Consider the following 110,903-nt stretch of genomic DNA (forward strand, 5'->3'; position numbering starts at 1 on the left):
CAAATTACCAACGGGAGCAAGTTAGTATGGTAATCGAAGCTGGTCAAACTGAACCCTGGAGCGGGCTGAGCAACGAAACACCTCCCAGAAACCTTCGACTGCTCGTCGCGGCTACTGATCGCCTCCCCCCAAGCCCAGAGAGTCGAACTCCATCGGAAGCTTGGCGTGTTGCGCGAGAGACCACAGGGTACGTGGCCTACCAAAATACAACCTATAGACTTCAGATGGTGAAGGTCGCACCGTAACTCGTCCAGAGTCTCGACCCTTCTTCTGGAGATATGCGAATTTGCTATTCATTTTGCCAGGGGTTCTTTCGAGAAAGATGAGGGACTGTAACTCAACCGAGACCAGGGCGAAGTCGCCTTCACTCGTATCTCTCAATGTGACCTCATTGTTGCTGTTCAGTCACAAAAGCGTGATAGAGGTGGTATGTCGTCAACATAACGACTAGACTGCCGCACGCAATGTCGCTCCAGAATATCAGCCCAGAAATGTCTCGATAGAGCGGAAAGGCCAGGAGGAGCACTCCAGCAGATAAATTCACGCCCAGAGCACCGCCGTGCATCGGCTCGTTTTCTACCGCGCCTCGACTGCTGTATCCCGCGACAACGACGAGAACGCCGCCAGCAAGGACATCGGCCCGGAAGAGTTCCACTGTCAGTTCGAGTAGAGACGGTGCTGCCATCACCCAGGTTCCGACAGCAGCTACGAAGTAATGCCACCGGACTCTATTCATACCGTACAAACCACCAACAGTCTATCATTGGGGCCACTGGCGTTCATCGGATTGAAGAAGACCCAGCAGGCGTCGACGGCGGTCATCCAATGTTTTCATCGCGTCATGGAAGTCCTCGGGAGCGACTGTTGGAACACCCCCGTCATGAACGTCGGAAATCGCTGGCACTGGAGGTGATTCATCAGCCGCTTGGACGAACGCGGTATCGAGCGTTTCGAGATACGTACTGACGCTCGAGCGAGCCTGTCTAATGGCCAGTGCATTCGGTCGGTGCTGTTCCGGGACACCGAACTGAAGCAGTGTCAGCATCTCGTCGAAGACGGTGATGGCTGTTGCCGGGGCTCGGTCGGTGTCAGGCGTGTAGAAATAATGGAGAATCGGGTAGGCCTTGTGATTCGACGTGAGCGTGTTTATCTGCGTCGAAATAGTGTTCAGCGGGAGTTCGAGACCGTTGAATTCCTCGCCGTTCCAGCTCGTCGTTAGGATTTCGGCACTTCGAGAACCGAGCCCCGACAGACTACTTGCAAGTGCCCGTTTCTGCGTGACGGCGCTGAGCACTGAGAGCACGTAGGTGACGCTCAGAGTCACGAAGAGCATCCCACTCGCGGTGGTGAGCGCCGTAACGACCTGCCAGACTCCATCCCGCGGCGTGAAGTCGCCGTTGCCCATCGTGAACACGGAATAGCCGACGAAGTACAGCCGTTCGGTCCACGAGATCGGGCCTGCATCTCGCGTATCGATGAGCGCGTTCTCTGCACCGGCGAACAGGAACGTCCATCCGGCCCACAGCAACGTGATCCAGGCGACCAGACTACCGACAAGTATCACTGGACCGGCGACCGATAACCATCGGGGGCGGTTACTAGCGATGCTTCGGAGTCCGTCCCACGTCCAGCCCATCAGTCGACTAGTCATCGGCCCAGCCCCGCCCTCGACCCAGAGTGTGGTCCAGAGCAGGTCGCCGACGGCGAGGAGGAGACACAACGTGCCGAGAAGCGCATAGACGTAGTTCATTCGACGATTTCACCGTCACCTTCAGTCACAACAGAACTCTTCGGCGGATATCTCACTGTTGCATACTATCGAGTATCTCGACCGCTCGGGATTGCATATCGGAATCCAGCACTTCTTCGTCGACAAGCAGTTGGAGCGTGCCGTCACACTGGGACGTCCCCATGGCTTCGAGAGCTTCCTTGCGGAATTGCGCCTCGATATCGTGATTTCGTACTATCGCGGCTAGTTCATCGCATTCGTTGGCTGTTTTGAGGGCGTGAATCGCCTCTTTGCGGTCTGCTTCGCTGGCAGATGAATCAGTCGCCTTTTCGACGTACTCGGTTGGGGTTCGTGAGCTCATGGTTTTGTTGAGGTGTGCGTGGGTGAGAATAGCCTGAGTGCCGCGGTTTGGTTACGCTGAATATCTGTTCGGGACCTAGCCGGAGACAGCTGAACGGCTTCCGTCCGTGGTACAGTCCAGCGTGTGGATACCGCAGAGGTCGCCTTCGTCGACGATATCTATTTGACGTGCCAGTGCTAAAAGTGTAACTCGTGGTGAATTATCAAAGCTGAGCCTCTGCGGATATCAGCTAGCAGCAACTATCCACTGACAATAGCCGGTAACCAATCCGCACAGCATCCGTATCAAGTCGCTTCTGTCGGAGGTACTAACGGTCTGTTGGTATGACCAACGAGACAGAGACGATCGAAGGCTACGTAATGGACGTCGGCTGTATCAGGAAGAACGCGCGTGACGAACTCCTGCAGAAAGCCCGGGTCCACACCCGAGACTGCGCGCTCATGGGCCACTGTATCGAGAGCGGCTATGGCATCGTCAGTGACGATGACACCCTCACAGTTCTGGACCCGGACGCAACACCGCATGTTGTCGACGTCGTCGAGACCTCGGACACGGCAGAGGGAATTCAACTCCATGTAGAGCGTGAACACCGCGACGGAGCGATGGAAACCACGGACGTTACTGAGATCGAGTCGAGGGACTGAGGCCGCTCACCCGTCGTTGGCAGCCGTCTGGAGCGTCTCGTATTCCTCCTTGAACGCGGATTCACACGATGTACAGCAGAGATAGTACCGGCGTTTCTCCACTGTCACCGAAACACCGTCGCCTCTGATAGACTTACCACACTGGACACACTCGATTGCGAGGTCGGCGTGGTCGATTCCCGGATTCCACACTGAATGCGAAACTTTCCGAATCTCGTAGCGCTCGATACTCTCTTGATTGAGTGTCTCGGTGACTAGCTCTTCGAGTTCTCGGTCGTTCATGAACGCGTGGACCGTCACTTGTGGCTCGAAGGACTGCACCACGTATTCGACCGCGTCAATGCCAGTAAGAGAGGCCACTAGGGCGTCAGTCTCTCCGGGCTCGGTTCGTATCTCGATGAGTACCGCATCGCCGACCCGGAGCATCGACCGGTCGATATTGAGTGTAAACCCTTGGATGATACCGAGCTCTTCAAGTCTGCTGACGCGGTTCGACACTGTCGGTGCCGAGAGGCCAACTTTCTCGCCGATGTCCGTGTACGACTGCCGGGCATCGTCGAGGAGTAGTCGCAGTATCCGTACGTCCGTATCGTCTAGTTCAGCCATTGCCGGATATGCGTTTTTCAATCACTCCAATCTGTGACCGGCAGGAGCAAGCTTCTCTAGACTGGCTTATAAGCAGGACCACTGAGTAGGGAAACTGGGCCGCCTCAGAGCCACACCTTCGAAGTGCAAACTGACAAAAATTTCACACCCCACTATCTGTGTATGTCTCTCGCAGAGACGGCCGGGAAGATCGGCCACCTGGACGACGAAGCGCGTGAGTGTCTCGAAAACTGCTTCGAAGCCACAGAGGTCTGTGAGTGGTGTGCCGACGAGTGTGCGGGCGAGGGCGAAGAGATGGCACGGTGTCTCCGACTCTGTCGGGACGTCGCTGACATCGCGTCCACCCACGCTCGGTTCATGGCTCGTAACTCGAACTACGATACGCAACTCGCCCAGCTCAACGCGGGGCTGGCCGAGGAGTGCGCCGAGGAGTGTGGGCGCCACGACGCCGAGCACTGCCAAGTCTGTGCCGACGTTCTCCGGGAGTGTGCGGAGAGCTGTCGAAACATGGCGTCGGGGAGTTAGCACACTAGCGGCCGTGAGATGAATCAGAACCGTTCACAGAGCACCCATTTCTTTTGACACAGACCAATGGACGCATGGAAAACGCTGGCCACCGTCGTCGCCGCGCTCGTCGTCGTCATCGTCGCCGCACAGCCACTCTACGTCGTCGCGCTGACGCTGTTCGACTACGGCCAGACGCCCGACGGGACTTACGCGACGATGCAGACGAAAGACACCACTCGGTTTCCGGCGGACGACCTCGCACAATTGAGCGCGTATACTGCGCAGGCCGCGCGACCGCCTGGAGCGAACGCCTCGTACGACACTGTCGTTCGCGTCCCCGAGGGCGACTGGCAGACAGCGCTCGCAGCCTCTAGGTTACGAGCGGCTTCCGACGCCATCGTCCTGTATGGCGATGCGCCGGTCCCAAGCAATGGGAACGGTACCACGGCGCCGAATGCATCAACAGTCCAGCTGTCTGGGGGCAATCCGGCACAGACAGCCGCCCAAATCGCGACACGAGGGAACAATAGCGACGATGTGAGCTCGGGCAACGTCATTATCGTCGGCAACGAGTCGCCTCGGTGGGCGCTCCCAGCCGCTGCGTGGAGCGCTTACAGCGGCGATCCGATTCTCTACGCTGATGAGAACGGTGTTCCGAACGCCACGCAGCGGGCCATCGACGAACTGAACGCCTCACACGCGTACGTCCTCGCGCCGCCTGACCTCGTGAGTCAGAACGCGCTCGGTGAACTGAATGTCGAGTGGACTCGCGTCAGCGGGTCGACGCCACAGGACCACGCTGTCGAGATCGCGAAGTTCCGCGACGCGTCCCGGGACTTCGGCTGGGGAATCGACGAGCGTGACAAGGTCGGGTACTACAACACGATGCTGGTCAATCCGGACCAGCCCGGCCACGCCGTCGCCAGCACGAACCTCCAGTGGGGGAAGGCCGGTCCGATACTCCTGGCCCACGACGACGGGACGCTCCCGGCCGTCACGGAGAACTACCTATGGCGAATCCAGTCGGGCTGGTTCTCCACGCCTGCTGAGGGCCCGTTCAACCACGTCTTCGTCCTGGGGCCCATGGAAGAGGTCTCCTGGGTGTCCCAGGCCCGGAGTGACTACGCCGTCGAGATTACGCCCTACCGGCTTCAGGGTCCCGGCATGAGCCCGCTCGACGCGCTCTCGGCGTCTTGGGCGGCGTTCAGTTTGCTGGGGGCCTCGTTCGTCTACGCACATACGCGGCGTCGTATTCCCGAGACGAGCGACTGGACGAAGCTCGTGTGGCCGATGTTCACACTGCTGCTTGGCCCCATTGGCCTAGGATTCTATTGGCTTGCCTACCGTGGCCGTGAGGTGATCGAGCGCGATGGCCACCAGCGCGTCGTCAGACCGTACTGGCTCCGGGCCGCCTCGGCCACGGCAATGGGTGTCGCCTTCGCCGCGAGCACGATGATAGCGGTCGCGTTCGGCCTCACCTACTTCGGGATGCCGCTGGTGGTGTTCGAGAGCCCCGTGTTCATGCTCGGCAGTTCGATGGTGCTCATGATGGCCATCGTCTACGTCGTCGCCTTCCTCGTCTCGTGGCTCGTCTTCCACATCCCGATGTTCGAGGAGTCGCTCGACCTCGACCGACGCGCGGCGACCCGACACGCCCTGCTGGCCGTCGGGGTGAGCATGACGAGCGTCTCAGTTGGGATGATGACGATGATGTACTTCCTGATGATGCTCAATCTCCCGATGATGCCCGGCGACGACAACATCCTCTGGTTCGGCGTGATGGTGTTCTCGACGCTCATTGGCTTTCTCATCGCCTGGCCAGTCAACGGCCTGCTCGTCCGCAAGAACGTCAAACCCGGAGGTGCACTATGACCGATAAAAGCAGACGACAGCTCCTGCGAGACCTGGCAACGATTCCGGCCGCGGCCGGCCTCGGTGGCATCGCGATGGCCCAGAGCGACGACGACGGGCAGCAAACCGGCCCTGAGACAGCCGATTTCGACGAGTGGACGGCCACGACGATGACCACGCGGTTGGCCGGCGAGAACATCTATGAGACGGCAGCTGCCTATTGCCAGAGCGTCTATACGGCCATCAACGAACCGACCTACCCGGGGGCGCTCACCCTTGTCAACGACAGCGTGCTCGAAGCGGCGCTCCCGGGTGTCGGACTCATCCACCACCCCATCGACGGCGCCGTACTGCTGACACGGCAAGATGAACTGCCGCAAGCCACTCGCGACGAAATCGAGCGCGCGCATCCGGAGGGGGTCGGGATGGACGGCAACGTCCAGGTGTATCTCATCGGGAGCGAGCGCTACATCAGCGACGCGGTCAGGCAGGAAGTCGAAGCGATGGGGATGGACGTCCGTCGCATTCCCGGTACCAATCCAGTTCGCGTCGCCGCGAACCTCGACCAGTACGTCAGCTCGATGCACGGCAACCACGAGGACGAAGTGATTATCGGGAGCCTGGACGCCCCGGACCGCTCCATCCCAATCCAGTCCTGGAACGCCCATGGCGGCGACGGCTTCCTCTGGGTCGAAGCCGATTCGATTCCCGAGGAGACGGCCGAGCAGCTCGAAGCCCGCTACGACTATGCCTACATGTACCTCGTCGGCGACGAGTCGGCAATCAGCTCTGAGGTAGCCCGAAACCTCAGCGCGTACGGGCACGTCACACGGATTCCCGACGCCGGCGACCCCTATAGCGTGAGTGCCGCGTGGGCCGGGTTCAAAGACCTCGGCCGGAACCAGGGCTGGTGGTTCGGCGAGTGGTCCCGAAACATCGGATGGGGGCTGGCTGAGCCCGGACATAACTTCATCTTCTCGAACCCGAACGACTGGCAGACGGCCATCCCAGCCAGCGTCGAGAGCCACCGCGGCAAACACGGGCCGATGCTCGCCGTCAGGCAGGACGAACTCCCCACGCCCGTCGAGAACTACCTGCGGAAGTTCTTCGAGCCGACCGACGCGGCGCCGTACGACCGCAAGTACAACCACGGCTGGATCGCCGGGCCACCAGAGACGATTAGCCGGGACGTCCAGGCTCAGGTCCACGGCATTCTGGAGGGAGGTGGGCCGTCGTGAGACGAGTTGTCGCACGCTACGACGACCCAGCCGATGCGACGGAAGCAGAAGAAGACCTCCGTAAGGACGGCTACGATCCGGAACGCCCGGATATCGAGAATCCGTTCTTCGATCCTTCGGCTCGGCCACCGGAAGCACGTGGCCTGCTGTGGGGTGGTCTCGTCGGCGGCGTTCTCGGTGCGATACTCCTGTTAGCGATGGCCATGGATATGATTTGGTTCCCGCGTCTCAGTCCGATACTGTCAGCTGGGCGGCTTGCGCTCGTTACCTTCGGGTTCACCATCGGCATTGCCATCGGTGGCTTCATCGGCGGTGTCTGGGGATTGTCCAAAGACGTTCCGGAAGCCGAAGGGCCCCGTGTCGCAGTGAGTGTCTCTGATGCAGAGGTCGACGAAATCGAGGACCGCTTGCGGACGCACGATGCTACTGTGGTTGAAGATACCGTCACATCACACGGTGACTAGCAAAAGGGAACAAAGCAAGCGTGGTAGCCGAATTTAACCGCCGATAGACGGTGAGGCCGATCTTCTCAACGAATATGGCTAATCTCGAAGTAGCTCTCTATTGACAATCGGCTTCTTGGCGTAGTCAATATCTCGGGACACTCACTTGATCGGTAAACTGCCTGGGGCCAAGTAGTTCGAGAGACTACGTCTTCCGAACGGCCCTGAGGTACCCAGTCGACTCGTTCTATGGACCCCAACATTTACTGTTCCGAGTTTCGTAACTCTATACAACTATGTCATACGACACGGACCACGTCCGGAACGCCGGCCGAACCCCTGAACGTATCACAGGGATTCAGGCGTTCACGGACTTGGTGGATAACGCTGCTCTTGCTGGTCTCTATACGAGTATCCGAAACAGAGAGACCGCGACCGGCCCTGAACTCGTCGACAAGGCGGCTGTCTCGAAGAAGACGGTCTACGACTATCTCCACAAACTCGAGCGTGCGGGCCTCATCACCGAGGCCGGTGCGGAGAACGGTGCTGCCACGTATACCGCCGAGGACTTCGAAATGACCCTGACGGTACGGGACGTAGCCGTCTCCATCACACCGGCACTGGTCGAGGTACTGAGCCGGCGGGACGAGTATTCCGTTATCGACCGCATCCTCGAAGAGCATGGACTCCTGACGTTCGCTCTCGCACACGATCTCGTGAGGGCTCACAACGAGGGAGATATCACCATTCGACAGATCGGCGATCTCACGGGGCTCTCCTCCGGGATGACTTACGACCTTGTCGACGCAATCTATGCGATTCGAGGCTTCGGCGAGAAACCCTCTAGTCCGGAGACGTATACGCCAGACAACGTCGGCAGTGAGCAACCCGACACAGACTCAACTGAAGAATGAGTGTGGGGGAGCAGCGAGAGATATACACGGCGAATATCGTCGATACCGTCGTTTTTCGGAGCCTCGGGAAACACCCAAACCCACATCTCGACACGCTCAGAGACGCTGTCGAGACAGCCCAAACAGAGCTCTGGGTACCAGAACTTATCTACGAGGAGCTGGCAGACCAGGGACCGGGCGGTACAGTATCTAACCCATATCTGGATCATGGAATCGAAGAAGGTTGGATTCGTCTTGCAACGCCACGTCACCCCGAAGACGACACGGGTGACACCGAGTCTGGGACTACTGTTGCTGCGGAGGCGTGGCGAGAGGCAAACCATTTTCTCGATCAGCAAAGCAAGTACCCGACAACGAATAATTGGCGAGATGGGTCAGTGGTAGCGTTAGCAGTTCATCTCTTCGAGACAAACAAACGGATACGCATCATTACGCATACCGCCGACAAATTGTTGGCGAAAGCCTGTGCGATCATCCCACCGGAATTTGGCTACTACGAGGTTAAATCACGATACTATCACCCGCCCCGGACTGCGAAGGAGACGTTCCCTACAGTCGATAGCCTTAGTTGGGATGGATAGTAGGTTGCTAACTCGTCACCGGACGCAGGCGGATCTCTGGTGTCGATGGTGATTACTGTATTCTGGGAGACATAATTACAGTGGTTATGCTGATAGCCGATTCCATCTCGGGAAATAGTATCGCGGCATATGGTATATCGATATCGCATAAGCTCGAAAGTGACTTCTGCAGGCCTTGAATAGGCCGAATCCGAGTTATTATCGCTTCGGGGTAAGTGCTTACGTTTACTCCAATAAGCGTACTTTGTCTGATCAAAATCCCACGGATGAATAGAACTATATCCTGTTCTCGACCGTGACTCCGAGGGGATTAGCTCAGTTGGTCAACTTGCGATGATAGATACTCTTGTAGTGAACTGACCGTCTCTGCTGAGACAGCTGATGCCCCAAAGTCACTGCGATAACCATGTTTGAGTTCTTCACTCCCAAGAATCTCTAATCCACGCTCCAATTGCTCCCGTAGAGCATCTTCGTCCCCTCGCCGGAGGTGAGCTGTCACCGAATCGAGTGCAATTTCTTCAGCGACCGCCAAGACATCCCGAAGATCTGTTTCACGACCGCTGTGGAGCTTTGCTGCCACGAGAACCGCCCCATCGATAACTCTGGCCGTCGTTGTTACCGTTCCGCCGCTAACTTCCTGTTGTTGGCTATGGTCGTACAGGTAGTCGAACGACCATTGTGCCTCAGTCTGGCGACAGCCCAGTCCATTTACCAGTAAATCAAAGCCAATTGGCTGCTGGGGTGTCAGCCGTTTTTCGTACTCGATTACCTCGGTGTCGTAGAACCATTCCTTTGCATGGCTGTCCGTTTTCTCGAAGTCTCGCTGTTCGAGGAACTCGACGAATTTCGACTTGGAGTCGGGTGCAACGACGATATCGAGATCTGTTGAGAAGCGCGCATTGAACGCTGACACAGCGTAGCCGCCGACAAGGACGTATTCAAGGCCTTCTTTGGAGAGTTCATCGAGTAGTTCGATGAGGGCATCACTCCGGTTGTGAAAACTCATGGCTGCACCCGCTCCGTCTCCCGGTAAGTGACACCGAGGTCAAGATCATCATACATCCGGTCGAGCATCGCGAGCGCCGACTGGAACTGGGTATAGTTCTCGTTCATGTATTTGATTGTCTCTGCCCTCGGAATCACCGGATAGCCTTCGACGTAGTCCATTTCGAGTGACGGTTGTGGGTCGAGGACGATCTGGAGCGGTCCTGTGAGCTCGTCTCGGGGCCTGCGGTCGAATGTGGTAGGAAGGTCGAACGACTCGAAGAAGGACTCCCAGGCGCCGACGTCTTGCTCACGAACGGCGATGAACAGTGGATAGTCGTCGGGGTTGCGACCGACTTGATAGCCCCCCTGTGTCCAAACATAGACGGCGTCGATTCGAGCGAATGCGAATGGCCAGTCGCTGAACTGTGGAATTACGTATGCCTCCTCGATAGAGGGGGGACTGACGCTCGCGCTGGCTGCAATGAGCTCCCGTGCGGCGCTTCTCACGCGGTCGTCAACGACAGAGAGACCAGCGTCATATCGGACGTACCCTGCGTCTTCGAGACGGTTGACGGCCTGTCTCACCGTCTCGTATGGCGTGTGGAGGGCTTGCGAAACCCGTCGGATAGAGTCACCACTCTCTATCGCGAGGATGATTTGTGCCGCTGTCTCGTCGAGAGTCTCGTACATCTGGTAGTTACCAATAATTTGGGAACAGTAAAAAGAATTACTATAGTACCGATCTACACTCTGACCCTCCTATCTCATTATCCACTTGTCACAGACCTCTATCTGAGAAACTTAGACGGGCATCTTAGGAAGTTATCTAAGAATCTTAGACAACTTTCTTAGATACGTTTCTTAGATGTCAAAGATAGATATGTTGTCTGACGAAGATTCTTATCCAAGAAAGTTGCATACGTGTCTATGCTGAGTTATACCGTGTACTCGGAGGCCGGGGGTGTCGGGAAGACGTCGCTGACTGCAAATCTGGCCGTCGCCCACGCTCGTGCGGGGCTGAAGCCGCTCGTGGTCCCACTGGATCCACAAGATGGCGACCTCTCACGACTGCTAGGCGTCGATACGAACCGTGCCGACAGCAGCGCCGACAACCTCGTTCGACACATGGTCAACAGCCCACGAGGGCCGTTCGAGGAACTCATTCGAACCGCAGAGGGTGTCGATATCGTCCCGGAACACAACATGCTCTCGGACCTCTCCGACCATCTAGCACGCGAGCAGTCCAAGGCTGAAGACCTCGGTGATGCGTACAATATCTACGCACAACTCCAGCGGGTTCTTCGAGAAGGCGATGTCGGTGACCACTACGATGTCCTCCTCTGTGACCCACCGGCCACTGAATCGGATCACCTCTACAACGCTATTTACGCTACGCGGAATCTCGTTATCCCAGTGGAACCATCGTGGAAAGGGCAGGCCTCCGTTGAGGGGCTGGCAGACCTCGCCACCAACTTCGCTGACCAGCTGAACATCGACGTTGGGGTGCTCGGTGCCATCCCAAATGGCGTCAAGAACACATCTGACCAACGAGAGATGCTGGAGGACATCGAGTTCCCAACCCCAGAGATAATCGGTGATCGGACCTCGCTCATGGAGGGGTGCTGGAAACAGCAGTGTTCAGCGTTCAGGTACGTTCGAGAACATCGGAGTCGGCGGCGAGACTACGAGATCGAGACGCTGGCGCAACTTGATCGTATCGCTCGGTTCCTCGAGGCCGAGGTCGGTCTCGAAGCACCGAACGCGCCCGAACCAGGGGCACTGGAGGAGCCAGCATGACGGGATTCAAGAGCGGAGCAAGTGACGATGATCCGCTCGGTAGCGGCGACAGCGATACTGAGGCGGATACAACTGGCTCTTCCGACATTACGGAGGCCCAGTCGTCGACTCTTTCATCTGGCAGGTCAGAGCTAGACCGCTCTCAAGACAAGAGCAGCAGCTCAAGCCCGGAACTGCCGTGGATTTTCGATCGTTCGAGTATTACTGATGGCCGGGAGAAGACTGTCCAGCTCCATCTCCAGCAATCGACACTCGATACACAGCGTCAGGCGAAATCTGACGTTGAGTCAGCACTCGGAGAGACAGTCAAGAAGGCTGACCTTCGGGAAGCAGCCATCATCGTTGGACTGCAGCAAGTCGACGACGTCACCGATATCCTCGAAGAGTGGGGCTACGGTCGCTGAGTTCTGCGGAGCGATTGTTTTGTACCCTTGTTTCGATGTAATAACTCTCGGTTCACAACCTCGGAGGATAGATTTGATGCGTGCCTTCGAATCAGTTCGAAATGAACTGGAAATAAATCATAGTTGACCTCTTGTACCCCGTCAATATCGACGGCACCGACAGGGCGCTCCGACGACTCATACAACGGCATAGATGTGTCCGTAGACGTTGCCGCAGATTATGACTGATGGGTCACGGTCGGTTCTCCAACGACTTCAGAGGCTGTGGAGATCGATATCGACCATTGGAAACACGATTACCTTGCTCCATATGGCAGTTGACGCGGGATGGGCGAGATTCTTGTTTGAGTATTTGGGTTGGCGGTTGTAGCTCGATACTTGGACAACTCTGAGGGGATGGTTTGCGTGGGGTACTCTCATATCGATGTCGGCGAGTTAGGTGATGGCGCTACCAAGGTACCCAAGGAGCCCAACAGTATATCGCGGTAACTCTCATTACGAGTGTGAGGGGTACACCGCCGCGTTCATACCCCTTCGACGGAGAATAGGGTGGCGTCTCTGAGAACAGCCTGCACGCGGCGGTGCCAAGCGTCAGCGAAGGCCTCCCGTTGCTGGTCGCTTGCCGATCCGTCGAGAATCCTCTGGAGGTTCCCGATTGCGGGTCCACCGCTAGGAACGTCGCTGACGTGGTAGGCCACTTCGACGGTCTCGTCCGTGTCGGTTCGCCGGAACCGGAACGTCGGGTCCGCCGTGTCCGGGTCGAACCCGTCGAAGCACAGGAGGTCGCGGCGGCCGCCATAGCCGCCGGCGAGCCCGCTGAATCCGTCATCGCCGGTCGCGCCAGTCACGTACGAGATGATACGGCTCATCACGCCGTACGCAGCATCCTCCTGCGGGCCGGCCGTCTGGACCTCGATTTCGCTCCGGACTGGATAGTCGTCGGGATACAGGGCGTCGAGCCCGAGCTGGACGATCCGGTAGGCGCCCGAGGCAGTCGGACAGGAGTGTCCTGCCTCTTTCACCGCGTCTCTATAAGCGATGACGAACGGCTCGCCCGGTTCGAGGACGTCGAGGGCCTCCGCGACGGGGTCGCGGATTTCGATCGGCTCGACGTCGTAGTCGACCTGCCAATTGGTTCTCGTCTGGGTCGTGTCAGTCGCAGTCGAATTCGATGTCATGAGTTGTGGTTGTGATCGTGTCTCGTGGTCAGTAGCGGAGCAGTCGCATCCCGTTGAGGATGACGAGGAGGACGCTGGCCTCGTGGACCAGCATTCCCGACGCGAGGGTGACGTAGCTGGTGAGCACGCCCGCGAGGAGGACGGTCACGGTCAGCACCGCGATCCCGACGTTCTCGAGGACGTTCCAGCGCGTCGCCTTGCTGAGTTTGACCGCGTACGGGATGCGTTCGAGGTCGTCGGCCATCAACGCCATGTCAGCCGTTTCGATAGCGGTGTCCGTTCCCGCAGCACCCATCGCGATGCCGACATCGGCAGTGGCCAGCGATGGCGCGTCGTTGATGCCGTCGCCGACCATCGCGACGACGTGGCCGTCGGCCTGGTAGCCCTCGATGACGGACTGCTTGTCCTCGGGGAGGAGTTCGGCACGGTACTCGTCGATACCGACCTCCTCGGCAACGGCAGCGGCCGTCCGATCGTTGTCGCCGGTGAGCATCACCGTCTCGATGCCAGCGTCTTGGAGCGCCGCGACGACCCCAGGAGCGGCCTCCCGGAGCTCGTCCCGCATCGCAATCGCGCCGATGATGTCCCCGTCCCGAACGACGTGGACGACTGTCTCGCCGCGCCCCTCACGCTCGCGGACGTAGTCGGCGACCCGATCGGGGACATCGACGTCGCGGTCGTCCAGCAGCGCGCGGTTGCCGACGACGACTTCCTGGCCATCGGCATGGGCGATGACGCCCTTGCCGGCGACCACGTCGAAGTCGTCGGGATCGGGGACCGACCTGCGCCCCACGTCCGTATCGTCCGCTTGGGCGACCGTCGCTCCACCGTCCGTCGCAGCCGTCTGGCGTTCGCGGGCCATGTCGACGATGGCGTCCGCGAGGTGGTGTTCGCTCTTCTTCTCGGCGGTCGCTGCGAGCGAGAGGACGTCGGCGGCGGCGACGCCGAACCCCTCGATGTCGGAGACGGTGGTCTCGCCCTTCGTGAGCGTCCCCGTCTTGTCGAAGGCGACGAGATCGATCTTGCCGGCGCGTTCGAGGTGTTCGCCGCCCTTCATCAGCACGCCCGACCGGGCGGCGTTACCGATGGCCGAGACGATGCTGACCGGTGGCCCGATGACCAGCGCGCCCGGACAGCCGATGACCAGCAGCGTCAGCGACAGGATCGCGTTCTGCGTGACCGCGTACGCGCCGATAGCCAGGGCAATGACGGCCGGCGTGTAGTACTTCGCGAACCGGTCGATGAGACTCTCCGTGGGCGACTGAGCCTCCTGGGCCTCCTCGACGCGACGGATGATCCGTTCGAGAGTCGTATCCGATCCCGCTCCCGTCGTCCGGATTTCTAGCGCGCCCTCCTGGTTGACCGTCCCGGCGTACACCTCGTCGCTGTCGGCCTTGTGGACGGGCGCGCTCTCGCCGGTGACCGGCGCCTGGTTGACTGCGCTCTCGCCGTCGACGACGGTTCCGTCGACCGGGATCTTCCCGCCCGGCTTTACGACGACGACTTCGCCCTCTTCGACATCGCGGGCGGAGACCTCTTGGAGTGTCCCGTCGCGACGGACGGTCGCCGTGTCGGGCGTCATCTCCAGTAGCTCCTGAAGTGCCGTCCGGGTCTTCCGCATCGTCCGGCCTTCGAGGTAGCTGCCAAGGCTGAACAGGAAGACGACGGCGGCGGCTTCCCAGTACTCCCCGATGACGATAGCACCGATGGCGGCCAGCGTCACCAGCGTCTTGATGCCGAGCGTCCGGTTGGTGACCTCGTGGTAAGCGGTCTTGGCGATGTCGTAGCCACCCACGACCGTCGCGAGGACGAGGATGGCGGCGCTTGCCATCTCGAAACTCGTGAGGTAGCCGAGACTCCAGCCACCGCCGTACAGCAGGCCGCTCGTCGCCGTGACGATGGCCTTCCGGTGGTTCCGGTAGTACTGCGTGATCGATTGTTTGTTCATAGTGTTAGGCGGGCTGGGGAGTGTACCCCTGGTTTTCGATGGTCTCTGCGAAGGCGTCGGGGTCAGTGACGCTGTCGTCGTACTCGATCTCGACGCGGCCGGTCGCGTAGTGGACTTCGACGTGCTGGACGCCGTCGACGTTCGACAGGGCGCGTTCGACGGTACTCGCGCAGGTCGGGCAGTCGAAGTCGAGGACGCGGAATTGGGTTGTGTCGCTCATTACAGTTTGAGATAGTGCCCGTACCTCAATAAGTATTTTTTAGATGATATGTTTGAATTCGGATACGGGTCGTTGGAACAGTCAAACGGGTCGTCTAGGGCTTTCGCTATCGCGGGTCCATCCTGTACTGGATACCTCGACAGACACCTACCCGACTCCTGCCCCGCTACCTTTTCCCGCGTGCTCGCGCTCAGTTCTCGTATGAGTGATTCCGATACCGACCACCGTCTCGACGACATCGCGGTGCGAGACACTCGGATTTCGGACGCCATCGACGAGCCGATGCGGGCGATGGTCCTCGACATTCTGTCCGAGGAAGCCCTAACTGCGACCGAGGTCCACGAACGCCTCGACGATCGCGGCATCGACCGGACGGAGAACACGGTCCGCCATCACATCAACGAGCTCCGGGATGCGGGCCTCGTCGACGTCGTTCGCTTCGAGGAGGGGCGTGGTGGGACGACGAAGTACTACCACGCGAACACGATCGTCCTCTCGTACTCACTACCAGATTCGGCCGACGCCGCCGTCGAGGAGATGATCGACGCTGCCCAGCCCCAGATCACGGACGCGCTCACTACGCTCACCGACGAGTACGACGACGCTATTGAGGAGATCGTCGAGGATATGCAGCCCTGCGAGCACTGCCAGACCCAGAAGTACGAGACGTACGTTCTTCTGACCGTCCTGCGACGTGCGTTCGTTCGCGCCCACAGAAATTCCTGAGGGGGAACCACCCCTACGCTGGCAGGGTCTTAGAAGGAGAACCGATCACGCGCGGATTGCATCGCGAGGCGAGTCAGGAGTCGCGCAGGGCCACGCTTTGGGAGGTCCCGTACAGTCTCGATGCTGGTCGGCGGTTCACTACCACCAATGTCTAACTCCCAGCCTGTCTCGTCCATGAAGCGTTCGACAGCCTGATTTACTCGCTGTCGCACGTCGTCCGAGTCCATTGTCTCGGGCACACCATTCCGGAGGACGACGTCGCCGTCAACGATCACTGTCTCGACGTCGGCCGGCACCGCGTTGTTCACGACCTGTGCAGGAATATTGGTCCGTGGCGTGAACTTCGGTTTGTCGACGTCGAGGAGGATAATATCCGCGCGCTTTCCCGCTTCAATACTGCCGATCTCGTCGCCCATCCCCAGCGCGCGTGCGCCTTCAATAGTGAGCATTCGTATCAGTTCCATCGAGTCGAACTGCCCGGCTGAACGCTTGAGATTTGCCGCCAGCCGAGCTTGCCGCGCTTCACCGAACATGCTGTACGAGTCGTGCCAGTAGTGGTCGTCAATCCCTACTCCGACGTCGACGCCGGCGGCTCGAAGCTCGGGAACGGGCGTCCACTGCGTCTCCCCGTCCGGATTCCAGTAACAGAAGACGGACGGGCAGTGCGCAACAGCCGCGTCCGCCTCGGCGGTTCGCTGGATGTCCTCTTCGTCGGCGAGGCGGAAGTGAGCAGCGACCAGTCGGTCGTCCAGGAGTCCAACGTCGTCGAGCAATCCCACCGAGTCCTCGCCACCGTTCGCTCGTGCCATCGTGTTACTCTCCTCGAGTTCGAGCAAGTGCGTGTGGACGAGCAGGTCCGGGTACTCTGCGGCGAGGGACGCGGTCCGTTCCCACAGCTGCCTGGTACACGACCAGTCGTCGTGCGGGCAGATCGTCGCCCTGATTCGGCCCTCGTACGTGTCGTGGTACGTTTCGACGAACTCGCGAGCACGGGAGAACTGCTGATCGACTGGTTGGTCCCAGAAGAGGTCCGAGATCGCCGGGCCGAAAAATCCGCGGAGCCCTGCTTCCCCGAACGCCTCTGCACCTGCGGCAGGCCGTGCGTCCATCGAGTTCACGGTCGTGACACCGCCCAAGAGGAAATTGAGCGCTGCGAGCTCGACGCCTGCCTCGACGAGGTACTCGAATTCGCCGTTCCCTAATCTGTTAAACAAGGCCGTCCCACTCCCAAGCATCTCCGTCAGCTCGAGTTCGCTAAACGCACCGATGAGCGGTGTCATCTCCAAGTGCGTGTGGGCGTTCACCAACCCCGGCATCACCAGTTTCCCGTTCCCGTCGATAACGGTGGACGCTTCTAATTCTCCGTCTCCTGCACGTGATGGTCGGACTTCTTCGATACAGCCATCGGTGATGCATACTGTGCCGCGCTCGTACAGGCGGTTCCGCTCGTCGGCTGTGAGAACGAGTGCATCATGGATTGCCAGATCGACAGCCATCGTAAATTAGGAAGTGGATGTGACAGTTACCGTACTGGACAACCGAGCAGGCCGGCGAAGGCTGTTCTTCCAGGTGGTGTTCCCCTCATTTGGGATATCATCGGTCTCTACTGGTCCCATTAGCCTCTAATACGTCGGCGTGATTTAATCAGATTCCCCTTTTGAATCTGAAGTCGGATTCCGTGGAGCTTGTGGAGGTTTGCAATGTTTTCCCCTCTTCACGATAGATCATCTATGGCCGACGGTTACGATGCCATAGTACTGATACCCTCATAGGCAGTATATTCTAATCAAAACCGCAATAGATGATCCCTACAATGATACACCTATGCAGGCGACGATAATCGACGGAGTTCTTGAATCCCTTCGTATCGGTGTCGGATTTCTCTGGACGGCGGCGTGGGCGATCATCATGGGCCTCACGATTACGAGTCTGGTCCAGGTCTACGTCTCGAAGGAGCGGATGGCACAGGTGCTGGGTGAGGGCGATCTAACTGGACTTACCAAGGCGACTGTGTTCGGAGCAGCAAGCAGTGGCTGTAGCTTCGGCGCCGTCGCCATCGGGAAGGGCCTGTTCAAGAAGGGGGCGCACGCGGTGAACTTCCTCGCGTTCATGTTCGCGTCGACGAACCTCATCGTCGAACTAGGGCTGATGATTCTCATCCTGCTTGGCTGGGAGTTCCTCGTCGCGGAACTGCTCGGCGGCCTGATTCTCATCGCCGTCATGGCCGCCATCGTCCACCTTACGCTTCCCGAAAACCTGTTTAACGAAGTCCGCGAGAAGCTCAACGAGCGCGACCGCCAGGCGGGCGTCACGGAAGATCCCACCTGCGGGATGGAGGGGAAAGACGAGTACACGCTCACGACCGACGGCGGTGAGACGCTCAAATTCTGCTCGGAGGGCTGTATGGAGACCTATCGCCAGGAGACGTCGAGTAGCGGCGGGTGGCGTGACGAGTTGCTGTCGTGGGGTGGCTGGTACAAGGTCGGGAATCAGTACCGCAAGGAGTGGTCGATGATCTGGAAAGACATCGTCGCCGGCTTCCTTATTTCTGGGTTCGTCATCGTCTTCGTCCCGCAGTGGGTGTGGAACACGCTGTTCATTCAGGGCGACGGCCTGCTCGTGACTGCCGAGAACGCCGTCATGGGCGTCATCATCGCCGTCCTCAGTTTCGTCGGCAGTATGGGCAACGTCCCGTTCGCCGTCGCGCTGTGGGGCGGTGGCGTCAGCTTCGCCGGGATCATCGCGTTCGTCTACGCCGACCTCATCACCGTGCCCGTGCTGAACGTCTACCGGAAGTACTACGGCTGGAAGATCATGCTGTACATCCTTGGCGTCTTCTTCGTGACGATGGCGTTCACTGGCTTCCTCATGGAGTTGCTGTTCGACGCCCTCGGCATCGTACCAGATCTGGCCGGTGGCGAGACGGCGACCGAACAGACGTACTTCGAGCTCAACTACACGTTCTACCTCAATATTATCGCCTTCGCGCTCTCCGGGTTCCTCCTGTATGTCTACCGACGTGGAATCGGCGCACCAGGTCAGTATCGTGATCCGGTGTGTGGCATGCGGACCGACGATGAGGGGCCGAGTGCGTCCAATGATGGGATGACGTACTATTTTTGCTCAAAGAAATGCAAGCGTACGTTCGAAGAAGAACCAACGGAATTTACTAATCAAAGCCCGCAAATATCGAGCCACGATCACGATCATGACCACTGATGATCGCACTGTGGTTCATCCGCTGTGATGGGGTTCATCATCACAGTTTCAATCCGCAATTGTCACACCTACTGCGCTCAAATAGACGGTATGAATAGTCAAATCCCGCAACTCGGGGCTGTCATATGAATCGCCGTCGAGCAGATACTGTCGTCGGTGTGCTTCTCGGGTTCGTTCTCCTGGCCGGCGGGGTACTCAGTGCGGGCCTATCAACAGCGTCGGGCTATCGAGCAATCGATGGGGTCAATGATGGGTTCATCTATGGGAACGATGCACGGCCCAGACCCCCTCTGGTACGTGGTTGGAACCCTGCTGGTTGCTGGCGTTATCGGTGGCGTCTATTACGTGGTCCGGGGAGAACTCACCGATCCAGAAGTGGCCGACACAACGGCGCCTGTCGATCCTGCACAGACATCGGCGGCAACAGCTACGTCGATGGATGATGACGCTGCACCGGCGACGTCTATCAATCCTGAATCGGACCCCCAAGCACGCGTTCTCGATCTCTTACCGGATGATGAACGACGCGTCCTCGAACCCGTCCTGAACTCCCCCGGAATCACGCAGATTGAACTTCGGGATCGATCTGAGTTCTCGAAGAGTAAAGTAAGCCAGACCGTGAGTTCACTCGAGGAGAGGTCTGCTGTATCGGGAACGACAGGGTCGGACCTATCGTGTGTATCCGAGTGATGACCTTCGGCAGCAACAACCGGGAAAATAGTCGCTATCTATCGGGCGCTCTCCCTCTCGAATTCCGTAGGTATGAACGGTCTCCCTCGAGCAAAACGGTTAGAAGATGTTATAGACGTTCTCGAACGTTCTCCTGTATGGATTCACACCCATGTCGATAACTCCCGAGCAGGCCTACGAGTAACCGAGGAGAGAGACAATGACCAACTTCAAACTCGGCCGGTGGCTGCTCGTGGCGCTCGCGATTGTCGGACTCGCGTTCGCCGCACCGGCAGTCAGCGCACACGACAACGCAACGACCGCTGACGACGCGCCTACGGACAATGCCACCGCAGATGAATGGGCCACTTGGATGGAGGCACAGATGACCGAACACATGGGCCCGGGTAGCGTCGAGTGGATGGAGTCGCACATGGGTGTGACCGTCGACGAGATGGCCCAGGACATGGCTGACGGGGAATACCACGACGGGGCTGACGACGGCTACAACGGCGGGATGTACGGGCAGGGCCACTGCTGACGGCTCTGGCCGTTTCGATCGCTCCAATCGAACACCACAACTCACCAACGCAAGATAATGACGCAACTCACCACTCACATCGGACGCACTGCTCGGCGACTCGCGATCCTCGCCGTCCCGCTGCTAGTTGCGGCGACTGGACCGGCTGTTGCCCACGGTAGTGGGAGCTACGGCGGCGGCATGATGGGGGGCGGCTGGGGCCTCTTCGGTGGAGCGATGGGGCTCTGGGGGTTCCTCTGGATGGGGCTCCTCATCGCCGTTCCGCTCTACATTGTCTATGCGCTCCTCAATCGAGGCTCCGGTGGGAACGAAGAGCAGTCGCTGTCGGTTCTCCGTGAGCGCTACGCCCGCGGAGAGCTCTCGGATGACGAATTCGATCGGCGGCGAGAACAGCTCGAACGCACCGGATGACTGGAGCAGCTGCTGTTCCAGCCGATACATCATATTCCCAACGGCCGCCGTTGCGGCACCCAACCGTTAACCCCGTAGACGGGGTATGATACTTCATGGAATACACAATACAGACTTCAGTCACCGGTGAGTTCGACGACGTCGTCGACACGACGATTGCGGCGCTCAAAGACGAAGGATTCGGCGTCCTCTGTGACATCGACGTCCAAGCGACGCTCGAGGAGAAACTCGGCGAGGAGTTTCGACAGTACTGCATCCTCGGTGCGTGCAACCCGGGGCTGGCACACGAGGGCCTGAACGAAGAGATCGAACTCGGCGCACTCCTCCCGTGTAACGTCATTGTCTACGAAACCGACGGCGGCGAGGTCATGGTGAGTGCCGTCGACCCACAACAGCTCGTCGGCATCGCCGACAACGAGGCACTCGACTCGATCGCGAACGAGGTCCACGACCGGTTCGAACGCGTTCTCGCCAGCGTCGCGGACGAACTCGAATCATCGACCGAGATCTGAACCATGACATCATCAAACCAACTCGACACCACAACCATCGTCCTCCTCATCCTCGGGGCGATCATCGTCCTCCCCTTGCTCACGATGGGGATGGGATTCGGCGGGATGATGGGATACGGTGGAATGATGGGTGGATACGGGACGACCAGCGGCTGGTGGCCACTCGTCGGGATGCTCGTCCAGCTGGTCTTCCTCCTCCTCCTGCTCGGTGGCGGATATCTCGTCTTCCGTCGCGTGACGGCATCGCAGTCGTCGCGGAATCCCGCAATGGAGGAGCTGCGTATGGCATACGCCCGCGGAGATCTCACCGAGGAAGAGTTCGAGGCGCGTCGGAACAAGCTCGAACGCTCGGAGTGACGGTCCGACCACCAACCTCCGGCGTTACTCACGTCCGGCCCCTTGGAATCCGAAATCTGTGACCCTCACAGCTTTCGGATGTGAATAGAAGTGTGCTAAAAGCATAAGACCATACTAGCTACTATGACGGAAGTTATCCTGTTCACACAGGAGACTTGTGGAGCGTGCGCAACGCAGCGAGAGAAAAACGAGGGTATCGAAGATGCGTATCCGGATGTCGAGTTCCGGGAGGTCGACATCCAGACCGATCTGGAGACGGCCGAGGAGTACGGTGTCCGAAAGACGCCAACGACGCTCGTGTATGCAAACGGGGAACAGACGGCCGAGTTCATCGGCATCGTCGACCGGGACGAATTGGAGGCTGCCATCGAGAGCGCCGGCCAGCAATCGCCCGGACTCACGAACCGGCTCGCCAGCATCATCCGTGGATAACAGAAGCCAACCAGCTACAATGACAGACTACAGTAGACGCCAGTTCCTGGGAGCGCTCGGTGCTGGCACAGTCGCGAGTGCGGGATTCACCCAACCAGTCGCCGCACAGGAGACGCCCGTCGTGAAGATGGGCAACAACTACTTCGACCCGATCGGGCTCCACGTCGAACCTGGCACGACCGTCCGCTTCGAGATAGCAGCCGGAGCTCACTCGGCGACGGCCTATCCGGACCGCGTTCCCGCCGACGCCACCGCCTTCGACAGCGGGACCATCTCGCAGGGGAGCTTCGAGCACACGTTCGAGGTGCCCGGAACGTACGACTACTACTGCATCCCTCACAAGACGGTCGGCATGGTCGGTCGCATCGTCGTTGGTAGCCCTGGCGGTCCAGCTGAAGACAGCCCGATCCCGGACGGCGAGGTCCCAGACAGCGAAACGATCGTCCAGAACGGCGCCGTTGCCGTCGGCTCGGACGTCGACGGCAGTGGGAGTACCGATGGCGGAATGATGGGTCCAGGGATGATGCACGGCCGGAACGGTGGATGGTTCGGTGGGCTGCCGTTCGTCGGCGGGGCACTCGGGATGCTGGGGCTGGTCGGCGGCTTCCTCTACTGGGCAATGGGTCGAGGCGATGCACCTCCAGAGAGTGACGATTCCGCTATGGAAACCCTCCAACGTCGTTACGCACGAGGCGAGATCGACGAAGAAGAGTTCCAGAAGCGTCGTGAACGGTTGGAGACTGGGAGTGAAGACCCATCTCGGTAAGGCGCGGTGTCGTCGCCATTTCTACACGCCTGAGGTCCCTCGCTCAGGAGTCCTTCGAAGACCTGTTCCTACGCCGCGGCACTTCTCCGCGGAACGTAAGCCGCACTCATCGGTGCCCAGAGAACGAGGGACACAGCAGCAACCAGAGTCCACCGAACCGTTTGCCCGATCAGACGGTCGTAGTGAAATCCGAGTCAAACTATCCAATTGAGCGAAGCTGGATATAGTGCTGTTTGGGTCTTCTCCCCTACAGTTACCGGAGTAAGTAGTCTACTGGCCTGATCTTACTTCTCCTGTGTAATTCGGTAGTAGACGCCGATTGTGAGGACAGCTACGAGGAGGAGGTATCCAGTAGCCCACACCAATGAGAGAGTCGTATCTACGTCCGTTGTGAGTCCGGTATCGACCATCACACGGACGGGCCAATAGCCGGGGAGTAGTTTCATCCACCATTCGGGCTCGGACTGGATGAACAGCGGATCCTGGAAGAGTCCGATATCGAGCATCGGGAGAATCAGCATTAGCCACATCCCGGCTAGGCGGTCGAAAACGGCCCCGACGAGCATCCCGATGAGACCATACGTGACCGAGACGACGAGCATCGCTGCGACGAACCACCAGAGATGCTCAGGCTGGAAATCGACGAGCATCACGCCGACTGAGACGCCGGTGACGATGAGAGTGATTGCTGCGAGGACCCCAAACCGGGCAGTGATTACCTGTCGTGCACGATAGCCGGCGACTGCCAGACGCCCATCCGTGTCTTTGGCTTCTCGCATCAGGAACAACCCAGCGAGTCCCGCGATGAGGGCGCTCGTAATCGGCGTCATAATCACGCCGTGGACCTCAGGCATCCCCCGCATCACCGTTACCGTCTCACCGTCGACGAGCGTCCGAACCGGCATCTCGACATCTTGGGTGACTGCGAACGCCAACGTGATGAACGAAACCGGTAAGACGACCAGTAGAGCGACGAGGACGTAGTTTCGCGCCTGTTCTTTGATGCCGATTGTGAACGCCGTTGTCGTACGGTTCATGCCGACCACCCACCATTGGTGCGCATCGTTATCCCGAACACTGCGGTGACGAGTACAAGCAGGACTAGCAGGTATCCGGCGACGAAGCCGAGATCACCCGTCGTATATGTGCCTTGGAACATCGCCTCCTGAAGGAGTTCCTTTGGATGATAGAGCGGGAAGTACTCCACGAACTCGGGAACGTCGGCGGTCAGCGGACTGTCGCCACTGAGGAACGCATCCATCATCGCAAGGAACACCACGACGAGCGAGCCTTCGAACAGTCGTGGAAGGAGCGCCCCGACGAGTGCGCCAAGAAACGCATAGACGAGGCCGGCAAGTACGAGGAATACGAACGTCAGGACAGGGGCTTCCGGTGAAATCGTCAGCCAGAGAACGCCGTAGTTTACGGCAGCCACGACGACGGTCACACCTCCGAGCGTCGCTAATCGAGTCGCAAGCAGTGTTCGGGGTGGATAGCCTGTCTGAACGAGTCGCCGATCGGCTGCACGCGCACTAATCATCTGCGCGAGTCCCATCAGGCCGGCAATGATGGCGACCCCGAATATCGCTCCGAGGAGGCGACCTAGCTCGATCGGAATCGCCTCGACCGTCGGCATACTTGGTAACCCAGCCATTGCTTGTCCCCAGCCTTCGATAACGACAACCGGAAGGAGGAGTGCCAGGACAACATTCAGGGGGGTTCTGAGGAAGGTGGAGACGTTCGTCCGGATCCCCGTCCAAACCCTATTCATCGGTCTCTTCCCCCCCGTTCACTGGCCGTTGCATCAGTCTCGCCTTCCTGGTCAGTCACGTCGTAGACCTGTCCATCACGTACCTCGTAGATGCGGTCGAGACGACTTTGCTCTTCGATCAGGTGTGAAATCATCGTGACAGCTGTTCCGTCGGCAGCGAGTTCCTCAGCGAGATCCCAGAACGTTAGATACGTTTCCCAGTCAAATCCGGTGTAAGGCTCGTCCAGCATGAGGACGTCGGGGTCGTGCATCAGGGCGATACTCAGATTGATTTTCTGCCGGTTTCCACCGCTGAGTTGGTCGATTCGGTAGTCAAGGTACTGCTCGAAATCGAGTTTCGACGCCAAGTGGTGTTTGGCCTCGTCGATTTCTTCGGCGGTCATTCCGTATCCGGAACCGAACAATCGGAACGTCTCTCCGACCGTCAAGCGGTCGTAAAGCAGTGGTTCCTGCGGACACCAGCCAACGGTTCCCGTCCGTTCGACTGTTCCGCCATCCTGTTCGAGGACACCGACGAGGATGTTCATGAGCGTGGATTTTCCCGACCCGTTTGCGCCGACGATGCCGACGATTTCCCCCGTCCGAATTTCGAGATCTGCACCGGTCAAGACGGTCACAGATCGTGTGAATGGGAGTCTTGACCCGTACGTTTTTTCGATTCCCTCAGCACGAACGAGTATCTCACTACTGTTCCCTTCTGGCGTAGTAGCTGTGGATGATCCCATAGTCAGCTACATGTACACGCTCCTAATTCACTGCGATTACTCTTTCAAATCCAAAACAACACTGTCAACGCGACCCTGAATAGTAGTATTTCCTCCGCACTATCCTGTGATGGCCGAGTTTTCGGACTTATCGAATCGAATACCCCTTCTGATTAGATGGGCCTCCGAGTTGGTCTACAACAGATGTCATACGACGGTCTCGGGAATCTCGCCGTGGTCAACACGACAGCCCTACCGGATTCAGTCCGGTAGGGGATCGATCAGAACGGTGGCTGCCCCATCGAGAACGAGGCTTCCACTATCATCTTCGATCTGTGTTGTGAGTTTGTATCGGTCGTTATCGAGAACGTCGGTGATATCACATCGGGCCGTCAGGGTGTCATCAATGCTGACTGGTCGGCGGAATTCCAAATTCTGGGAAATATAGATCGTGACTCCGGGAAAGCACGCGAGTGCAGCACTTATCATTCCCGAGACGAGCGTTCCATGAGCGATGCGGTGGCCAAACCGGGTCTTTTCAGCGAATGCCTCGTTGAGATGGACCGCGTTTGTATCTCCGGTCGCCTCTGCAAATTTCCTAACATCCTCGTCTGTGATCGTCTTCGAGAAGCGAACACTATCTCCCGTGCTAAGTGAAGATGGGTCGGTTATCGAGAGATCGAACTCTCCAGTGGCTCGACCGTATGGCACTCGGGGGAGCGTCATTCCTCCCGATTCAACGAGATGCGGATGTGGCGTTTCGGTATACTTCTCAGGTACTTCCTCGAACACTGCTCGACAGTCTTCCGAGCAGAAGTGATACACTTTGTCGTCGTGTTCGATAGTCGGGTCGGCAGTTTCTTGTGAGACTTCCATCCCACAGACGGGGTCAACAGGCATTGATCTGTAGTTCTACTTTTCTTGGGGATTCTCGTGCTCTCCTTTGAACGCGGTCTCGCAGTCTTTGCAACAGAACTGCTGGAGTGATCCACCAACGCGGGTAGCTAGTCCGTCTTCGCTGATAGTGATTCCACAGTGTGCGCACGTAAGTACGGATTCAGTACCGTTGGCATAGGCTGAACAGGTGGCACTTGACAGCAGTTGCACGTCGTATCGTCGCACGTCACTCAGTGGTAGACTGTGCTGCACCCAGTTTCCGACCGTAGTCCGCGGCGGTGTCGCAACAACCACGACCTCGCCCTCAGCAGTTGTGAATACGTGTTCTACGTATGGGGCCTTGAGGATCGATTCTCGAAGTGAATCTGTCTTCCCAAGTTCAGACCGGAGCCGCACCATGACGTGTATCCGGTTTTCGTACTGTGTGAGGTCGAGATCAACGGTGAATCGACGAATGACATCATCTTGCTCCAGCTGACGGACGCGTGCTGAAACGGACGGGGCTGAAAGATTTACTGCCTCAGCAATAGTGCTGTATGGTCGTCTCGCGTTCTCCGCTAAAAGACGGAGGATTTCGCGATCCGTGTCGTCAAGTTCTGGTTGGGTCATCGAAAGGCGGAATGGGGGTGAGGGGATCGGGTGAATGGGGGTGGGTGTGGGGGAGCTACGACGCAGGTGTGGGGTGTGACGGTTAGACGTAATCCTCCGGTGTCGAGGTGAACGTCTCCTTGCAGCCCTCGGCACAGAAGTAGTACGTCTGACCGTCGTACTCAGTTGTGGCCGCCGGATCACTTTCATCGACGTCCATTCCACAGACTGGATCAGTTGCCATTCGGTTTCACCCCACATCAATGGTACGAGGGCCTGAACCAAGCAATTTGTTCTTAGCAATCCAAAGTCGGGATACATAGCGATTTGAGCCGTGCTGCACGGTTTGGCTTTTCTGACTCCACAATCAACGGTTAGTACCTCACAATCCCGAACTATCGTTCGAGTATACCAACGGATTCCTATCTGTGTCCTATATAAATACTGGAGTCTGAACCAATTCTAAACCTATGGGTCACGATCCACCACACGACAATCACGAGGAGTGAAGACCCCACAGGTCCATCCAAATTCGTGGATGCTCAAGCGTCGACGTGACGATCCGATTCTTTCTTGCGCCGTGCAAGTAGCAGTCAAGTAGTCTCTAGTTCCGCAACGAAGATAACGTGTCGCAGGAACGGCAGCGCGTGGTGAGCCTTCCGTACCTGCTCAGTAATCGCTAGGGGATCGAGATCATACGCTCCTAACAGTCGTTCAATGAGAGCCCGGAGCGGGCTCGTGAGTAGCTGGAGGTACAGCGTCGTCCACTTTCGGAAGCGTCCGACGCTGTGTTTCGTGATATCTTCGACCGCTTTGAGCTCAAAGCTTGTCTCGTCGAGAGCAGCTTTGTATCCTTCAACAGTACCCAAGGACGGCATATCCCACGCATCCGCAAATGAATCGACCAATCTCCGTTCCGTTTCAGTCACGTCTGACTGCATCACGAGATCGGAGACTACGAGAACCGCCTCGGGTTCGAGGGTATCTGCGACTGTAGCGAAAACGCGATTCCGCTCGGAGAGGTATACGAGCGCGTCGATGGCTGTACACGCGGTAAACGAGTCCCTGGTAAACGGGAGTTGTGTCGCGTCACCGATGATGAACTCGGAATCGAGGTGCTTACCCCGTGCGTTCTCGGTTGCCATCTGGATGTTGTACGGAACGAGGTCGACACCAGTGACGTTGAAGCCGAACTGATAGGCGAGGTGGAGGGCTGGACCCCCCCGACCGCAGCCGACATCGAGGAGGCGCACTCCGTCGGTTGTGGGTAGATGCGACGCGACCCTTGAGCCGACTTCCGTGACGAGGCGACGTTGACTCGAACCGGCTATATGTGGCTGGTACCACTCCGAGTAGCCGAGATTGAGGAACTCGTCAGTATCGAACAGGAGGTCGAACGCCCGCCAGATATCGGCTCGCTCGCCGCGGTAAGAAAACTGGTCGGTGATTCGGTGGCGGAGAGTACTCTGATCCATCGGCCACCTACTCGAGTTCGGAAACCTCCGAATAGCAGTACTCGGATTCGTCGCAGTACGCGAGGTCGGCACACCCGCGAGGACGCTGGTAGTCGATTCCCTTGTGCCGCCGGAGATACGTCACGTAGCCGTCGTCCACGCGGTCTAGGATGTCATGACAAATCCACTTCTCCCCGAACCAAGTGGCGCCCAGATTTCGGTACGGACACAGGAAGATCGTCCGTTCGACCGAATCGATCTGTGGCGTCTCGACGATCCGGACACCGACAAGACGATACGCGATACGAAGACGGGTGACGACCGAGTCCGGCGTATTCGCGCCAAGGAAAAGTACGTACGCGAACACATACCCGAGGCCATGGAGGAGTCGTCGAATCATCGTTCAGGCTGTCGACTGCCGTCCCAAAGTATCTTGACCAGATGTTCTCTGTTCAGATCTCGGTGTACACGTCACCTGTCTTTCCGCCGCCGAGTTTGTAGACGGTGAATGTGTCGGACTTCGTCCCGCCCATCCCCGGCGATCCAGCCGGCATCCCGGGCAACGCGATGCCGTCAATCGCCGGCTCTTCCTCGAGCATCGTCGCGATAACCTCGGCAGGAACATGTCCTTCGACGACGTACTCGTCGAGGACGAGTGTGTGACAGCTCTGTAGATCCGATGGAATACCGTGTTGGCGCTTGAGATCCGTCACGTCCTCGGTTTCGGTTTCCCCGAGCGTCGTGTCGAGCTGTTCCCGCAGGTACGACGCATATTTTCCACAACAGCTACAGCCTGGTGAACTGTATTGTTGGGCGTTCGTCACCGCTAGCGTTCCCTCGATATCCCACTCATCCCCACTCGATGACCCCAAACAACCGGCGGTTCCGAGTGCGACTGTCGTCGCACCGACCCGTAGTAGTTCGCGACGAGTTACGGCCCGTTCCATATGCTCGTCACTTGGCTCGGAAGTATTCAATTGTACGTCGACCTTTCCTGTGTATTGAGAACGGATTCAAGCACGACGGGGAAGGTGACTTTCAGTTCTGAGGAGGAAACCCCAAAGGTCAGAGTCCCGTATTCGTCTCTATGTGGCGACCCTCATCGGTCGAGGGTGCTGCCGTGACGGTTTTCCGTCAACGAGCATATCGGCCTTAAATTGCGCCCAACATGACCCAGAGCATGACTCGTCGCACCGACTCCGACACTTCACTCCTCGAAACTGTGGGAAATACGCTCTCGTCGAACTGATGCGACTCCAAACGACGTCTCCACTCTTTTCGAAATAGACGTGCTATAGCGAGTTACTTGCGATAAAAGCCTCAAGTCACCACCCCAGAGACTGTTCTCCCGGTTTCGATTCTTAACAGAAAGCACGGTAAATCGTCGTTACGTATAGATATGTATGAACTCCCCCAGCCATCTAGAAGTTCGAGAAGGTGCGGACATCAACCTGTACAACCAGATCCTCATTCCACTCTACGGAGCTGATATAAGGGACTCAGTGGTCCAATATGGCCTATCACTTGCAGAAACGTATGATGCGGCTCTCCACGTGTTATATATTCAAGATGAGGAACGCACGGAGGTGGAATCCGATCAAGTCACTAAACAAGAGGAATGGGACGCAGCAGCGGTAATTGAACCCGTGGTGGATCAGGCCCACTCGCTCGGACTCAATGTGATACCAGCAGTGGATAGTGGGCACTCTCCAGGTGTTATTCGGGAATACGCTGAGGAGAATGATATCGATTTGCTTGTCCACCAGAAACCTACACAGACTAGATTAGCACGAATTCTCCGGAGAGACGTCTCCAGCCACATCATTCAAAATATCTCTCTTCCTGTCTTGACGATACCTGATATGGATCCCTCTGATCCGGTAGGAGAGTTATCTACTAGTCAGTTCACAGATATTCTCGTGCCTACGGATGGATACGACGAGGCATCTGTGGCCTTCAAACATGGGCTACAAATTGCTAAACGGTATGATGCAACCCTACATGGACTTTTTATCATTTCCGAACAGTCCTATTCGAGTCGGCCTGGATTCACGTGGGAAGAGGTCACTGACTCTTGGGAACAGCGGGGAACTCGGCTCTTGGAGGACATTACGGAGAAGGCAGCGACCTTGGACGTTCCTGTCCGAACTACGTTGAGCTTTGGTCAACCTCAGCAGGAGATTCTCAAATACACTGAGGTGACTGACATCGACCTTGTTACAATGGGGACACGAGGATTGACTGGCATTCGTCGGCTATTACAGGGAAGCGTCGCAGCTCAAGTGATCGAGGAAGCAGATTACCCCGTTCTAACGATTAACCGAAGGACAGCTGAATTGAAAAAACACCCGTACACCTTTCTTCGAAAGACAAACCAGAATCGGAAGTCAAGGCTATATTGAAATATTATTTGTAATATACTAATTTCAGTCTTAAATTCGGAAATTCTAATTGCGTATTAATCCCCGTTTCTTCTACCAAACCAAAGAGTGTTAAGTTCGTTCTGCTGAATAAAGCGCGCGTACTGACCAGAAGGAAAACCAAGAAACGACAGGGCTACTCCTAAAAATCGTGTTTGTCTTCACGTTTAGGTGCATCAGATGGACGTTAGTGCGAGCAACGCGAAAAGTTAACTGGCAAATGGCTCCACGGACTGAGTTGTTGAACTAGTCGTCCATGCCGGATGGGGTTTGGCCCGTAGTCGATCCCGACGGTGCCGACCCTGCGGCAAACTTGTAAACGGCGACGAGTCCCCAAATCACCAAGCCGAGCAGGATGATGCCCGCCCTAATGTCGATGGGGACCACTGCAGCGTGTTCGATTGCTCCCTCGCTATCGACTGGGTGCCCGGCTCCCAGTAGCATGTCGAGCAGGCCGATCACGACGACGCCCAAGACAACCAGGCCACCGCCGACGTACATGGCGATTTGGTCTGCCGTTGATAAGTCACTCATTGGTAGTCACCCGAGGAGTTTCCGTAATCGCGTGTTCTCGAACAGTTCCATCTCACGCAGGCGGTTATCGACTGCCAGGACGCCGCCCGCTCCAAGTGCCACAATGGTTCCGAAGACCATGATCCCAAGGAGTTCACCCGTGACCATACCGTTGGCCCAGCCGCCACCGTAGCCGTTGATGAAGTAGAAGAACAGCATCATGAAGGCACCAAAGAAGGCGGCGGTCCTCGTGAGGACACCGAGTATCAGCCCGAGACCGATGGCGGTTTGCCCAAGCGGTACCGCCACGTTGACGAACGCCAACAGGATGCCGTCGCTGAACGGCGTGACGAAGGGGGCGAGAATCGTGCCCTGAGCGGCTCCGCCGACGAACCAGCTGGCGTCGAAGGGCCACGCCCAGATTTTGTCAAGGCCAGCGTGGAGCATCCACCACCCGGCGGTCAGCCGGAGCAGCAGGATCCAATACGACAACCAGGCTCCCGAGACCGAGAACGACGTCTCGGTTCCGAGAAAATTCGTACGGATGGATTGAGTTGACATGGCATACTTCACCTCACGGCTGATTTTGTCAGATGTAGTAAAAAAGATTGATGGTGTTCGTGATTTCTAAGAGTCGGGGCTCATTTCAGGAACGCGGATATCCGAGGTGAGTTGGATGATTCTCAAGAAGGAATTCGGTCACCCTCAACGCACTGATTGTGTGCTGGGGCATGTAAGCAGGAGCACCGATGAAGCTGAGCCCACCGATTTCTGGATTTCGGAAAATTCTGTTTGAGGGACTGAATTCATCTACTGATCTAATCCTTTGTACTTACCGATCCTCTCAGTAGCTAACAGATTCTGAGAATTTAACTCGAGTGGATATCAATCAATTAACTCCCACTGGTTAGTCATTCCTCCATAGACACGGTTTAAAACTCGTCGTCTCGAGAAAATACGGGCAAATAAAACAGGGTGGCGGAGGAGACGCAGTAGAACTGCACTCGGAGACCGGTCAACGTCTTCAATATCGATCCCGGCAGCGGCACGAATTGCTGCTCCCAGAACCTTGGGATTACGAGTTTCAAGAAAGTATCTCACAACTGTGGCGAAAATGTACTCCGTTTTCATCCTCTGATATAATCTATCAGGATAATTGTGTAATTGGCTTCTGTTAGCCAGCTCTGCGGCCAAGAATCCCGATTCAACGGCCTGTGAGATCCCCTTTCCGGTGAGTCGGTTTGCTATACCTGCAGCATCACCCACTCGTACGACTGAATGCTCCGGTAGATGGGTTCTGTCGGGATCAAGGCTTGGTCCCTCGGGAATGATTGCGACGTTCGTCCGTTCCTGCGACGGGACTGGCCACCCATTCCGCTCACAGGCTTCCCTCAATGCCTTCATATAATCATTAGGCCGGTCACTGACCGTCCAGCCGATACCAACGTTGGCTCGTTGCGATGTCTTCGGGAATGCCCACGAGTACCCTGTATAGTTCTCCAGAATTATCCGGCTGTTCGGGTACAACTCGGTGAAGTCCCCTTCGACATCACTGTTAAGCGCTACCATATATCCTGAATACTCGTTGGTTGTTCCGAGCGCTTTACTAGAGAGTGATGGCTGACCGGTTGCATCAACGACGAGATCATACTCATCGGTGAACTCGTGGAAATCTGTCCGTGTGATAGACTGGTTTTCGTGGATGTCAACACCCTTCTCTGAGAGTTGTTCTGCCCAGGACTGCTCAACGACATTTCGGTCCGTTATATATGTATCCGCAGCAGGAAAGGTGCCGGCTCCAGTGCGGTGGCGATCGGCGTCGATTCCGTCATACACCTCCACTTCCATCGCTGGCAGCGGGTTGAGAAAGCCGTTCTCTACAGTCGGTTCGAGTGGGATCTTCGATACCGCTGTCATCGCTTCTCCGCAATTAACGCCTTTGCTATCGTAGGACTGCCGCTCATATAGTTCGACGACGAATCCAGCGTCGTCGAATCCAGCAGCTGCTGCAAGCCCGGCCATCCCTCCACCTATTACCGCAATTTTGGACGTTCGAGTCATCGGTTTTTGCCAATCTTTGAGGCCATCGTTAAGCTCCCAACAGCATCCGAAGTGACCCACGAACGCCCATCGGGAGTCCGATCGCTCCGATGAAGAACGTCATAAGCCACCACCACGTGTGATTCATCTCCTCTTTCGCATCGGCGAGATACCACACGATGCCGACAGTCACGACGAGTTTCAGCACGAACGTCGATCCGGAGAATCCAGTCGCCTGGTACACGAGATTCGTCACGACCAGCTTTGGGGAGTAGCCGAGGAACGTCACACCGATGAGATTCTGCGCAGCGTCCCACAACTGGCCGAAAACGGCCAGCAGAATTAGCGGGTGTCGAAGGTGGGTGATATTGGCGAAACTCGTGCCCCAGTAGTAGAGTGCGGTTACGCCGAGCGCTATCCCCGTCGTCGCGACAGGAACCCATAGGCGGAGTGGGGTCGATGTCGAGAGGCCGTGCCAAACAGCCCACCAGACGGCCCCGACAGCCCACACCGACCCGACGAGCCCGACTGTTAGCGGGATAGATCCGATATTTTGGTCACGCAAGAGTGCGCCGACGCCGAGCGCGAGGATGGTGACAGCGGTGACGACGATGTAAATCGATGGCGTGATGAACCACACCGCGTAGTCGCCGAGCAGTCCGATATCCTCGAGGGCGCGCATCGCCCCACCTGCGATGATGATCGGAGCGAACCCGTAGGCCAGTCGTGCGTCGAACGTGACGTCGAGTTGGTCGAGATACGCCCGTAGTCCGGGGAGGCTGTATACGACTGCCGCGAGGTAGATTACCGTGTTCACCGCGTTGTAGCCCTGGACAGCACGAATCCCCTCGTGCGTGACTGGTTGACCGGCCGCATCGGCGACGACTGGTCCCCAGAGATACTGCCAGATGAACCGGTCGTAGACCAACGTCGGAAACACGAGGAGGCCCCCACCGATGAGGACGAGCGGGGCCAGCAGGTACAGCGCCCACCACTCGCGTGAGCCGGTCTCCGGAAGGGCAGTCTCGACGCGCCGGGTGACAGTACTCACGACTCGTTCACCTCTAAGCGCCACGTCGTGCTTTTCGAGCGCCCCCACTGTTCGAGTGAAACGATTGTGAGTTCGTCCTGGAGCTGGCTGAGGTACTGCGCGACTGCCTTGGGAGATCCGTCGAGATCGCTGGCAATCTCGCGAGCCCGGAGGTATGTCGGTTCGCTACTGGCTGTCTCGACGAGGTACCTTCGAACCGTGTGCCGGGAAATATTCGACATTGATCTAGAGGTGACGGTTAGCGAAGAAATCCGAAGAGCTTGTAGTCGTGATCGGGGGTGTACCGCCGGAACAGGAGACTGTTCGTCAGCACCGACACCGACGAGAACGCCATTGCTGCTGCAGCGAGCACGGGCTGGAGGAGGCCGAGCGACGCTAACGGAATCATCGCCGTGTTGTAACCGAGCGCCCACACGAGGTTCTGTTTGATCTTCTGGAGTGTCGCGTCTGAGATTCGGATCGCCTTTACCACGTCGAGCGGGTCGTCTCGCATCAGCGTGACGTCTGCAGCTTCGATGGCGACGTCGGTGCCGGAGCCGATTGCTGTCCCGACGTGTGCGACCGCGAGTGCCGGAGCGTCGTTGACGCCGTCACCGACCATCATCGCCTGCCGGCCCTCGTCTTGAATACTGTCGACCGCGTTGGACTTGTCCTCAGGAAGGACTCCTGCGCGGACGTTCTTCGGGTCGATACCCACCTGTTTAGCGACCGCACGGGCAGTTCGCTCGTTGTCGCCCGTAATCATCATCACGTCAACTCCCCGCTCCTGGAGTGCTGTGACAGCCTGCTTGGAGCTTTCCTTCACTGTGTCGGCGTCGGCGACCACACCCACGAGCTCCCCCTCGTAGGCGACCAGCATCGCCGTCTTCCCCTCGTTCTCGAGGCGTTCCATCGTCTCCTCAGCGGGAGAGGGGTCGATCCCGTTGTCCCGCAGCAGCTTGCGGTTGCCGACCAGCACCTCGCTGTCACCAATGACTGCTTTGATCCCGTGGCCCGGAACGTTCTCGAAGTCGTCAGGCTCAGTCACGTCCAGGCCGCGTTCTTCGGCCCCTTCGACGATTGCACGGGCGAGCGGGTGTTCGCTGCCGCTTTCAGCTATCGCCGCCAGTCGAAGCACATCATCCTCTGAGAGGCGCTCACGGGTGCTGAGCTGTCCACCATCTGGGGTCGGCTCGCCACCGTCAGTCACCACATTTCCATCGCTATCAAAGACGACCACGTCGGTGAGTTCCATTTCCCCTTCGGTGAGTGTGCCCGTCTTGTCGAAGACGACTGTATCGACGTCTTTCGCTCGTTCGAGGATGTCACCGCCCTTGAACAGGACGCCGTTCTGGGCACCAATCGTCGTCCCGACCATCGTCGCTGCGGGCGTCGCCAGCCCCAGCGCACAGGGACAGGCGATGAGGATCGAGGACGCGAAGACAATTATCGCGAACTCGAAGACTGAAACGGTCCCACCGACCGGGGCCGGGCCGCCAGCAACCTGACCCCACAGCGGGAGCCAGTCGACGAAGCCAGCGAGAGCCTCGGGGAACAGGAACCAGACGACACCCCAGAGAAGGGCGTTCGCGATGACCGCAGGCACGAAGTACGCGGAGATGCGGTCGGCGAGATTCTGGATGTCGGGCTGGCGCGACTGGGCCTCCTTGACTGTCTGGACGATCTGTTGGAGGGCCGTGTCTTCTCCAACCTTCGTCGCCTCCACGACAAGGACGCCGTTCTCGTTAATCGTCGAGCCGACGACCTCATCGCCCTCCTCTTTCTCGACAGGCACAGATTCGCCAGTGACCATTGACTCGTCGACGGCAGACTGACCGTCGACAACGACACCGTCTGTGGGAATCTTCTCACCTGGACGAATTTTCATCCGGTCACCAGTTGTGACCTCTTCAAGCGGAACTTCTTCTTCACTGCCGTCCTCGTGGACAATGGTCGCCGTTTCGGCTTCCATTTCGAGGAGCTTTCGGAGGGCCTCACCCGCTTGGCCCTTCGACCGAGCTTCGAGATAGTTACCCAACGTGATGAACACGAGGATGAGGGCTGCCGTGTCGAAATAAAGTCCACCTGCAATGAGTTCAGCAAGGACTGCCACAGAGTATAGATAGGCCGTTGTTGAACCGATCGCAATCAGCACGTCCATATTGGCGCGGCCATTCTTCACGATCGCCTTGTACGAGTTCTTATAGAACGGCCAGCCGAGGATCGCCTGTACCGGCGTGGCGAGGAGGAACTCAACCCAGCCAAGTTCCACACCGAAGACGGCTTCAGGGACGATCGCGCCACCGAGCAGATAATTGTCGATGAGGAAGAAGAGCAACGGTGCCGATAACACTGCCCCAAAGAGGGTCAACCTGAGTTGCTTCCGAGTTTCGGCTTGACGGGCGGCATCTCGTGCGTCCTGGCCCGACTCTTCGTCGGCACCATCTTCGCGGACGGGCGAGTAGCCAGCCTCCTCGATAGCATCGTACAGCGCACCAATAGATACTTCCGCAGGATTGTAGGTGACCTGTGCTTCGTCGGTTGCGTAATTGACCTCCGCATTAACGACGCCCGGAATATTTTCAAGAGCGGTTTGGTTGGTCTCGGCGCAGTTGGCACAGGTCATATCGGAGATGGCAATCGTTACCGTCTCAGAGACTGCGCCGTACCCGGCCTCGTCGATCGCGTCGTAGATTTCTTTGAGCGATACCTCTTCAGGGTCGTAGGTGACGGAACCCTCGTCGGTGGCGAAGTTCGCATCCGCCTCCGATACCCCGTCGAGCGATTCGAGAGTGTCCTGGATCGTCGCCGAACAGTTGGCGCAGGACATTCCCGTGATATCAAGATGGATTGTTTGGCTTGTCATGCTTGTTCTACTATACGGGGTCTAGGTTTAGGCGATTTACTGCTTCGAGAGGCGGGGTTTCGACTGCAGGAAAATTTGGATTCCAAAGACAGCGTTACGCTCCCTCTTCGAGTCGCTGATACCGATCGTCGAACCGTGTGAGACAGGACGGACAACAGAAGTGATAGATCTCTCCGTCGATTCTCGTCGTTTCACCTTGATTATCAACGGTATTGTTACATTCAGCACAGGTGAGTGCAAATTCGACGCCATCAACGGACGGCGTCCATTCAAGCTCGTCAATTAGCGTGACGGTGTAATCTGCTACATCGATCTCGTTAAAGAGTCCATCTACCCACTGACGTACGTTCTGGGCTTCAACACGGGCATAGAACCAAAGATCTCCTTCGGAGGTCGTGAAGACGTGTTCAACGCCATCTGACTCTCGAGCCCGCTCGCGGGCGGCCTCCAACGACGCTGAGCCGATTTCGGCCTGAATAAATACCGGTACACCAGCTCGGAGATGAGCCCGGTTGACGTCAATCGTGAAGTTGTTAATGATGCCAGCTTCCTGTAATCGCTTTACCCGGTCAGACACGGCTGGCCCCGACAAGTCGACCTCCTCGCCAATATCGCTGAACGGGCGGCGGGCGTCATCAGCGAGTAACGAGAGGATTTCTAAGTCGGTTTCATCCAAATTGCGCATACGACCGCTTCGTCTCGCAGGATACATTATTGTTGCCCACAACACACCTTCGAAATCGGTGATCTAGGGCTGCGACAACATTGGATTCTAAGCAGAAAACCACATAGAATACTCGCCCCTATCTACGAATGGATATGACTCAGACAATCACCGTCGAAGGAATGACCTGTGAACATTGCGAGCAGACCGTCGAAGAGGCACTCGAAGAAGTTGAGGGGGTTACGTCCGCTACTGCGGATCGTGACTCAGAATCCGCGACGGTCGAGGGGTCCGCTGAACGGGATGAGCTTGTGACTGTGGTCGAAGACGCTGGATACGATGCCTCTGCGTAACAAATCCCGATTCTCGTCGAATCGGATTCGGAGAGGGATTGATACGACTGCCAATCCCAGGTGTAGATACTATGACTGATACACTTCCGTTCGATGCCGTCCGCGAGCTCGACGTCGACGGGACGACGTACAAGATGGCCGATCTTCGAGCACTCGAAGAGCAGGGGCTCTGTGACCTCGACACGCTCCCTGTGAGCATCCGTATTCTGCTTGAGTCGGTGCTCCGGAACGCCGACGGCGAAACTGTTACTGCAGCGGACGTCAAGAATGCTGCTGGCTGGGAGCCAGACGTACCGGACGCAGAGGTTCCGTTCTCTCCATCACGAGTCGTCCTACAGGATCTCACTGGCGTGCCCGCAGTTGTCGACCTGGCGGCCCTTCGATCCGAAGTCGACCGCAAAGATCGGGACCCAACCCTGGTCGAACCAGAAATCCCTATTGATCTTGTAATCGACCACAGCGTCCAGGTCGACTACTTCGACTCCGAGGACGCCTACGAGAAGAACGTCGAACTGGAGTACGAGCGCAACGCCGAACGGTATCGCGCGATCAAGTGGGCGCAGAACGCCTTCGAGAACTTCAACGTCGTCCCGCCGGGGACCGGCATCGTCCACCAGGTGAATCTCGAGCATCTGGGCCGGGTCGTCCACGCCCGCGAGCGAGACGGCGAGAACTGGCTCCTACCGGACACACTCGTCGGTACGGACAGCCACACCCCGATGATCGGTGGCATCGGTGTGGTCGGCTGGGGCGTCGGCGGCATTGAAGCGGAAGCGGCGATGCTCGGTCAGCCGGTCACGATGAAACTCCCCGAGGTCGTCGGCGTCCGCCTCGAAGGCGAATTACCCGAGGGCGCGACAGCGACGGATCTCGTGCTCCACATCACCGAACGGCTCCGCGAGGTCGGCGTCGTCGACCGGTTTGTCGAGTTCTTCGGTCCTGGTGTGGAGAATCTCACAGTCCCCGACCGAGCCACGATCGCCAATATGGCGCCCGAACAGGGCTCGACGATCAGTATGTTCCCGGTCGACGAGCAGACGCTCGAGTATCTCGAACTCACCGGGCGTGACCCCGCCCACATCGACCTTGTTCGCGAGTACCTCGAAGCGCAAGGGCTATTCGGAGAACAGGAACCGGAATACACCGAGGTCGTCGAGTTCGATCTTTCGACTGTTGAGCCGAGTCTCGCCGGACACAAGCGGCCACAGGACCGGATTCCGATGGGGGACGTGAAACAGAGCTTCCGGGGACTTCTCCACGGGGAGTTCGAAGACGACCTCGATGATGTCGACGAAGACGCCCTACAGCGGTGGCTCGGCGAAGGTGGTGCAGCTGGTGCGGAGACCGACGGCGGTGTTCAGGTCGAACCCGAATCGGAACTGCACCCGTTAACCAAACGCGTCGAGGTCGACCTCGACGGTGAGACAGTGGAAATTGGACACGGAGACGTCCTCGTCAGCGCCATCACGAGCTGTACGAACACTTCGAACCCGTCGGTGATGATCGCTGCTGGTCTGCTTGCCCAGAACGCCGTCGAGAAAGGTTTAGATGTCCCGCCGTACGTCAAGACGAGTCTCGCACCCGGCAGTCGCGTCGTCACGCAGTACCTCGAGGAATCGGGCCTGCTTCCGTATCTCGAAGAGCTCGGGTACGCGGTCGTCGGCTACGGCTGTACTACTTGTATCGGGAACGCCGGACCACTTCCCGATCCCATCGAGCAAGCGATCGACGACCACGACCTCTGGACGACGAGCGTCCTCTCCGGGAATCGGAACTTCGAGGCGCGTATTCACCCGAAGATCCGCGCGAACTACCTCGCGAGCCCGCCGCTCGTCGTCGCCTACGGCCTCGCAGGGCGGATGGACGTCGACCTCGAGAACGAGCCGCTAGGCACCGACGAGGAGGGGGGATCGGTGTATCTGGCGGACATCTGGCCCGACGCAGCGGACGTGCAGGCAGCAATCCACGAGAACGTCTCTCCTGGGATGTTCGAGGAGAAGTATGCCTCTGTGTTCGAGGGTGACGAGCGGTGGGCTGCTCTCGACGCGCCCACAGGTGACGTCTACGAGTGGGACGACGACTCGACATACATCCGAGAGCCGCCGTTCTTCCAAGACTTCCCCCTCGAGAAACCCGGCGTCGCCGATATTGAGGATACACGCTGCCTGCTGACACTCGGCGATACCGTTACGACCGACCACATCAGCCCTGCTGGCCCCTTCGGATCTGACCTCCCTGCCGGCCAGTGGCTGCTCGATAACGGCGTTGAGCCGCACGAGTTCAACACCTACGGCGCGCGCCGGGGCAACCACGAGGTGATGATGCGGGGAACGTTCGCCAATGTCCGCATCGAGAACGAGATGCTCGACGATGTCGAGGGTGGCTATACGATCCACCACCCAACCGACGAGCAGACGACCGTGTTCGAAGCCAGCCAGCGCTACCGCGAGGAGGGAGTCCCGCTCGTCGTGATGGCGGGCGAAGAGTTCGGTACCGGCTCCAGCCGGGACTGGGCGGCGAAAGGAACGGACCTACTCGGTGTTCGCGCAACCATCGCCGAGAGTTACGAGCGCATCTACCGCGACAACCTCGTCGGCATGGGTGTGCTCCCCCTGCAGTTCGATGATGGCGACTCGTGGGAATCTCTCGGTCTGGATGGGTCGGAGATCTTCACGATCCACGGCCTCGATGACGGGCTCGACGTGATGGACGAACTGACCGTTATCGCCGAGCGTGCGGACGGGTCGACTGTCGAGTTCCCGGTCACAGCACAGGTCGGCACGCCGGCCGCCGTGACCTATATCGAACACGGCGGCATCCTCCACTACGTCCTTAGACGGCTCCTCACGCGATAATCTCTCTCAACTGACTCTATTTCTGGAAGCACAAGCAACACGAATAACTTTGAGTCCAAATTAGCGTTTCAATCGTGCGTAGACTCTGTTCGGATGATGCCCGCTACGTTATCCATCTGAGCTGAAACGTGTGCACTCTCACCAGCAACATGCGTAATTAAATCGTCCAGAGTGATCATCCCGATAACGCTCCCGTCTTCAACAACCGGGACGTGTCGAGCACCCGCTTCGTTCATTTGTCTCAGGACTTTTGGAATCTCAGCATCTGCTGGCACAGTAAGTGGGTCACGCGTCATCACGTCAGCAGCTCGTACGTCGTCTCCACTAGTCTCGGCTGTGAGCACACTTAACTCGCTTTCCTCGGTGAGCAGGTTAGCAATCAGGTCTCGGTCGGTGATGATACCAGAGATCTGATCGGATTCTTCGACGACCACGTACCTGGCACACCGCGATTGGGAGATCATCGTGTGAGCGATCTCGGCAACCGTGGCGTCAGGCGTGACACGGGCGACCGACTCATCAGCAATACGACCAATGTCCATCCGGAGGTCAGTTGGTCTGGTACCCATGCTAATCAGTACGACTCATAACAGGAAATAGCTTAGCATCAGCTGGTCGTCATAGAAATCCTCCACTCTTCAACCCTGAGAGACGACAATCTCCAAACTTTGTGAAGTTACAAAAAGTGTTACCAGCTACGCCACTATCCAAGAGCGCTGGCTTTTATAATCTAGTCTCAATAAGTAAAGAGAAATGTACGATACGGTTTTGCTCTCGACTGACGGGACAGTTGCTTCTGAGGAAGCTGAATCCCATGCTATCGCGCTAGCAGAGGCCCATAATGCCGATCTTCATGTTCTGTATGTAGTCGATGAGGACGTCGTAACAGCATACAGCGGTGACGAGTACGTTGATGAAGCCGAGGGCCCAGAACATGGCCTCGAAGAACTTGGAACGGAAACAATCGCAGACATCCAATATAAAGCGAAGGAGGTCGGTGTCAATGTTGTCAAAGCAATTGAGCACGGCCGACCGGCTGAGACGATTGTACGGTATGCTGATGTCGAAGATATGGATCTACTTGTACTTGGAACGAAACACCGGCCGGAAGAATACCGGGCCTTGCTCGGAAGCGTGACCGACCGCGTCCTTCGATTGACGACCCGCCCAGCGACCGTCGTGAAGACGGAAGTCGACGAATAGGGGAAGAACAGTCAGTAACGGCCGCCGTCAGGCGTGAGTCGGGCGCGCCGGCGTTCGAACTCCTCGTCGTCGATTTCGCCGCGAGCGTACCGTTCCTGGAGGACAGCGAGTGCGCTATCCTCGGTGGGGCCGTCCGATGGCGACCGCGTTGTCAGCCAGTAGACGATGTAGACGGGAAGGGCGATCAGAAGTGCCATCCACAGCAAACCGATCAACATCATCCCCCAGCTCCATATTCCCCACCCGGCCATGTGACCATCATTCCACATCCCGTCATGCCAGTCCCACATCACTGTATCTGGAACAGCAGCGTGCGTCAGAGTCATTCCAATGATGACGGCTAGCGTCAGTGCTCCGATGACGATGAGTCCCAGAGAACGAATCCCGCGTGCTTGAATTGGATTTTGCATTATTGTACTCCTGAAGAGAGTTCGGCGTGGTTAGCCGAGGATGTATTCGAGGGCGGGGTAGCGCTCAACGAGCGTCTCGCCACCGACGTCGTAGTTCTCGATGTACTGGTCGAGGCCCAGGATGCGGCCCGCGGCGAACGCGGCGACCGCGAGGAACACGAGCATGTACGCGAAGTCCCCGTTGATGAACCCGTGGCTCATGTCCCAGTTCCCGAAGTAGAACATGAGCATCATGAGCGCGCCGAAGAACGCCGCGAGGCGGACGAACGCGCCGACGAGCAGGCCGAGGCCGATGAACAGCTCGCCCCACGGGACGGCCACGTTCGCGAACTCGACGAACCACGGCGTACTCCCCATCCACGCGAACATCCCCGCGAGCGGGTTGCCGTTCGTCGCCGCGACGTTCGTGAGGTAACCGCCCGCGGCGAACTCGCCGGTGATCTTCGTGAACCCGGAGTACGCGAACGCGTAGCCCATCATGAGACGGAGCGCGAGCACGAACCACGCACTGAGACTGTGAACTTTCCCGCCGACGGTCAGACCGCCGACTCTGCTCTCGAGCTGATTCATGCCGGAGTCGAGTGTGGACATAGTTATTGCACCTTCAACTATCAGTACGGAGGCAGAGACGATATAACGGCGAGCCGGCGTTCTGGGTCAGAAAATCGGCGGGCTATATTACGCTCCTGTCGCGAGTAGAGACGTGTGACTGAGGAGGCCGACCCGTCGGAAATCTTCGCGACACTCGACGACGAGTACGCCCGCGACATCCTCGTGGCGACGAAGACCGACCGCCTGTCTGCGAAGGAGCTCAGCGAGGAATGTGACATGTCACGCCCGACCGTCTCGCGCCGTGTCACCCGCCTCGTCGAGCAGGGCCTCCTCGAGGAGTATACGCACGTCGACCCCGGGGGACGGCACTACAGCGAGTATGAGGCGCGCCTCGAACGCATCGAAATCCTCCTGCAGGCGGAGGGCTTCGACGTCAACATCGACATCCAGCCTGACCCCGCCGACCGGATTACGACCATCTTCGAGGAAATGCGGGGAGACTGAATCATGGACCACACGCTATTCGTCATCGGCAAACTGTTCACGACCGCGTTAGCACTGGTCATCGCATATCAGGCCTATCGCGGGTACCAACGACATCACACGCAGTTACTCCTGTACGTCGCCGCCGGCTTCGCATTGGTCGGGCTTGGCGGCCTCCTTGAAGGCGTCCTCTTCGAACTCCTCCAGGTGTCGATCTTCGAAGCAGGATTCGTCGCAGCACTCGTCACCGCAGCCGGGATGCTGTCTATCCTCTACGCCCTGTATGCCCCGAATCCATAAGGATTCAGGACGCCCATTCGACAAGCGGCCTCTGCGCGTCGTGCCCGGTTCGAAGCCGCTACTGTTCGGACTCCCCTCGTTCTCGATAGTGTAGCGTCGCAGTGGGAGTTATATCCATATCGGTCGTACCATATCGTATGATTCGAACACTCGTCGGTGTCCTCGGCGCTATCTCAGCGCTGTTCCCGGACGAAATCGTCGAGCTCTTCGAGAAACTCGCCATTTCGAATCCAGACGAGGGAACAGTGAGAGGGTGGATACGTCCAGCAGTCCGGTCGGAGGGTGTTCTGATAGCTGCGCTTTCACTCTTTAACGGGCGAGCATACGCATTGCTGATGAATCTTACCGGCGTGTTCGGTGCGATAGTCCTCTTATTTCCCGACCTGTATCAGAGATTTGCCACCGCGTTCCTGTACGAGCGTCCAGAGTCGATAGAATGGAACGAGCGATTCCGCTTGGGCATTCGGGCTATCGGCGCACTCTATGTCTTTTTAGCGGCGAAGACGTACAGAGAGCGTCACAACGATACTTGAGCCACCTCGCTATTGACACCTGGCGCATCCGATGTCTAGTTCGTTACGGCCGCAGGTATCACTTTGAATCTAAAGTTTGAGCCCCACGATATCAGTATGATCGAAGGGGAAATCCGCTAAAGAGAGGAGGCCGTGTGTATCCCTGTATGACGACGACGATCATCGTGGAAGGCATGACGTGCGGTCACTGTGAGCAGACGGTCGAAGAGGCCCTCGAAGAGGTATCCGGCGTGACTGACGTGACCGTCGACAGGGAGAGCGAACAGGCGAGCGTCGATGGTGAGGCAAATGTCACAGCTCTCGTGGAGGCCGTCGAAGACGCCGGGTACACCGCTTACGCCTGAGAATCGCGCGGACCACTCCGAGACAACGGCCAACCGTTGTCTTTGAAGCTTCGCTACGCTGGTCCTGCTGTACAGTTTCAGTGGGGAAGATTCAGGGGGCCAGCGGATCCACCTCTACAGAGAATATGGGCTATGGACGACCACAAAGATACAAATGAGAATCCCCCTGGAGGGGAACACCAGCAGGACGACAGCAGTCACCAGCACGAACACGGCGAGCAGGATGAATCGGACGCCGAGTCGGACGAGCAGCGGGTAGAACAGGAGCTACTGGAAGAAGAGGCACACCCTGCTGCGGAGAGTGAGACGGTGCTCGACGAGCAGCACGAGCACGCTGGACACGAGGGCGAAGGACACGACCACGGTTCCCATGAGGGCCACGGTGAGGGGCATGGCGGGATGCACGAGGGCCACGAGCAGATGTTCCGCCGGCGCTTCTTCGTCTCGACGCTCCTGTCGATCCCAGTCCTGCTATACAGCGAAATGCTGCAGGAGTGGCTCGGGTTCTCCGTCCCCGCGTTCCCGGGCAGCGAGTGGATCAACCCCGTCTTCGCGGTCATCGTCTTCGCGTACGGTGGGATGCCGTTCCTCCAGATGGCGGTGCCGGAGCTGAAAGACCGGTCGCCGGGGATGATGACGTTGATCTCGATGGCGATCACCGTCGCGTTCGTCTACAGTCTCGCGAGCGTGGTCTTCCCGACGCAGTCTGCGTTTTTCTGGGAGCTCGTCACGCTGATCGACATCATGCTGCTGGGCCACTGGATCGAGATGCGGTCGGTCCGGCGGGCCTCCAGCGCGGTCGACGAACTGGCGAAACTGATGCCAGACACCGCCGAGCGTATTACCGACGACGGAGAAACCGAGGAGGTTCCCGTCAGGGAGCTCTCGGAAGGCGATCTCGTGCTCGTCCGGCCGGGCGCAAGTGTCCCTGCTGACGGCACCGTCGAGGAAGGTGATTCGGACGTCAACGAGTCGATGATCACTGGCGAGTCCAAGCCCGTCTCGAAGGAGCCTGGCGACGAGGTCATCGGCGGCACCATCAACGGCGATGGTAGTCTCCGCGTCCGTGTTGGCGCGACGGGCGAGGAGACGACGCTGGCGGGCATCATGCGTCTCGTCGAGGAAGCCCAGCAGAGCAAGTCCAAGACGCAGGTACTGGCCGACCGGGCGGCAGGCTGGCTGTTCTACGTCGCGCTCGGGGCGGCAGTCGTGACGGCGATTGCGTGGACCGTCGCGGTCTCGTTCGACGCGACCGTCATCGAGCGAGTCGTGACGGTGCTCGTCATCGCCTGCCCGCACGCCCTCGGGCTCGCCATTCCGCTGGTCGTCGCGATCAACACGTCGCTCGCCGCTCGCAACGGGATGCTCGTTCGCGACCGCATCGCGATGGAAGACGCACGGAATCTGGACGCGATCATCTTCGACAAGACAGGGACGCTTACCGAGGGCGAACACGGCGTCGTGGATATGGCGACCGTCAACGGCGTCGACGAGGACGACGCGCTCGGGCTGGCGGCAGCCGTCGAGAGTGACTCCGAACACATGATCGCGCGAGCGATTCGCGAGGCCGCCGACGAGCGAGACCTAACTACTCCCGACGCGACCGCCTTCGAGGCGATCAAAGGGCGAGGGGTTCGCGCAAACGTCGATGGAAACGAGGTGTACGTCGGTGGGCCGAACCTGTTGACCCAGCTCGATAGCGAGATCCCCGCCCATCTCCAGCGCTTCGCTGACGAGGCGGGACAGAACGCTCAAACGGTGGTGTATCTCGTTCGTGACAGTGAGTTGATCGCCGCGTTCGCGATGGCCGACGTAATCCGTGAAGAGAGTTTCCGCGTCGTCGACGCCCTCCACGATCTGGGAATCGAAGTGGCGATGCTGACTGGCGACTCCCAGGACGTCGCCAACGCTGTCGCTGACGAACTGGGCATCGACACGGTGTTCGCCGAGGTCCTCCCCGAAGACAAAGACGAGAAAGTCCAGGAACTCCAAGACCAGGGGAAGCTCGTGGGGATGGTTGGTGACGGTGTAAACGATGCGCCGGCGCTGACGCGAGCCGACGTCGGGATCGCCATCGGGAGCGGCACCGACGTCGCCGTCCAGTCGGCGGATGTCATTCTCGTGCAGAACAACCCGATGGATGTAGTGCGACTCGTGAAACTCAGTAAGGCGAGCTACCGGAAGATGCAGGAGAACATCGTCTGGGCCGCCGGCTACAACGTGTTCGCGATTCCGCTCGCAGCAGGCGTGTTGGCACCGATCGGGATTCTGCTGTCTCCCGCTGTGGGTGCGCTTCTGATGTCGTTGAGTACAGTAATCGTCGCCATCAACGCGCAACTGCTCCGCCGGGTGGATCTATCCATCCCCGAGCTTCCAGGAGTGACACCATCCACTAGCACCCAAACTGCAGACTGAAACTCTGCCTGATCGCTTTAGGAGGGGTTTTTCGATTGCATACGGTTGGTATTCGGAATCAGAAAATCGGTGCAGTTTGGATAGATGGCACTCTGTAAACCGATTTAACGGGCTATAGATGCCAGTTTTCCCACTCACGCCGCGCCTCTTCTTGAGAAGCTGGTTGTCCTCACACGAGTTATCTCAGCATAGTTGATTCCAGAATCTCCCGACCAGTTTCTCACCCTCAACGTCGAGCAGGATGATTGAGTCATCATCAATGAAGGTGTTAGCTATGAGTGAACGAAGCGTAGCTGCGAGACTTACAGAGTACTTGTTTGTGCTGACCGATTCAACAGCAGCGGTTCCTGCGCAAAGAGGATGGGATCGCGCCGCTTGTGTGACTGGCTGATGGGATAGCTCACATGACTTCTCAGGAGCACCGATTGACCGACGCCTACCTTGTCGGGTTGACACTCACAGAGGCACTCAAAGCCGATCAGTCCCTCTGCACGGCTCTTCGAACTCTGGAGGGGCCGTTCGATTCGCTCAATGACGGCTACCCAGAGTGGCATCCAGCACCGCACTCGTTCGAGGGGATGGTACGCTTGTTACTCTACCGCGAACTCACTGGCGAAAGCTACCGTTCGCTCGCCCAGTATCCCGAACTCGCAGTTGTCTTCGACTTGGAGAAAATCCCCGACGAATCGGTGCTCTCGCGGACCTGGCGTAACCGGTTCGACGAGGCGACCCGGGAGTTCGTCACCACAGCCGCCCACTACGTCATCAAGGAAGTCCACGATCGCGACATCTCAGCGCCGGAGGTGCGGCCTAAGGCAGAGATCGTCGACGATGAGCAAGAAGCCGCAGATCCAGTAGAAGACAAATCCTTCTCACAGGAGGAGATCATCCAGACAACGCGCCTCGCGCGTGATCACGCCTTCGGTCACTTCGACTCTGGTCGGGCGTCGAACGCCTCGTACGAGGACACACAATTCTTTGAGCTACAGACGTTCATGGGGATGGTCCACTGTGGAACTGCGCAGGGAGCGACTCGCTTCCAATATCGCCATGGCGAAGAGTACAGCCCCCATGGTGATACCCACCTCCGCGCCGTCAAGCAGTTCGATCCCGAAGAACTCGTGAACGGATTCAACGAGACAACGGATCGCTTGCTCTCCGTGATCGCCTCGGAAGCATCCTTTCGAAGGCCGGTCACCGCTGCAATCGATATCACGACTATTCCCTATTACGGAGAGGTCGAAGGAATGCCGATGGTCAGCGGGACCAAGGACAGAGACGGTCGAGCATTCAAATTCGCAACCCTCTCGATCATCGGGCAGAACATCCCGCTCGTTCTGGCGGTTGAGCCGGTCCGTGAGAGTTCCGAGTGGGATGAGAACCCGTCGAATCAGATCCATCGTACTGTGCGACGGCTCGTTCGACGAGCGAAAGAACAAGTTCCGATCGAGACGGTGCTGTGTGATCGAGAGTTTGACTCGATACAAGTGTTCCAGACACTCTCAAACCTCGATGTGAACTACCTCATTCCGAAGCGAGTCTCAAGCTCCGAACGGGATGTGCTCGAACAAATGGAGGGAGACGACCAAGAGGTGGCTGTTGAGTCGGCTTCTATCCATGTAGAATCTGGATCGCATCCAATGCGGCTCCTGTACGTGCCGTCGACGAGTGGGGAGGGAACGGCCGTCTTCGCGACGAATCTACGAGTCGGTCCTGAGGAAGCCGAGACATTCTGTCAGCGCTACAGCCGCCGGTGGCAGATCGAGAGTGAGTACAAATCGATCAAAGGTGATTTTCTCGCGAAGACCTCCTCGAAAGACTACCGCATTCGTTTGTTCTACTTCGTTTTCGCGGTCCTCTTGTACAATATCTGGCGGCTCACCGACTTCCTGCTGAAAGCGAGTGTGGGAGGTGAGATGGACTACGCACCTGTGATTACTGCGGGTGAGTGTGTTGAGCTCGTTGCCTCGTCGTTGATTCCACACGACTAACCGGCTGATCCCCCTGAGTCCGCCGTTTGGGAGTGACAACCCTAATCAGGAGCGGCAGAATCTACGCAATTTCGCACGTCCGCCCAGTAGATGCGATCGGTAAGGATCCAAATCAGGACTGGTCGGTGAGAAGAACCACGAAGTGATGTTAATTCGATCTGAAACTGGGCTATCCTCCGAAACTGTGCTCGGTTCGCTACTACGATTCTGTATAGCGACATAAAGTTTATCTGATTTCATGCCCGGTACGCATATTCTGTTGTTGGTTGTGGTGACTGTGATGGTCAAAAAGACCGACAAAATTATACTATAACCAACTATATCGCTGCATATGCCGAAATCGCCTGATTCAGATTCACTCACCAATCAGGACGAGCCCTCCTGGACGCTGCTGGACCGCGACGGCCTCGTCGACGCCTACTGGGACGTCGTCGCCCCCGCCATGCGGGCCGACGGACTCGACCCCGAGACCGAGCAGCCGACCTACGAATGGCTCAACGAAAATGGGTTCCGCCGCTTCATCTACACACTGCAAGAACACCACGATACCACCGTCACGGAATTCTGCAAGCAGGACCTCGAACTCGAATCCCAAGGGTACGACTGGGAGATTGACCACGCCGACACTGTCGAAGCACTGGAACGCTACCTAGACCGCCAGCAACAGCGCAAGTCCTGGAGTGAGTCCACCATCGACGCACATCGGAGTCGTCTCGGGCGGTACGTGCGTGCCTACGCCGATGTGAACGACGCAGATGACCTCCTCTCGCCGGTCGCCAGAGAGTCAGCGATACCTGCGCACGAAGCTGTCGACGCCTGCTGGGCTACGTTCGACGAGCTGGACCAAGAGGTTGCCCGAGAGACGTTACGGCGCATCTACATCACCGTCTCGGACTGGTACACGACACTGGTCAGCCGTCGCGAAGCGGCGTTGAATCCCACCGACGGACTCGACTACAACTGGAGCGGAGACGACGCCGGGACGACGTCGAATCCTCCCCTGGGGCCCGACCACGTCGCAGCTCTGTTCGAAGCCGCCGAAGACACTCGTGAGAAGTTACTCGTCGTGGCGCTCTGCGGGTGGGGGCTCCGGTCGGGCGAGGTTGCAGCCCTTCATGCCGACCAACTCGTGTTGGAGGACGATGCACCCCGCATCGAGTTCGAGAGCCGCAAAAACGGTCCAGGGTCGGTCGCCCTCATCTACGGCCAGGACGTCGTCGAAACTCGAACCGCACAGTTTTCTGATAACGAAGACTGGAGCGGGTACCTGTTTCCGTCGCCCCGGTCGTCGAGTGGTCACCGAACCGGCGGAACCATCCGCAACTGGTTCGACGAGCTCGCCGAACGAGCTGCGCTCCCAGCAATGATCGATGGCCGTCGGCCGGTCCCCCAGATGGCCCGGCGGTTCTGGTACGACCGGTATTCTTCCACTGTCGAAGAGCTGGTCGAGCACCAGATTCAGGAGGTCGCTGAGGAACAGGGGAGTGCCTCTGCAAGCGTGGTCTGGGAAGATTACCTCTCAGAGGATCGTCGCCGCGAACTCCGACGAGAGTTCATGCGAGAAAAGCTTGCACTTGCCTTCGAGAGTGAGCCGAACTGAACGGGTAAATACAGCCCTTGAGCCGGGTCCTTCTTCCATGACAGTTCTTCGACTGGGGACAGGAGCACCTTCTGACATTGCGATTAACATCTTTGCTTTATATACAAGGCTAACTGAAGTCGAACTTTCATTTCCATGCTTATATTTGGGGTTGGATTCTATCAAAAATATCTACTTTTCAATATATACAGATTGCAATGTTAGTACCAAAATAATTTACGAGGGTGGTTGGAGCTGCTAAGGGGCTGAGCTCTATATTACTACGTAATATATAGGCCACCTTGCAGATTTTCACCAAACTTTTTAGGATGAAACGAAGTACCCGACCACAGGTGATGCGAGCGAGATGATGACGCTATAGTAAGATACCGAACATACTGAATCACGGCATCTGGCCGGGCGTGACCTCGACCGCATCGCGTTGCGAGCAACTACCACCTGATAAGAGACATCTATGAGCAACAGCACTCCCGATTCGAACGCGTCGTCCACGACCACACTTCGTAAACTCGCTTCACACGCCAAGCTACGAGCATCCCAGGCGGCCGCGAACCCCACATTCCGGCGGGCAGTCCAGTTCTCGTTAACCCTGTTCCTGTTTAGCGGGACTGCGATGGCCCAAACAACGATTGGAGATACCTACTGTGGGACCAGCGTCGAGGGGCTCCTCGATGTCACGTTCGGGGCCCTTGTCGGGCTTGGACTCCCAGCGACGATGTTCTACGTCGGTCGCTCTGGACTCTCGTATATGCGAGCGTCGGGTAATCCCAACCAGCAAAATGAGGCCCGCAAGGACCTCATTCTGTCGATGACTGGCTTTGGGGTAATTCTCCTGGCGATTGTCTCGCCAGAACTCATTGACAAATTCGCTAGTGCAGCGAGTGTCCAGTTCAGCGACTGCGTGAAACCACTCAGCTAATCATAAGCACGTATGTCTGTTCCACTCCGGGTGTTGGTGCCGGTGTTGGTCTGTCTGGTAGTGACGACGCCGACAGTCGTTGCTTCGGGAGTGGGACTACAGACTGAGCGAGTATCGCCCACCGTCCAGCAGCAAGCGGAGAATCGGACAGCGAACGGAACACCGACGCTCCGAGCAGCCCAACAGCCGGCTGCTAATCGCACCGAGAGTGCCCACTCACGCCCACCGAACGTGACGTCCTGGAACGACCGATATGTCGAGGGCTACACCACCGGCGGGATCAATTTCTCTGCCCGGCCATCACACGTGAGTTGGGAGTCGTGCTGTCGGTTGCAGTCCTCGACAGAAATCGACGGGCCCCTGTTCAGTGAGGTCTATATCGAGATTTTCTCGATTACGCCCTCGACCGTTGTCCATTCCCGAGCGGGCACGCAGCGCTACGGAAGTCCAAACGGCACCGCCCGGGCGGTGTCGAATTTCCGCATCAATGACCGGCTGCTCAATTCCACAACGAGTCCAGTCGGGGCGAATCTCACCAGTCTTGGTGGTCAGGTCGTATTACTGGCCAACGGGACTGTCGTGGACACCTCGTCGTCGTTGACACCCGAACTCCAGTTCCGTGGCCTATCGGGTACAACGAATCTGACGGTCCGGCTGACACTCACGGGGATCGTACAACCCGCCGACAACGAAGTTCGGTCGTACACGATGACGGTGACTGACTCGGAAACGGTCCGAGTCCAGGAACTCTCCGGACTCGGGGTGTCAGGCCAACTGGCCTGGCATAACGAGACTGGACCAACTCGTAACGAGAGCGCGCTGACCCTGTCTCTGCCTGGACTGTGGCAGCGAGTGCAGTTCGACAACGGACTGCGTGCCCACAGCCAGTGGTCCTACTACACCCGCAACGGCGATGGGTGGACCGAGTGGGAGACGACGGCTACGCAACCTGGCGCCGTCGCGCCGGAATGGCAGCCGATTGCCCCCTACGAAGTGCATGCGGTGCCGGTGACTGCGGGTCCGGAACTCACCTACGAGTGGCTCGACGCAACGGATACTGCGTCGACGAACTCCCGTGACGTGCCCGTCGACCTCACATATCCAGAGGCAACGATGGCACCCCAGCCGCCGCTCCCACCGGAAATCGAGTTAGACCGAGCGGGCAACTCGACGACTTCAAACCGATTCACGCTCCATAGTTCCCGGTCGCTTCGTGGCGCCGGCGAGTTCACCGTCTATGGTCTCGTCCGTGGTCGGTCAGTGAATGTCTCGGTGAACACCGCTGATCCGCCCACTGCCCACGAAGTGAACCTCACCGCGGAGGTACTGAACACGAGTGACGCCGGAACTCGACTGCGGGTGTCAGCACGCCCAAGAGCAGGTGCGCCGCTCGAACAGGGGCGGATTATCCTCACGACTGAGGAGACGCGTGTTACCCGGCAGTTACGGCCGGCCGATGATGGGACTGTGGTCGTCGAACTGGATCAATCCGGGGTACGGAGAGGGAGACTGCGATACGAGCCGCCTGCTCCGTGGTGGAATCAGTCCCGGACGTATCCAACGCTGGCGACGAACGGGTCGTTCATCGACACCGCGAATCTGCCCGCCATTCGCGAGATTATCGATTTCATCGTGATTACTGGGCTGGTGTTCCTGCCGCTGTATCTGCTGCTGTACGGCTTTGACATCCTCACCAGAGGGAAATTTCTCGGCTGGTACGAACCATGACACAGAACCCACACTCATACAGCGACCGTATCGACCGACGAACAGCGCTGACCCTCCTCGGCGGTGGCCTTACCGCACTGGCGGGGTGTTCCAATTCCTCGTCCTCAGGGTCTCCAGCATCCCCATCTAGCGGAGACAGTGCTGGTAGACAGTCCGGTACAGAAGGCTGGGTCCCGCCAGAAGAGCAGTCAGAGTATATCACTGACAGTAGCTTCGTGGTTGATGGTCTGGAGTTATCCTTGGAATTAGAGCTCCAGAACTCGGCGGATATCGTCACTCTAGATTTGTTGGATGCACGGGGCAATGAGTACACATTAGCATTTCCCAAACAGGATAAGGCTACACTCACCCTCGCTGATGGGGCCAACAATGAGTACAGCGAAGATTCGCCGGAAGTTGAGGCGATAACTTCTGGGGAAAATACCATCGTCATCAACCTTACTGAGGAGACTGGCAAGGACGATGAACGGATTCACCTTCGGCTTGGCACCTCTGTAGAAGTCCAGCGGGTCACGTGGGGCGAATCAGTTGAAGGTGTAGATAAGCATGATTTAGTGATTGTCCTCAAAAACACTGGTCCACATCCTACTTCCCCAGGAATCATCCAGTACGCGAATGTCCCTGGTGACGATGCTTCCGGTCAGACACTATCGTCTGAGTTCTCGGTTATTAAACCAGACAAAACGGGAGCAGCAGTAATCCCTCTCGAGATATGGAAGGGAATAGGGTGTGGTGATGGCACAGAGCGGACCCTCGAATTTACTATTCCTTCGTTCTGGGCGAATACACTGAGAGTCTCCCAAACTGTTACATATTCTACTAGCGGCTCAGATTGCGGTTCGCTGACTGGCTCACCGACCGTCGCCAAATCAACCGATTCGAAGTCTGTGTAATAATGAATCAAAGAATCCGATATATAAGATTCAGCGAATCACAGGCCTGCTGGTATAACAATGGGGAGGGTTACCGATGAGTGAATTTGAGATATCTGAGTTCTTTGAACTCATTCAATATGAGGGGGGTAATCAAGGCGGTAGTGGGGATGATAATGACGGAAATTCAGATGGTGGTGACGGCGGTTATGATGGGGGAAATCAAGGCGGTAGTGGAGACGGTGGTGGCGGAGGTGTTGATGTCAACGTCGATGTTCCGTCTGTGAATGATTTCATCAACGATTTTATCCCTGAATTCCTCAGGAAGTTAGTTGAGGATCTCAAAAACCAAGTATTCACGGAGAGTGTACTCAAGAATCCTATCGAGGCTGGGATTGATGCGTTCCTCGAAGGACTAGCAACTGGCATTCAGAACGCGTTCAAGTCGTTCTTCAGAGCCCTCATCACGCCGTTAGTAGAAACGCCGGCACCTGAGGGAAACACTGTAGCAGGACCGGTCAAGATAGCGTTCCGTGGTGCGAGTAATGACCCCTGGGGGGCTCTTATTTCGAATCTCTATTTTGAGGGAATTGTCGGTCTGGCCCTCGGCCTTCAGTTCATCACACTAGCTGCCGTGGGCCTGCGGTACAAATCGATGGATCCAGTGGTCCGTAAGCAGGTCGGCCGACGTGTCGTGATGGCGTTCTTCGCGATTTTCCTGTGGTTGCCGGTTGCGTCTCTCGCAACGCAATTCTTCGATATTATCGCACGACAAATAGTGTTCGCGGGCTCGGCGTACGATATTGACGAAGTCGTAACCACCCTCTATTCCATCACCGAAATAGGGGTTGCAAACCCGGGACTGCTTGCGATACTCGTTCTTGTCGGACTCTATGTGTACCTGAAGGCGATATTCATAGCGATAGTCCGCTGGATACTGATTATACTGCTAACGCTGTGTATGCCGCTCGTGGCGGCCTTCTGGCCACTAGAAGTCTGGCCATTTAATCGGTTCTCTGGACTTGCCAAGCAAGTTGCAGGGGCATATCCTGGTGCTTTAGCCGGGGGTATCCCAGCAGCCGTCCTCTTCCGCATTAGCTTCGAAACAGATGCTTGGGGACTCCCTGACGCACTCACCGCGTTCGTTGCTCTAGCCACGATATACCTGGCAGCGAAGGCTCAGAAGGAGATGATCGTGCGGAGCAGTCGGACTGCGATGCGAGTGAGTGAACAGACTCTCGGTGGAGCCAAACAGTCTGTGAAGACACCGGCTGCAGTTGGCGCCGGTGCTGTGACCGCCGGCGCCGGTGTAGCGGCTGGGGCTGGGGGAGCACAGGCCGCGGCCGGCGGCTTCAGCGCACTGGGGAACGCTGCAAAGGGTCGCATCGGTCGGGCAGCCTACGGCGCCATGAACCTCCATCGCGGTCTGTCGAACGCTAAATTCGGGGGCTCAAACGGCTCTGGCTCATCTGAGACCGGAGGAGTATCTGGTCCAGACCCAGCTGACCCAGGCCCTGAGAACGAAATCCGAACTGCCTCAACCTCGATGTCGGACCCCGGCGGTTCTCAGTCGCCTGAACCCGCTGGACCTCCCGCTCAAGGCCGTCTGCCTGACACCGGGCGAGGTTCGGCAGCGGAATCAGACGCCCCCGACCTTGGCGACACTGTCCAGTACTGGGACCTGCTCGATGAGGGAACCACTGTTGAGGACGGTTCGCCCCCTGATGATGCCCAGCAGGTCCCCTCGGATGTCGACAGTGCTGCTGGTCAAGTAGACAGTGCTGACGATGACGACCTCGCAGCTGGGGCCGCTCCGACCACCGATGCTGGCGACGATGGTGACTCGCCTGCAACGGGTGGGGCTGCCAACGCCAAAGACTTGTTCGCGACCGATGACGACGTGCTCGGCCCCGATGTGTACCGCCCGCGAGACGACTCACAGAACATCTAATCAGACTCATGGCGCAAGCACAACAGAACCCACAGCAGTACAGTACGAACATCATTCACGGCTCACTCGGTGACACGACTGAGTTCTGGGGTGGGTACACGGGCGGTGAATTGCTCCTGTTTGCAGCCCCGGTAATCCTATTTGTCCTCGTCCTCGGAATGCCGTTCGTCCCTGCCAGTGCGACACTCCCGGCACTCCTTGGACTGATTCTGGCCGAAGGAGGGCTGTTCACGCTGCGAGCAGTTCGGCCGAACTACTACCGGCTCACTGAATGGCTCCGTGTCCGAGCCTTCTGGCGGGTCAAAGAAGAGGAACATACCGTCGAAGACGGGACTCAGGACACTCGGAATGCCACCCGGCTGAAACGCATCATGCCCCACGGAATCGAACGGGCCGACGGCGCCTACGTCGGGGCCGTCGAGGTCCAGCCAGCCAACATGGCCCTCGAAGACGGTGAGCAGTGGCAGAACGCTGTCCAGTCCCTGACTGAGATGGTTAACTCATTGGAAGGTACCGCTAAGATCTACGTCACGACGCGGGATGCTGACAACACGGAGCATATCGAGGCCCACAAAGAGCGGCTCGAGGATGCCGATACACAGAACCACTCCATCTTCCGGGGGGTCCTCATGGAGTGGCTCAACCGACACACCGACGATGATGGCGAAATCGTCGCCGAGACCGAGATGCAACGCGAATACTACATCATCGTCACGGTCACCGATGCTGAGATTGAGGACCTCGTCAGTGATGACGCGTCTGTTGCGAACTACCTCGAAGACCTTCCGGTGGTGGGTGAGTTGGTCTCCAGTGTCGGGAGCAACGGACTGACCGCCGGGGAGCGAGAGGAACACAAGGCCAAGAAACTCCACGACCGACTCTCCAGAGTCGCTCGCTCGGTCGACAGTCTCTATCGTTGTCGGAGCGAGCCCGTATCGTCGTACAAGCTCGCCCAGCTTACCAAGGACTACTGGGCCTGTGAGCCACGGCAGTTCGGTGATATCGAGCAGGCAGCCAATATCTCGCCGATTACGTACTCCGATAGAGAGCTAGCTCGCGCCAGTGAGATGCTCGAGAACCATGCGGCTGCCGAAGGAACGGATAGCGAGACGAGAGGTATCGATGAAGCTGTGGAGGCTCCGCACGGTGTATCGAATCCGGGCCACGAACACCAGTCGCTGGTCGCACCCACGGCCATCGACTGGGCGGAGGATCATGCACTCATCGACCAGGAGACCTACGCTCGAACGTTCTGGGTCGAAACCTTCCCCGAAGAACCGTCGAATGGGCTGCTCGAACGCCTGCTGCTGGATACGGACCTCCGTGCCGACGTGTCTATTCACATCGATCCGTACGACACGCAGGAGGCACTGGCGGTCATGGAGAACTGGATTTCTTCCCTGCAGGTCGTCCAAGATGACCAGGGCCAGATTCAGGCGGAAGACATCCAGCAAGATGTGAACCAGGCCAAGTTCATCCGGCAGATGGTCCGGCGTAACCACACGTCGCTATTCCGCGCCGGCGTGTTCGTCCGTATCACGGCTGACAGTAAAGAGCAACTCCGAAGGCGGACGAACCAGCTCGAAAGCGTGCTCCGGGACTCGCCCGCGAACTGTGGCATCAAGCGGGCCACCCGCCGACAAGAGGACGGTCTGGTGACTGTCTCGCCAATTGGGGCGAACGAGCTCGGGAAGGATCGCCTCTCGTCGATGACCAGCGAAGCCCTGGGGTCGCTCTTCCCGTTCTCGTCGAACTACCTTCGCATGGAGAACGGTATCGAGTACGGAACCCATGGGCACAACAACTCCTCGTTGCTGATCGACCCATGGGACCTCGAAACCGGTCACTCTGAGCTCGTGACGGGGATGCCTGGGGGCGGGAAAACCCACGGCACACAAGCTCGGGCGATGCGGATGATGAAGAAACGGCCTGACGTCAAGCAGGTCTACATCGACCCGGTCGGAGATATGCGCGGCAGCGCGAAAATGCTCGACGCGAAGACGATCACCGTCAGCGGTGAGACGCCGCTCAATCCATGCGAGATGCACCCGACGCCGGAGCATATCCTGGAGCAATCTCCAGATATGCAACCCGTCGCAGCGAAGAAAGACGAAGTCTACGGGGTCATTGAGAACTTCCTCGAAGCCCGTGACGTCCACCTCGAAATGCACAGTGGGCTGATCACGTTCATCATCGACACGATCTTTGCGGAATCCGATATCGTGCCCGATGATCCGTCGACGCACACACCCGAGAACTCGCCCAACATGCAGGACTTCCTGGACCTGCTGGACCGACTGCAGGACAGCCCCGGGATGTTCCCCGGCGCGACCACGGACTCCTCGCGTCAGAAAATCCGGGAATATGCTGATGAGCTCTCGGTCGCGCTGCATCCGTTCCGTGAGGGCAGTACGTACGGGAATCTCTCCCAGGCGTCGGACATGAAGCTCATTGACGATTCGAGCAAGGCGGTCTATCTCGACCTCCAGCAGGTCGAAGGCACTGGCGATGGTCTGGGCAAACAGTCGTTCATCATGCAGCTGCTGCTGTCGACACTGTACCAGCAGGCCAAGAACATGGATTCGAAGGTGGAGATCATCATCGACGAGGCCCACTACCTATTCAACGACGACGCCAATCTGGCGTTCCTGAACCAAATTGCTCGCCACCAGCGACACGCCGGGCTACGGCTGGTGATGCTCTCCCAGACGCTCCAGGAGTTCTACGACAACGGTGTCGCCGAAGAGATAGCGGGGATGTGTCCGATAATGGTCCACCATCGCGAGCCGGACCTAGGCGACCACACGGCCAAGAAGGCCGGCCTGACCAGCGAACAGCAGTACTACATCCAGACAGCCGAGGCTGGCAAAGAGTCCATCGGCGACGGTCAGGGGTATTCTCAAGCTCTCGTTCGCGTCGACGAGCACGGCGACTACCCGCTGACTATCCGGACGTCGTGGGAGGAAAAGCGTGTCATCGATCTCGATGCTCACGGTCGCGATGTCCTCGACGAACTTGCAGATCAGGTATCTCCGAAGGTCCAGCAGTTCGAACAGTTCGTCTATTCGGAAGCGATGGAACATGAACTGACGCAGGTTCATGGCCTCCCGCCAGAACAAGCTGAGCGCCTATTGAACGGGCTGAGCGAGGACGAACTGGTAGAGATAGCGTCCGTAGCACTCGACCGTCAGATGACTTCGAAAGCGGTCGCCGACGGCGGTGCATCAACTGCCGTTGACGAACCCCCATCTGACCCTCAGCAACGAACTTCGTCCTCGACCGACGGCGTGCTGGAACTGACAGAGCCCGAGACTCCCGACGGGGCGACAGGGGACAATCCACAGCCATCAGAGAGACAGCCTGAGCCTGGTGTCCCGGGTGATGACGAGCGAACGGTGACGTTCGATCCTGACGGCGACAGCATCTGGCGTACCGAAGACAAGACGACTGCCAGCGGTGATGCCAATGAGTAAGCGAGATTCGACGGTTCAGCCGGGAGAGGCGGCTGCCAAACCTGTAGCACCGACTGTAGTCACCGACGCCAAGACGCGTAATCGAAAGACCGGGACTACCCAGGAGTGTGGTGAGCGATGAAGGATACGGCATTTCAGATACATACAACCGAAGAGAACAAACGATGGCTGGAACACCGTGCCGAGGAACTGGACTGCTCGCTATCGGAGTACGTCCATGAGTTGATCCAGAAACACATCGACATCGTCAGCGACGACAAAGAGTACCCATACGATGACTCTGAACGATTGCAGACAATCGTCGACGACGTCTACGACGAGACAGACATCCTGTTACGGGAGTTCTGGGGCGAGAGAGCCGGCGAAACCGCGGCGGAATATCAGCCAGGTCGCCTCCATCTTCTTGTGCTCTGGCGGCTGGTCGCGGGTGAATACTCGAACGCGGAACGCCAGTTTGCGATGCGACTGGCCCAGAACTACATTGGCGAGGACCTAAATCTGGTTCCCAACGGGCCCCAGACCGGAGAGAAGTGGAGAGACACGACTGTAACTGGAGAAGTCCATCCAGCCCGGTACAGGAGCCGCTCTTCTGGGAGTGAGAGAGGGCAGGCGGCAGACAAACAGGGCAGAGACGCCGACACGGACGAGACACTGGGTCCAGCCCAGTTCATGACTGAGGGCACTGGTGGTGATGCCGATGAGTGACGTGAATCCAATTTCGGTACATCCTGACAGTGCAGCACAGAAACAGCAAATCGTCTCCCAGGCACGCAAACACGACCAGAGTGTCTCGGAGTACTGTCTGATGGCGATAGAACAGCGGATCGCTCGTGAAACGGAAGCCGAGCGCCTTGATGACCTAGATATAGATAGCCAGTTAGATGACCTGAAAACGGATATTACCGCGGAGATATCTACTGCCACAGATATCGATACTCGACAGGAATCGTTGTATGGTATTGCATTGTGGGAACTATTGGGAAGCGAACACTCTCAAGAGGAACGCAGCCAAGCAGTGAAGGAGGCTGCAGGCACGCTTGAGGACGACCTCGCGAATCTGGCTGCAAAGGATGAGGGTGATGACTAATGGGGCGTGATTCGAGCATCCAAGTCTATCTCTCTGAAGACCGGAAGGAGTGGCTCACAGACCAAGCTGAGGCTGCAGATCAATCCCGCTCAGAGTACTGCCGTCAAGTGATAACGGAGCATATCAACGAAGTCCAAAACGAACAGCAATACAGACGGTATGGAGTTGACCAGCAGATAGAGCTAGTTCTCGATGAGATTCATGATGATACTATGACTCTCCTTTCCAACTTTCAGTCTGAAACCGGGACGACATTGGAGCGCATCCAACGCGTCCGGACAATATACGTCATCGCCCTCTGGCACCTTCTCGAAAGTGATTATCCACTCTCTGAGCGAAAAGCCGCACTGAAACGCGCTTCGGAGTATGCTGATCGTCATCCGGGCGATGACCCTGTTTTGTCCTCTGTGGTTCCATCTGGCCAGGCTAACACCGACGAATCGGGTGCAGAGCAAACAGAAGCGACGCTAGCGGACACGACTGGAGCGGATAGCGAATGATGCTCAAAACCGATTTCAGAGAGAGCGGGGCTGGGAACCTTGTCGACTATATCCAGCGGGACCGTTCGCAAGACGCAGTCGAAACCGTCGATCTCCGAAATCAAACTGGTCGACAGCTCTCCGAGACAGATGTCGACAGGTTCGTCGAGAAGAGTCGGGAGTTTCAGTTCCAACGCCATATGATCGTCTCGCCGGACCCAGAGGGGCAATATACGCCCGAAGAGGTGAGTGCCAATACTCGGGAGGTAATGAACCGAGAGTTTGGCCAGCGACCGACCACAGAATACGTCTATGCGGTCCACCGTGACACCGAATTCCCCCATGCACATGTGGCTTTGACGGGGCGAGAGTCGGAACTGGAGATGGACCGTGCTGAAATCGAACGTCTTCGGGAGCGGGCCTCGACCGTCTACAATGAACCAGACCGTGCCAGAGATGCCACCCAAGCCAGCACGGACACAGCTGCCCAAACACCGTCACAGACGGTACCCGATGAGACTCGAGAAGAATTGCATGAGCGCGAACTCTCGCTGGAAGAGCACCCGGAAAAAGACGTTCTACAGGACAGAGCACGCTCCCAGGAGACATCGCCTTCCACACCCTCACCAGAGAACAAACGCGACAAATCCCGCGCTCAGGAGCGACAGTCGGAGTCAGTGCTAAGCCGTGAAGCTGACTCAACCGCTGCAGAAGACAACGAGCGGGAACGAGAATTAGAACCTGAGGCAGAGTCAGAACGAGAACCGGAACCTGAGCGGGACATGGACCGGACGATGGGCGGGTGATACACTATGAGCTCGAGTTCTGATTCCTCACACACTCCACCCGGACAACAGTCCGCAGAGGTGCCCCAGAGTCTCAAGTACGACGATGTCACCTCCTTCCTGTGGGCCGCGGTAATGCTGCTGTTCCCACCTATGTGGGTCGATAGCGACAAGCCGCTGCACAAACGGTTCTGGGCCTGGCGCTACATCTACAGCGGTTTCTTCCTCGTCAGCGCGATTTTCTTTGCCCCTGAACTACTTGCCGGTGACTACGACTGGTTGTTCTTGTTCCCGTTTGCCCATGTCGTCGCTGCGTTGTCGCTCGCTGGGCTCTTCGCTGGCTATCCGATGCCTGGCCTCTCGCTCCCGTTGGTGAGCTATCAGACCACCGTTGTACTCTACGGTACAGGGATTGTCCTTACGCTCTCTGGCGATGCACTCCGCCGGACGTCGCCGGCGATGTTCGCTCGTAACCCCTGGGACTCCGAGGACGGTGAATCAGTCGTCCCGCTCGAAGAGGTCGCGAACAAGGACGACGATGCCGACACGCCGCCGACCCTCGATCAGGATATCTCGACGGCTGTCATCGGTGAGACGGGGAGTGGGAAAACGACGATGATGCGGCTGCTAGCCTACCAGTTCCCCTACGACCGCGATACTGCAGTCATCGCTCACGACACTGGCGAAGAGTTCCAGCAGTTCTACACGGACCTCGGGTTCGACGTCAAGCGTATCAGTGCGACCGACAGTGACGTTGTCTGGAATCTGTTCCAAGATGCTGAGAGTGAATCGGAGTTTCGCGAGGTAGCTGGCGCTATCTTCGGGGAGCCCGACGGCCACAATCCGTTCCATCGGCCAGCGAAGCAGACATTCCAGGATATGCTCATGTACCTCCATCTGGAGGCCCAGCGAAACAACCGCCGGCAGGACCTCTGTCATACAGATATCGTCTCGCTACTCGATCAGGGCCACTACGCACTCAAAGAGGCCCTCGACGAGTACGACCGACTCGAGTCTGGCCACATCGATCCTGACAAGGGAAAGGGAGCGCAGAATGTCTACCAGACACTGCGGGAAAACGTTCGTCCGGTCTTCGTCGACGACTTCGCCGACTACGGCCAGTTCTCCCTGGAAGAGTATATCAAAAACCCTGATGGGCGCGTGTTGATCATCGACTCCGACCCGTCGCGAATGGAAACGCTCGGGCCGATGTATCAACTGCTGCTCGACTGGTCGATTCGGTATGCGATGAATTCGCCGAACCCGACGGTCCACATCCTCGACGAAATCGATGCGCTGCCGTCGCTTACACAGGTGACGAACCTGACGGCCCGTGGACGCAAAAACAAGGCCCGCGCGCTGATCGGTGTTCAGACCATCGGCCAGCTCGAAGATACGTACAGTACTATCTCCGGCATCGTGGGCAACTGTCCACAGGGCGTCTACTTCGGTCCCGGTGACGCCGAGTCGACTGAATTCGTCCTCGATGAACTCGGCGAACGACGACAGCTGGACCGCACTGAAATGGTCGCGATGAGTCACCAGGGGCGCAACGAGTCGGCTCGCTCCCAGTCCCGTGATACGTACAAGGAGAAGGACAAGACACCGATCACGTCGGGTCTCCTACGCGACTTTGAACCTGGGGAGTGCATCGTTGTCTCTCGAACGACGTGGTGGCACGGACAATCGTATGAACTCCACGAGGTTCGTGATGATCTCCCAGAGATGGGGGCCGAGTCACCGGCTACGCGACATACCGAAGACGAGGATGATGAAGATCTGGAGGACCACGACAGCTGGATGGCGCTAGCTCGGTCGAAAGCCGCCGACCTAACTGGCGACACCGACGACGCTGATAGTACCGATGACTCTGGCGACATTGACGGCGAAATGCTGACTACGGGGGATGAATCAGATAGCGGCCCAGCAGTCTGGGCAGAAGAGACTGACGCTACCCCGTATCGTACGTTTACCCAGGGTGGCTGGGAACAGACCCTCGGTCGGCTTGACCTTCAGGAACCACCGATTACGGAAAAACAGAACGTCGACGCTATCCGCGACATCGCAACAATGCTTGACGACCGAGTCCTAACGCTTCCAGAATCCGTAGCTGTCACTGAAATACGAGAGCTCTTAGCCGATATCGTGGCTCACACTGACCTCTCGGAAACACAAACCTTGGAGATCGTGACTGACCGAACTGAAATACTGCGAGTCAACGAGCAGTTCGAACAGTCCTTCGCCCAAGGTGCGCCAGAGGGTTCCCCACTGACAGGTAGTACTGCGAAAGAACCCTTCGCTCAAGATACCGGTGAGATCAACACCGCGTCGGTGTCGGAGTCAACGACTGTTGAGGCGGGAGATAGTGACCAAGACCCAGCGAGCCCTAGATCGGCGGAGGAGTCTCCGACCGATGACGCTGCTCAATCCGATACCGCACCAGACACTCAGACTGACGACCAGCAATCCACCCTTGATGAGCTAGATGAGAAACTCTCTGATGACACTGCCAATCATACTGAGTCCACCACTGCCACTGACTCAAAGGATGTCGACGACACCACCGACGAAGCCGTCGATGCCACAATCACGGACGAAAAAGAAAATGACGACGATGGTCACACCACGAGCGCCTCTGACTTCATGTAGCTGACCCACAGCACGTCCAGATACTCCCGTCCTTCATTGGTTACAAAGTTTATATTTGCCTTTACTCTACGATTCTGTGCCGGATGTTTTTGAGTTCCACGATGCCACCTCCTGAACCGGCTGGCTACGATTAATATAATATTATTAGTAGAGTCATTCAATCCAACTGATTTACGTCGATATTCGCCAAAATTCGCAAGACGGCAGCAGTGTGATTCATTTTTGCATCAGTTGAGTATTCAACTGATTCACATCAAAACGCAAGACTGCGGCCGGATACAATCAAAGTGAATCGTTCCTTTATCTTGCCCCATAGGAAATTGCCGAGGCGCGCCAGATTACTGACAGTACCTATCACGCTCGCAACATAGAACGGCGCCGCGTCGAATCCCGGGCGGACCAGTCGAAGCAGTGCCGGCAGCCCCACCGTTTCGGACCCCTTAGCAACCGAATATTTCTGCCCTTGACGCCCCCCAGCTGTGGGGCGGGACCACGCCCGCTACTGCAGGCATGGTGGACCGCCGCGAGGCGCGCGATAGCGCCGAGCGAAGCGCCCCGTCGGCGCCGCGCGCCGACACGTTCCACCCAATCATCAATGCTTTCTCGCCAAGCCGGCAGCCCAGCGCTGCCGCATCCATCAGACAGCTAGGTTGTCTCCCGACAGGCAACCCACCTGTTCCTATGTTCCAGGCCGCTGGTTGGGTAGACAAGAGTGTCGGTCAGTGCCCGGTACAACTCCTCACCGCAGGTGATATCGTAATCTACCGAGCTGTCCGATACCAACTAGCGACATTGACGTGGAGAACGTCGCCGACGATTTAGCAGGGAGCGATAGCCACCACTATGCCCACCCACAAAGAACTTGTAATCAGGAATGAACGACTGAGCATGGACCGTCGTTCGTTCCTCGCGACGACCGCCATACTCGGTGGCTTGGCTGGGTGTTCTTCTACGCAAACGACCACAGAAACAGAACGCGGTACTCGAACGACCACGACACCAGAGCACACTGCTCGAGTGACCCAGAGCAAGACAGCTACGGCTACACCGGAAACGCCAGAACGTGAACGACCGACCTGTGTCGACCCAACCCGCCCGGACCCAGACAGCGGGAGCGAAGCGGTCGACCCGGTAGCGTACCCAGATACCCGACCCGAAGTCAGCGAGAGCAGCGCTTTGGCGGAGTATATCGCCGCATATGAGACCGCCTATAGGACCAACTGGTTGCTCGAAGAGCATGGGAGTGAACTGACCGACGTTTATTTTGGCGTCGGTGATCCCACATATTTCGATTCACTGCCGGCGTCGGTCACCGGCCGACTCCAATACACCTACGGATTTGAGCTCGAGTCGGCTATTGCCGACTCTCCGACCATCTATGCGTCGTACTACGTCGACGACGCAGTCGTCGTTCGGGCAGAGCATCGGGGCTGGTTGCGGGACGAAGATGTTCTGGAACCGAATCCACTCGACAGCGGACATGTCCTAGAGTGCTTTGCTGAGTGAACTCGACGGACCGCCCCGAGGTACGTGACAGCGCCGAGCGAAGCGTCCCGTCGTCCTCGCGAGCGACAGCAAGCGAGGGCTCAACAGACGAGCACAGCGAGTCTGTCGGTGGCGCCGCGCGCCGTCACGTGCCACTGGGGAAAAGGCCTCTCAAGCCCGGCCGGCAGCCCCACGCTCGAGACACTTACGAACCCCCCTCGGTAGAGTGAAAAATTGAGAACTGCAGACCGCAGTTAGCCGACGAGTTCGACCACCGTCGCGGCGTTCGCGAGTGCGGTCGTAATCATCACCACCCACTGCAACAGGGTCGTGATGACCGTCCGTCGGTGCTTCTCAGCCGCTGCCTTTTTGACGCGTGAGACTATAGACAACAATGTAATTTGGTTCCGATGGGGCGTGTCTCTGCGTCCCCACTTTCACATCGTCGAGTGCCAACTGCGCCCACGCCCCGGGGGCTGGTCACGCGTCACGACCAGTGGGGCGACTCGGTACGACTGACACCCCCACCGCACGGGGGTGCCGGGTCCGCGAGGACCCACCCGAATTCTTTGAGGCCCATCGGGAGTCATGGCGCTCGTCCAAGCGCTGACCGATGGCGGTGGAACCTCCCCTTCAGGGGAGGAGTCCACCGGCAGACCGAAGCGCGCCGGATGGCAAGTCGCGGGTGAGCCTGCGAACCCGCGACCGACGCCCTTGACCCCGATGGGCCGAAAATACCGAGGCCACCGGCCTCGTGGGAAGCCGCCGGCGGCGCAGGCCGCCGAAGGCGGCTGAGCCGTCTCCGACAGCGCGGGGTCCCGTCCGTCGGCGGTGTGGGAAGCTCCCCTTCAGGTGAGGAGTCCCCACGCCGGCGACGCAACGGCAACACCGCGCCGAGAGAGAAGCCTGGAGGTTGTGGCGGGACGGTGGTGGTGTTCGTGACAGTGGGTGTCACGCTGTTCCGCCTGCTGGAATAGCCGTCAGTTGGCGACCTAGCCAGCTAACAGACGAACCACTATGCATCCGGCGACAGCTGCCCCTGCCGGCTGCCCGACCGACTCGACGATAGAGTATATTCTGGCACACGAGATACAAGATAAGATTTAGAATGCCAGCGGCCGGGAATAAAATCGATGACAGAGCCACGCTTGGTCGCCGTGGGTCTCGCTGGACTCTGCCTGCTCGGGGCGGTCTATGGTCTCACGCCCGCCACCTTATCGCCGGCGCCAACCGAACAATCCGAGCCGACAACGGAGAACGCGACTGAACCCAGGCCAGACCAAGCCTCGACGAGCGCTCTCGCGATGGAGCCCACTCGCCTCGAGAAGCGCTACACGCTCGATACGGCCGCCGTCAACCGGACGGAGGCCAGCCAGATTAACGACTCGCTCGGGACGTTCTACGAGCGTCTCGCCAAGAACCGGTCCCAGCGACGGAACCGAACCGCCGCGCTCGCGTCCGATATCTGCAGCCGAGCCGACCCCATCGACCCAGCTGCTATCGAGTCCACTGCGATACCCGCTGCTCGGGACGACCACCTGGGCCAAGCGGCTGAGAGACTGGAGACGAACGGTATCGACCAGATTGACGCCGACCGAGTCCGGTCACGGATACAGCAAGGCGAGGCCCCCGACGAATACGCGCCCCTAGTGGCGACGTACAATCAGTACCACGCGGCGGCCTGCAACCTTGATATCGACCGACAGGCGACGGTTGACCGATTTTATCGAGCGACGTCCGCGCTGGGTATCGAGTTGCTGTTCGTCCAGTCTGGCGCCACCTACACGGTCACCGCATCGGTGCCACGCGACGACGTCCAGGCTCGTGCGATTGAAGCGCTCGACAGGCGCTTCGGTGACGCGGCGGTTCAGGTAGTGATGACCGAGTCCCATTGGGCGAGTCGTGGCGACCTCCGGAATCTGACCGACTACCTCCGTGAGCAGTACCGAACAGCGGAGCTGCGCTATGACGGTGACATCGATCGAGCCATGCTTCGGGCCCGGATTGCTGCCGTCGACGCAGAGACCACCCTCGACGACGCACAGGTCCCAACGGGTGCCGACCGCGAGACGCTGGGGGCACTGCTCGAACGAGCCAACGAAAGCGAGCAGGTCAATTGTGTACTGAACCAGCGGGCTGACTGGGACGACGTCGCCACACAGCTCGTTGAGATATCCGCTGACGGGGAGGTGACGGCCGCCGAGCTCGAGACACTACCCGACGAACCCCGAAAAGACGTTGTTGAGTGCCTCCAAGCCGACTGAACCCCCAGCGGGGACCGCGCGCAACGCAGTGAGCACGGTGGACCGAAGCGAGGCCCGCGCTGCGCCGAGCACAGCGTGCCCTCGTCTTCGGGAGCGTCAGGGAGTGAGGACCCGGCAGACGAGCAAAGCGAGTCTGTCGGTGGCGCCGCACGCCGATAGGGCCACCAGTCACTGACCGGCTCAATCTCGACCGGCTGGCCCACATTCGGGGTGCCGGAAAGCGGAACTCTGGTGGATCCCTCGCAATTGGTAACTGACAGGTGCTACAAACTGAGGGCGCAGACCGCAGGATCGAGGGAAGATTTGAGATGGGTCTCCCCGTAGAGAGTGTATGGATGTTGATGGACTGAAAGAAGTTGCTCCTCATTACATTGCGCTGGCGATTCTGGTCGTCCTCGTCCTGACGACCGTTGAAGCAGTTGTCGGCGAGCTCGGATTCTGGCCGGAATTAGCGATCGTTCTCGGTATCGCCGTCGCGTATCGCCCGCTCGTTGTGCGACTCGGTGTCGCTCCCAGTGGCTGGCAGTAGCGTGTCGAATTTTTCTCACGACACCGCACTACCGACCGACAGCGCCAGACTGCGACACAAGCGATATACAGACTCGATTGCTACTACCGGAGGACGTTGTCTATCGACATCAGTGCCGTTCCGACACCACACAGATGACTGCAGACGAGGACACCTTGGATCCCGAGCCCCCAGATTCGATCCCCACTGGCAAGGATGGCTGTGTCGTCTGGCACTGTCGCCAGCTACGGACCCGAGACCATCCAGCCCTCGCGTATGCAGCAACAGAATATTCGACGCTGCTCCCTGTCTTCGTGTTCGACCCATCGTTCTACGGGGCCGAGGGGTTGGCCTGCGATGCCCGCATCCAGTTCCTCCACGAGTCGATTGCGGATCTAGATGGCCAGTATCGCGACCGTGGTGGGGAGTTAACACTGTGTCACGGTGATCCAGTCCAGGTTCTCACAGCCTTCGCCGAGGCTGGGTGGGATATCGTCACGACAGCGGACCCGACCGGGCGGTATGGACTGCGACGGGATAATGCGGTGGCAGAGGCCTGTGATGTGACGTTCGTCGATGCCGACGGGCTCGTCCGGGGGATCGATGATTCACGCGACGGCTGGGCCGACCAGGCCGAGGCCTGGCTCACTGGGACGCAGTGCTCCTGGAGTGGCGACGACGTCACGCTTCGATCGCTCGACACATCGGTCACGACCGACCGCGTTGCAGATGCATACGATATCACGCCGGACAAACAACAGGTTCCGACAGGCGGGACGACAGCGGCACGGAAGCGTGTTATCGACTTTCTCGACCGGCTCGACAGCTATCCAGGGAGTATCTCCGCTCCCGCCGATGCACGGGCTGGTACCAGTCAACTCTCACCGTATCTTCGATTTGGCTGTCTCTCCGTTCGGGAGGTCTATCAAGCGGTAACCGAGTACGACGGCGCCGAACGAGCAACGGAGATGTTCCAGTCAAGGCTCTGGTGGAATCGTCATTACAATCAGAAACTGGTCGATTGGGCAGGCTGGATGGACGAGGCTGCGAATCCAGTGATGGAGGGGTTCCACGATGACACACACGACCCAGCCCTCGTTGAGGCGTGGAAAGATGGCCAGACCGGCTATCCGATGGTGGATGCATCGATGCGGTGTCTGCAAGCGACTGGCTGGTTGAACTTCCGAATGCGAGCGATGTGTGCGTCGTTCCTCTGTGACCTGCTCCAGCAACCCTGGAAGATCGGCGCCGACTGGTTCTACTATCATCTCATCGATGCTGACCCGGCGATCAACTACACCCAGTTCCAGATTCAGGCCGGGATGGATGGGACAAACATGCTACGGATCTACAACCCACGGAAACAGGTTCGGGAGAACGACTCGGATGGCGAATTTATCTATCAATGGGTGCCGGAGTTACAGGCACTACCAGTCGAGTATCTGGACCAACCAGAGAAGACGCCACTCCACGTGCAAGACGAGTGTGGCGTGACGATTGGCGAGACGTATCCGTATCCGATAGTCGAGTACGAGGCTGCTCGCGAAGCGATCGTCTCGAAATTCGAAGCCGTCCGAGACCAGGCCAAGCGTGCCTTGCAGAACGACAAGGTCGCACGTCGGATCTCGATGTCCCAACGTGGCCGTGTCGAGGATGCTCCCGGCCAGGAGCGGTCACAGGACGACGCTACGTCAGGGAGCACGCAGTCGTCACTATCCTCGTTTTGAGATGCACGTGACAATGCACCACCGGGGCGAACGGACTCGGTAACGGGCATCTGGGCAGTGATAGTGATTGGTGAACGGCTGTCGACGAGATGCCCGAGTGGTCACTGACTCGATGGAGCGGTCCGTATACAGTCTCCTCAGTCAGTGGGTTCGAGGACGACTCGGAAGCGGGCGTCGTTGTTGATCATTCGTTCGTACGCCTCCTCGACCGCTGTGAGTGGATACGTTTCGATTTCTGGTGTGACGTCTCGCAGGTCGCTAAACTCGAGCGTGTCTTGGGAGTCCCGCGCATCACCAGAGGCCCACCCTTCGACTGCCGAGCGGGCACCGACGAGTTGCTGTGCGTTGACTTCGACGGGCTCACCAGGAACGCCGACCACGACGACGGAGCCGTCGGTGCCAAGCCCACCGACGATGGAACTTATCGCGTCGCTGGCTGGCGCCGTCGCGAGAACCACCGATGCACCGCCGAGTTCCTGGAGTCGTTCCGCTGGGTCGTGTTTGGTCGCGTCGACGAAGTGATCCGCACCGAGGTCTACGGCAAGCGATTCCTTGTCCGCACTTCGTGAGAGCGCAACAGTTTCGAAGCCAGCGGCGTGTGCATACTGGATTCCGAGATGCCCAAGCCCTCCAATACCCTGGACGGCGACAAGGTCACCTGGTTGGGCATCCGTATGCCGGAGGGCATTGAACGTGGTGACACCGGCACAGAGGAGCGGTGCAGCGTCCACCGCACTGAGTGAGTCGGGAACGACGGCAACGGCCTCGGCAGGGACCGTTGTGTACTCCGCATACCCTCCATCGTAGGTCAGACCGGTTATCTCGCCGTTCTCACACTGCTGGAAGTCGCCACGGCGACACGGCTCACAGTTGAAACAGTGACCGCCGTGCCACCCGACACCAACGCGATCACCGATGTCGAATCGGTCGACTGCCTCACCAACAGCGTCGATACGGACGGCTATCTCGTGACCTGGTACCCGCGGGTAACTGATCCCGGGATAGGTCCCCTCCTTGACGAACTCGTCGCTGTGGCAGATGCCACACGCATCGACAGCGATACGCACCTCCTCTGGACTCGGCTCAGGGATGTCCCGCTCAACAATCTCGAAGTCTGCACCGGCAGCTGGGACGGTGACCGCTTGCATTTGGTCAGACACAACTCTTGTAAGGGACTCGACACACGAAAATGGACTGCCAACTATGACCTCCGTGGATGGGGAAAGGCCGACTCAATCGAATCGTCATCTGGCGGATCATCAGGCTTGCAAGCAGCTGGACTTGAGCCATCGCTCCCGGCTTAACCAACAAATTCAGGCCAGTGTTGGTTAATACTGAGGGGAACTCCCCGACATCTCGGATGTCGAACCACGACATGCTCCCCGCCGTAGGCAGGATCGCGCGCAACGCAGTGAGCACGGTGGACCGCCGTGAGGCGCGCGCTAGCGCCGAGCGCAGCGTCCCGTCGTCCTCCCGAGCACCAGCGAGCGAGGACCCGACAGGCGAGCGGAGCGACGGCTGGCGGTGGCGCCGCGCGCCGACACGTTTCACCCGACCATCGAGACGCTCCAGCTCGGCCGGCTGCCACCCGCTTGCGATACGTTATGGCCATCCTGTGGAGAGCGACCACCTCCAGCTCTCCGAATGCCGCAACTAAGGAGTCGGTTTGAGATAGGTTGTCATTGCGTCAACGACGGTCTGGACGAAGGACTCCTTGAGCCGGCCTTGTCGACGGACGACAGCAGCGTCTTTCGGCGAGGCGACGACCCATGGTGACGCGTAACTCTGGCGGGGCATCCCACCCTCGCTCCAGTCGGCATCGTCAATAGGTATTCCATCCTCGTGTGCCGTCGTTGTGAGCGTTACCGTCATGTACTCCTCGTCACCGAACGGATGCCTGTCGTTGTTCAGAATAAGCCACGGCCGGGGGTTCTCGCCGGATTTGAAGGGATCTGGTCCCCAGACGACATCACCGCGTTGGTAGCTCATACATCGCCCTCGTCGACGGCGTGGTCAAGCCATTCTTCCATATCCTCCTCACCAAAGCGCTCGTTGGCGGCCCGGGTGCTTTCGGCCATCCCAGCGTACGCCGCCACGTCGTCGTCTTTCCCGAGCGCCCAGTAAGTTCCTTTGTGACGAACGAGTCCGCGGTCCTCCAATCGCGACAAGACCACGCTGATGCTGCCAGCTTTCACCCCGGTCGCATCTCGAATCTCACTTTGTGTAAACGCCTGGTCCGGGTGCGTTGCTAGGAACTGCATCACTCGGTCGGCATTTGTCGGCTCGTTTTGCTCAAGCTGATCGCCGCTGGTCGATTCGAACGTGTCGATGTCTATTGGCATGTGTATCTCTTGTCGTTTCATGTATTTAGTGTATTGGTGTATTCGAGTGTCAGGCAGCGATATCTCAGCACTCGCTGTACTGACATCATGCGATATTGCCACCTTGTGTGGCACTCTCGCGGGTGCCGGTTGTACGCACCCACATAAAATTTCGCTTGCAAGCAGCAGGATTCGTTCCGCTGCTCAGTCCTTAACCAACAATACTCTGTGTTCTCCGGCCAGTGTTGGTTAACTCTGGTAGAGAACTCTTGGCACTCACGATGTCGAAATCGGCGGCGTGAGACAAATGCAACGAGTGCTGCAGGGTAAGATTTACCCTTATATAGGGTAGACAATACTTATCGATGGGTGACGGTATTCTTAAAATTATTTTCGTGGGCTGGATTGTCGCTGCTGCTGTGATATTGGGCCCTGTGGACTGGAATAGTTCTGAGAGCTCCCCACTGATTGCCGGGTGAGGTGCGCCAATACCGCCAAATTCGGGTATTGAGCTACCCACGGCTAAAGCCGTGGGATTCAGCGTGGACTCCCGTTCTGGCCGATTCCTCGGCAGGAGAATAGCCTCCATTCACGTTCACCGTCCCACTGTTCAAGCGCACGCCCATGGGTGCGCCTCCGTCGCCGCCAGTTTGGTTGCCACGGAGATACCGCAAACCGATGTTTTTCGCTGCATTGTAGTCGGCGTGGTTCTCGTAGCCACAGTCGAGGCACTCGAATTCCTCGCCCCCGCGATTGTCTGGATGGGTGAAGCCACAGTGTGAGCACCGCCGTGACGTGTTCACAGGGTCGACCTGCTCCACGCCGATGCAGTGTTCCTCGGCTTTGTACTCAACGTACTCGTACAGGCGGTCGAACGCCCACTTGTGCCCCCACGACGCACCAGTTCGCTCACGGATATCGGTCAGGTCCTCGAACACGATGACCGAACACCCGTTCTCAAGGGCCTCCGCGACGAGTTCGTTGCTGATGCGATGCAGCAGCAGTTTGAATCGGCCGTCTTCTTTTCGCCCGACTGATTGGATGTTCTGGTGTGCCCAGCGCGTCCCGCATTGCTGGAGCGACCCACGTCGCTTTTCGTATTCCCTGCGCCAGTGGTCGAACTCGTCGCCCGTCCAGAACGTCCCCGTCGATGTGACGGCGAGATTGTTCACACCGAGGTCAACCCCGAGCACCGTTCCGTTCTCAGGTGTTGCCTGTGCCGGCGTGTCAGACTCCACGTCCGTCTTGCAGTGGATGTGAAGTATCCAGTCGCCGTCTCGGTAGTGTAGTTCCGCACCCGTTGTCTCGTACTCGTCAGCATACAGGTATTGTGAGTGCGGTGTGCCCCTGTCCTTGTCGGGTAGGATGTAGTCGGCTTCGATGCGACCGTCCGTCGTGGCGAGAGAGACGTAGTCGTCGTAGAACGTGGCGGTCCGGTGGTCGTAGACGACGTGGGGACTGGTGAAGTGGGGTTTCGACGCATTCTTCCCATTTTTCCAGCGTGCGACGACGCTTTTGCAGGCATCGGCGGCCTTGTTCCGAGCGGCCTGCACCAGTCCACCGTTGAAGCCGCCTGTGGCTTCGCGCACGTCATCGTACGTCTCGTCGTCTAGCGTGGTCTTGCTGGTGGTGACGTACTCCCCGTCGAAAGCGTGGTCAACGACGTACTGCGCTGACCATAGAAACGTGTCGACAGTGTCTTCGAGGAGTACGGTGTCTTCGCTGTCCACGTCGAGTGTGACGGGGACGGTACGGCGCACCACCATATCTTATTTGTAGGACTGAAATCTCTTAAATTTGGGGAGCAACCCTGCCACAGTGACGTAGTTTGAGTCAGCAGTGACGGATTCATCCCACGGCTAAAGCCGTGGGTTTTCTCCTGTATTTCGTATAATCGACCCTGGTGGAATCGTGTACAGCGCCCACGGCATCAGGTAGGAGGGATCGTTGAGCGAGATTCCGGTGAAATGCTTCTCCTCTAGTTCGGGGGTTGTCTGCTGGTACTTCCCAGCACTCGTCCCGACGCACATGACCGTGCAGTCCGTCGCGCTAAATGGGTGCGTATCGTGCGCTAACACGATGATTGGCCGCTGTCTGTGGGCGTCTGTTGGATCCGATGCCCAACAAAGGGTTCCGGCCGAGAGTTTGCTCATTCCTCAAGCTCGTCCTCCAGCGATTCGAGTTCAGCTTCGAGCTCATCGTCAGTCCGACCAGCACCAATCTGTTTGTCGGGTTCGTCTGGGGCATCGCTCTCGCGATGATGTCCGAACAGCCGATTGGCCTGGTCGAGATTTGCCACGTAGCGACGGATATCCTCTCGGTCACTGAGTGCGTGGTAGTATCCATCAGCGGTTTTCCCGACCATTTCGTCATCGTACAGCCGCGAGAGCGTGGTTGTAGCGGTGCCATGTGGAATGTCCAGCTCTTCCTCAATGTCTCGCGGCGAGTAGCCCCATTCGGTGTTCTGGTACAAATGTTCGACAATCTCTGACTTGGTCGTTCCTGGCCGAAGATTGATGTCCGGGTCGTGATTTTCGAGGCGAACGGGCATAATGTACCTAATTGTAATTAATTGTGTCGCTTAGTAGTTTCGGTGATATAGGAGTGCGTGTCGGAAACCGGCCGAAAGTGATTTCAGCTGCCACTTCTCCCCGCCGAGCCGCCTGCGCGAGCACCGGCGGGCGCTGACCGATGGACCGGTCTCGGTCGGAAAGAGACGGTCCTCCGGTCAGTCGCTCACCGACACGGCAGTTTCCGTCTCCTCGTCGGTGGTCGCCATCTGCGACGTCTCATCCAGCGTCACGGCTGCCGCCCGGTCCATGTCTCGGTCGTTCGCCCACTGGTGAGTATCCGAGTCGGCCCGCCACGGGGCCACCGTCTGACTGGCACCGTCACAGCCGAAAGAACTCCGCGCTTCGCCGGTCGGCGCGGGACCGTCCCCGCGTTCGAGGACGTAGATGCACGTCTCGCTCGTCACAGCTACCGTCTTCGTACCGTTATACTCGTCAGGCTTACCGCCCGAAATCCGCACGCGGTCCCCCTCACGGAGCGTTTGGACCATCTCGCCGCCGTGGACCGATTTTGACCAGACCGTCACCTTCGCGCTGGTCCCCTGGTCGTCTTCGACGTAGCAGACTTGATACTGGTTGTAACTGGCTGGCTCGTCGATGATGTGGGTCACCTCTCCCTCGATGGTGGCCTCGTAGCCGTAGGGCGACAGCTCTGCAATCGGCGTCGGCGCATCCATCTTCTCGCGGGCGTCATCGTAGGTGGTGAGAGCGGCGTCGGGAATGCCTTCACAGTCGCCAAACTGTCCCGAGACATAGGCCGCCATTCGCCGGCTAGCCGCCGCCTGCGTCATGTTCGTTTCCGCTGCGATAATCGCGGCTCGCTGGTTGACCTCCGCCAGCGCCTCCTGGTCCATGTAATCCCGTGGGTCGGCGGGTGCCCCGAAGCCATCCGCTCGCTCGGTCTCTGCTTCCGTGAGCTGTCGAGAAGAGGCTTCCCGGTCCACCCCGTCGGCGTGGGCCGCGCGTGCCGTCGCCGAGTGCCGGGCCTGTTCGGCTTCGCGACCAATTCGTTCCTCTTGCTGGGCCAGCGTCTCCCCGAAGCGTCGGTCCGGCCCCACCTCGGTCGAGCGGGTCCAGTCGTAGTCGGTTTGCCGGGCGTAGACGTTCCCTCGTGAGTCGGCCCCCCGGTTCATCCGATAATCGAGTTCGTCGCCGTTCTGAGTCTCGGCCACCTGCTCAAGCAGGTGCTCAGCCCCGTCAACACGGGCGGAGAGCTGGATGGTCTGGTCGAAATCGGACGATGCTTTCTTACCGCTGGATTTGCTAGCGTACATTGTCTTCTGGTGCCCTAACGAGAAGACACTTGTCGGGTGTACCAGCACCCGATTTCCTGCGGCGCACCGCACATCGATTAGCGCCGCGTGTAATGCCTTCCCGTTAGTTACTAACATGGGTGGCTACTACTTAAAGATAACGCACATTTCTAGTGGAATAAAGTGACGAATTGCTGGTTTAGAGCCTCTCTAAATGCTATTCAGAGATTCAGATAATTGCCTCGATTAATATATAAAGGGTAAACTGGTGCCGGTGCAACGTGCCTTGCGAAAGCCCGCCGGGCGGCTGTGGCGCCCGGCCGGTACGTGGAGGTGGGCGGGTGTGGTGGGTCCGGGCGGATGGGTCCCTGCGGTCCCCGACCGGGGACCGAAAAATCGTCGGCGGTCGGGTGGGACTGCAAGGGGCACGGCGCTGGCGCGTGCCGTGGTCGCTGCAGCGACCCCTCTCCGAGTGGTGCGAGGAGATGTCGCTGCGCGGCCGCCAGCGCCGTGGGGCTTGCAAGATACGCTGGAGCCCCTGCACTATAGATGCAGACTCCACTATCGGAATGTAGCTAGGAACCCCAGCACCTGTGCGACCCATCGAATCAGCGTGTTACGTCCCGATGCCAGGTGTACCCGTTGTTTTATTGTGACTCCCGCAGTAGACGGTTTCTCTATATGACCAAGCGGAGATACCGCCTCTGTATCACAGCGGTAACAGCGCGGAAGCCCACCCGCTTTAGCGGTGGGAGGAAACGCGTAAGCGTTAGTTGACTCCGTCTCAGATTGTAACATACGTCCCACAGGCCCAGAAGCGGTCGGTGGGACGGGCTGTCTGTCAGCCAGCCCCCGGAGTCAGGGGACGACGAACGAGTCCCTCCGACTCCCCGCCCGGACATCGCCTGAGAAAGTCCCTGATTAGAAAGTCAGGGATGTGGGACGTTCGAGCAGGGGAACGCGAAACTCGGGAGTCCCACTGACAAGCCAACCCCTTCAGGGGTTGGTAGCTGACACACCCTTGTTGCAGCAATTCTTCTAACCCCCGGCACAGAGAGCGTCACGAGTGCCGCCCAGCGGCATCAGTTTGCGTTCCACCAGTCAGCAATGGTTGTCGGCAGGCTGTCAGTCCCACGCTGCAAGCGGCCGACTGCACTACCAGTCGGTCGCGCTGCTGAGACAAACGGGTCGCGAATCATGGTAGACTGGGTATGATTCCAGAAACGTGTTCAAGATATAGGTAGTGAATTCGTCATCTCAGTAACTACAGAAACACGGTTTTGGCGTATATTTGATGTCGGCATCTGTTGATAGAAGCAATTTTCCCAAAATATATTCTAAACTATATCAGTAGATGAAATAACATGGTGGACCGGAGTAATTGGGATAGCCAAGACATATCGGAACAGTACAATGATGAGGCTGGTAGTCTTGATCCCGAGGATTATGATACTGAAAAATGGTTGACGTGCCATGTGTGTAATATCCCACTGGTTGCCGTTGATGGACCATTCGATGAAATGGACGATGCAGTAGATGCAATTGAAGAGATTCGAAAAGAACAGCGATACGCTCCTCATGTCCTTGCAATGAGTGGTGAGACCCGTTGTCCAAAATGTCACGGACCCCTCGGTCAATCTGCTTCAGATCAGGACTATGATGGAGATGAATCTGACCCTATGATTGCATTTTGTCCACCATGTGATGATGCGTGGGTAGTCACCAGAGAAAAGATGCCTGATGAGGCCCAGTGTCCACAATGTGAAGGACTCCTCAGTAAATCTGATTCAGGTCAGGACAGTGATGGAGAGGAAGCAGAATACATAATTGCCCATTGTCCACCATGTGATGGAGATTGGATAGTCACCACTGAAAAGATGGGTGGTAAGATTTCTGGACTTATCGGTGGAAATGTAGAAAGGACTCGGTTAACTTGCCCCTATTGTGGTGAGTCGTTCATCGTAAAGTAAATACGTCTCGTTACCGCCGTTGCAGTGTAATTGGATTTACAAGATTTGCGCGTTGTATCTTGCACGTGTATCCTGTCAAGACGTGGATAGGAAGCGCGTGGCATGCATGCTGCTCCGTTGAGGCCTCACACGTGTTGTGATGCGTGTTGAGGCCCTGGCTGGGAAAATACTGTGTTCGTAGCGGGCTAAGTACCGCTGCGCGAATGGAGTTCCCGCCTGCTGCAGCTAGCCATGCCAGCCTCGTGGCCGGCTGCATACACACCGCAGTCTTCACACACCACTCGACTCGAACGATTCCCTGCTCGTCACACCGTGGCCCCGTCTACCCCCGTCACAACGGGGGTGACGCCACCGTTCACTGCAGACTCCCCGTCAAGCAAGTCCAAGCCGAGATAGCGTTTGTCCAGCAGCCCCTCCGCGGTTGCCTTCGACAGCGCCAATATCTCCGTCGCGGACTGCCGCCGCCCGACCTGTCTGGACTTCAGCCGGACATCCTCGCCACCCAACTCCTGCAACTTCGACCAGACCCGCTTGACCGTCTGGCCATGCGGATCACGACCCAACTCTGCGGTCAAGGCCGTCCGCAGATCGTCCTTGGTGAAGAACACGCCGCTCCCATCTACCCGCTCGGTCGCGAACTCCGGCCAGCGCTTTGCGACCGTCACCGCTCGATAGGTGTTCTGGCGATTACTCCGTTCGACGAACACCTCCTTCACTGTCTGTTCCCGACAGTTCGCGAAAAAATCGAGCGGCGAACTGCTGGGTTCCACGCCCTCCGGAAGACTCTCCGCATCTTCCTGCTGGTCAGCATCGGCCTCCAGTTGCTGAGCCTTTGCCACGGCACTCCGGGCGATCTCTCGGGTTTCCTCGTGGCCGTCCTCGAGGTCGTCCAGCCGACTCTCGTTGGCCGCGGCGTCTCCACTCGCCGTCGTCGCGATGTCGTGGGTCTGCTCAACTTGCTGTTCGAGCTCGTCGACGCGCTCTTGAAGCTGCTCGCGCTCCTGGACCAAGGCCTGCAGCAGCGTCGCGACGACAGGATCAACTTCGCGGTCGTTGAGCTGGCCCAGGAGCGTGTCGCAGTTCGGGCCGGACCCATTGCCCGTGTCGATATCCATGTCGAGCGTGGCCGCCACAGCCGCGTCGCGGTTGGTGTACTGGTCACCGTCGGAGTGGGAGTACTGGTCGGTCATACTGCACGGCCCACCCCCGGAATCGAACCGGGCCACCCCGACCACGGGGTAGGCTAGCTGCGGCATGGCTGCATTGTCGCTTCGAAACGCTGGGCTCACCCACTGCTGGGATAGTCATATCCAGGCGCCACGGTCCACCACTCCAGACGGACCGACCGAGCGCCGACGCTGTGGCGATACTGGTCGTACAGCGCGGCGACTGCGTCGTACTGCCCGATCCAGTCAGTGTAGTGAGCTACGCCGCCGACGTCAGGCGGGTGGGCTGGCAACGGACGCAAGACTCTCCGCAGCGACGTGCTCGTTCCGGCGAGGGAGGTCGGTCGCGAGGGTTCAGCGGCGCTGTCCGTGGCGGGACTGAAAGGGGCACGGCGCTGGCGCTTGCTTTGGTCGGCTCAGCGACCCCTCTCCGAGCCCAGCGAAGAGATGTCGCTGAGCGGCCGCCAGCGACGTGGGGCTTTCAAGATGTACTGGACCTACACCGCACTCGTCATCGTACTCACCCCTATCGAACTGTTCCAGTCTGTCTTGTTCGTCACAAGGGTAACCGTAGTAACAGCCGTAGTGGGAGTTCCGCTACCCCCTCTTCGTCCGTCTGGTCTGTCCGATGTACCCCCGCCTGCGTTCATCCCTCCACACCATCGTCTCCTCCCGGCCACAGCAATGTCTTGAGTGCCGCCCAGCAGCGGCAGAACGCGTTCCACCAGTCAGCCATGTATCCGCCCGGCAGTCAGTCCAACGCTGCGTACACGCTTACTAGCGCCCGCTGCGGCTGACTGCCAGCCCCTCGCTGGAACACACTGGGATACCGACGGCCTCGCTCGACCGGCTGCCCCACGTCGCGACACACCTTCTAGTGCGACTCAAATCGATAGAATAGACCCCAACCGACCAGAAATAGACCTCCTGCAACTATGCTGATCAACCACATTGGCGCCGCCATAAAAAATACCAGATACAAGCTAATCAAGATGGTCAGGGCCCAAGAAAGAAACAGAAAATAAGACCGCTGGGTGCTGAGTGTCATTCTGGAGTTTGTAGCTATTGAATTTATCTTTTGAGTCTGCAATAATAAGTCTGGTTACAGTATTGTGCAACATGTCTGGCAAAAGAGAGCTAGCACATCACACGAGGAGTCGCGCCACCCACCTTGCACACCCGGTCTACTGTTTCAAGAACCCGTTCCGAGCGCAGCGAGGAGATGTCCCTGAGCGACCGCCAGCGCCGTGGGGCTTTCAAGATGTGCCGGTTCGATACCACTCTCGTCGGCGCACACCCCATCATCGAAGTGTAACTACTGTTCTTTCCTGGCGTGCTGATACCCGTACTTCCCAACCTCTAGCTCCCTTCGGGGACTGTAGTCCCGAGCCACGACCCCTTGGAGATAGTCCTGCCGGCGCTGCCTCGAGTTCGGCGCCGGATACACCGACAGGGTAACACAGAGACGCCACACCCACCACCGCTTGAGGAATTCCCAGCTGCTCCGGCACACAACGTGTCACGAGTGCCGCCCAGCGGCACCAGATTGCGTTCCACCAGCCAACTATGGTTCCGCCCGGCCGTCAGTCCTACGCTGCGCACACACCGGTCAGCGATGCTGCAGCTGGCTGCCAGCCCCACGCCGGAACACACCAAGGTACTGACGTCCTCACCCGGTCGGCTGCCCCACCTCGCGACACACCGGCCAGCCGACCGGGTCGCCAGCCTGGCTGCCCCACGCTGCAAGCGTCCGACTGCCAACGCTAGTGCAGTCAAGCGCCTCTCGGTCTCCACCTGCGCCCGACTTCGACGCGTATCATGGCTCCAGCATAGCCTCTCATCTCGAAAAAGTCAATAGTTTCTACAATAGTACCTATGAAAAGATGCACGATCTAACCGGTTTCCAGCGTGACCTACTGTATGCCATTGCTGGGCTCGAGGAACCACACGGCCTCGCTATCAAAAGCGAACTCGAAGGGTACTACGAGAACGAAATCAATCACGGGCGACTGTATCCGAATCTCGACACACTCGTCGACAAAGGACTGGTCGAAAAAGGGGAGAAAGATCGGCGAACCAACGTCTATGTGGTTACTGGGAGAGGCAACCGCGAACTTGAAGCTCGTCGAGAGTGGGAACAGCAGTACCTCGATGAAGAACTGCTTATAGCTTAGTCGAGCCAGTCCGTATTGTAGTCTTAGTCGGTAACTTGCAGAATAGCTCCGCGGTAACAGAGCCACTCAGGCCGATGCGCCGGTATCAGCTGTCGGCTGCAATGGGAACTGAATCGAGAAATCAATATTCTCGGCACCACCACGGAGCTGTGGGCGTTTGCGCTGCCCATCGTCCTCAAACTCGATTACCCCCAGAGACTCGAGCTCCTGGAGATTCCGGTGAACCTCACGGTAGTCACGATCGACAGCGGCTGCGGCCGCTTGGATACTGTCGGGCTCGTGTTCGACGATTGCCTCGATGAGTTTGAGATTGCGTTCGCGCATCAATTGGTCGATATCACTGTACTCCTCGAAATTGAGGACGAACCGCGCGTCTTGTTCGATTGCGTCGCCAGTCTCGCCGGCTTCAGCCCGCTCCAGTCGCTTCTGGGCCGCCACGCGGTGGTCGTCACGCTGCTTGAATGTGATTTTGAGTGTATTCGTTGTCATTGTCGGGCCTCCACTTCACTGATGAATCGTTGTCGAAGCACCGCCATCCCGGGGAAGTCGATTTCCTCGACACCATCAGATGTGTGTCGTTCGTGCCGTCCGGGTGTCTCGTTCTCGTTGTCGTACCGCAGGATGGTCCCTTGGCCATCGGTATATCCATAGTGGAGCGCATACCGGTACCCGCTCGGAAACTGCGAGTCATCCGTCTTGATGATTTTGCGACGGATGATCGTGTTCCCAACGCGGTCCTCCACATCTTCGATGACCGAATATCCCATCGCTACACTATGGTATGCAGCCCATAGCATTAAGACTATGGGAAACTGCCCATACTCGTCGCACTGTACTGGGCGGCCGAGCCATTCTCACCGCCCTCCGTATCGCCGGCCCTCAAACACCGCGCTTGATTCCTGGGCACGCCGGTGGTCGGCCTCGATATCGTGGTCGTCGGTCAGTGCTGGTACAGATTCGTCAATGGACTGTGAGTCGGAACTCATGGGTTGGGTTCCCCGCACCCGTCCGGGGAAACACAAAACACTGGTGGCGTCGACATCAGGCGGGTGGGCTGGCGACGGACGCAAGACGCTCCGCAGCGACGTGCTTGTTCCGGCCAGCGAGGGAGGTCACGAGGGTTCTGCTGAGCTGTCCGTGGCGGGACTGAAAGGGGCACGGCGCTGGCGCTTGCTGTGGTCGCTTCAGTGACCCTGCTCCGAGCGTAGCGAGGAGATGTCGCTGCGCGGCCGCCAGAGCCGTGGGGCTTTCAAGGTGTGCTGGTTCGATATCCCCCTCGTCGCACACCCCGTCATCGATGTGTAACTGCTGCTTTTCCCTGTCGTGCCGATAGCCGTGCTGCCCACGCTCTCGCTCCCACATGGGACTGTAGTCCGGAGACATCTTCCCCTGAAGATAGTACCGCCAACCCTGCTTCAAGTGCCGGGCGATACACACCCCCAGAACGACACTGATACTCTACGCCCACCACCGGTTCAACAATTCCCAGCTGCGCCGGCCCACACCGCGTCACGAGTGCCGCCCAGCGGCACCAGATTGCGTTCCACCTGCCAACTATGGGTCTCTGCCCGGCCGTCAGTCCCACGCTGCGCACACACCGGTCAGCGGTGCTGCACGTGGCTGCCAGCCCCACGCTGGAACACACCGGGGGGACCGATGTCCTCACCCGCTAGGCTGCCCCACGTCGCGACACCAGACTGCCGATGGTCGTTACCGGACTGCTGCCCCATGCTCACACTCAGCTGGTCGAACTATCGTACATCGCTCCGAACGCCTGCTCGCCACGGATCAATGCATCGACGCCGTCGGTAAGCGTCACTTCGCCGTATACGGTCGCCCGATAATAGGTGTACAGTCCGTCCTGGCCCCGCTCTGTGCGCTGGCGTTTTTCCACGAGGCCGACGTCGACGAGTTTGTTGAGGTGATAGTGGAGCGTACTGTCGTCGATGTCGAGCGCCGCCTCAAGTTCTTTCGGACTCATTGCACCGCTGTGGACGAGCCGGTAGAGGATCTCGTAGCGGGTACGGTGGCCCACAGCAGTATGCATATCGAGATACTCATCAAGACTGAGAACGCTCTCCTCGGGCAGCAGGTCTTCCGGGTCCTCTGGGGCGTCCCCGTTGACCGTCTGGTCCGTTGCCATCGTATTCTACACTACTGGTCGAACGCGCTTAGTCGTTGTCAAGCCAAGAGTTCTCAAAAACACGGCTCTTTAAATACTTCAGCCGAATATGCCCACCTATGACCGTCGAGATCACGCGCGAGTTGATCGCTGACCGGCTTGGGCGCGTGACATACGACCGCTTTCTCTTCTACGTGATGGGACCGTACAAGTCGTTCAACCTCAACTATGTCCTCAGCGAAGAGCAACGTCGCAAGTTCGACACCGACGATCTTCCCGGTCCGCTCCGCCGACTCTTCCGGAACAAGGACGATATCAACGCAGCCCAGGCACTCTTGCGACGGATCCAAGGTGCCCTCCGAACTGATCCTGGAGTAAATACGTTTCTCGCACTCGATGTCGACATCGATACTGACGACGTAGATGCAGTGACCCAAAGCATCGAGTACGCACGGTGTAGCAATGCAACTGCGTTCGTGGTACCGTTTCTCGGCCACAACTTCGGCGTTGGCGAAGAAGCCGGCAGCGTCCTCGAAAATATCGCTGATACCCATGGTGAACGGCTGATTTTCATGCACGAAGACGACGTAACGAGTGCGATGATTCGGTCGGCACCTGTGCGGTGGGATCTGCGCGTCGAGACGTACGAAACCGAAGCCGAACTCGTGGCCAAACTACGTCGATTCGCCGGCGGCATAATGCACCGCGAACGACGGGGAGAGCTCGGTCGTATGGGGTGAGGTTGGGGTTGCCCGTGGCACCAGATTGCGGTCCACCAGCCAACGATGGTATCGGCCCGGCCGTCAGTCCCACGCTGCGCACACAGCGGTCAGCGGTGCTGCAACTGTCTGCCAGACCCACCCGTCGACTCACCAGGGTACAGACGTCCTCACTCGCCCGGCTGCCCCACGTCACGACACACCTACCCGCCTGTCTTCTCGACTGCTTGGCTGCTCCCACACTGCAAGCATTCGGCTGCTGACGATAGTACGGCACCCTCAAACGCTTATTGCCACCGACTGAATCAACTATGTGTTGCAAAATACCGAAGTGATTTATATATTGGTTCGCTATTGTGCAACAGTATGCTCACAGAAGGCGAGATTCGCGCCCTCACTGCCCTCCACGGTGAGCAGACAGTCTCTGAACTCGCGACGAATCTCGATCGAAGTCTCAGTTATACCTCAGAACTCGTCGACCAGCTCGAAACGGCTGGCCTCGTCGAGACACGTCGACAGGGGAAAACAAAGCAGATTGAACTGTCGGACGCAAAGGCTCTCGAGTTACTGGCCGGTCTCACGCAGCAGTATACACACATCGACTGGCCAGAGCTGTTGTCAGGGGCTGCCCTCCGTGTTTGCTACTTTCTCGATACCCCACGGCCAGTGACAGATATCGCACGCCACGCCGACGTCCACAGAAGCACCGTCCACCGTGCGCTTTCCCCGCTTCAGCATCGCGGAATCGTCTACCAGACCGACGACGGTGCGTACGCACTGAACGACGGCTTCGAACAGTTGAGTGCCTTCGCTCGTGAGCTTGCCCATCACGTCCACCGACAGACTGTCAACGACCAGACCGACACGTACACCATTCTGTGGGAATCCCTCGACAAGTTCCTTGTCCAGACGACGACTGAGATTACCGACGAACACTTCATTCCGACAGGGCCGGACCAGTTCCAACGATATGACCTACCGCTGTTGGCACGTGACCGCCGATACTACCTCTATTCGGAGACGATGAGTGAACTCTCACCGGAATTGTTGGTCTGCCACATGCTCGTAATCGATTCGGGTGCACGGGCTCAGTCATATTGCCTCCTCTTGCTCAGTCACGTCAGTATCGACCGCGATGAACTCCGAGCCCAGGCCACCAAGTACGGCGTCGACGACGTCGTCGACGATCTTTGCATATATCTCGACACCAGCGGTGCGCAGCGGACATCCCGTCTTCCCGAGTGGGAGGACTTCCAGGAACTAGCTGAAGAGTACGAGGTGACGCTATGAGGGCGCGCTTCGATAGCTCGTACATCCGCGCAGAACTCGAGCGTATCGGCCAGCAGTTGGACACCCCACTCACCGTCTTCTTAATTGGCGGTGGGTCAATGGCATTTCGCGGACTCAAAGAGACGACCAAAGATATCGACCTTATCGTCTCCTCGGGCGACGATCTGAGTCAGCTACAAGCAGCACTGCTTGAGCTGGGATACGTTATCGTCCAGGAGCCGGACGAAGAGTACGAAGAACTCGGTGCCCAGCGCATCCTCGAGAACGATGATGGGTGTCGCATCGATGTCTTCAACCGGCAGGTGATCGGCAAACTGATTCTTTCTTCAGGCATTCGTGAGCGGAGTGAGCGGTATCTCGACCCGGGACATCTCGTGGTTGAGCTCGTGAGTCCAGAAGACATCTTCCTGTTCAAGGCGGTTGCCGGTCGAGTGGACGACATCGAGGACATGTTTTCGTTAATTCAGACCGGTCTCGACTTCGACATCGTCGAATCGGAACTGGAGACGCAGGTCGAACTGCTGGAGCAAGAACTGTTCGTAACGTATGTGAACGAAGCATTGGCTGATCTCACGGAAGAACACAACGTGACGACACCGTTGCACGATCCAGTTACGGAAATCACCGAGCGGGTCTACGAGGAACTCGAAGTGCTGCACGCCCTCGACGAACCAAAATCGGTGGCCGACTTGGAACACGACCTAGACTGGCCTGCAGCGGACATACGGGAGATTGTGGGACGGCTGGAAGGGAAAAACGCCGTCGCGGTAATCGATGGTCGCGTAGAGCGGCGGTCAACGAGTATCTGATTCCGAGGAGATTACGACTGTTGGACGGTTGCCCCATCGCGACGAACAGGCCAGTGTCGGCGATATGGAGTCGATTCACGCGTCGTCAGCGGCGCCACTGCCGACGTCCAACTCCTCAAGCCCCGCCCCTGTGTCCTCGATGTCGTAGTACTCGTGGACGACGGGGCGGAGTGCTTGGAGAATCATCTCCGCCGCCAGCGGCGAGATATCGAGGTCCGAAGCCATCAGTCGGTGGGTCACCTCGCCGCGGTCGCGAGCGACAGCATAGGTGAGCGCCGTCGCGAGCCCGGCGACGCCGTGACGGTCGATGTAGGTGTCGATGTCGGCGTTTGTCTGGCGTCGGCCCACCGCGTCGATTAGCGCCGGCGTGATCGTGTACTCGCGGTCCCCGGCTGCCGTTGACACGGTCAGGTCGATTTTTTCGGCGGCGTACCGTCGTGGTTGCTCATCGTGGGTAACCGCAACGACGCCGGCGTCGACGAGCCGGTTGACGTAGTTGTAGGCCGTCCCCTGGGCAAGATCGAGTTCATCCATCACATCCTGCACGGTCGCCTCGTCTGCACGAGCGAGGTAAGCGTACAGCTGGGCCAGCTGTGGCTCCTCCAGGAGATCCGCGATCGAGAGGAAGTCGCGGACGATGTCGCCATCGGCATGGGTTGAGGGACGTGACACGATTCGTTCTTGATTACAGTTTACAGTGAAACAGTAAAGAGTGTTTGGACTGCTTCGCCGATGTCGCGACGGGGTGCTCACCAAAGTCGTGTATCCAGCAGGTGGCTAGACGACTGGGGCAACAGCGGGAGACCAGCTGGAATCCGACAACAAAACACCGTTCTACTCGTCAGTCGAACCGCACGCCATTTCTGACGCTGCCGCACGGTCTTTCAGGAGCTGCTCCGTCGACTGGCCGGTCGTTTCGGCCAGTTCTTCGACTGATGGGATGTTCTCCAGCGGCATTTTCGTACTCGGGAGTAGCTACCTGTCTCAGGTATAGCTTTCGTACGAAACGAGACCGGACACTCACAGCCTTGCTGTAGCACCGTGAGGCGCCCAAGCAATGCTGGTCCACCAGCCATTGTCACCGCCCTCCATAGCAGCGCCCATCCAAGTTTCCCCGGATTGCTGGGCACGACGGTCCTCGGCCTCAGTATCGCGGTTTTCGGTCGGTGCTGGCACGAATCGCTCGTCGACGAACGATGACTCGGAGCGCATGCGTTTGGATTCCCCGCACCCGCAAGGGGAACACAAATTCCGCGGTAACCTCACGGCTGTGTCTAGCGCTCGCTACTCAAACCTCAGGATCCATCGTTCGAATACTGATATTGTGGTCGAACATCCTCGAGTAGTGCTTCGATGATGTCCCAGAGAATTAGCGACGGAGTCTCGTGTTCGAAAGTGATACCCCACCGATCCGCTGTATCATCGACCGAATACTGGAAATGGGCCGGCCCAAGGTCCGGGTGATCCTCGTCCTGGTGCCAGCCGGCATGAAAGCCCATGTTCGGGTCGCTGTAGTTCACCTGGAACCAGTCATGTGGGACCTGCCGATACCATTTAATGGTCAGTTTCGGGGACTCCGGACCTGTCGGCGGGGCAAGTCGATTCGGGTCGAATCTCGCTCGCAACTCCTTGGCCTCGATATCGTCCGGAACGTACTCGACCGTCGTGATTTGAGGCACGCGGTCCAGAACATCTCGCTTCAGTTGCGCATAGAGATTCGCGTTCGGATCACCGCCCGGATGCGGGACAGACATCTGTTAGCTGCTGGCTTCGGTAGGCTCTGTCGTCGGGGTCAGGAAGTCCCATTCGCGGATGGCGAACCCGACGATCTCGATACGACGCTGGAGGTGCTCCCACTCGCGTGCAATCTCGCGACGGCGAGCTTCGTCGTCGGCATCGACGGTGCCGTCGGCGAGTGTCCCACGAAGCTGATTCGGTGATTCGACGCCAAATTCGGCCTCCCAGTCCCGAACCTGGGCCTTCATATCGGCGAGGCGGTCCGTCAGCTCCTCGACGGTATGGCCGCTGTCCCGCAGGCGCATCGCCTCCTGCATCGCCTGGCGGCGGTAATCAGGATAGTATGTCGTGTGCGTCCCGCTATCGTCACGATGGAGGATGCCATCGTCGACGAGTCGCTCGAGGACACGTTTGGTGGGCTCGTGTGACCAGCTTGCCTCGTCAGCAATCCAGTTTACCGTCTGTGGCTCCGACAGCTGTTGAGCGACCATCCGCACTCTGTCTTCGCCCGTTGTCTGGCGGTCTCGGAGTCCGCCCTCGGAATCTGATTCGTCGTCAGTCATATGAGACAGTTCAGCCCTTGTCTTAATATAGGTTGAGGGTATTAGTCCCATATCGAGGGGCGAGTCGAACGCTGTACTCACAGCCCCCCGCATCTCTGAGCGGCGAACACGTCGCCTGACGCCTGTGCCTGGCGGTGCTCGGCAGCGATACTCGTGGTAGCTGGGTTCGGTGCGTCTCGCTCGTCGACGGGCTGTGGTTCTGAGTTCATGTTCGGGAGTCCCCGCACCTGCCAAGGGGCACACAAAATCGTCAGCTGTGGCTACTGGGGAGTTTCCGACTCGTCTCGGTCGTCCCAGTAGTATATTGTCCCGTGCTCGTCGAAGACTTGTCGTCCGAGAACTCGGAAGAGATACTGCCGTACTTCCTCAGCGACTTCGTATCCAAACTTTCGGGATGACGACTCCTATTGGTCGGTCTTATGGCGGGTTTGATGCGCTATTCAGCTGGTCGACAGCATCGTCCTCGTACGCTGCTCGCCACATTGCATGGACTGCACGGGTCACGAGTGAAACCTCAGTCACGTCGATACAGGACGCTTCGGCTGCCGTCGTGGCAGCCTCGGGCGGGGGATGAAAGTGAATCTCGGGTGAGTGTGTATTCGGGTGCCGGTCGAATCGCCAATTGACGTCGTCGCTATCGACGTAATGAAACGAATACATCCTCAGTTCGCTCCATTGTATATCGAACCGAGCGCTCTCAGCCTCTCCAAGCCCGTCGCTGAGACTGACCTGCAGTTCCGTGGGTGCGACGACATCATCGTACGAGGTTGCGTCGACGATCGGCTCAAGTTCGAGCCAGAGATCGCGAATCCGCTGGAGTGCCGGAAGATATATCGGCCCGAACTCGCCGGCACGGTCGTCCTCATTCATACCGCAAACTGGTGGCTGGCCTCGTCGTAGGCGAGTGCGGCTTGCGCGACGGCGAGATTCTGCCGCGTCGTTCGCCACGCGGTGAGGTCGTCCCAACCCTCCGTCTCGTCAGCATCAAGTTGCTGGCTGAGCTCTTCGGGTGAGACGACGTCGTAGCGGTCCTCATACCGTCGTATCTCAATTTTCATTTCTTTGATGCTGTCGAGCAGCTCTGGCCGAGTGACTTCCTCACGAAGCTCGCGGATGCGGGACATCAGAACCCGGTCGCTGTGTCGCTTGTACAGCGTTGTTTGGCCGTCCTGTTCCGTCTCGGCGAAACCCGTGTTCACGAGCGACTTGCAGTGTCGACGGGCCGTCGGCTCGCTCACGAGCGCCCGGTCGGCTATCTCGGCTGCCGATTGTCCGTCGTGTGTTTGCTCGACGATTTCATACAACCGCTCGAACGGCGTGGTATCTTCTTTCCAGTCCGCTTTGACGTGCTCGTTGACGTCATCCCATGTCTCAGTCATAGGGGAGGGTACGCAGTGGAAAAACAAATAACTTCCTCAGATAATTATCCTTTTTCGACCTCGCACATCGATTAGCGCATTTGTTCCGGTCCAGCCTCGTGACGCTGTTAAACTGTGCGGGAACGGTGCCCTCGTTACCGCCCTCCGTATCGGCGGCCCTCGAAGGTCTCACCGGATTCCTGGGCGTGCCGGTGTTCGGCGTCGACATCGCGGTGGTCGGTCGGTGCTGGTACGAAGTGCTCGTCGAGGCGCTGTGGTTCTGAGCTCATGTTCGGGAGTCCCCGCACCCGCCAAGGGGAACACAAAATGGCCGCTGGCGGCGGCATCAGTTTTGCTCGCTGGGTTCGACTTCGGTGGTTCAGGCCCTCTTGGTGGAGCAAGACGGTTCGGATGGAACATCGCCCGTAATTGCTTGGCCGTAACACGGATCTCGTTCCTGGATTGAACAAGTACACTCACTGCACCCCAATCTTTAGATGATGCCCGACTGACCCGAAATGTATGCGACGGCGTTCGTTTCTCGCGACCATCCCAACTATCGCAATCACTGGCTGTTCAGGGAGCGATATCTGGGATGACCAAGATGGCAAAACCGCCGTCAGGGTGACCACCACACCTTTTCAAAGCGGACTCGATATCGTTGATTCATCGTATGAAGTAGTCAGCGGTGAGTACGTAACAGACGGCTATTTCCGGGCTACTGTCCGCAACACACGGACGGTCCCGATAGGGGACGTGACACTGACAGCGAAACTCTTGGACAGCAGCGGTTCAACAATAGAAACGATAAACCTCTACTGTCAGACCATTGGGGCCGGCGAACGGTGGCTCGCGCAGGCACGAGTGATACCCCAGGGGGGTCCAGCACGCGTAGCCGAATACGAGCTGGCCGGTGAATTCCAAGACACACCAGCACAGGCGACGGGCCTTTCGCTCCGTGAAAGTAGCTTCCAGATCAGCGATGAAAACGGGCGAGTTACTGGAATCGTTCGCGCTGATACAGCCCAAGACGTCGATTACGTCAAAGCAATCGCAAAACTGTTTGACCCAGAAGGGCGGATTTTGGACACGATATACACAAGCGAGAATGATATTGCAGCTGGTGAACGATGGTCATTCGAGATGCAGACGTCCGGGTACGACGATTGGGTAAACCAGGTTGTAAACCACGAAATCGTGTTATGGCGGGCTGCGTTTTGAACGCGCCAATACCCACTCAGGGGGACAAAAATAACCGGGACACGTCACACGACTCTCAGCAGCCAGCCATGGCTGCCTCGCGAATCCCGGCCTCGCTGTCAAGGTCCCAGCCGTGATACTCGCGAGCGACCTGGCGTACTCTGACGACGTTGACGATTGCGGCGTCGGGGTTCCGCTGGGCGAGCCCCGACGGATCACGGCGGGAATACCCACCAATTGCGATACCGCCGCCCCGGTAGCTGTCCTCGTATACGGCGACGAATCCCTCTGGTTCGGTCTCGACTGGGTGTTTGAGGTTCGACATTGGTCTGTATCGAGACGCGCTCTTCGGCGCGCCTCTCACCCGCCAGAGGCACAGAAAACCGCCACCAGAGCTAGCGATTGCGGTCAATCCAGCGGCAGAATTCGTCGAAATCCTTCGCACCGGCTTGGTCAGCTATCTCCTGTAGCGTGCCGATGCTAATTCGGTCGTGATAGGGAACTGGAACCGTGCGAGCATCGGTGTCGTGGTCTGCTGGCGGGTCCCAGACCAAGATGTAGTGGTCACCCCGAATACGGTCCAGCTCATAGTTCCCGACGTTACAGAGGACTTTGACGACATCCTCACCGCTAAAATCGCGTGACACCATCGCCGAGGAGTTACTTTAGAACGTCTGGAAGCTCGCTACCGGACGTGTTCTCGTCGGGGTCGATACCCAACTCTTTGAGTTCTGCTTCGGTTGGCTCCCGTCCGGCCCCGTGATATCCCTCGACTGCCTCATCAAGATTTTCGAGCGCCTGCTCGCGGGTTTGTCCCTGGCTGGCGACGCCCGTTTCGATGTCTTTGGCAACCCAGTACTCGCTCTCTGGGTCGTCTGTAAGTCGAATCTCCCGGCCGGAACTCATGTGTACTGACATTGGATTGTCCTCGGTAAGTAGTTTGTGCGGGGCAGAACCCCCGCAGCCCCTTGGGGGACACAAAATCGGGCTGCTGTGGCGTCCCTGCTACCACCAGTATTTACGGTGAATGCTAGCCACCACTGAGACGAATGGGTACAGAGCCGGACGCGACACCGGACTCGGACCTCGCGACGCTCCAGGAGCGCCTCGATACGGAGTCGGTCACGTTCGTCGACGCGATGAACGACGAACTGGCGACGCTCATCGAGGACGCCAATCACCTCGGCTTCGACTATCTCGTCGGCGACGTCGCCGACTACGGACCCTCCTCGAACGGCCACCTCCACTTCGATCTGGTCCACAACGAGTCGAGTATCCACTGTGTCTGCTTCCAGTTCCGGGTGTCCCGTCTCGACGCTGACCTCGAGGACGGTCTGCAGGTCGCGGTGAAGGGGGATCTGTCGTACTACGAGGACGGTGGCTCGGTATCGGTCATCGTCGAGGACGTCGTCACCGTCGGCGGCGGCGTCTACCAAGAAACCTACGAGCAGAACCGAGCCACCCTCGCCGAGGATGGCCTGCTTGACCCTGACACCAAACAGGCACTGCCGGAGCTTCCGAGTACGGTGGGCCTCGTCACGAGCGCTGACAGCGATGCTCGCGAGGATGCAGTGACCAGTATCCACGAGCGATACCCCGACGTCGACATCATCGTCCATGATTCCCCGGTCCAGGGCATGGACGCGATGGCCGGGCTGATGGAAGCGATCAGCGTCCTCGACGACGACGCCAGTGTCGACGTGATCGTCCTCACCCGTGGCGGTGGCTCGGACAAACACCTTCGGGTGTTCAACGAGACGCCGCTCTGTCGGGTCATCCACAACGCGTCGACGCCGGTGGTCGTCGGCGTCGGCCACGAGAACGACCGGACGCTCGCCGACGAGGTAGCCGACAGGCGGGTGATGACACCCACCCACGTCGGTGGTATCGTCCCGGAGAAGGCAACGCTCGTCGACGAGCTGCAGACGTTGTCGACGCGGCTGGACACCACCTACGAGACAGCTGTGATCGACAAACTCGAGACGTACCAGCGTGAATTGGACCGAGCATACGAGAGCCACGTCGAGACGGCCTGCACCGAGTTGCGGACCGACCTCGACCACGCTTACGAGACGTTCGCCACGGAACGGCTCACGACGCTGCAGAATCGGCTCGATAGTGCCCGCGACCAGTACGACGAACGCCGGCAGCACCGCCAACAGACCGCCCAGTATCGCCGACAGCGACGACTGCTCATCGCCGCCCTGCTCGTGCTGGGGCTGGCCGTCGCAGCGTTGGCTGCCTACATCATCCTATGACCGACACCGATATCGCCGACAAGACGGACCGCATCGAATCGATCATCGAACAGCTCGAAGCCGGTGACGTCTCGCTGGAACGGGCGACCGAGCTGAAAGCAGAGGGGGACGACCTGCTCGAAGCACTCGAAGCGGAACTCGACCTGGGTGACGGCGAGGTTCGCGAGCAGTAAAACAGATTCCCTCTCACTCGTCGAGAAACGCCTCGAACTCCCGCGCGGGCGAGTGAAACCCAGCCTCGTCGACCCAGCGCTTGAGATACGTATCAGCGGTCGTGGCTCTAAGCGCTCCGTCCTCGACGAACCGAACGAGCAGCCCGATAGATCCAGTCAGTCCGATTCCACGCTGCGTTGCGACCGACCGTGCATCACCATCGTCGGTGACGACAGTGCCATCAGCGGCAGCCGCAACAGCCACTGCCTGTGCTTCACCGGGATCTAACTTGTTCTGGAGGTCCTGTTCCACCGACTGTGACCGCATGCGGGAGCTCCGCAATGAACTCGATGTGATCGACATGCGCAAAATTCGAGAGGACAGTCGTGTTGCAAACGGTCGCACTCGATGGTGTATCTGTCATTCGAGGTCGCGGGCCGTCTCGATTTCGTCACGGGCTGTGGCCATGTCTTCTGGGCCGAGTCGGAGCTCGACACCCTCTTCGCGGAGGATGTCACGCATCTCGAACCGATTCAGATCAGCCAGGCGAGCAGCTGTCCCGAGCGTGATGGCCTCATCAGCATACAGCGATACTGCCGCTGCAATCCGGGCCTGCTCGTTTTGCTCGAAGAACTCCCGTACGACGTGTCGGATCGCGTCGCTCTTGTTCTCGAAAATGCCCGCTGTGACAGCTCCCTCGATGAGATAGGTCAGATCGTCCGGCATCGTGGCAGTGGTGCGGGGCATATCTACAGGTGGAGCAGGCCGAGTGCCTCGGGGCTTGACCCCGAGGCGGTTCACGGAGCAAACTGAAACTGCATACATTATATGAATTGTGCCAGCTGGTCCCACATCTGGGAGCTAAAGGCTATGCCCAGTCGACGTGTCCTGGCAGCGGTATCGCGACCCGGGACGCGAGACGGGCCCGCCGGCGAGCCCGAAATTCTCCCTCGCGGTCTAGAGGTCGGCCGTCCTGAAGCGGCGGTAGCCCAGCGCGACCGGGACGACACACCACGCGAGCAACGCTACCAGCCCCATCCACCAGTCCACGTAAACGGGACCGTCCGCGTATCGCGCCGCCCGGCCGATATCGAAGCCGGCCCGGAGGAGCCTGTAGAAGGCCTCGGTCGGGGCCAGCAGCCTGACCAGCAGCGCCCAGTCGGGCATGTCGGACAGAACCGACAAATCGAATCGATGGAGGAACAGCAAGGCAAAGGAGTGGACGCTTCCCCAGAACGGCACGAACACCACGTAGCCGCCCAGCGCGCCGAGCGTGATACGGCGGTCGGCGGTCGTTGACATCGACAGCCCGACCGCCAGTGAGACGAATGCCACGCCATAGAGGGAACTCAGGAACAGGAACAGTGGGTACCCGAGCAGCCCCTCGGTGCCGTAGCGGACGGCGCCGACCGCCCCCGCGAACACGAGCGAGACGACCGTCGGCACCAGAAGGACGGCCGCGCGGCCGGCGAGGGTCCCGGCCACGAGGTCACGACGGGATTGGGGCGCTGACAGTGTCAGAAAGAGGCTCCCGCTCGCTCGTTCGTGGCTGATAGACTTGTAGCCAAGAAGGAGCCCGAGCAACGGGACCGTGCTCCCGACCACGCCCGCCAGCCCGTCGACAAACCCGACGAAGGTCGGGTCGCCGAGATACTCGTGAACGACGGCATACCCCACGAACACGACCACGGAGAGCCCGGCGAGCAACCAGATACCCGTCGATCGCCTTGCCTGGTGGAGGTCCTTTCTCGCGATGGTCCGCCAGCTCATGCGATGTCCCTCCGGACGAAAGTGCCGTAGGCAACTGCCAGCGGTCCGACGCTCCACAGCACCAGCAGGACCAGCGCCACCCACTCGTTGAGGTACCACGGTCCACTCACCGGTTCACCCTGGACGAGCCCCGTGACGACCCGCCCGAAGACGTGGCCCGGTTCGATGCCGATGAGGAACTGCGCCGGGCCGGGCAGACGACCGTCGATGACACCGGCGGCGTCCAGCCCGGCTCTGAGTGCCGCCGCGACCAGATCCCAGACGATGACGAAAAGAAACACCAGGCCGAACGCGAGTACCAGCGCCCGCCGCCTGGTCGCGACGACGAGCGAGGTAGCGAGGCCGAGCCCACACCAGAGTACCCCGAAGAGGACCGTCAGCAGGACGAACACCAGAAACCGCCCCAGGACAAGCTCGCCGAACGGGTAGACGACCAGTGCGCCGGCGACAGTCAGCGCCCCCACCAGCACGCCAGTCAACAGACCGGCACGGCTGCAGAACTTCCCGAAGAGCAGGTCCAGCCGGCTGTGTGGCAGCGACAGCGAGAGCCGTAGCGCCCCGGATTCCCGCTCACCCACCACCGCACCGTAGCCCAGCAACACGCCGACAAACGGCAGCACTGTCGTGAGCCACCCGCGCACGTACCCACCGAACCGGGCGGTCGTTATTGGCTCGGTTCCGAGAACCGGGTAGACGTACGCCGAAAGCAGGATACTCAGTGCCGTCAGCCCGAGCAGCAGCTTGCCGGAGCGGGTGCCGACGGTTACGTGGCCGTCCTGTCGCGCGATGGTCTGCCAGCTCATCGGTTGCTGGCGTTGGTGTACTCGATGAACATGTCCTCCAGTGAGGCCTCGTCGGTCCGGAAGTTCAGTACGTCGACGCCGACGTCGCGGAGCTCGACGAGGATGTCCATCTTCACGTCGTCGACGCAGGTGACCTCGATGGTATCCTCGTCGGTGGTGATGACCGTCTCGACGCCGTCCATAGCCCTGAGGGCGGCGAGGATCCCGTCGGTGAACTCGTCGACGGTGATGACGAGCTTGGTGCCACCACCCAGGGAGTTCCGCAGCCCCTGGATGGTGTCGACGGCGACGAGTTCGCCGTCCTGCAGGATACCGACCCGGTCACAAACAGCCTCGACCTGTTCGAGAATGTGACTGGAGAAGAAGATGGTCGCGCCGCGGTCGTTCTCCTCGCGAAGTATCTCTCGCATCCGTGCGGCGCCGTTGGGGTCCAGTCCGGTGGAGGGTTCGTCCAATATCAACAGGTCCGGCTCGCCGACCAGCGCCATCCCGAGCACCAGTCGCTGAGCCATCCCCTTCGAGTACTCGCTCGCCAGCCGGTCGGCGTCGTCGCGGATGCCCACCCGGTCGAGGATGCGTATCGGGTCCGCCTCTGCCTCCTTCGAGCGGATAGCGTACTCGATGTGCTGGCGCCCGGTGAGGCGCTCGAACACCGAGTACCCTTCCGGGAGGACGCCGATCCGGCTGCGGGCCTCGACACCCTCGCGCTGACAGTCATGACCGAAGATACTGACCGACCCCTCCGTCGGCGTCACGAAATCGAGTAGCATGTTGATGAACGTCGACTTCCCGGCACCGTTGGGCCCCAGAAAGCCGAACGTCTCGCCCTCCTCGACGACGAGGTCGACCCGATCGAGCGCAACCGTCGTCTGATACTGCTTCGTTACCCCGGTCGAATTTATTACAGTCACGCGTCATGAAATGTTCGTCGGGATTATAAAAACCGGTTCGGAGTCTCCGACTCAGAAGTCCGGCACGAGGGAGAGTCCCTTGAGAGACAGGGTCCCACTCCGGCCATCGGCAAGTCGTCGCGACCGTCCGCCGGTCACGTGTGTCGAATGTGCGATTACGACGGTCCCGAAGATAGTAGTCCCGTGACCGTTCAGCGCCCCGATACAGGGCGCAGTGAGTCCACGTCCCCAGAGACACTGGCCACGGAACAGCTCACGACGCTCCAGAACCGCCTCAACAGTGCTCGCGACCACTACGACGAACGCCCCAGCACCGCTAACAGACCGCCCAGTATCGTCGGCAGCGACGCCTGCTCATTGCTGCCTTGCTCGTGCTGGGGCTGGCCGTCGTCGCACTGGCCGTGTACATCATACTATGACCGAGACCGACATCGCCGACAAGACCGACCGCATCGAATCGATTATCGAACAACTAGAGTCCGGGGACGTCTCCCTGGAACGGGCGACTGAGCTGAAGGTAGAGGGGGACGAGCTACTCGAAGAACTTGAGGCTGAACTCGACCTCGGCGACGGCGAGGTTCGCGAGCAGATAACCGATTCTATATCGGAAATTCGCTTTCTCACTGGGAATCGCGATCCGCAGTGGGCGGTTGCAGCGAGTTTGTCTCGTAGGCTTTTCGACGGAGCCTCAGGACTGCTGGGCACAGTATTTACGAATAGTTGTTTGAGTCATCCCGTGCCGCGATAATGTCTGCAGCGAGGTCTTCGACGTGTTGCTGATGTGCTCCAGTAGTTCCGGCGCTTTGGGCGGCTTCGAGTTGGCCGTTGACCACCGCGTTCTGCTGTGTCCCCCACGTCTCCGGTGGTTCCGATTTGATGTACTCGACCCATCGTTTGATGCCCTCGATGCGTTGCTGTTGGTTACGCTCACGCTTCGCAGCAAGTTCGTCACGCGTGTTTGAGTCGGTCATATTCGCCCTCGACGTCGAGTCAAGTTACCCATTTTTCGAGCCGAGGGACACTGAGGCTTTCCTCGAACAGTGTATGCAGGTGGACTGCATCTTCGATGTCCTTCTGGGCCCCGAGATAGAGTTTGTACGCGACTTGCAGTTCGAACGGCCGATCGGCAGTACTTCGTCGTTGATTCGGGCGGAGATGGTGTTCTGAAGTGAGGCTCACGGCCCAACTCGGGTTCGACGCCCTACTCAATCGGTCTCCTCGAGCAACGTCCGAGCTCGCTGCACGTAGCTGTTCTCGCCCCAGCTGCGGGCGTCACTGATCTCCTCGAGGAGTGTGCGAGCGTCCGCACCTGACAGGTGCTCGGTCTGCACCAGGACCGAGAGCATGGTCGGTGTCGTCACAAGTCGCGTATCAGCGAGTGACGCATGAATCAAGCCGAGTTGGTTGAATTCGTCACAGAGAAACAGTGCAGCACCGATCTCGTTTGAAAGAGTGACGGCCGCATTCTCGCCATCATCGAGTGGGAAATCCGCGTCGAGGTCGACCGACCGTGTCCCGAATTTGTCAGTGTGATTGAGGACGGTAGTTGCTGCATGACCGTGCGTATCGTCGTACGACGCTATCTCTCGGAGTTCCTCGACAACAGCCGTTGGGACGACAACATCGTACCGAGCCAGACACATCGCGAGCGGGTCGGGAGCTTTTCCAGCGACGATGCCGAGACTGACGAGAGCCGAAGCGTCTGCGACGAGTCTCGACATCTATGCGTCGGCGACCTCGTCGATAAAGTCCTCGTCCAGCTGCTGTTTCAACACCCGCAGGTTCGCAGCCTCTTCGGCCCCGACGAGTGCTTTGAGCTGGTCGAAAGAAATCTCATCGTCGTAGTAGGCGGCTGCGATCTCCTGGGTGAGCGCGTCGTCGTGGGTGGCCTCCTGGAGGTACTCCCGCAACGCAGTCACGAGGATATTCGTCCGGTCCTCGCCAAGGACATCCGCAAGTGCATCGGTGCGATCGATAAGCCGATTCGGCGCCCGAAACTGGACGCGCTTCTTGTCGCTACTCATTATGTGTACATTGTGAGCCAGACAACTTAGCCCTTGTCGTGTGTACAATGTGAGTGTCACGGGATTGGCGACTGAGATTGGGCTGGCCCACTTGCGAAGACCTCGCCAGTCTCCTATGCATGGCGGTGTTCAGTATCGAGATTTTGGGCTGGCTGTGCTATGTCCTGCTGTTTGCCGTGCATAGTAGGAACCCCCGCACCCGCCCAGGGGTGCACAAAATCATGAGGTACTCAGACCGATGACAGACCCAGTCAGAGCTGCCGTCTCGGGGGACTGCACAGCCCCTGCCAGATATCTAAGATAGGTGTCTTAGACTGTACTCTTAGATGCCGACAGCGACGTCGTAGTTCCAAGCCGGCGACCGTTCACACCATATTCTGGGCGTCGATCGTCTCCATGACAGTCTCTCCCTGCTCTGTTGCCCCATAGACACGCCCTTTCCGACGGTCTTCAGAGACTAGTAACGTGACCAACTCCTCTTCTTGGAGTTCCTGGAGGGCACGCGAGACGTGCGCGATAGACAGGTCGGTGTCGTCTGCGATGAGTGAGGGTGTCGCTGGGCCCGTCTGCAATCTGTCGAGGGCAGCGACACGGTACCGGGAACTGATGACGTAACTGACGGCATCCCACTCGTCGGTCATAGGCCACCTCTCGGGTGTCCAGATGGGTTCGTATACAGTATACAATACGCAGCGCTGATGGTTATGTCAGACATTAGTAATGATTCCCGACTCGCTTTCCAAAGTGCTTGGCTTGCACTCGAAAGGCGCTCTGTCTGATGGATGTACCCCATTGCGGTACTATCGCTCCTGTCTGCAGTCCAAGCGAACGACAATACACACTGAAGCGCCGCTACTCGGGGTCGACGACATCGCTACAGTTCGGACACTCGGCCCACATCCCAGTCGTCCCCTCGGTGGTCTCGTACTCGATGAGCAGCCACGACTCTGTGATTGCGGCGCCACAGAGGGGACAGTCGCCGAGGTCGTCCGGTGTCATACAACGGGAGTGGACGGAGCGTCTAGTATATTCCGTCTAAACGTGACTGCGTGTCCTGTCCGGGTAAGCCTTGTCCGAGAGTGCGTCATGTAGATCGAGCGGCTTCTATCGCTGGGTGTACGCTGCTCCAAATCTGATGAGGAGGTCCAGCATACGAACTGAGTAGGACCGTATAGAGAAACTGGCTTATTACGGCCCCCATTCGACACTGCGTAATGACTGCGTCGCGAACCAAAGACGATCTATGGGATTCGTGGGTTGAGGAGACGATACTGGCGGACATCACCGACCCAGCCACGCCCGACCCCGTCCCGATGCTCGACGAGCGTGGGGCCGAGCTGGATATGACCGACGCCTACGATGAGTATCGCCTGGGCCGGGGCAGTGGCGACTACCTCTATGTCCTCTACCTGTTCGACGAGTCAAAGCCTGGCCCAGCGGCCATCAGACCGGTCTACATCGGCGAGTCCGGCAACGTTGCGAGCCGGCTCCTCGACCACTTCCGGAAGCTCCGTGATGCCCTGCCCATTGCCGACTGGACCGATGATGGCTCGTGGGGTAGTTTCGGGAAGTACGACCACATTGCGACGGTGGTCGACCATGCGGACGCGCCCCTCTGTGCCTGGGTCATCGACACGGAGGATCTCGAGACTGGACCCTACGGCTACCCCACCTACAGACACGAACTGGAAGCGAAACTTGTCGGCCTCGTCCACTCGAGCTCACGTTTCGACCGGATTTTCGCCAACCGCGATTTCGTCCCGAACAGGGTTCCCCAGCAGATGGCGCAGGTCGGCCCAGCGTGGGTCGAGTACATCCATGAGACACCGAATTCCGAATTAGCGCGTGACGTCGACGGGCTGCCCGACACCAAAGCCGGCCTGTGGGACGACTGGCTCTCGCGGACACTCTGCCGGGATATCGCCGATGGCGAGAGTTCTGACCCCATTCCTCTGTTCGCGACCGACGAGAACCGCGTCGTCGAGTTGACCGAGCGGGGCGGGCTGAAGCGCAGCGACGCTATCGACGCACGCATCCGCCAGGAGGGCAGCAAGTGTGTCACCGCGGATGGGGTCGCGGATGATTTCGAGGGGCTGCTGTACATCATGTACCAGCTGGATGGCGATGGGACCGACCCAGCGGACCTCGTCCCGCGCTATATCGGGAAGGCCGAGGCCTACGGCAAGAAGAACGCACAGAGTGCGAACTTCGAGGAGATCGCCAAAGAGAGGGACGCCACCCGAGCGTTCGCCCGGTGGGGCGACGGCGACTACTGGCACATGGGGGAACTCTCGAACACCGTGTTCGGACGTGGGGAGAAGAAGCTGAGCTGGGCCAGCGAGCTGTTCGAGCAGGGTACCCATCAGCTAGAGGACCAGACCTACCTGTGGGTCCGGGCTTGGGGCCCAGAGACGTCTCCCGGGCCGTATGGCTACCCGGCGACGTTGGCCGAGGTCGAGCCGCTACTGGTCGGGTTGGCGTATGCGGCTGCACCAGGGCAGCTGTTGAACCACAATGAAGTGCCCGACGACGCACCGGCGAACCGGCGTGAGTACACGTTTGAGCCAGCCGAGGAGTGAGCTTGGACCGAGAGAAGTAGCGTACTACACAAAGGCCAAGGTCTGACAGACCTAAGTTTGAATATCAACTGACAAATAACCAATGATATGAGAACGGTCAGCTCCGATTACTGTCCAGAGTGTGGTTCCGATGAAGGGTTGATTCTAAAAGAGCCAACGGAGGATGTTGAGTGGGTACAGTGCGAAAATTGTGGAGAAACCTTCAAAATGTGAATTAAATGGGGAAAGAGAATTCTGACACAGACTCTCCAGAGATAGGAGAATTCAAATCACTCAAGAGTTCCCTCGATGAGATTCGTAGACGCTATGATGATGAAGAGGGCCGAAGGTCTGCTATCGATACGAAAATAAGTGGCCTTCTAGCATTGAATTCTCTACTCCTTACCGTGGTTGCTACTCTGCCGGATTTCGGTGATGGCTATAGTAAGTTTTGGGCTCAGATACTCCTGTTACTCTCAGCCCTGTTATCGTACTCTGGGATCGTTTTTGGACATCGGCTCTGGGGAAAGTATTCCCGACCGCTTCAACATCCTGGGCAAATATATTCGAAAGTGCAAAAGAGTGAATCCGAGTTCGATGAGGATTTTCTAGAACTGTACACTAACTCTTCAAAAAAGAATGAGCGTATCAACGACTGTAAGAGAAGGTTCTTGACAGTTAATTTTCTCGTGACTGGCTCGGCTATCTGTGTAATTCTGGTAGGGAGTGTACTGTAAGTAGTGGGATTGCTTACAACTGCTCATTGTACCAGGCCTGCGTCTCGCCGATGGCCAATCCCTCGGTCGGTATCTCGACTGTCACGCCGCTGTCCTCGATCCTCGGGAGGAGTTCCTCGTAGTAGTCCTTCCCCGCATGCAAGACGAGCGTCACGTCCTCCGAGAGCAGTCCGTGCTCGGCCAGCTGGGCGGCCACCTGATCGGCCCACTCTCGTTTCCGTGCGACCGGAGCGCCCGATAGTGTCTCGTCGTACGGTTCGATGGACGGGCCGTCAGGCGCTAGCAGGCCGTGTTTGGCCGAGAGAATCCACCAGTCGTCGTGGTACTGTTCAGCGTAGGCCCGCATCTTCCGGAAGTACGAGGAGGTGTAGAGGGCCTTCGGTGGGGCTGGCTGGTCCTGTTTGGTCTTGACGCAACTGACGAGGCCGATCTCCTGTGACATAGACGCTGGGCGCACGATGGTCACGCCTCCAAGGCGCTCACAGCTTCGTCAATTACCATCTGTGTTTCTGGAGACGGCTGTGACAAAGCTGTTTGGGCACCGACACCCCCAATCCAGACTCCAGTGAGTCAGCGGCACCGCGCAATCCGGTGTCTCTCAGACATCCTCGAACCATGCCACTGTGTCGTCGTAGAACGCCTGCAGCGTGTCTTGCTGAAACTGACCAAGATAACAGAGTGGATGCCGTTGTTCCTGCCCGTTCGAATCGCGAAGGAACCGGCTTGGCTCATTGAGCCCACTCTCCTGCAGGAAGGCGGGCTCGTCGAAGACGATATGATAGCCGCCGAACGCACCCAGTTCGCCGGCTTTCTCGAACGAGAGACAAGAGAAGCCGCCATGTTGGAAATCTGTTCGCAATCCGCGGAGAAAGCCCAGTTTCCGGCCATAGTATGACTTGGTCGTCCCGCCCGATGCTGGCGTGAAATCACCCTGTGTGAGTGTATATTGGGAGGCTGTCTGGCGATTGAAGAGGACCCGAACTGTCTCGTTGAACGAATACAGTGACGAGAGATAGTTGTGCAGCAGCCGGAGCACTTCGAAGGCTTCCTCTTGCCGGTTCGATTGGTGGCACAGAAAGATCGGGTTCGTGGCCAGATCGCCATCGATGTACTCGTCGAGCTCGTAGTAGTTCTGGTCGACCGTCCGTTTGGCAGCGCTCAGTCGCGTCCGATCCGTGTCACTGAGTCGGCGATCTGGAGAGACAGTCGCCTCCGCAAGCGTCTGTAGCTGGTACGCAAAATCCGGATCGTCGGCCGCCACGAGTCTATTCGTCTGGGTCGTCGTCGAACTGGACAGCGAGCAGCGCCTGTTCGGCTGTTTCGATATCGCCGCCTGCAGATTCTGCGACCTGCTCGGCTGTCGGTGCTTGTCTGCGCTGTCCCATGATAGCTGAGTATAACAGGGCCACTGGTATAAGCCTAATCCTGCATTCGGCAGGGTCACAGGTGTTGTGATGGTGTATTGGGCGGTCACGAGGATGTCCCCGTGTTGTCTACTGTCGCTTGTTCTTGCCAACGCGGGACGGTTCCCGCCTGCTGCAGCTACGGAGCCAGGCGTCGACGTCGGCAGGGCACGTGCCGACGTGTCCACACACCACTGTTTCCGCTGCTAATTCCCTATCGTCACACGGCACACCCGTCGGCAGCTGTCACAACGGGGGTGACTCCGCCTGTGGCGGCCGCATCACCATCCAGGAGGTCCAAGCCGAGATAGCGTTTCTCGAGCAGTGCCTCCGCCGTTGCCATCGACATCGCCAGTATCTCCGTCGCCGATTGCTCCCGGCCGACCTGCCGTGACTTCACCCGCAAATGGTCCCCACCCAACTCTTGCAATTTGGACCACACCCGCTTCACCGTCTGTCCATGCGGCTGCTTTCCCAACTCCGCGGTCAACGCCGTCCTCACATCCGATTTCGTGAAGAAGACCCCGGAGCCATCCACGCGTTCAGTGCCGAACTCCGGCCAGCGCTTGGCCACCTTCACCGCCCGGTAGGTGTTCTGGCGATTACTCCGTTCGACGAAGATCTCCTTGACCGTCGTCTCGCGGCAGTTCGCGAAAAAATCGAGCGGCGAGGAGCTGGGTTCGACACCCTCCGGCAGACTCTCCACGTCTTCCTGCTGGTCGGCGTCGGCTTCCAGCTGTTGTGCTTTCGCCACGGCACTCCTGGCGATGTCCCGGGTCTCGTCGTGCTCTTCCTCCAACTCCTCAAGCCGACTGTCGTTGGCCTCCGCCTTTCCACTCGCCGTGGTCGCGATATCGTGGGTCCGTTCGACCTCGTTTTCGAGCTCGTCGACGCGCTCCCGAAGCTGCTCGCGCTCCTGGACAAGCGACTCTAACAACGTCGCGACCACAGGGTCGACGTCACGGTCGCTGAGCCGGGCCAGGAGCGCCTCGCAGTCCGGGCCGGTCCCATCGCCCGTCTCGATATCCATTCCGAGTGCGGCCGCCACAGCGGAGTCTCGGTCATCGAACTGTGCGTCGTCGGCGTGGGAGTACTGGTCGGTCATCCCTGAGACCCACTCCCGGAATCGAACCGGGCCACCCCGACCACGGCGTGGGCTGGCCGCGGATTGCCCGCGGCGTCACTGATCAGGTCACCTGGCGGCCGCTACCCATCGCCGTCTTTCGAGGGCTGGATGTTCCGACACCGGTCGCCGTACTCCGCCTCGTACTGCGCCAGCAGGTACTCGAACTCCCGGGCAGCGGCTGCTGCCGTCGCGCCCCGGGCGGTGATCGTGATCGTATCCTCGTCTCTGGTGCCGGTCCCACGCTTGAGCCGGGCTTCGACGCTGGCGCCGACGTCCGTGTGCTCGATCCGTTCGGTCTCGGGTGGGGCCCCGAGCGTGGCCTCGTGACTGTCGCGCTGTGCCTCGTCGGCGGGGGAGTTGTTATCGGGCATCCCTGAGACCCACCCCCGGAATCGAACCGGGCGCCACCGACCACGGGGCGGGCTGGCCGCGGAGTGGCCGCGGCATCGGTCTTCAAGTTTCGGCTCACTCGGCCTCGCGAATCACCTCCCGGGCCTCGATGCGGACGGCGCTCGCGTAGGGGCCCTGCTGGTACTGCTCGTATAGGGCGGCCACGCGATGGAACTCCCCACACCACTCTGTGTAGTGGGTGAGCCCGCCGACCGCGTAGCACAGGCGCCACTCCTCGGCGTCCATCACCGGGCACCTCCGAACGCCGGCGCCGGGGCGACGTCGACGGTGGGTACGTGGTAGGTAGCGATGTCGTCGGCTCGCTGGACCGCCTGGACCACCGTCGCCGGCTCGCCATAGTGCAGCCGCTGGATAGACTCCCGAGCGAGGTCGGCCAGGAGTGCCGTTTCGAGCGGGCCATCGGCCGCCAGCACGAGCAGATGGGGCCGACACTCCAGGGCCGAACAGACGACCACATCACCGGCGGTGATCATCACCGCCACCTCCCGAATGTCGCCCGACAAAGTTTATTACGAATCCTCACAGACCGGGATAATGGGACGTGATCCCGTGCCCACAATTTCCCTCTGACAGCCCCCCACCAGGGGTCACCGTCCCGTGTGTCGTCGGCCGGGTGCTGGTCACATCCGGCCACTCGTCGACGTGGCGAGCGCCAGCAAAGTTCTCCAACGTGGGTGACAACACGACGCCGATGCCAGTCTCCACCCCAGCCACTGCGTGGGTACTGGTCACCGCGTACTGTGTGCCCGACCAACCGCTGGTGGGAGTGAGGTCGCCCGCCGTCCCTGTCAGTCAGAAAGACTATACTGCCGTGCCAGTCAAGACGAATGCAGGCACGATTGTGGCTGTCAGAGGCACTTCGTGGGCCGGCACTTCGTGACCGGCCCCGTTTTGCAGCGTCGCTACTGTTGGCACTACATCGGGGCATGCGAATGGCCCGCGCCCGGAATCGAACCGGGCGACGCCGACCACGGCGCGGGCTCGGGGCTACTCGATGGGTGTGGCGGGCAGCATCTCGGGCAGGTCCAGTTCCTCGACGAGGCGGCCGTGGGCCGCCAGACACTCTCGGGCTGTGTCGGTGAGTTCGTAGGCGGTCTTGCGGTCGGTGATCGGCCGGCGTGTGACCAGGCCGGTCTCGTCGAGGTGGCCGAGGTTGGTGTACACTCTGGAGCGGTTGACGTCGTCGGGATAGCGGGCCTCGAGCCACTCGTGCAAGGCCGCGCCGTAGGCGTCCTGCCCGAGGCGGGCGTGGGTGGCGATGCCCAACAGGAGGTCCCGCTGGAAGCCCGTGCAGTCGTACCACTGGTCTGGCGGGCGATGCATCTCTTCGTGGGTGGGGTCGGTCTCGGTCATGGGTAGCGGGGGCGACGGGTTCGTTTCGTCGCCTATACTGCAAATTATAGCTGAGTCATTATAATAGTTACCGTCTGGAAACTAATAAACGGCTGTAGACTCAGTCAGTCTTCCGATGCTAATTTTTGTTTGCGAAAGCTACGGTCACTAAGATGGGAGATAGAGGTCGTAAAAAGACCGTGTCTGATCTCGATATACTGCGGGAATTTGCATTAGAAGAGGCTCCATTTATGCACCCGACAGAGCTGACTGATACCCTGGATATGTCTCGACAAGGTGTCTACAAGCGGCTCGTCCAACTGGAAGAGGATGGATTACTGGACAGTAAGAAAGCTGCCGATACTCGGAATTGGTGGCTCACTGACGATGGACGACGCTATATCTCGGAAAACTCCTGATCCTCTTCGCGCCACCAGCCAACCATACGCTGTGTCGGCTTCTTTCTGAAAACCTCGCCTTCCTCCTCTAAGGTACAGAGGCGTTTGTGTATCGCTGTCCGGGTAATTGGGAGAATATCCTCTAACTCGCTGGCAGTGACAAATGGCCCCTCGATTTCATCGAATGCCGCCAGCAGTTCTTCATCGGAAACTTGCTGATTCCCGTGGTTGGCACACATCTGTAGTGCCAGTATTTAGTTGCCGTACGACAATAAATTTATGGTGGTGGAAATACAATGTATAGAATAGGAACCAACGTGCTGTCGGGTGATTTCGTCGCTTTAGGAAATCGCCCCGGTGCTGGAACACCGAAGCGCGTGGTTCCAGTCAGAACCAATGGCAACTACGCAGTGCACCGACAGTAAAGCTGTCGGCACGGTGGATGCACAGGCACAGGACACTGGTCGCTCGGTCGTCGACATCGTCACCGCAGACCTGCGGTTGACCGACTGGAACGTGTACCGGACCGTTTCTGAGTGCTCCGAGGACACGATTCACCGGCTCCAAGCATGACCGAGCTCTCCGTCGCTGATGCGAAGGGGTTCGTGTACGAGCCCGTTCGTGGCCCGAAGCGGAAGATTGAGTTCGAGCCCAGGTCAGATGGGACCTTTGAACGGGTCGAGGCGGTCTGGAACGGATGTCGATGGCGCGTGACTGGACGTGAGGTCGTGAAATCGATACGCCGTATCTGAGCTGCGGTTTGTTTTCTCTGGTTTGCTCAAGCGTCGCTGTTTGGATAGTTTCGCGCGCCTTAACCAACATTGAACCGAATACACCCGCCTTGTTGGTTAAACAGCTACTCGACCGACCTCCCACTCTGCGGTCCCATCTTCGGCGGTTGCGGTCTGCACGACCATCCCGATCGAGCGCCCGAGTGCCGGATGGGTGAAAGCCCGGGAACGCAACGAAGTGAGTACCCCGGAACACAGCGACCAACGAGAGCGTCCTCGTTCCGGCGAGGGAGGGCGCGAGTGAGGGTTCTATAACAAAGTCAACTCTATAGCGCACCCGAGATTTACGAAACCAGTCTTATTTATCGACTGTCTGAGGTCCATAGTAGATATCCCGCACGTGTTCGTCTGAAACGCAGGACATAGATGGTCCCCTGGCCGTGTTCGTAGATGCTTCAACCCCACGAGGGTTCGTCTGAAACGAATTCCACATCACGTTTGTCCAAACTGCAATGATGGCTTCAACCCTACAAGGGTTCGTCTGAAACCATATTGCGCTGGGTATCCTTCGAGACTCGATTAGCGCTTCAACCCTACAAGGGTTCGTCTGAAACACTATCCAGAATCCATGCATCGAGAGCACGTTCCAAGCTTCAACCCTACAAGGGTTCGTCTGAAACTGGTGCGACGACTGCCAAAAGATAATCCCACACGGGGCTTCAACCCTACAAGGGTTCGTCTGAAACCCGGGAGCCTCAAAGAGGCCCAAGAACAGAAGTACGGCTTCAACCCTACAAGGGTTCGTCTGAAACTCGAGGACGTCGACGACGAGCTTGTCCAGGCGACGGCTTCAACCCTACAAGGGTTCGTCTGAAACAACCGAGTACGCCTATCGGGTTGTCGACGGCGTGGGGCTTCAACCCTACAAGGGTTCGTCTGAAACCGGAAGATGCGCACGCCGCGTGGCGACCTCACCGAGCTTCAACCCTACAAGGGTTCGTCTGAAACGCACATGGGCCGGTCGTGAGGCCTCCGGTGGATAATGCTTCAACCCTACAAGGGTTCGTCTGAAACCCGTTTTCCGAGTGGTTTGGTACGTGTTGATGCTCGCTTCAACCCTACAAGGGTTCGTCTGAAACGGTCGTCCCAGCCGCTGCCGCGACTCCATGACTCGCTTCAACCCTACAAGGGTTCGTCTGAAACCAGTGTCTTCGTATCCGTCTGTGGTTATCTTGACCCGCTTCAACCCTACAAGGGTTCGTCTGAAACGCGGCTGATTGACGCGGACAAGCTGGTGGTCAACGCTTCAACCCTACAAGGGTTCGTCTGAAACAAAATACACACCGCTCCGCTGCCGCAGACTCCAGATGCTTCAACCCTACAAGGGTTCGTCTGAAACGCGTTGAGCGTCGTCTCGCCCGTCACACCGAGCGCTTCAACCCTACAAGGGTTCGTCTGAAACAACCAGTGACCTTCCCGTTGAAGCCGGCGACGACGTGCTTCAACCCTACAAGGGTTCGTCTGAAACTACCTGTGTCTCGAAGCCGCCGATAGTCTCGGGGATGCTTCAACCCTACAAGGGTTCGTCTGAAACCACCAAACCATCCAGTCGGCCCATGACGACCTGCCGGCTTCAACCCTACAAGGGTTCGTCTGAAACCCCATGATAATGTTCGTCAATTTATCGCTTGACATTTGCTTCAACCCTACAAGGGTTCGTCTGAAACGCCCTGACCTTTATGGGTAGTGACGGCCTACCACGGCTTCAACCCTACAAGGGTTCGTCTGAAACTGGTGACGACGGCGATACCGTCTGGGGCAGCGACTCGCTTCAACCCTACAAGGGTTCGTCTGAAACTAGTCAGTCACGACCCGTCCAACTCATAGCCGGGGCTTCAACCCTACAAGGGTTCGTCTGAAACCAGCCTTTCACTTAACCGCGAGCCGACGCCGGAGCGGCTTCAACCCTACAAGGGTTCGTCTGAAACCCGCATCGCCTCGTTCGCAAAAGCGTGATTGAACACGCTTCAACCCTACAAGGGTTCGTCTGAAACAAAGTCGCCGCGCCCGAACGGCTGGTCC

Annotated in this window: 121 protein-coding genes, 2 pseudogenes and 1 CRISPR repeat array (1 of these 124 running past the window's edge); of the genes and pseudogenes, 57 read left to right on the forward strand and 66 right to left on the reverse strand. The window is 58.5% G+C overall.

Annotated features, from left to right (window positions below; genetic code table 11):
• Positions 1-388: 388 nt before the first annotated feature.
• The 3 genes from EGD98_RS18250 to EGD98_RS18260 all read right to left on the reverse strand — a co-directional run bounded on the left by EGD98_RS18250 (position 389) and on the right by EGD98_RS18260 (position 2,090).
• Positions 389-736, reverse strand: a complete 348-nt coding sequence (locus EGD98_RS18250; RefSeq protein WP_220589818.1) for a hypothetical protein — start codon at positions 734-736, stop codon at positions 389-391.
• Positions 737-760: 24 nt separating this feature from the next.
• A complete protein-coding gene (locus EGD98_RS18255) occupies positions 761-1,564 on the reverse strand; it encodes an ion channel (RefSeq protein ID WP_220589819.1) in 804 nt (267 codons plus the stop codon).
• A gap of 238 nt (positions 1,565-1,802) precedes the next feature.
• A complete protein-coding gene (locus EGD98_RS18260) occupies positions 1,803-2,090 on the reverse strand; it encodes a hypothetical protein (RefSeq protein WP_220589820.1) in 288 nt (95 codons plus the stop codon).
• Between the two features lie 323 nt (positions 2,091-2,413).
• Here EGD98_RS18260 and EGD98_RS18265 point away from each other — a divergent pair, with 323 nt between their 5' ends.
• Entirely contained in the window at positions 2,414-2,734 is a 321-nt protein-coding gene (locus EGD98_RS18265) for a hypothetical protein (protein WP_220589821.1), read from the forward strand.
• A gap of 6 nt (positions 2,735-2,740) precedes the next feature.
• Here the strand turns inward: EGD98_RS18265 and EGD98_RS18270 are convergent, their stop codons facing one another.
• Complete coding sequence (locus EGD98_RS18270; protein ID WP_220589822.1) at positions 2,741-3,340, reverse strand: winged helix-turn-helix transcriptional regulator; 600 nt, start codon at positions 3,338-3,340, stop codon at positions 2,741-2,743.
• 162 nt (positions 3,341-3,502) lie between these two features.
• Between EGD98_RS18270 and EGD98_RS18275 the strand changes: the two genes are divergently transcribed.
• The 6 genes from EGD98_RS18275 to EGD98_RS18300 all read left to right on the forward strand — a co-directional run bounded on the left by EGD98_RS18275 (position 3,503) and on the right by EGD98_RS18300 (position 8,874).
• Positions 3,503-3,865 carry a four-helix bundle copper-binding protein gene (locus EGD98_RS18275; protein WP_220589823.1) on the forward strand — a complete coding sequence of 121 codons (363 nt, stop codon included), beginning with the start codon at positions 3,503-3,505 and terminating at the stop codon, positions 3,863-3,865.
• Positions 3,866-3,931: 66 nt separating this feature from the next.
• Positions 3,932-5,719, forward strand: a complete 1,788-nt coding sequence (locus EGD98_RS18280) for a DUF4396 domain-containing protein (protein WP_220589824.1) — start codon at positions 3,932-3,934, stop codon at positions 5,717-5,719.
• Positions 5,716-6,936: a cell wall-binding repeat-containing protein gene (locus EGD98_RS18285; RefSeq protein WP_220589825.1), complete on the forward strand. Its 1,221-nt coding sequence runs from the start codon at positions 5,716-5,718 to the stop codon at positions 6,934-6,936. The genes EGD98_RS18280 and EGD98_RS18285 overlap by 4 nt, the downstream gene beginning before the upstream one ends.
• A complete protein-coding gene (locus EGD98_RS18290) occupies positions 6,933-7,400 on the forward strand; it encodes a hypothetical protein (protein ID WP_220589826.1) in 468 nt (155 codons plus the stop codon). The genes EGD98_RS18285 and EGD98_RS18290 overlap by 4 nt, the downstream gene beginning before the upstream one ends.
• A gap of 275 nt (positions 7,401-7,675) precedes the next feature.
• Positions 7,676-8,293 carry a transcriptional regulator gene (locus EGD98_RS18295; RefSeq protein WP_220589827.1) on the forward strand — a complete coding sequence of 206 codons (618 nt, stop codon included), beginning with the start codon at positions 7,676-7,678 and terminating at the stop codon, positions 8,291-8,293.
• Positions 8,290-8,874 (forward strand): PIN domain-containing protein, encoded by a 585-nt coding sequence (locus EGD98_RS18300; RefSeq protein WP_236039622.1) that lies wholly within the window; start codon positions 8,290-8,292, stop codon positions 8,872-8,874. Before EGD98_RS18295 ends, EGD98_RS18300 begins: the two co-directional genes overlap by 4 nt.
• A 310-nt stretch (positions 8,875-9,184) precedes the next feature.
• Here EGD98_RS18300 and EGD98_RS18305 read toward each other — a convergent pair whose 3' ends face one another.
• Together EGD98_RS18305 and EGD98_RS18310 are read right to left on the reverse strand one after the other, a co-directional pair.
• On the reverse strand, positions 9,185-9,880 hold the full coding sequence (locus tag EGD98_RS18305; RefSeq protein ID WP_220589828.1) for a nucleotidyltransferase family protein: 696 nt from the start codon (positions 9,878-9,880) through the stop codon (positions 9,185-9,187).
• Positions 9,877-10,551: a helix-turn-helix domain-containing protein gene (locus EGD98_RS18310; RefSeq protein ID WP_220589829.1), complete on the reverse strand. Its 675-nt coding sequence runs from the start codon at positions 10,549-10,551 to the stop codon at positions 9,877-9,879. The genes EGD98_RS18305 and EGD98_RS18310 overlap by 4 nt, the downstream gene beginning before the upstream one ends.
• Positions 10,552-10,788: 237 nt before the next feature.
• On the opposite strand from EGD98_RS18310, the gene EGD98_RS18315 reads away from it, so the two are divergent.
• The 3 genes and pseudogenes from EGD98_RS18315 to EGD98_RS20885 all read left to right on the forward strand — a co-directional run.
• Entirely contained in the window at positions 10,789-11,658 is an 870-nt protein-coding gene (locus tag EGD98_RS18315; RefSeq protein ID WP_220589830.1) for a ParA family protein, read from the forward strand.
• Entirely contained in the window at positions 11,655-12,062 is a 408-nt protein-coding gene (locus EGD98_RS18320) for a DUF7970 domain-containing protein (RefSeq protein ID WP_220589831.1), read from the forward strand. Before EGD98_RS18315 ends, EGD98_RS18320 begins: the two co-directional genes overlap by 4 nt.
• 211 nt (positions 12,063-12,273) lie before the next feature.
• Positions 12,274-12,551 (forward strand): annotated as a pseudogene (locus tag EGD98_RS20885) (site-specific integrase); the annotation flags it as partial.
• A 35-nt stretch (positions 12,552-12,586) separates the two neighbouring features.
• On the opposite strand, the gene EGD98_RS18325 reads toward EGD98_RS20885, so the two are convergent.
• From EGD98_RS18325 to EGD98_RS18335, 3 genes are read right to left on the reverse strand one after another with little or no spacing between them, the layout of a single operon-like run.
• Positions 12,587-13,240, reverse strand: coding sequence for a hypothetical protein (locus EGD98_RS18325; protein WP_006186940.1), 654 nt, complete (start codon positions 13,238-13,240; stop codon positions 12,587-12,589).
• A gap of 28 nt (positions 13,241-13,268) precedes the next feature.
• Positions 13,269-15,188, reverse strand: a complete 1,920-nt coding sequence (locus tag EGD98_RS18330; RefSeq protein ID WP_006186939.1) for a heavy metal translocating P-type ATPase — start codon at positions 15,186-15,188, stop codon at positions 13,269-13,271.
• 4 nt (positions 15,189-15,192) lie between these two features.
• Positions 15,193-15,408 carry a heavy-metal-associated domain-containing protein gene (locus EGD98_RS18335; RefSeq protein ID WP_004048661.1) on the reverse strand — a complete coding sequence of 72 codons (216 nt, stop codon included), beginning with the start codon at positions 15,406-15,408 and terminating at the stop codon, positions 15,193-15,195.
• A 201-nt stretch (positions 15,409-15,609) separates the two neighbouring features.
• Here EGD98_RS18335 and EGD98_RS18340 point away from each other — a divergent pair, with 201 nt between their 5' ends.
• Positions 15,610-16,134, forward strand: a complete 525-nt coding sequence (locus EGD98_RS18340; protein ID WP_004048660.1) for an ArsR/SmtB family transcription factor — start codon at positions 15,610-15,612, stop codon at positions 16,132-16,134.
• A gap of 29 nt (positions 16,135-16,163) precedes the next feature.
• On the opposite strand, the gene EGD98_RS18345 is transcribed toward EGD98_RS18340, so the two are convergent.
• Positions 16,164-17,630: an amidohydrolase family protein gene (locus tag EGD98_RS18345; protein ID WP_050051507.1), complete on the reverse strand. Its 1,467-nt coding sequence runs from the start codon at positions 17,628-17,630 to the stop codon at positions 16,164-16,166.
• A 328-nt stretch (positions 17,631-17,958) separates the two neighbouring features.
• On the opposite strand from EGD98_RS18345, the gene EGD98_RS18350 reads away from it, so the two are divergent.
• The 8 genes and pseudogenes from EGD98_RS18350 to EGD98_RS18385 all read left to right on the forward strand — a co-directional run bounded on the left by EGD98_RS18350 (position 17,959) and on the right by EGD98_RS18385 (position 23,041).
• Positions 17,959-19,353 carry a permease gene (locus EGD98_RS18350; RefSeq protein WP_220589832.1) on the forward strand — a complete coding sequence of 465 codons (1,395 nt, stop codon included), beginning with the start codon at positions 17,959-17,961 and terminating at the stop codon, positions 19,351-19,353.
• Between the two features lie 125 nt (positions 19,354-19,478).
• Positions 19,479-20,074 (forward strand): annotated as a pseudogene (locus EGD98_RS18355) (helix-turn-helix transcriptional regulator).
• Between the two features lie 168 nt (positions 20,075-20,242).
• Complete coding sequence (locus tag EGD98_RS18360; RefSeq protein WP_004594618.1) at positions 20,243-20,563, forward strand: hypothetical protein; 321 nt, start codon at positions 20,243-20,245, stop codon at positions 20,561-20,563.
• Positions 20,564-20,620: 57 nt separating this feature from the next.
• A complete protein-coding gene (locus EGD98_RS18365; protein ID WP_004594617.1) occupies positions 20,621-20,974 on the forward strand; it encodes an SHOCT domain-containing protein in 354 nt (117 codons plus the stop codon).
• A gap of 95 nt (positions 20,975-21,069) precedes the next feature.
• Positions 21,070-21,486, forward strand: a complete 417-nt coding sequence (locus EGD98_RS18370; protein WP_004594616.1) for a DUF302 domain-containing protein — start codon at positions 21,070-21,072, stop codon at positions 21,484-21,486.
• Between the two features lie 3 nt (positions 21,487-21,489).
• The gene (locus tag EGD98_RS18375; RefSeq protein ID WP_004594615.1) at positions 21,490-21,843 is read left to right on the forward strand and encodes an SHOCT domain-containing protein; all 354 of its coding nucleotides are present in this window, start codon (positions 21,490-21,492) and stop codon (positions 21,841-21,843) included.
• A gap of 123 nt (positions 21,844-21,966) precedes the next feature.
• Positions 21,967-22,275, forward strand: a complete 309-nt coding sequence (locus EGD98_RS18380) for a thioredoxin family protein (RefSeq protein ID WP_004594614.1) — start codon at positions 21,967-21,969, stop codon at positions 22,273-22,275.
• Positions 22,276-22,294: 19 nt separating this feature from the next.
• Positions 22,295-23,041, forward strand: coding sequence for a plastocyanin/azurin family copper-binding protein (locus tag EGD98_RS18385; protein WP_004594613.1), 747 nt, complete (start codon positions 22,295-22,297; stop codon positions 23,039-23,041).
• A 284-nt stretch (positions 23,042-23,325) separates the two neighbouring features.
• On the opposite strand, the gene EGD98_RS18390 is transcribed toward EGD98_RS18385, so the two are convergent.
• The 9 genes from EGD98_RS18390 to EGD98_RS18430 all read right to left on the reverse strand — a co-directional run bounded on the left by EGD98_RS18390 (position 23,326) and on the right by EGD98_RS18430 (position 29,402).
• Positions 23,326-24,078 (reverse strand): ABC transporter permease, encoded by a 753-nt coding sequence (locus EGD98_RS18390; RefSeq protein ID WP_220589833.1) that lies wholly within the window; start codon positions 24,076-24,078, stop codon positions 23,326-23,328.
• Positions 24,075-24,677 (reverse strand): ABC transporter permease, encoded by a 603-nt coding sequence (locus EGD98_RS18395; protein ID WP_220589834.1) that lies wholly within the window; start codon positions 24,675-24,677, stop codon positions 24,075-24,077. Before EGD98_RS18395 ends, EGD98_RS18390 begins: the two co-directional genes overlap by 4 nt.
• Before the next feature lie 131 nt (positions 24,678-24,808).
• Positions 24,809-25,537 (reverse strand): ABC transporter ATP-binding protein, encoded by a 729-nt coding sequence (locus EGD98_RS18400; protein WP_236039624.1) that lies wholly within the window; start codon positions 25,535-25,537, stop codon positions 24,809-24,811.
• 240 nt (positions 25,538-25,777) lie between these two features.
• Positions 25,778-26,416: a MaoC/PaaZ C-terminal domain-containing protein gene (locus tag EGD98_RS18405; RefSeq protein ID WP_268899193.1), complete on the reverse strand. Its 639-nt coding sequence runs from the start codon at positions 26,414-26,416 to the stop codon at positions 25,778-25,780.
• A gap of 12 nt (positions 26,417-26,428) precedes the next feature.
• Positions 26,429-27,022 carry an AsnC family transcriptional regulator gene (locus tag EGD98_RS18410; RefSeq protein ID WP_220589836.1) on the reverse strand — a complete coding sequence of 198 codons (594 nt, stop codon included), beginning with the start codon at positions 27,020-27,022 and terminating at the stop codon, positions 26,429-26,431.
• A gap of 82 nt (positions 27,023-27,104) precedes the next feature.
• A complete protein-coding gene (locus tag EGD98_RS18415) occupies positions 27,105-27,245 on the reverse strand; it encodes a YHS domain-containing protein (protein ID WP_123538915.1) in 141 nt (46 codons plus the stop codon).
• Between the two features lie 349 nt (positions 27,246-27,594).
• Positions 27,595-28,476 carry a class I SAM-dependent methyltransferase gene (locus tag EGD98_RS18420; RefSeq protein WP_220589837.1) on the reverse strand — a complete coding sequence of 294 codons (882 nt, stop codon included), beginning with the start codon at positions 28,474-28,476 and terminating at the stop codon, positions 27,595-27,597.
• Positions 28,477-28,483: 7 nt separating this feature from the next.
• On the reverse strand, positions 28,484-28,855 hold the full coding sequence (locus EGD98_RS18425; protein ID WP_135306274.1) for a hypothetical protein: 372 nt from the start codon (positions 28,853-28,855) through the stop codon (positions 28,484-28,486).
• A 52-nt stretch (positions 28,856-28,907) separates the two neighbouring features.
• Positions 28,908-29,402, reverse strand: coding sequence for a DUF411 domain-containing protein (locus EGD98_RS18430; protein ID WP_004594605.1), 495 nt, complete (start codon positions 29,400-29,402; stop codon positions 28,908-28,910).
• Between the two features lie 456 nt (positions 29,403-29,858).
• Between EGD98_RS18430 and EGD98_RS18435 the strand changes: the two genes are divergently transcribed.
• Entirely contained in the window at positions 29,859-30,857 is a 999-nt protein-coding gene (locus EGD98_RS18435; protein ID WP_004594604.1) for a universal stress protein, read from the forward strand.
• Between the two features lie 264 nt (positions 30,858-31,121).
• Here EGD98_RS18435 and EGD98_RS18440 read toward each other — a convergent pair whose 3' ends face one another.
• From EGD98_RS18440 to EGD98_RS18470, 7 genes are all read right to left on the reverse strand, one after another.
• Positions 31,122-31,409, reverse strand: a complete 288-nt coding sequence (locus EGD98_RS18440) for a hypothetical protein (RefSeq protein WP_004594603.1) — start codon at positions 31,407-31,409, stop codon at positions 31,122-31,124.
• Between the two features lie 6 nt (positions 31,410-31,415).
• Positions 31,416-31,949: a DoxX family protein gene (locus EGD98_RS18445; RefSeq protein WP_004594602.1), complete on the reverse strand. Its 534-nt coding sequence runs from the start codon at positions 31,947-31,949 to the stop codon at positions 31,416-31,418.
• Between the two features lie 324 nt (positions 31,950-32,273).
• The gene (locus EGD98_RS18450; RefSeq protein ID WP_231741202.1) at positions 32,274-33,410 is read right to left on the reverse strand and encodes an NAD(P)/FAD-dependent oxidoreductase; all 1,137 of its coding nucleotides are present in this window, start codon (positions 33,408-33,410) and stop codon (positions 32,274-32,276) included.
• A gap of 67 nt (positions 33,411-33,477) precedes the next feature.
• Complete coding sequence (locus tag EGD98_RS18455) at positions 33,478-34,479, reverse strand: DUF63 family protein (RefSeq protein ID WP_220589838.1); 1,002 nt, start codon at positions 34,477-34,479, stop codon at positions 33,478-33,480.
• Entirely contained in the window at positions 34,476-34,700 is a 225-nt protein-coding gene (locus tag EGD98_RS18460; protein ID WP_220589839.1) for a DUF7123 family protein, read from the reverse strand. Before EGD98_RS18460 ends, EGD98_RS18455 begins: the two co-directional genes overlap by 4 nt.
• Before the next feature lie 17 nt (positions 34,701-34,717).
• Positions 34,718-37,324: a heavy metal translocating P-type ATPase gene (locus tag EGD98_RS18465; RefSeq protein WP_220589840.1), complete on the reverse strand. Its 2,607-nt coding sequence runs from the start codon at positions 37,322-37,324 to the stop codon at positions 34,718-34,720.
• 94 nt (positions 37,325-37,418) lie between these two features.
• Positions 37,419-38,009 carry an AsnC family transcriptional regulator gene (locus tag EGD98_RS18470; protein ID WP_049986206.1) on the reverse strand — a complete coding sequence of 197 codons (591 nt, stop codon included), beginning with the start codon at positions 38,007-38,009 and terminating at the stop codon, positions 37,419-37,421.
• A gap of 134 nt (positions 38,010-38,143) precedes the next feature.
• Here EGD98_RS18470 and EGD98_RS18475 point away from each other — a divergent pair, with 134 nt between their 5' ends.
• Both EGD98_RS18475 and acnA read left to right on the forward strand, forming a co-directional pair.
• Positions 38,144-38,341 carry a heavy-metal-associated domain-containing protein gene (locus EGD98_RS18475; protein WP_049938510.1) on the forward strand — a complete coding sequence of 66 codons (198 nt, stop codon included), beginning with the start codon at positions 38,144-38,146 and terminating at the stop codon, positions 38,339-38,341.
• Between the two features lie 71 nt (positions 38,342-38,412).
• Positions 38,413-41,196, forward strand: a complete 2,784-nt coding sequence (gene acnA, locus EGD98_RS18480) for an aconitate hydratase AcnA (RefSeq protein ID WP_220589841.1) — start codon at positions 38,413-38,415, stop codon at positions 41,194-41,196.
• A 68-nt stretch (positions 41,197-41,264) separates the two neighbouring features.
• Here acnA and EGD98_RS18485 read toward each other — a convergent pair whose 3' ends face one another.
• Positions 41,265-41,765, reverse strand: a complete 501-nt coding sequence (locus EGD98_RS18485) for a CBS domain-containing protein (protein WP_004594590.1) — start codon at positions 41,763-41,765, stop codon at positions 41,265-41,267.
• A gap of 184 nt (positions 41,766-41,949) precedes the next feature.
• Here EGD98_RS18485 and EGD98_RS18490 point away from each other — a divergent pair, with 184 nt between their 5' ends.
• Entirely contained in the window at positions 41,950-42,399 is a 450-nt protein-coding gene (locus EGD98_RS18490; RefSeq protein WP_095638030.1) for a universal stress protein, read from the forward strand.
• Between the two features lie 11 nt (positions 42,400-42,410).
• Here the strand turns inward: EGD98_RS18490 and EGD98_RS20890 are convergent, their stop codons facing one another.
• Both EGD98_RS20890 and EGD98_RS18500 read right to left on the reverse strand, forming a co-directional pair.
• Positions 42,411-42,620, reverse strand: coding sequence for an SHOCT domain-containing protein (locus EGD98_RS20890; protein ID WP_236039625.1), 210 nt, complete (start codon positions 42,618-42,620; stop codon positions 42,411-42,413).
• Between the two features lie 219 nt (positions 42,621-42,839).
• A complete protein-coding gene (locus EGD98_RS18500) occupies positions 42,840-43,400 on the reverse strand; it encodes a DoxX family protein (RefSeq protein WP_092817279.1) in 561 nt (186 codons plus the stop codon).
• Between the two features lie 114 nt (positions 43,401-43,514).
• Between EGD98_RS18500 and EGD98_RS18505 the strand changes: the two genes are divergently transcribed.
• The 18 genes from EGD98_RS18505 (at position 43,515) to EGD98_RS18590 (ending at position 66,476) form a co-directional block, all read left to right on the forward strand.
• Positions 43,515-43,865, forward strand: a complete 351-nt coding sequence (locus EGD98_RS18505; protein ID WP_092817278.1) for an ArsR/SmtB family transcription factor — start codon at positions 43,515-43,517, stop codon at positions 43,863-43,865.
• Between the two features lie 3 nt (positions 43,866-43,868).
• Positions 43,869-44,144, forward strand: coding sequence for a DUF7521 family protein (locus tag EGD98_RS18510; RefSeq protein WP_004594584.1), 276 nt, complete (start codon positions 43,869-43,871; stop codon positions 44,142-44,144).
• 137 nt (positions 44,145-44,281) lie between these two features.
• Positions 44,282-44,677: a hypothetical protein gene (locus tag EGD98_RS18515; protein ID WP_004594583.1), complete on the forward strand. Its 396-nt coding sequence runs from the start codon at positions 44,282-44,284 to the stop codon at positions 44,675-44,677.
• A gap of 146 nt (positions 44,678-44,823) precedes the next feature.
• Positions 44,824-45,021, forward strand: coding sequence for a heavy-metal-associated domain-containing protein (locus EGD98_RS18520; RefSeq protein ID WP_004594582.1), 198 nt, complete (start codon positions 44,824-44,826; stop codon positions 45,019-45,021).
• Between the two features lie 132 nt (positions 45,022-45,153).
• The gene (locus tag EGD98_RS18525; RefSeq protein ID WP_095638026.1) at positions 45,154-47,436 is read left to right on the forward strand and encodes a copper-translocating P-type ATPase; all 2,283 of its coding nucleotides are present in this window, start codon (positions 45,154-45,156) and stop codon (positions 47,434-47,436) included.
• 404 nt (positions 47,437-47,840) lie between these two features.
• Positions 47,841-49,427 carry a transposase gene (locus tag EGD98_RS18530; protein WP_095638025.1) on the forward strand — a complete coding sequence of 529 codons (1,587 nt, stop codon included), beginning with the start codon at positions 47,841-47,843 and terminating at the stop codon, positions 49,425-49,427.
• Positions 49,428-49,758: 331 nt separating this feature from the next.
• Positions 49,759-51,027 (forward strand): tyrosine-type recombinase/integrase, encoded by a 1,269-nt coding sequence (locus EGD98_RS18535; protein ID WP_220589842.1) that lies wholly within the window; start codon positions 49,759-49,761, stop codon positions 51,025-51,027.
• Positions 51,028-51,640: 613 nt separating this feature from the next.
• Entirely contained in the window at positions 51,641-51,946 is a 306-nt protein-coding gene (locus EGD98_RS18540; protein WP_236039627.1) for a pilin, read from the forward strand.
• A gap of 12 nt (positions 51,947-51,958) precedes the next feature.
• Positions 51,959-53,674, forward strand: coding sequence for a DUF8186 domain-containing protein (locus EGD98_RS21400; RefSeq protein WP_483867033.1), 1,716 nt, complete (start codon positions 51,959-51,961; stop codon positions 53,672-53,674).
• Positions 53,671-54,567, forward strand: coding sequence for a hypothetical protein (locus tag EGD98_RS18550; protein ID WP_220589845.1), 897 nt, complete (start codon positions 53,671-53,673; stop codon positions 54,565-54,567). The genes EGD98_RS21400 and EGD98_RS18550 overlap by 4 nt, the downstream gene beginning before the upstream one ends.
• 76 nt (positions 54,568-54,643) lie before the next feature.
• Positions 54,644-56,497 carry a TrbL/VirB6 family protein gene (locus tag EGD98_RS18555; RefSeq protein ID WP_220589846.1) on the forward strand — a complete coding sequence of 618 codons (1,854 nt, stop codon included), beginning with the start codon at positions 54,644-54,646 and terminating at the stop codon, positions 56,495-56,497.
• 8 nt (positions 56,498-56,505) lie between these two features.
• Positions 56,506-59,970, forward strand: a complete 3,465-nt coding sequence (locus EGD98_RS18560; protein WP_220589847.1) for a VirB4 family type IV secretion system protein — start codon at positions 56,506-56,508, stop codon at positions 59,968-59,970.
• A gap of 117 nt (positions 59,971-60,087) precedes the next feature.
• A complete protein-coding gene (locus EGD98_RS18565; protein WP_220589848.1) occupies positions 60,088-60,675 on the forward strand; it encodes a hypothetical protein in 588 nt (195 codons plus the stop codon).
• Positions 60,668-61,057 carry a hypothetical protein gene (locus tag EGD98_RS18570; RefSeq protein ID WP_220589849.1) on the forward strand — a complete coding sequence of 130 codons (390 nt, stop codon included), beginning with the start codon at positions 60,668-60,670 and terminating at the stop codon, positions 61,055-61,057. Before EGD98_RS18565 ends, EGD98_RS18570 begins: the two co-directional genes overlap by 8 nt.
• Complete coding sequence (locus tag EGD98_RS18575) at positions 61,057-61,557, forward strand: hypothetical protein (protein WP_220589850.1); 501 nt, start codon at positions 61,057-61,059, stop codon at positions 61,555-61,557. The genes EGD98_RS18570 and EGD98_RS18575 overlap by 1 nt, the downstream gene beginning before the upstream one ends.
• Positions 61,554-62,342, forward strand: a complete 789-nt coding sequence (locus EGD98_RS18580) for a relaxase/mobilization nuclease domain-containing protein (protein ID WP_220589851.1) — start codon at positions 61,554-61,556, stop codon at positions 62,340-62,342. Before EGD98_RS18575 ends, EGD98_RS18580 begins: the two co-directional genes overlap by 4 nt.
• 6 nt (positions 62,343-62,348) lie before the next feature.
• Positions 62,349-64,970, forward strand: coding sequence for a type IV secretion system DNA-binding domain-containing protein (locus tag EGD98_RS18585; protein WP_220589852.1), 2,622 nt, complete (start codon positions 62,349-62,351; stop codon positions 64,968-64,970).
• A gap of 843 nt (positions 64,971-65,813) precedes the next feature.
• Complete coding sequence (locus tag EGD98_RS18590) at positions 65,814-66,476, forward strand: hypothetical protein (protein WP_220589853.1); 663 nt, start codon at positions 65,814-65,816, stop codon at positions 66,474-66,476.
• 233 nt (positions 66,477-66,709) lie between these two features.
• Here the strand turns inward: EGD98_RS18590 and EGD98_RS18595 are convergent, their stop codons facing one another.
• Positions 66,710-66,847: a hypothetical protein gene (locus EGD98_RS18595; protein WP_220589854.1), complete on the reverse strand. Its 138-nt coding sequence runs from the start codon at positions 66,845-66,847 to the stop codon at positions 66,710-66,712.
• A gap of 912 nt (positions 66,848-67,759) precedes the next feature.
• On the opposite strand from EGD98_RS18595, the gene EGD98_RS18600 reads away from it, so the two are divergent.
• The 3 genes from EGD98_RS18600 (at position 67,760) to EGD98_RS18610 (ending at position 70,954) form a co-directional block, all read left to right on the forward strand.
• Complete coding sequence (locus EGD98_RS18600) at positions 67,760-68,719, forward strand: hypothetical protein (protein ID WP_220589855.1); 960 nt, start codon at positions 67,760-67,762, stop codon at positions 68,717-68,719.
• A gap of 331 nt (positions 68,720-69,050) precedes the next feature.
• The gene (locus tag EGD98_RS18605; protein WP_220589856.1) at positions 69,051-69,248 is read left to right on the forward strand and encodes a hypothetical protein; all 198 of its coding nucleotides are present in this window, start codon (positions 69,051-69,053) and stop codon (positions 69,246-69,248) included.
• 134 nt (positions 69,249-69,382) lie between these two features.
• Complete coding sequence (locus tag EGD98_RS18610; protein ID WP_220589857.1) at positions 69,383-70,954, forward strand: FAD-binding domain-containing protein; 1,572 nt, start codon at positions 69,383-69,385, stop codon at positions 70,952-70,954.
• 137 nt (positions 70,955-71,091) lie between these two features.
• On the opposite strand, the gene EGD98_RS18615 is transcribed toward EGD98_RS18610, so the two are convergent.
• From EGD98_RS18615 to EGD98_RS18640, 6 genes are all read right to left on the reverse strand, one after another.
• Positions 71,092-72,102: an alcohol dehydrogenase gene (locus EGD98_RS18615; RefSeq protein WP_220589987.1), complete on the reverse strand. Its 1,011-nt coding sequence runs from the start codon at positions 72,100-72,102 to the stop codon at positions 71,092-71,094.
• Positions 72,103-72,607: 505 nt separating this feature from the next.
• Positions 72,608-72,943: a type II toxin-antitoxin system PemK/MazF family toxin gene (locus EGD98_RS18620; protein WP_220589858.1), complete on the reverse strand. Its 336-nt coding sequence runs from the start codon at positions 72,941-72,943 to the stop codon at positions 72,608-72,610.
• Complete coding sequence (locus EGD98_RS18625) at positions 72,940-73,296, reverse strand: MarR family transcriptional regulator (protein ID WP_220589859.1); 357 nt, start codon at positions 73,294-73,296, stop codon at positions 72,940-72,942. The genes EGD98_RS18620 and EGD98_RS18625 overlap by 4 nt, the downstream gene beginning before the upstream one ends.
• Positions 73,297-73,787: 491 nt before the next feature.
• On the reverse strand, positions 73,788-75,041 hold the full coding sequence (locus EGD98_RS18630; RefSeq protein ID WP_220589860.1) for an RNA-guided endonuclease InsQ/TnpB family protein: 1,254 nt from the start codon (positions 75,039-75,041) through the stop codon (positions 73,788-73,790).
• A gap of 383 nt (positions 75,042-75,424) precedes the next feature.
• Entirely contained in the window at positions 75,425-75,826 is a 402-nt protein-coding gene (locus tag EGD98_RS18635) for a winged helix-turn-helix domain-containing protein (RefSeq protein ID WP_220589861.1), read from the reverse strand.
• 177 nt (positions 75,827-76,003) lie between these two features.
• Positions 76,004-77,119, reverse strand: a complete 1,116-nt coding sequence (locus EGD98_RS18640; RefSeq protein ID WP_220589862.1) for an SOSS complex subunit B family protein — start codon at positions 77,117-77,119, stop codon at positions 76,004-76,006.
• Between the two features lie 1,343 nt (positions 77,120-78,462).
• Here EGD98_RS18640 and EGD98_RS18645 point away from each other — a divergent pair.
• Positions 78,463-79,068 carry a hypothetical protein gene (locus EGD98_RS18645; protein WP_220589863.1) on the forward strand — a complete coding sequence of 202 codons (606 nt, stop codon included), beginning with the start codon at positions 78,463-78,465 and terminating at the stop codon, positions 79,066-79,068.
• A gap of 305 nt (positions 79,069-79,373) precedes the next feature.
• On the opposite strand, the gene EGD98_RS18650 is transcribed toward EGD98_RS18645, so the two are convergent.
• Positions 79,374-80,258, reverse strand: coding sequence for a hypothetical protein (locus tag EGD98_RS18650; RefSeq protein ID WP_220589864.1), 885 nt, complete (start codon positions 80,256-80,258; stop codon positions 79,374-79,376).
• Between the two features lie 1,859 nt (positions 80,259-82,117).
• On the opposite strand from EGD98_RS18650, the gene EGD98_RS18655 reads away from it, so the two are divergent.
• Positions 82,118-82,408, forward strand: a complete 291-nt coding sequence (locus EGD98_RS18655) for a PadR family transcriptional regulator (RefSeq protein WP_220589865.1) — start codon at positions 82,118-82,120, stop codon at positions 82,406-82,408.
• A gap of 66 nt (positions 82,409-82,474) precedes the next feature.
• On the opposite strand, the gene EGD98_RS18660 is transcribed toward EGD98_RS18655, so the two are convergent.
• The 3 genes from EGD98_RS18660 to EGD98_RS18670 form a co-directional block, all read right to left on the reverse strand.
• Positions 82,475-82,897, reverse strand: a complete 423-nt coding sequence (locus tag EGD98_RS18660; RefSeq protein ID WP_220589866.1) for an HVO_A0114 family putative DNA-binding protein — start codon at positions 82,895-82,897, stop codon at positions 82,475-82,477.
• The gene (locus EGD98_RS18665) at positions 82,894-83,175 is read right to left on the reverse strand and encodes a toxin-antitoxin system TumE family protein (RefSeq protein ID WP_220589867.1); all 282 of its coding nucleotides are present in this window, start codon (positions 83,173-83,175) and stop codon (positions 82,894-82,896) included. Before EGD98_RS18665 ends, EGD98_RS18660 begins: the two co-directional genes overlap by 4 nt.
• 971 nt (positions 83,176-84,146) lie before the next feature.
• Positions 84,147-84,551, reverse strand: coding sequence for an ArsR/SmtB family transcription factor (locus EGD98_RS18670; RefSeq protein ID WP_220589868.1), 405 nt, complete (start codon positions 84,549-84,551; stop codon positions 84,147-84,149).
• A 98-nt stretch (positions 84,552-84,649) separates the two neighbouring features.
• On the opposite strand from EGD98_RS18670, the gene EGD98_RS18675 reads away from it, so the two are divergent.
• From EGD98_RS18675 to EGD98_RS18685, 3 genes are all read left to right on the forward strand, one after another.
• Positions 84,650-85,270, forward strand: coding sequence for a DUF7509 family protein (locus EGD98_RS18675; protein WP_220589869.1), 621 nt, complete (start codon positions 84,650-84,652; stop codon positions 85,268-85,270).
• Between the two features lie 345 nt (positions 85,271-85,615).
• Complete coding sequence (locus EGD98_RS18680) at positions 85,616-86,539, forward strand: ArsR family transcriptional regulator (RefSeq protein WP_220589870.1); 924 nt, start codon at positions 85,616-85,618, stop codon at positions 86,537-86,539.
• The gene (locus EGD98_RS18685; RefSeq protein WP_220589871.1) at positions 86,536-87,348 is read left to right on the forward strand and encodes a DUF6036 family nucleotidyltransferase; all 813 of its coding nucleotides are present in this window, start codon (positions 86,536-86,538) and stop codon (positions 87,346-87,348) included. Before EGD98_RS18680 ends, EGD98_RS18685 begins: the two co-directional genes overlap by 4 nt.
• 75 nt (positions 87,349-87,423) lie before the next feature.
• On the opposite strand, the gene EGD98_RS18690 is transcribed toward EGD98_RS18685, so the two are convergent.
• The 5 genes from EGD98_RS18690 to EGD98_RS18710 all read right to left on the reverse strand — a co-directional run bounded on the left by EGD98_RS18690 (position 87,424) and on the right by EGD98_RS18710 (position 91,027).
• Positions 87,424-88,020, reverse strand: coding sequence for a DUF7437 domain-containing protein (locus tag EGD98_RS18690; RefSeq protein WP_220589872.1), 597 nt, complete (start codon positions 88,018-88,020; stop codon positions 87,424-87,426).
• Between the two features lie 623 nt (positions 88,021-88,643).
• Entirely contained in the window at positions 88,644-89,102 is a 459-nt protein-coding gene (locus EGD98_RS18695) for a hypothetical protein (protein ID WP_220589873.1), read from the reverse strand.
• 3 nt (positions 89,103-89,105) lie between these two features.
• Entirely contained in the window at positions 89,106-89,648 is a 543-nt protein-coding gene (locus EGD98_RS18700; protein WP_236039628.1) for a DUF7342 family protein, read from the reverse strand.
• Between the two features lie 417 nt (positions 89,649-90,065).
• Positions 90,066-90,518: a toxin-antitoxin system TumE family protein gene (locus EGD98_RS18705; RefSeq protein WP_220589874.1), complete on the reverse strand. Its 453-nt coding sequence runs from the start codon at positions 90,516-90,518 to the stop codon at positions 90,066-90,068.
• Positions 90,515-91,027, reverse strand: coding sequence for a winged helix-turn-helix domain-containing protein (locus tag EGD98_RS18710; RefSeq protein WP_220589875.1), 513 nt, complete (start codon positions 91,025-91,027; stop codon positions 90,515-90,517). The genes EGD98_RS18705 and EGD98_RS18710 overlap by 4 nt, the downstream gene beginning before the upstream one ends.
• A 98-nt stretch (positions 91,028-91,125) precedes the next feature.
• On the opposite strand from EGD98_RS18710, the gene EGD98_RS18715 reads away from it, so the two are divergent.
• Positions 91,126-91,290: a hypothetical protein gene (locus EGD98_RS18715; RefSeq protein ID WP_220589876.1), complete on the forward strand. Its 165-nt coding sequence runs from the start codon at positions 91,126-91,128 to the stop codon at positions 91,288-91,290.
• A 238-nt stretch (positions 91,291-91,528) separates the two neighbouring features.
• Positions 91,529-92,227: an FxLYD domain-containing protein gene (locus EGD98_RS18720; RefSeq protein WP_220589877.1), complete on the forward strand. Its 699-nt coding sequence runs from the start codon at positions 91,529-91,531 to the stop codon at positions 92,225-92,227.
• A gap of 55 nt (positions 92,228-92,282) precedes the next feature.
• Here EGD98_RS18720 and EGD98_RS18725 read toward each other — a convergent pair whose 3' ends face one another.
• The 3 genes from EGD98_RS18725 to EGD98_RS18735 form a co-directional block, all read right to left on the reverse strand.
• Positions 92,283-92,531 (reverse strand): hypothetical protein, encoded by a 249-nt coding sequence (locus EGD98_RS18725; RefSeq protein ID WP_220589878.1) that lies wholly within the window; start codon positions 92,529-92,531, stop codon positions 92,283-92,285.
• A gap of 70 nt (positions 92,532-92,601) precedes the next feature.
• Entirely contained in the window at positions 92,602-92,856 is a 255-nt protein-coding gene (locus EGD98_RS18730; protein WP_220589879.1) for a type II toxin-antitoxin system HicA family toxin, read from the reverse strand.
• 10 nt (positions 92,857-92,866) lie between these two features.
• Positions 92,867-93,112, reverse strand: a complete 246-nt coding sequence (locus EGD98_RS18735; protein WP_220589989.1) for a type II toxin-antitoxin system HicB family antitoxin — start codon at positions 93,110-93,112, stop codon at positions 92,867-92,869.
• A gap of 143 nt (positions 93,113-93,255) precedes the next feature.
• On the opposite strand from EGD98_RS18735, the gene xseA reads away from it, so the two are divergent.
• Both xseA and EGD98_RS18745 read left to right on the forward strand, forming a co-directional pair.
• Positions 93,256-94,464 carry an exodeoxyribonuclease VII large subunit gene (xseA, locus tag EGD98_RS18740; protein WP_220589880.1) on the forward strand — a complete coding sequence of 403 codons (1,209 nt, stop codon included), beginning with the start codon at positions 93,256-93,258 and terminating at the stop codon, positions 94,462-94,464.
• Positions 94,461-94,637, forward strand: a complete 177-nt coding sequence (locus EGD98_RS18745; RefSeq protein ID WP_220589881.1) for an exodeoxyribonuclease VII small subunit — start codon at positions 94,461-94,463, stop codon at positions 94,635-94,637. Before xseA ends, EGD98_RS18745 begins: the two co-directional genes overlap by 4 nt.
• A gap of 13 nt (positions 94,638-94,650) precedes the next feature.
• On the opposite strand, the gene EGD98_RS18750 is transcribed toward EGD98_RS18745, so the two are convergent.
• The 5 genes from EGD98_RS18750 to EGD98_RS18770 all read right to left on the reverse strand — a co-directional run bounded on the left by EGD98_RS18750 (position 94,651) and on the right by EGD98_RS18770 (position 98,101).
• Entirely contained in the window at positions 94,651-94,944 is a 294-nt protein-coding gene (locus EGD98_RS18750; RefSeq protein WP_236039629.1) for a PIN domain-containing protein, read from the reverse strand.
• 93 nt (positions 94,945-95,037) lie between these two features.
• Positions 95,038-95,364 (reverse strand): UPF0175 family protein, encoded by a 327-nt coding sequence (locus tag EGD98_RS18755; RefSeq protein ID WP_220589882.1) that lies wholly within the window; start codon positions 95,362-95,364, stop codon positions 95,038-95,040.
• A 210-nt stretch (positions 95,365-95,574) separates the two neighbouring features.
• On the reverse strand, positions 95,575-96,387 hold the full coding sequence (locus tag EGD98_RS18760; RefSeq protein ID WP_220589883.1) for an ABC transporter permease subunit: 813 nt from the start codon (positions 96,385-96,387) through the stop codon (positions 95,575-95,577).
• Positions 96,384-97,190 carry an ABC transporter permease subunit gene (locus EGD98_RS18765; RefSeq protein WP_220589884.1) on the reverse strand — a complete coding sequence of 269 codons (807 nt, stop codon included), beginning with the start codon at positions 97,188-97,190 and terminating at the stop codon, positions 96,384-96,386. Before EGD98_RS18765 ends, EGD98_RS18760 begins: the two co-directional genes overlap by 4 nt.
• Positions 97,187-98,101, reverse strand: coding sequence for an ABC transporter ATP-binding protein (locus tag EGD98_RS18770; protein ID WP_220589885.1), 915 nt, complete (start codon positions 98,099-98,101; stop codon positions 97,187-97,189). The genes EGD98_RS18765 and EGD98_RS18770 overlap by 4 nt, the downstream gene beginning before the upstream one ends.
• 415 nt (positions 98,102-98,516) lie before the next feature.
• Here EGD98_RS18770 and EGD98_RS18775 point away from each other — a divergent pair, with 415 nt between their 5' ends.
• On the forward strand, positions 98,517-98,849 hold the full coding sequence (locus EGD98_RS18775) for an exodeoxyribonuclease VII small subunit (protein WP_220589886.1): 333 nt from the start codon (positions 98,517-98,519) through the stop codon (positions 98,847-98,849).
• Here the strand turns inward: EGD98_RS18775 and EGD98_RS18780 are convergent.
• The 5 genes from EGD98_RS18780 to EGD98_RS18800 form a co-directional block, all read right to left on the reverse strand.
• Positions 98,812-99,072 (reverse strand): DUF8150 family protein, encoded by a 261-nt coding sequence (locus EGD98_RS18780; protein WP_220589887.1) that lies wholly within the window; start codon positions 99,070-99,072, stop codon positions 98,812-98,814. The two genes, EGD98_RS18775 and EGD98_RS18780, sit on opposite strands and share 38 nt — an antisense overlap.
• A 234-nt stretch (positions 99,073-99,306) precedes the next feature.
• A complete protein-coding gene (locus EGD98_RS18785; RefSeq protein WP_220589888.1) occupies positions 99,307-99,822 on the reverse strand; it encodes a PIN domain-containing protein in 516 nt (171 codons plus the stop codon).
• Positions 99,823-100,125 (reverse strand): hypothetical protein, encoded by a 303-nt coding sequence (locus tag EGD98_RS18790; RefSeq protein WP_220589889.1) that lies wholly within the window; start codon positions 100,123-100,125, stop codon positions 99,823-99,825.
• 365 nt (positions 100,126-100,490) lie between these two features.
• The gene (locus EGD98_RS18795; protein ID WP_220589890.1) at positions 100,491-100,766 is read right to left on the reverse strand and encodes a winged helix-turn-helix domain-containing protein; all 276 of its coding nucleotides are present in this window, start codon (positions 100,764-100,766) and stop codon (positions 100,491-100,493) included.
• Positions 100,767-100,977: 211 nt separating this feature from the next.
• Positions 100,978-101,124 carry a DUF7837 family putative zinc-binding protein gene (locus EGD98_RS18800; protein WP_220589891.1) on the reverse strand — a complete coding sequence of 49 codons (147 nt, stop codon included), beginning with the start codon at positions 101,122-101,124 and terminating at the stop codon, positions 100,978-100,980.
• A 215-nt stretch (positions 101,125-101,339) separates the two neighbouring features.
• On the opposite strand from EGD98_RS18800, the gene EGD98_RS18805 reads away from it, so the two are divergent.
• Positions 101,340-102,704 carry a GIY-YIG nuclease family protein gene (locus EGD98_RS18805; protein ID WP_220589892.1) on the forward strand — a complete coding sequence of 455 codons (1,365 nt, stop codon included), beginning with the start codon at positions 101,340-101,342 and terminating at the stop codon, positions 102,702-102,704.
• Between the two features lie 729 nt (positions 102,705-103,433).
• Here the strand turns inward: EGD98_RS18805 and EGD98_RS18810 are convergent.
• The 8 genes from EGD98_RS18810 to EGD98_RS18845 form a co-directional block, all read right to left on the reverse strand.
• Positions 103,434-103,862: a DUF6884 domain-containing protein gene (locus EGD98_RS18810; RefSeq protein ID WP_220589893.1), complete on the reverse strand. Its 429-nt coding sequence runs from the start codon at positions 103,860-103,862 to the stop codon at positions 103,434-103,436.
• Positions 103,863-104,018: 156 nt separating this feature from the next.
• On the reverse strand, positions 104,019-104,681 hold the full coding sequence (locus EGD98_RS18815) for a hypothetical protein (RefSeq protein WP_220589894.1): 663 nt from the start codon (positions 104,679-104,681) through the stop codon (positions 104,019-104,021).
• 362 nt (positions 104,682-105,043) lie between these two features.
• The gene (locus EGD98_RS18820; protein WP_220589895.1) at positions 105,044-105,928 is read right to left on the reverse strand and encodes a hypothetical protein; all 885 of its coding nucleotides are present in this window, start codon (positions 105,926-105,928) and stop codon (positions 105,044-105,046) included.
• Between the two features lie 101 nt (positions 105,929-106,029).
• Positions 106,030-106,320: a DUF7389 domain-containing protein gene (locus EGD98_RS18825; protein WP_236039633.1), complete on the reverse strand. Its 291-nt coding sequence runs from the start codon at positions 106,318-106,320 to the stop codon at positions 106,030-106,032.
• A 94-nt stretch (positions 106,321-106,414) separates the two neighbouring features.
• On the reverse strand, positions 106,415-106,585 hold the full coding sequence (locus EGD98_RS18830) for a hypothetical protein (RefSeq protein WP_220589896.1): 171 nt from the start codon (positions 106,583-106,585) through the stop codon (positions 106,415-106,417).
• A complete protein-coding gene (locus EGD98_RS18835; protein ID WP_220589897.1) occupies positions 106,585-106,833 on the reverse strand; it encodes a hypothetical protein in 249 nt (82 codons plus the stop codon). Before EGD98_RS18835 ends, EGD98_RS18830 begins: the two co-directional genes overlap by 1 nt.
• Before the next feature lie 514 nt (positions 106,834-107,347).
• Positions 107,348-107,713, reverse strand: a complete 366-nt coding sequence (locus EGD98_RS18840; protein ID WP_220589898.1) for a helix-turn-helix transcriptional regulator — start codon at positions 107,711-107,713, stop codon at positions 107,348-107,350.
• Between the two features lie 376 nt (positions 107,714-108,089).
• Positions 108,090-108,329, reverse strand: a complete 240-nt coding sequence (locus tag EGD98_RS18845; RefSeq protein ID WP_220589899.1) for an HTH domain-containing protein — start codon at positions 108,327-108,329, stop codon at positions 108,090-108,092.
• 157 nt (positions 108,330-108,486) lie between these two features.
• On the opposite strand from EGD98_RS18845, the gene EGD98_RS18850 reads away from it, so the two are divergent.
• Positions 108,487-108,663 (forward strand): hypothetical protein, encoded by a 177-nt coding sequence (locus EGD98_RS18850; RefSeq protein ID WP_220589900.1) that lies wholly within the window; start codon positions 108,487-108,489, stop codon positions 108,661-108,663.
• Positions 108,660-108,842 (forward strand): hypothetical protein, encoded by a 183-nt coding sequence (locus tag EGD98_RS20895; RefSeq protein ID WP_236039635.1) that lies wholly within the window; start codon positions 108,660-108,662, stop codon positions 108,840-108,842. Before EGD98_RS18850 ends, EGD98_RS20895 begins: the two co-directional genes overlap by 4 nt.
• Before the next feature lie 431 nt (positions 108,843-109,273).
• A CRISPR array of direct repeats spans positions 109,274-110,903; the repeat unit is 30 nt; unit sequence GCTTCAACCCTACAAGGGTTCGTCTGAAAC (it continues 4,491 nt past the right edge of the window).

It is taken from the genome of Haloarcula salinisoli, from assembly GCF_019599405.1.
GTDB classification, from domain to species: Archaea; Halobacteriota; Halobacteria; order Halobacteriales; family Haloarculaceae; genus Haloarcula; species Haloarcula salinisoli.

What these genes read in the sequence shown, in the direction of transcription:
- EGD98_RS18450 (WP_231741202.1), bottom strand. Translation starts at nt 33,410, where the DNA reads ATGGCCGGGCTTGCAGCAGCTGCTGGATTCGACGACGCTGGATTCGTC.
- EGD98_RS18685 (WP_220589871.1), top strand. Translation starts at nt 86,536, where the DNA reads ATGAGGGCGCGCTTCGATAGCTCGTACATCCGCGCAGAACTCGAGCGT.
- EGD98_RS18275 (WP_220589823.1), top strand. Translation starts at nt 3,503, where the DNA reads ATGTCTCTCGCAGAGACGGCCGGGAAGATCGGCCACCTGGACGACGAA.
- EGD98_RS18435 (WP_004594604.1), top strand. Translation starts at nt 29,859, where the DNA reads ATGAACTCCCCCAGCCATCTAGAAGTTCGAGAAGGTGCGGACATCAAC.
- xseA (WP_220589880.1), top strand. Translation starts at nt 93,256, where the DNA reads ATGGGTACAGAGCCGGACGCGACACCGGACTCGGACCTCGCGACGCTC.
- EGD98_RS18400 (WP_236039624.1), bottom strand. Translation starts at nt 25,537, where the DNA reads ATGGGATCATCCACAGCTACTACGCCAGAAGGGAACAGTAGTGAGATA.
- EGD98_RS18525 (WP_095638026.1), top strand. Translation starts at nt 45,154, where the DNA reads ATGGACGACCACAAAGATACAAATGAGAATCCCCCTGGAGGGGAACAC.
- EGD98_RS18330 (WP_006186939.1), bottom strand. Translation starts at nt 15,188, where the DNA reads ATGAACAAACAATCGATCACGCAGTACTACCGGAACCACCGGAAGGCC.
- EGD98_RS18625 (WP_220589859.1), bottom strand. Translation starts at nt 73,296, where the DNA reads ATGCCAATAGACATCGACACGTTCGAATCGACCAGCGGCGATCAGCTT.
- EGD98_RS18655 (WP_220589865.1), top strand. Translation starts at nt 82,118, where the DNA reads ATGCACGATCTAACCGGTTTCCAGCGTGACCTACTGTATGCCATTGCT.
- EGD98_RS18565 (WP_220589848.1), top strand. Translation starts at nt 60,088, where the DNA reads ATGAAGGATACGGCATTTCAGATACATACAACCGAAGAGAACAAACGA.
- EGD98_RS18750 (WP_236039629.1), bottom strand. Translation starts at nt 94,944, where the DNA reads ATGCGGTCACAGTCGGTGGAACAGGACCTCCAGAACAAGTTAGATCCC.
- EGD98_RS18300 (WP_236039622.1), top strand. Translation starts at nt 8,290, where the DNA reads ATGAGTGTGGGGGAGCAGCGAGAGATATACACGGCGAATATCGTCGAT.
- EGD98_RS18665 (WP_220589867.1), bottom strand. Translation starts at nt 83,175, where the DNA reads ATGGGATATTCGGTCATCGAAGATGTGGAGGACCGCGTTGGGAACACG.
- EGD98_RS18560 (WP_220589847.1), top strand. Translation starts at nt 56,506, where the DNA reads ATGGCGCAAGCACAACAGAACCCACAGCAGTACAGTACGAACATCATT.
- EGD98_RS18835 (WP_220589897.1), bottom strand. Translation starts at nt 106,833, where the DNA reads ATGATCACCGCCGGTGATGTGGTCGTCTGTTCGGCCCTGGAGTGTCGG.
- EGD98_RS18725 (WP_220589878.1), bottom strand. Translation starts at nt 92,531, where the DNA reads ATGTCGAACCTCAAACACCCAGTCGAGACCGAACCAGAGGGATTCGTC.
- EGD98_RS18700 (WP_236039628.1), bottom strand. Translation starts at nt 89,648, where the DNA reads ATGACTGACGACGAATCAGATTCCGAGGGCGGACTCCGAGACCGCCAG.
- EGD98_RS21400 (WP_483867033.1), top strand. Translation starts at nt 51,959, where the DNA reads ATGTCTGTTCCACTCCGGGTGTTGGTGCCGGTGTTGGTCTGTCTGGTA.
- EGD98_RS18670 (WP_220589868.1), bottom strand. Translation starts at nt 84,551, where the DNA reads ATGGCAACGGACCAGACGGTCAACGGGGACGCCCCAGAGGACCCGGAA.
- EGD98_RS18795 (WP_220589890.1), bottom strand. Translation starts at nt 100,766, where the DNA reads ATGACCGACGAGTGGGATGCCGTCAGTTACGTCATCAGTTCCCGGTAC.
- EGD98_RS18840 (WP_220589898.1), bottom strand. Translation starts at nt 107,713, where the DNA reads ATGACCGAGACCGACCCCACCCACGAAGAGATGCATCGCCCGCCAGAC.
- EGD98_RS18720 (WP_220589877.1), top strand. Translation starts at nt 91,529, where the DNA reads ATGCGACGGCGTTCGTTTCTCGCGACCATCCCAACTATCGCAATCACT.
- EGD98_RS18590 (WP_220589853.1), top strand. Translation starts at nt 65,814, where the DNA reads ATGCCCACCCACAAAGAACTTGTAATCAGGAATGAACGACTGAGCATG.
- EGD98_RS18470 (WP_049986206.1), bottom strand. Translation starts at nt 38,009, where the DNA reads ATGCGCAATTTGGATGAAACCGACTTAGAAATCCTCTCGTTACTCGCT.
- EGD98_RS18390 (WP_220589833.1), bottom strand. Translation starts at nt 24,078, where the DNA reads ATGAACCGTACGACAACGGCGTTCACAATCGGCATCAAAGAACAGGCG.
- EGD98_RS18605 (WP_220589856.1), top strand. Translation starts at nt 69,051, where the DNA reads ATGGATGTTGATGGACTGAAAGAAGTTGCTCCTCATTACATTGCGCTG.
- EGD98_RS18375 (WP_004594615.1), top strand. Translation starts at nt 21,490, where the DNA reads ATGACATCATCAAACCAACTCGACACCACAACCATCGTCCTCCTCATC.
- EGD98_RS18645 (WP_220589863.1), top strand. Translation starts at nt 78,463, where the DNA reads ATGGTGGACCGGAGTAATTGGGATAGCCAAGACATATCGGAACAGTAC.
- EGD98_RS18500 (WP_092817279.1), bottom strand. Translation starts at nt 43,400, where the DNA reads ATGTCCACACTCGACTCCGGCATGAATCAGCTCGAGAGCAGAGTCGGC.
- EGD98_RS18510 (WP_004594584.1), top strand. Translation starts at nt 43,869, where the DNA reads ATGGACCACACGCTATTCGTCATCGGCAAACTGTTCACGACCGCGTTA.
- EGD98_RS18825 (WP_236039633.1), bottom strand. Translation starts at nt 106,320, where the DNA reads ATGCCCGATAACAACTCCCCCGCCGACGAGGCACAGCGCGACAGTCAC.
- EGD98_RS18430 (WP_004594605.1), bottom strand. Translation starts at nt 29,402, where the DNA reads ATGGAACGGGCCGTAACTCGTCGCGAACTACTACGGGTCGGTGCGACG.
- EGD98_RS18790 (WP_220589889.1), bottom strand. Translation starts at nt 100,125, where the DNA reads ATGAGTAGCGACAAGAAGCGCGTCCAGTTTCGGGCGCCGAATCGGCTT.
- EGD98_RS18810 (WP_220589893.1), bottom strand. Translation starts at nt 103,862, where the DNA reads ATGTCACAGGAGATCGGCCTCGTCAGTTGCGTCAAGACCAAACAGGAC.
- EGD98_RS18745 (WP_220589881.1), top strand. Translation starts at nt 94,461, where the DNA reads ATGACCGACACCGATATCGCCGACAAGACGGACCGCATCGAATCGATC.
- EGD98_RS18540 (WP_236039627.1), top strand. Translation starts at nt 51,641, where the DNA reads ATGGCCCAAACAACGATTGGAGATACCTACTGTGGGACCAGCGTCGAG.
- EGD98_RS18365 (WP_004594617.1), top strand. Translation starts at nt 20,621, where the DNA reads ATGACGCAACTCACCACTCACATCGGACGCACTGCTCGGCGACTCGCG.
- EGD98_RS18820 (WP_220589895.1), bottom strand. Translation starts at nt 105,928, where the DNA reads ATGACCGACCAGTACTCCCACGCCGACGACGCACAGTTCGATGACCGA.
- EGD98_RS18850 (WP_220589900.1), top strand. Translation starts at nt 108,487, where the DNA reads ATGGCAACTACGCAGTGCACCGACAGTAAAGCTGTCGGCACGGTGGAT.
- EGD98_RS18760 (WP_220589883.1), bottom strand. Translation starts at nt 96,387, where the DNA reads ATGAGCTGGCGGACCATCGCGAGAAAGGACCTCCACCAGGCAAGGCGA.
- EGD98_RS18555 (WP_220589846.1), top strand. Translation starts at nt 54,644, where the DNA reads ATGAGTGAATTTGAGATATCTGAGTTCTTTGAACTCATTCAATATGAG.
- EGD98_RS18460 (WP_220589839.1), bottom strand. Translation starts at nt 34,700, where the DNA reads ATGTCGAATATTTCCCGGCACACGGTTCGAAGGTACCTCGTCGAGACA.
- acnA (WP_220589841.1), top strand. Translation starts at nt 38,413, where the DNA reads ATGACTGATACACTTCCGTTCGATGCCGTCCGCGAGCTCGACGTCGAC.
- EGD98_RS20895 (WP_236039635.1), top strand. Translation starts at nt 108,660, where the DNA reads ATGACCGAGCTCTCCGTCGCTGATGCGAAGGGGTTCGTGTACGAGCCC.
- EGD98_RS18405 (WP_268899193.1), bottom strand. Translation starts at nt 26,416, where the DNA reads ATGCCTGTTGACCCCGTCTGTGGGATGGAAGTCTCACAAGAAACTGCC.
- EGD98_RS18425 (WP_135306274.1), bottom strand. Translation starts at nt 28,855, where the DNA reads ATGATTCGACGACTCCTCCATGGCCTCGGGTATGTGTTCGCGTACGTA.
- EGD98_RS18315 (WP_220589830.1), top strand. Translation starts at nt 10,789, where the DNA reads ATGCTGAGTTATACCGTGTACTCGGAGGCCGGGGGTGTCGGGAAGACG.
- EGD98_RS20890 (WP_236039625.1), bottom strand. Translation starts at nt 42,620, where the DNA reads ATGATGTTGATCGGTTTGCTGTGGATGGCACTTCTGATCGCCCTTCCC.
- EGD98_RS18800 (WP_220589891.1), bottom strand. Translation starts at nt 101,124, where the DNA reads ATGACACCGGACGACCTCGGCGACTGTCCCCTCTGTGGCGCCGCAATC.
- EGD98_RS18295 (WP_220589827.1), top strand. Translation starts at nt 7,676, where the DNA reads ATGTCATACGACACGGACCACGTCCGGAACGCCGGCCGAACCCCTGAA.
- EGD98_RS18515 (WP_004594583.1), top strand. Translation starts at nt 44,282, where the DNA reads ATGATTCGAACACTCGTCGGTGTCCTCGGCGCTATCTCAGCGCTGTTC.
- EGD98_RS18615 (WP_220589987.1), bottom strand. Translation starts at nt 72,102, where the DNA reads ATGCAAGCGGTCACCGTCCCAGCTGCCGGTGCAGACTTCGAGATTGTT.
- EGD98_RS18340 (WP_004048660.1), top strand. Translation starts at nt 15,610, where the DNA reads ATGAGTGATTCCGATACCGACCACCGTCTCGACGACATCGCGGTGCGA.
- EGD98_RS18610 (WP_220589857.1), top strand. Translation starts at nt 69,383, where the DNA reads ATGACTGCAGACGAGGACACCTTGGATCCCGAGCCCCCAGATTCGATC.
- EGD98_RS18445 (WP_004594602.1), bottom strand. Translation starts at nt 31,949, where the DNA reads ATGTCAACTCAATCCATCCGTACGAATTTTCTCGGAACCGAGACGTCG.
- EGD98_RS18675 (WP_220589869.1), top strand. Translation starts at nt 84,650, where the DNA reads ATGACCGTCGAGATCACGCGCGAGTTGATCGCTGACCGGCTTGGGCGC.
- EGD98_RS18305 (WP_220589828.1), bottom strand. Translation starts at nt 9,880, where the DNA reads ATGAGTTTTCACAACCGGAGTGATGCCCTCATCGAACTACTCGATGAA.
- EGD98_RS18395 (WP_220589834.1), bottom strand. Translation starts at nt 24,677, where the DNA reads ATGCCGACGGTCGAGGCGATTCCGATCGAGCTAGGTCGCCTCCTCGGA.
- EGD98_RS18570 (WP_220589849.1), top strand. Translation starts at nt 60,668, where the DNA reads ATGAGTGACGTGAATCCAATTTCGGTACATCCTGACAGTGCAGCACAG.
- EGD98_RS18650 (WP_220589864.1), bottom strand. Translation starts at nt 80,258, where the DNA reads ATGACCGACCAGTACTCCCACTCCGACGGTGACCAGTACACCAACCGC.
- EGD98_RS18260 (WP_220589820.1), bottom strand. Translation starts at nt 2,090, where the DNA reads ATGAGCTCACGAACCCCAACCGAGTACGTCGAAAAGGCGACTGATTCA.
- EGD98_RS18415 (WP_123538915.1), bottom strand. Translation starts at nt 27,245, where the DNA reads ATGGCAACTGATCCAGTCTGTGGAATGGACGTCGATGAAAGTGATCCG.
- EGD98_RS18410 (WP_220589836.1), bottom strand. Translation starts at nt 27,022, where the DNA reads ATGACCCAACCAGAACTTGACGACACGGATCGCGAAATCCTCCGTCTT.
- EGD98_RS18280 (WP_220589824.1), top strand. Translation starts at nt 3,932, where the DNA reads ATGGACGCATGGAAAACGCTGGCCACCGTCGTCGCCGCGCTCGTCGTC.
- EGD98_RS18535 (WP_220589842.1), top strand. Translation starts at nt 49,759, where the DNA reads ATGCCGAAATCGCCTGATTCAGATTCACTCACCAATCAGGACGAGCCC.
- EGD98_RS18475 (WP_049938510.1), top strand. Translation starts at nt 38,144, where the DNA reads ATGACTCAGACAATCACCGTCGAAGGAATGACCTGTGAACATTGCGAG.
- EGD98_RS18530 (WP_095638025.1), top strand. Translation starts at nt 47,841, where the DNA reads ATGACTTCTCAGGAGCACCGATTGACCGACGCCTACCTTGTCGGGTTG.
- EGD98_RS18620 (WP_220589858.1), bottom strand. Translation starts at nt 72,943, where the DNA reads ATGAGCTACCAACGCGGTGATGTCGTCTGGGGACCAGATCCCTTCAAA.
- EGD98_RS18780 (WP_220589887.1), bottom strand. Translation starts at nt 99,072, where the DNA reads ATGACCGACTCAAACACGCGTGACGAACTTGCTGCGAAGCGTGAGCGT.
- EGD98_RS18805 (WP_220589892.1), top strand. Translation starts at nt 101,340, where the DNA reads ATGACTGCGTCGCGAACCAAAGACGATCTATGGGATTCGTGGGTTGAG.
- EGD98_RS18490 (WP_095638030.1), top strand. Translation starts at nt 41,950, where the DNA reads ATGTACGATACGGTTTTGCTCTCGACTGACGGGACAGTTGCTTCTGAG.
- EGD98_RS18775 (WP_220589886.1), top strand. Translation starts at nt 98,517, where the DNA reads ATGACCGAGACCGACATCGCCGACAAGACCGACCGCATCGAATCGATT.
- EGD98_RS18600 (WP_220589855.1), top strand. Translation starts at nt 67,760, where the DNA reads ATGGAGCCCACTCGCCTCGAGAAGCGCTACACGCTCGATACGGCCGCC.
- EGD98_RS18285 (WP_220589825.1), top strand. Translation starts at nt 5,716, where the DNA reads ATGACCGATAAAAGCAGACGACAGCTCCTGCGAGACCTGGCAACGATT.
- EGD98_RS18550 (WP_220589845.1), top strand. Translation starts at nt 53,671, where the DNA reads ATGACACAGAACCCACACTCATACAGCGACCGTATCGACCGACGAACA.
- EGD98_RS18250 (WP_220589818.1), bottom strand. Translation starts at nt 736, where the DNA reads ATGAATAGAGTCCGGTGGCATTACTTCGTAGCTGCTGTCGGAACCTGG.
- EGD98_RS18755 (WP_220589882.1), bottom strand. Translation starts at nt 95,364, where the DNA reads ATGCCCCGCACCACTGCCACGATGCCGGACGATCTGACCTATCTCATC.
- EGD98_RS18440 (WP_004594603.1), bottom strand. Translation starts at nt 31,409, where the DNA reads ATGAGTGACTTATCAACGGCAGACCAAATCGCCATGTACGTCGGCGGT.
- EGD98_RS18335 (WP_004048661.1), bottom strand. Translation starts at nt 15,408, where the DNA reads ATGAGCGACACAACCCAATTCCGCGTCCTCGACTTCGACTGCCCGACC.
- EGD98_RS18310 (WP_220589829.1), bottom strand. Translation starts at nt 10,551, where the DNA reads ATGTACGAGACTCTCGACGAGACAGCGGCACAAATCATCCTCGCGATA.
- EGD98_RS18735 (WP_220589989.1), bottom strand. Translation starts at nt 93,112, where the DNA reads ATGAGTTCCGGCCGGGAGATTCGACTTACAGACGACCCAGAGAGCGAG.
- EGD98_RS18730 (WP_220589879.1), bottom strand. Translation starts at nt 92,856, where the DNA reads ATGGTGTCACGCGATTTTAGCGGTGAGGATGTCGTCAAAGTCCTCTGT.
- EGD98_RS18635 (WP_220589861.1), bottom strand. Translation starts at nt 75,826, where the DNA reads ATGCCCGTTCGCCTCGAAAATCACGACCCGGACATCAATCTTCGGCCA.
- EGD98_RS18520 (WP_004594582.1), top strand. Translation starts at nt 44,824, where the DNA reads ATGACGACGACGATCATCGTGGAAGGCATGACGTGCGGTCACTGTGAG.
- EGD98_RS18370 (WP_004594616.1), top strand. Translation starts at nt 21,070, where the DNA reads ATGGAATACACAATACAGACTTCAGTCACCGGTGAGTTCGACGACGTC.
- EGD98_RS18585 (WP_220589852.1), top strand. Translation starts at nt 62,349, where the DNA reads ATGAGCTCGAGTTCTGATTCCTCACACACTCCACCCGGACAACAGTCC.
- EGD98_RS18705 (WP_220589874.1), bottom strand. Translation starts at nt 90,518, where the DNA reads ATGAATGAGGACGACCGTGCCGGCGAGTTCGGGCCGATATATCTTCCG.
- EGD98_RS18660 (WP_220589866.1), bottom strand. Translation starts at nt 82,897, where the DNA reads ATGACAACGAATACACTCAAAATCACATTCAAGCAGCGTGACGACCAC.
- EGD98_RS18270 (WP_220589822.1), bottom strand. Translation starts at nt 3,340, where the DNA reads ATGGCTGAACTAGACGATACGGACGTACGGATACTGCGACTACTCCTC.
- EGD98_RS18640 (WP_220589862.1), bottom strand. Translation starts at nt 77,119, where the DNA reads ATGTACGCTAGCAAATCCAGCGGTAAGAAAGCATCGTCCGATTTCGAC.
- EGD98_RS18630 (WP_220589860.1), bottom strand. Translation starts at nt 75,041, where the DNA reads ATGGTGGTGCGCCGTACCGTCCCCGTCACACTCGACGTGGACAGCGAA.
- EGD98_RS18345 (WP_050051507.1), bottom strand. Translation starts at nt 17,630, where the DNA reads ATGGCTGTCGATCTGGCAATCCATGATGCACTCGTTCTCACAGCCGAC.
- EGD98_RS18325 (WP_006186940.1), bottom strand. Translation starts at nt 13,240, where the DNA reads ATGACATCGAATTCGACTGCGACTGACACGACCCAGACGAGAACCAAT.
- EGD98_RS18385 (WP_004594613.1), top strand. Translation starts at nt 22,295, where the DNA reads ATGACAGACTACAGTAGACGCCAGTTCCTGGGAGCGCTCGGTGCTGGC.
- EGD98_RS18465 (WP_220589840.1), bottom strand. Translation starts at nt 37,324, where the DNA reads ATGACAAGCCAAACAATCCATCTTGATATCACGGGAATGTCCTGCGCC.
- EGD98_RS18830 (WP_220589896.1), bottom strand. Translation starts at nt 106,585, where the DNA reads ATGGACGCCGAGGAGTGGCGCCTGTGCTACGCGGTCGGCGGGCTCACC.
- EGD98_RS18485 (WP_004594590.1), bottom strand. Translation starts at nt 41,765, where the DNA reads ATGGGTACCAGACCAACTGACCTCCGGATGGACATTGGTCGTATTGCT.
- EGD98_RS18845 (WP_220589899.1), bottom strand. Translation starts at nt 108,329, where the DNA reads ATGTGTGCCAACCACGGGAATCAGCAAGTTTCCGATGAAGAACTGCTG.
- EGD98_RS18580 (WP_220589851.1), top strand. Translation starts at nt 61,554, where the DNA reads ATGATGCTCAAAACCGATTTCAGAGAGAGCGGGGCTGGGAACCTTGTC.
- EGD98_RS18320 (WP_220589831.1), top strand. Translation starts at nt 11,655, where the DNA reads ATGACGGGATTCAAGAGCGGAGCAAGTGACGATGATCCGCTCGGTAGC.
- EGD98_RS18680 (WP_220589870.1), top strand. Translation starts at nt 85,616, where the DNA reads ATGCTCACAGAAGGCGAGATTCGCGCCCTCACTGCCCTCCACGGTGAG.
- EGD98_RS18360 (WP_004594618.1), top strand. Translation starts at nt 20,243, where the DNA reads ATGACCAACTTCAAACTCGGCCGGTGGCTGCTCGTGGCGCTCGCGATT.
- EGD98_RS18420 (WP_220589837.1), bottom strand. Translation starts at nt 28,476, where the DNA reads ATGGATCAGAGTACTCTCCGCCACCGAATCACCGACCAGTTTTCTTAC.
- EGD98_RS18265 (WP_220589821.1), top strand. Translation starts at nt 2,414, where the DNA reads ATGACCAACGAGACAGAGACGATCGAAGGCTACGTAATGGACGTCGGC.
- EGD98_RS18765 (WP_220589884.1), bottom strand. Translation starts at nt 97,190, where the DNA reads ATGAGCTGGCAGACCATCGCGCGACAGGACGGCCACGTAACCGTCGGC.
- EGD98_RS18350 (WP_220589832.1), top strand. Translation starts at nt 17,959, where the DNA reads ATGCAGGCGACGATAATCGACGGAGTTCTTGAATCCCTTCGTATCGGT.
- EGD98_RS18695 (WP_220589873.1), bottom strand. Translation starts at nt 89,102, where the DNA reads ATGTCTGTCCCGCATCCGGGCGGTGATCCGAACGCGAATCTCTATGCG.
- EGD98_RS18710 (WP_220589875.1), bottom strand. Translation starts at nt 91,027, where the DNA reads ATGACTGAGACATGGGATGACGTCAACGAGCACGTCAAAGCGGACTGG.
- EGD98_RS18785 (WP_220589888.1), bottom strand. Translation starts at nt 99,822, where the DNA reads ATGTCGAGACTCGTCGCAGACGCTTCGGCTCTCGTCAGTCTCGGCATC.
- EGD98_RS18380 (WP_004594614.1), top strand. Translation starts at nt 21,967, where the DNA reads ATGACGGAAGTTATCCTGTTCACACAGGAGACTTGTGGAGCGTGCGCA.
- EGD98_RS18575 (WP_220589850.1), top strand. Translation starts at nt 61,057, where the DNA reads ATGGGGCGTGATTCGAGCATCCAAGTCTATCTCTCTGAAGACCGGAAG.